91 protein-coding genes, 9 tRNA genes and 3 rRNA genes (2 of these 103 running past the window's edge) are annotated in these 115,343 nt (G+C 58.3%); 26 read left to right on the forward strand and 77 right to left on the reverse strand.

The window, feature by feature from the left end; all coding sequences use genetic code 11:
* Positions 1 to 1,043: the 3' portion of a right-handed parallel beta-helix repeat-containing protein gene (locus tag HF945_RS12695; RefSeq protein ID WP_290522953.1), read on the forward strand. Its footprint begins 256 nt before the window's first position; only the last 1,043 of its 1,299 coding nucleotides appear in the window; the start codon falls outside the window, past its left edge; the stop codon is at positions 1,041 to 1,043.
* Here HF945_RS12695 and HF945_RS12700 read toward each other — a convergent pair.
* The 32 genes from HF945_RS12700 to HF945_RS12855 form a co-directional block, all read right to left on the reverse strand.
* A complete protein-coding gene (locus tag HF945_RS12700; RefSeq protein ID WP_290522954.1) occupies positions 1,000 to 2,070 on the reverse strand; it encodes a polysaccharide lyase in 1,071 nt (356 codons plus the stop codon). The two genes, HF945_RS12695 and HF945_RS12700, sit on opposite strands and share 44 nt — an antisense overlap.
* Positions 2,058 to 3,533 (reverse strand): alginate biosynthesis protein AlgX, encoded by a 1,476-nt coding sequence (locus HF945_RS12705; RefSeq protein ID WP_290522955.1) that lies wholly within the window; start codon positions 3,531 to 3,533, stop codon positions 2,058 to 2,060. The genes HF945_RS12700 and HF945_RS12705 overlap by 13 nt, the downstream gene beginning before the upstream one ends.
* Positions 3,508 to 4,140 carry an alginate O-acetyltransferase AlgF gene (locus HF945_RS12710; protein WP_290522956.1) on the reverse strand — a complete coding sequence of 211 codons (633 nt, stop codon included), beginning with the start codon at positions 4,138 to 4,140 and terminating at the stop codon, positions 3,508 to 3,510. The genes HF945_RS12705 and HF945_RS12710 overlap by 26 nt, the downstream gene beginning before the upstream one ends.
* Positions 4,073 to 5,212 (reverse strand): alginate O-acetyltransferase, encoded by a 1,140-nt coding sequence (locus tag HF945_RS12715; protein WP_290522957.1) that lies wholly within the window; start codon positions 5,210 to 5,212, stop codon positions 4,073 to 4,075. The genes HF945_RS12710 and HF945_RS12715 overlap by 68 nt, the downstream gene beginning before the upstream one ends.
* Before the next feature lie 12 nt (positions 5,213 to 5,224).
* Positions 5,225 to 6,643: an MBOAT family O-acyltransferase gene (locus HF945_RS12720; RefSeq protein WP_290522958.1), complete on the reverse strand. Its 1,419-nt coding sequence runs from the start codon at positions 6,641 to 6,643 to the stop codon at positions 5,225 to 5,227.
* Positions 6,644 to 6,645: 2 nt separating this feature from the next.
* Positions 6,646 to 8,028 (reverse strand): alginate export family protein, encoded by a 1,383-nt coding sequence (locus tag HF945_RS12725; protein WP_290522959.1) that lies wholly within the window; start codon positions 8,026 to 8,028, stop codon positions 6,646 to 6,648.
* Positions 8,009 to 9,355 (reverse strand): sel1 repeat family protein, encoded by a 1,347-nt coding sequence (locus HF945_RS12730; RefSeq protein WP_290522960.1) that lies wholly within the window; start codon positions 9,353 to 9,355, stop codon positions 8,009 to 8,011. The genes HF945_RS12725 and HF945_RS12730 overlap by 20 nt, the downstream gene beginning before the upstream one ends.
* Positions 9,337 to 10,473, reverse strand: a complete 1,137-nt coding sequence (locus tag HF945_RS12735; protein ID WP_290522961.1) for an HlyD family efflux transporter periplasmic adaptor subunit — start codon at positions 10,471 to 10,473, stop codon at positions 9,337 to 9,339. Before HF945_RS12735 ends, HF945_RS12730 begins: the two co-directional genes overlap by 19 nt.
* A gap of 52 nt (positions 10,474 to 10,525) precedes the next feature.
* On the reverse strand, positions 10,526 to 11,992 hold the full coding sequence (locus tag HF945_RS12740) for a glycosyltransferase (protein WP_290522962.1): 1,467 nt from the start codon (positions 11,990 to 11,992) through the stop codon (positions 10,526 to 10,528).
* Positions 11,993 to 11,997: 5 nt separating this feature from the next.
* On the reverse strand, positions 11,998 to 13,311 hold the full coding sequence (locus HF945_RS12745; protein WP_290522963.1) for a UDP-glucose/GDP-mannose dehydrogenase family protein: 1,314 nt from the start codon (positions 13,309 to 13,311) through the stop codon (positions 11,998 to 12,000).
* A gap of 578 nt (positions 13,312 to 13,889) precedes the next feature.
* Positions 13,890 to 15,080: an elongation factor Tu gene (gene tuf / locus HF945_RS12750; protein WP_290522964.1), complete on the reverse strand. Its 1,191-nt coding sequence runs from the start codon at positions 15,078 to 15,080 to the stop codon at positions 13,890 to 13,892.
* A 31-nt stretch (positions 15,081 to 15,111) separates the two neighbouring features.
* Entirely contained in the window at positions 15,112 to 17,211 is a 2,100-nt protein-coding gene (gene fusA / locus HF945_RS12755) for an elongation factor G (RefSeq protein ID WP_290522965.1), read from the reverse strand.
* A gap of 77 nt (positions 17,212 to 17,288) precedes the next feature.
* The gene (gene rpsG, locus HF945_RS12760; protein ID WP_290522966.1) at positions 17,289 to 17,759 is read right to left on the reverse strand and encodes a 30S ribosomal protein S7; all 471 of its coding nucleotides are present in this window, start codon (positions 17,757 to 17,759) and stop codon (positions 17,289 to 17,291) included.
* A gap of 126 nt (positions 17,760 to 17,885) precedes the next feature.
* On the reverse strand, positions 17,886 to 18,260 hold the full coding sequence (gene rpsL / locus HF945_RS12765) for a 30S ribosomal protein S12 (protein ID WP_022986299.1): 375 nt from the start codon (positions 18,258 to 18,260) through the stop codon (positions 17,886 to 17,888).
* Positions 18,261 to 18,464: 204 nt separating this feature from the next.
* A complete protein-coding gene (gene rpoC / locus HF945_RS12770) occupies positions 18,465 to 22,667 on the reverse strand; it encodes a DNA-directed RNA polymerase subunit beta' (RefSeq protein WP_290522967.1) in 4,203 nt (1,400 codons plus the stop codon).
* A gap of 90 nt (positions 22,668 to 22,757) precedes the next feature.
* Complete coding sequence (gene rpoB, locus HF945_RS12775; RefSeq protein WP_290522968.1) at positions 22,758 to 26,900, reverse strand: DNA-directed RNA polymerase subunit beta; 4,143 nt, start codon at positions 26,898 to 26,900, stop codon at positions 22,758 to 22,760.
* A 146-nt stretch (positions 26,901 to 27,046) separates the two neighbouring features.
* Positions 27,047 to 27,424 (reverse strand): 50S ribosomal protein L7/L12, encoded by a 378-nt coding sequence (rplL, locus tag HF945_RS12780; protein WP_290522969.1) that lies wholly within the window; start codon positions 27,422 to 27,424, stop codon positions 27,047 to 27,049.
* 71 nt (positions 27,425 to 27,495) lie between these two features.
* Positions 27,496 to 28,026, reverse strand: coding sequence for a 50S ribosomal protein L10 (rplJ, locus tag HF945_RS12785; RefSeq protein ID WP_290522970.1), 531 nt, complete (start codon positions 28,024 to 28,026; stop codon positions 27,496 to 27,498).
* Between the two features lie 312 nt (positions 28,027 to 28,338).
* On the reverse strand, positions 28,339 to 29,034 hold the full coding sequence (rplA, locus tag HF945_RS12790) for a 50S ribosomal protein L1 (protein WP_290522971.1): 696 nt from the start codon (positions 29,032 to 29,034) through the stop codon (positions 28,339 to 28,341).
* A 3-nt stretch (positions 29,035 to 29,037) separates the two neighbouring features.
* Positions 29,038 to 29,466, reverse strand: coding sequence for a 50S ribosomal protein L11 (rplK, locus tag HF945_RS12795; RefSeq protein WP_022986305.1), 429 nt, complete (start codon positions 29,464 to 29,466; stop codon positions 29,038 to 29,040).
* Between the two features lie 116 nt (positions 29,467 to 29,582).
* Entirely contained in the window at positions 29,583 to 30,125 is a 543-nt protein-coding gene (nusG, locus tag HF945_RS12800) for a transcription termination/antitermination protein NusG (RefSeq protein ID WP_022986306.1), read from the reverse strand.
* Positions 30,126 to 30,134: 9 nt separating this feature from the next.
* Positions 30,135 to 30,509, reverse strand: coding sequence for a preprotein translocase subunit SecE (secE, locus tag HF945_RS12805; RefSeq protein WP_290522972.1), 375 nt, complete (start codon positions 30,507 to 30,509; stop codon positions 30,135 to 30,137).
* Positions 30,510 to 30,552: 43 nt separating this feature from the next.
* Positions 30,553 to 30,628: transfer RNA gene (locus HF945_RS12810), tRNA-Trp, on the reverse strand.
* Between the two features lie 69 nt (positions 30,629 to 30,697).
* A complete protein-coding gene (tuf, locus tag HF945_RS12815) occupies positions 30,698 to 31,888 on the reverse strand; it encodes an elongation factor Tu (RefSeq protein ID WP_290522964.1) in 1,191 nt (396 codons plus the stop codon).
* A gap of 154 nt (positions 31,889 to 32,042) precedes the next feature.
* A tRNA-Thr gene (locus tag HF945_RS12820) sits at positions 32,043 to 32,118 on the reverse strand.
* A 43-nt stretch (positions 32,119 to 32,161) separates the two neighbouring features.
* Positions 32,162 to 32,235: transfer RNA gene (locus HF945_RS12825), tRNA-Gly, on the reverse strand.
* Between the two features lie 61 nt (positions 32,236 to 32,296).
* Positions 32,297 to 32,380, reverse strand: a tRNA-Tyr gene (locus HF945_RS12830).
* A 76-nt stretch (positions 32,381 to 32,456) separates the two neighbouring features.
* Positions 32,457 to 32,532 (reverse strand) — tRNA-Thr (locus tag HF945_RS12835).
* A gap of 83 nt (positions 32,533 to 32,615) precedes the next feature.
* Positions 32,616 to 33,263: an SPOR domain-containing protein gene (locus HF945_RS12840; protein ID WP_290522973.1), complete on the reverse strand. Its 648-nt coding sequence runs from the start codon at positions 33,261 to 33,263 to the stop codon at positions 32,616 to 32,618.
* Between the two features lie 17 nt (positions 33,264 to 33,280).
* Positions 33,281 to 34,015, reverse strand: a complete 735-nt coding sequence (locus tag HF945_RS12845; RefSeq protein ID WP_290522974.1) for a type III pantothenate kinase — start codon at positions 34,013 to 34,015, stop codon at positions 33,281 to 33,283.
* Positions 34,012 to 34,992: a biotin--[acetyl-CoA-carboxylase] ligase gene (locus HF945_RS12850; protein ID WP_290522975.1), complete on the reverse strand. Its 981-nt coding sequence runs from the start codon at positions 34,990 to 34,992 to the stop codon at positions 34,012 to 34,014. Before HF945_RS12850 ends, HF945_RS12845 begins: the two co-directional genes overlap by 4 nt.
* Positions 34,989 to 36,677, reverse strand: a complete 1,689-nt coding sequence (locus tag HF945_RS12855; RefSeq protein WP_290522976.1) for an AMP-binding protein — start codon at positions 36,675 to 36,677, stop codon at positions 34,989 to 34,991. The genes HF945_RS12850 and HF945_RS12855 overlap by 4 nt, the downstream gene beginning before the upstream one ends.
* Before the next feature lie 689 nt (positions 36,678 to 37,366).
* Between HF945_RS12855 and HF945_RS12860 the strand changes: the two genes are divergently transcribed.
* Positions 37,367 to 37,552, forward strand: coding sequence for a hypothetical protein (locus HF945_RS12860; protein ID WP_290522977.1), 186 nt, complete (start codon positions 37,367 to 37,369; stop codon positions 37,550 to 37,552).
* A gap of 174 nt (positions 37,553 to 37,726) precedes the next feature.
* Here HF945_RS12860 and rrf read toward each other — a convergent pair.
* The 6 genes from rrf to tyrS form a co-directional block, all read right to left on the reverse strand.
* Positions 37,727 to 37,842 (reverse strand): 5S ribosomal RNA (rrf, locus tag HF945_RS12865).
* 190 nt (positions 37,843 to 38,032) lie between these two features.
* Positions 38,033 to 40,921: ribosomal RNA gene (locus HF945_RS12870) — 23S ribosomal RNA — on the reverse strand.
* A 272-nt stretch (positions 40,922 to 41,193) separates the two neighbouring features.
* Positions 41,194 to 41,269, reverse strand: a tRNA-Ala gene (locus HF945_RS12875).
* A 17-nt stretch (positions 41,270 to 41,286) separates the two neighbouring features.
* A tRNA-Ile gene (locus HF945_RS12880) sits at positions 41,287 to 41,363 on the reverse strand.
* A gap of 76 nt (positions 41,364 to 41,439) precedes the next feature.
* Positions 41,440 to 42,980: ribosomal RNA gene (locus HF945_RS12885) — 16S ribosomal RNA — on the reverse strand.
* Together the 16S, 23S and 5S rRNA genes with 2 tRNA genes alongside form the textbook arrangement of a ribosomal RNA operon.
* A gap of 321 nt (positions 42,981 to 43,301) precedes the next feature.
* Positions 43,302 to 44,501, reverse strand: coding sequence for a tyrosine--tRNA ligase (gene tyrS / locus HF945_RS12890; RefSeq protein WP_290522978.1), 1,200 nt, complete (start codon positions 44,499 to 44,501; stop codon positions 43,302 to 43,304).
* 185 nt (positions 44,502 to 44,686) lie between these two features.
* Here tyrS and HF945_RS12895 point away from each other — a divergent pair, with 185 nt between their 5' ends.
* Together HF945_RS12895 and HF945_RS12900 are read left to right on the forward strand one after the other, a co-directional pair.
* The gene (locus HF945_RS12895) at positions 44,687 to 46,009 is read left to right on the forward strand and encodes a peptidoglycan DD-metalloendopeptidase family protein (RefSeq protein WP_290522979.1); all 1,323 of its coding nucleotides are present in this window, start codon (positions 44,687 to 44,689) and stop codon (positions 46,007 to 46,009) included.
* Complete coding sequence (locus HF945_RS12900; RefSeq protein ID WP_290522980.1) at positions 45,999 to 47,087, forward strand: anhydro-N-acetylmuramic acid kinase; 1,089 nt, start codon at positions 45,999 to 46,001, stop codon at positions 47,085 to 47,087. The genes HF945_RS12895 and HF945_RS12900 overlap by 11 nt, the downstream gene beginning before the upstream one ends.
* Before the next feature lie 184 nt (positions 47,088 to 47,271).
* On the opposite strand, the gene HF945_RS12905 is transcribed toward HF945_RS12900, so the two are convergent.
* The 6 genes from HF945_RS12905 to HF945_RS12930 all read right to left on the reverse strand — a co-directional run bounded on the left by HF945_RS12905 (position 47,272) and on the right by HF945_RS12930 (position 52,129).
* Complete coding sequence (locus HF945_RS12905) at positions 47,272 to 47,805, reverse strand: phosphatase PAP2 family protein (RefSeq protein WP_290522981.1); 534 nt, start codon at positions 47,803 to 47,805, stop codon at positions 47,272 to 47,274.
* Between the two features lie 145 nt (positions 47,806 to 47,950).
* Positions 47,951 to 48,289, reverse strand: coding sequence for an iron-sulfur cluster insertion protein ErpA (gene erpA, locus HF945_RS12910; protein WP_290522982.1), 339 nt, complete (start codon positions 48,287 to 48,289; stop codon positions 47,951 to 47,953).
* A 92-nt stretch (positions 48,290 to 48,381) separates the two neighbouring features.
* Positions 48,382 to 48,843, reverse strand: coding sequence for a polymer-forming cytoskeletal protein (locus tag HF945_RS12915; protein ID WP_290522983.1), 462 nt, complete (start codon positions 48,841 to 48,843; stop codon positions 48,382 to 48,384).
* Between the two features lie 9 nt (positions 48,844 to 48,852).
* The gene (locus HF945_RS12920) at positions 48,853 to 49,581 is read right to left on the reverse strand and encodes a DUF6776 family protein (protein ID WP_290522984.1); all 729 of its coding nucleotides are present in this window, start codon (positions 49,579 to 49,581) and stop codon (positions 48,853 to 48,855) included.
* A 1-nt stretch (position 49,582) separates the two neighbouring features.
* Positions 49,583 to 50,638 carry an N-acetyl-gamma-glutamyl-phosphate reductase gene (argC, locus tag HF945_RS12925; protein ID WP_290522985.1) on the reverse strand — a complete coding sequence of 352 codons (1,056 nt, stop codon included), beginning with the start codon at positions 50,636 to 50,638 and terminating at the stop codon, positions 49,583 to 49,585.
* An 81-nt stretch (positions 50,639 to 50,719) separates the two neighbouring features.
* Positions 50,720 to 52,129, reverse strand: coding sequence for a chloride channel protein (locus HF945_RS12930; protein ID WP_290522986.1), 1,410 nt, complete (start codon positions 52,127 to 52,129; stop codon positions 50,720 to 50,722).
* 96 nt (positions 52,130 to 52,225) lie between these two features.
* On the opposite strand from HF945_RS12930, the gene hemJ reads away from it, so the two are divergent.
* From hemJ to hemL, 4 genes are all read left to right on the forward strand, one after another.
* Positions 52,226 to 52,669: a protoporphyrinogen oxidase HemJ gene (gene hemJ / locus HF945_RS12935; protein ID WP_290525418.1), complete on the forward strand. Its 444-nt coding sequence runs from the start codon at positions 52,226 to 52,228 to the stop codon at positions 52,667 to 52,669.
* Positions 52,670 to 52,750: 81 nt separating this feature from the next.
* Positions 52,751 to 53,509: a hydroxymethylpyrimidine/phosphomethylpyrimidine kinase gene (locus tag HF945_RS12940; RefSeq protein ID WP_290522987.1), complete on the forward strand. Its 759-nt coding sequence runs from the start codon at positions 52,751 to 52,753 to the stop codon at positions 53,507 to 53,509.
* Positions 53,506 to 54,132, forward strand: a complete 627-nt coding sequence (gene thiE, locus HF945_RS12945) for a thiamine phosphate synthase (protein ID WP_290522988.1) — start codon at positions 53,506 to 53,508, stop codon at positions 54,130 to 54,132. Before HF945_RS12940 ends, thiE begins: the two co-directional genes overlap by 4 nt.
* A 37-nt stretch (positions 54,133 to 54,169) precedes the next feature.
* Positions 54,170 to 55,456, forward strand: coding sequence for a glutamate-1-semialdehyde 2,1-aminomutase (gene hemL / locus HF945_RS12950; RefSeq protein ID WP_290522989.1), 1,287 nt, complete (start codon positions 54,170 to 54,172; stop codon positions 55,454 to 55,456).
* A 258-nt stretch (positions 55,457 to 55,714) separates the two neighbouring features.
* On the opposite strand, the gene ybaK is transcribed toward hemL, so the two are convergent.
* From ybaK to mrcB, 3 genes are read right to left on the reverse strand one after another with little or no spacing between them, the layout of a single operon-like run.
* The gene (gene ybaK, locus HF945_RS12955) at positions 55,715 to 56,182 is read right to left on the reverse strand and encodes a Cys-tRNA(Pro) deacylase (protein WP_290522990.1); all 468 of its coding nucleotides are present in this window, start codon (positions 56,180 to 56,182) and stop codon (positions 55,715 to 55,717) included.
* Positions 56,179 to 56,634, reverse strand: a complete 456-nt coding sequence (locus HF945_RS12960) for a tetratricopeptide repeat protein (protein ID WP_290522991.1) — start codon at positions 56,632 to 56,634, stop codon at positions 56,179 to 56,181. Before HF945_RS12960 ends, ybaK begins: the two co-directional genes overlap by 4 nt.
* Before the next feature lie 44 nt (positions 56,635 to 56,678).
* Entirely contained in the window at positions 56,679 to 59,039 is a 2,361-nt protein-coding gene (mrcB, locus tag HF945_RS12965; protein WP_290522992.1) for a penicillin-binding protein 1B, read from the reverse strand.
* A 552-nt stretch (positions 59,040 to 59,591) separates the two neighbouring features.
* On the opposite strand from mrcB, the gene HF945_RS12970 reads away from it, so the two are divergent.
* The 3 genes from HF945_RS12970 to HF945_RS12980 all read left to right on the forward strand — a co-directional run bounded on the left by HF945_RS12970 (position 59,592) and on the right by HF945_RS12980 (position 62,065).
* Positions 59,592 to 60,596 carry an adenosine kinase gene (locus tag HF945_RS12970; RefSeq protein WP_290522993.1) on the forward strand — a complete coding sequence of 335 codons (1,005 nt, stop codon included), beginning with the start codon at positions 59,592 to 59,594 and terminating at the stop codon, positions 60,594 to 60,596.
* 109 nt (positions 60,597 to 60,705) lie between these two features.
* Complete coding sequence (locus HF945_RS12975) at positions 60,706 to 61,038, forward strand: Rieske (2Fe-2S) protein (protein WP_290522994.1); 333 nt, start codon at positions 60,706 to 60,708, stop codon at positions 61,036 to 61,038.
* 70 nt (positions 61,039 to 61,108) lie between these two features.
* Positions 61,109 to 62,065, forward strand: a complete 957-nt coding sequence (locus tag HF945_RS12980) for a serine/threonine protein kinase (RefSeq protein ID WP_290522995.1) — start codon at positions 61,109 to 61,111, stop codon at positions 62,063 to 62,065.
* A gap of 254 nt (positions 62,066 to 62,319) precedes the next feature.
* On the opposite strand, the gene sfsA is transcribed toward HF945_RS12980, so the two are convergent.
* From sfsA to HF945_RS12995, 3 genes are all read right to left on the reverse strand, one after another.
* On the reverse strand, positions 62,320 to 63,039 hold the full coding sequence (sfsA, locus tag HF945_RS12985) for a DNA/RNA nuclease SfsA (RefSeq protein ID WP_290522996.1): 720 nt from the start codon (positions 63,037 to 63,039) through the stop codon (positions 62,320 to 62,322).
* Positions 63,036 to 64,202 (reverse strand): aminotransferase class I/II-fold pyridoxal phosphate-dependent enzyme, encoded by a 1,167-nt coding sequence (locus tag HF945_RS12990; RefSeq protein WP_290522997.1) that lies wholly within the window; start codon positions 64,200 to 64,202, stop codon positions 63,036 to 63,038. The genes sfsA and HF945_RS12990 overlap by 4 nt, the downstream gene beginning before the upstream one ends.
* Positions 64,203 to 64,336: 134 nt before the next feature.
* Entirely contained in the window at positions 64,337 to 64,972 is a 636-nt protein-coding gene (locus HF945_RS12995) for a hypothetical protein (protein WP_290522998.1), read from the reverse strand.
* Positions 64,973 to 65,105: 133 nt separating this feature from the next.
* Here HF945_RS12995 and dksA point away from each other — a divergent pair, with 133 nt between their 5' ends.
* The 13 genes from dksA to HF945_RS13060 all read left to right on the forward strand — a co-directional run bounded on the left by dksA (position 65,106) and on the right by HF945_RS13060 (position 80,238).
* A complete protein-coding gene (gene dksA / locus HF945_RS13000) occupies positions 65,106 to 65,522 on the forward strand; it encodes an RNA polymerase-binding protein DksA (RefSeq protein WP_290525419.1) in 417 nt (138 codons plus the stop codon).
* A 176-nt stretch (positions 65,523 to 65,698) separates the two neighbouring features.
* Complete coding sequence (gene gluQRS / locus HF945_RS13005) at positions 65,699 to 66,586, forward strand: tRNA glutamyl-Q(34) synthetase GluQRS (RefSeq protein WP_290522999.1); 888 nt, start codon at positions 65,699 to 65,701, stop codon at positions 66,584 to 66,586.
* Between the two features lie 202 nt (positions 66,587 to 66,788).
* Positions 66,789 to 66,965, forward strand: a complete 177-nt coding sequence (locus HF945_RS13010) for a hypothetical protein (RefSeq protein ID WP_007149317.1) — start codon at positions 66,789 to 66,791, stop codon at positions 66,963 to 66,965.
* The gene (locus tag HF945_RS13015) at positions 66,955 to 69,891 is read left to right on the forward strand and encodes a sensor histidine kinase (protein WP_290523000.1); all 2,937 of its coding nucleotides are present in this window, start codon (positions 66,955 to 66,957) and stop codon (positions 69,889 to 69,891) included. Before HF945_RS13010 ends, HF945_RS13015 begins: the two co-directional genes overlap by 11 nt.
* Before the next feature lie 76 nt (positions 69,892 to 69,967).
* Positions 69,968 to 71,296 (forward strand): sigma-54 dependent transcriptional regulator, encoded by a 1,329-nt coding sequence (locus tag HF945_RS13020; protein ID WP_290523001.1) that lies wholly within the window; start codon positions 69,968 to 69,970, stop codon positions 71,294 to 71,296.
* A 652-nt stretch (positions 71,297 to 71,948) separates the two neighbouring features.
* Entirely contained in the window at positions 71,949 to 73,259 is a 1,311-nt protein-coding gene (gene pcnB, locus HF945_RS13025) for a polynucleotide adenylyltransferase PcnB (RefSeq protein ID WP_290523002.1), read from the forward strand.
* Positions 73,260 to 73,264: 5 nt separating this feature from the next.
* Positions 73,265 to 73,768, forward strand: coding sequence for a 2-amino-4-hydroxy-6-hydroxymethyldihydropteridine diphosphokinase (gene folK, locus HF945_RS13030; RefSeq protein WP_290523003.1), 504 nt, complete (start codon positions 73,265 to 73,267; stop codon positions 73,766 to 73,768).
* Complete coding sequence (locus tag HF945_RS13035) at positions 73,752 to 74,453, forward strand: deoxynucleoside kinase (protein ID WP_290523004.1); 702 nt, start codon at positions 73,752 to 73,754, stop codon at positions 74,451 to 74,453. Before folK ends, HF945_RS13035 begins: the two co-directional genes overlap by 17 nt.
* A gap of 178 nt (positions 74,454 to 74,631) precedes the next feature.
* Positions 74,632 to 75,420 (forward strand): 3-methyl-2-oxobutanoate hydroxymethyltransferase, encoded by a 789-nt coding sequence (panB, locus tag HF945_RS13040; RefSeq protein WP_290523005.1) that lies wholly within the window; start codon positions 74,632 to 74,634, stop codon positions 75,418 to 75,420.
* A gap of 192 nt (positions 75,421 to 75,612) precedes the next feature.
* The gene (panC, locus tag HF945_RS13045) at positions 75,613 to 76,470 is read left to right on the forward strand and encodes a pantoate--beta-alanine ligase (protein WP_290523006.1); all 858 of its coding nucleotides are present in this window, start codon (positions 75,613 to 75,615) and stop codon (positions 76,468 to 76,470) included.
* Positions 76,471 to 76,556: 86 nt separating this feature from the next.
* Positions 76,557 to 76,937, forward strand: coding sequence for an aspartate 1-decarboxylase (panD, locus tag HF945_RS13050; RefSeq protein ID WP_161320154.1), 381 nt, complete (start codon positions 76,557 to 76,559; stop codon positions 76,935 to 76,937).
* Between the two features lie 504 nt (positions 76,938 to 77,441).
* On the forward strand, positions 77,442 to 79,379 hold the full coding sequence (gene acs, locus HF945_RS13055; RefSeq protein WP_290523007.1) for an acetate--CoA ligase: 1,938 nt from the start codon (positions 77,442 to 77,444) through the stop codon (positions 79,377 to 79,379).
* Positions 79,380 to 79,926: 547 nt separating this feature from the next.
* Positions 79,927 to 80,238 (forward strand): TRL-like family protein, encoded by a 312-nt coding sequence (locus HF945_RS13060; protein WP_290523008.1) that lies wholly within the window; start codon positions 79,927 to 79,929, stop codon positions 80,236 to 80,238.
* 501 nt (positions 80,239 to 80,739) lie between these two features.
* On the opposite strand, the gene HF945_RS13065 is transcribed toward HF945_RS13060, so the two are convergent.
* From HF945_RS13065 to HF945_RS13075, 3 genes are all read right to left on the reverse strand, one after another.
* Positions 80,740 to 81,297 (reverse strand): hypothetical protein, encoded by a 558-nt coding sequence (locus HF945_RS13065; RefSeq protein ID WP_290523009.1) that lies wholly within the window; start codon positions 81,295 to 81,297, stop codon positions 80,740 to 80,742.
* Positions 81,298 to 81,527: 230 nt separating this feature from the next.
* Positions 81,528 to 82,781, reverse strand: a complete 1,254-nt coding sequence (locus HF945_RS13070; protein WP_290523010.1) for an oxygenase MpaB family protein — start codon at positions 82,779 to 82,781, stop codon at positions 81,528 to 81,530.
* 216 nt (positions 82,782 to 82,997) lie between these two features.
* Positions 82,998 to 84,002, reverse strand: coding sequence for an AraC family transcriptional regulator (locus HF945_RS13075; protein WP_290523011.1), 1,005 nt, complete (start codon positions 84,000 to 84,002; stop codon positions 82,998 to 83,000).
* Positions 84,003 to 84,713: 711 nt separating this feature from the next.
* Here HF945_RS13075 and HF945_RS13080 point away from each other — a divergent pair.
* Complete coding sequence (locus tag HF945_RS13080) at positions 84,714 to 85,715, forward strand: IS110 family transposase (RefSeq protein ID WP_290522807.1); 1,002 nt, start codon at positions 84,714 to 84,716, stop codon at positions 85,713 to 85,715.
* 120 nt (positions 85,716 to 85,835) lie between these two features.
* On the opposite strand, the gene pnp is transcribed toward HF945_RS13080, so the two are convergent.
* The 15 genes from pnp to rlmE form a co-directional block, all read right to left on the reverse strand.
* Complete coding sequence (gene pnp, locus HF945_RS13085) at positions 85,836 to 87,929, reverse strand: polyribonucleotide nucleotidyltransferase (RefSeq protein WP_290523012.1); 2,094 nt, start codon at positions 87,927 to 87,929, stop codon at positions 85,836 to 85,838.
* A gap of 240 nt (positions 87,930 to 88,169) precedes the next feature.
* Positions 88,170 to 88,439 (reverse strand): 30S ribosomal protein S15, encoded by a 270-nt coding sequence (rpsO, locus tag HF945_RS13090; protein ID WP_153498448.1) that lies wholly within the window; start codon positions 88,437 to 88,439, stop codon positions 88,170 to 88,172.
* Positions 88,440 to 88,533: 94 nt separating this feature from the next.
* On the reverse strand, positions 88,534 to 89,451 hold the full coding sequence (truB, locus tag HF945_RS13095) for a tRNA pseudouridine(55) synthase TruB (RefSeq protein ID WP_290523013.1): 918 nt from the start codon (positions 89,449 to 89,451) through the stop codon (positions 88,534 to 88,536).
* 14 nt (positions 89,452 to 89,465) lie between these two features.
* Positions 89,466 to 89,876, reverse strand: a complete 411-nt coding sequence (rbfA, locus tag HF945_RS13100; RefSeq protein ID WP_290523014.1) for a 30S ribosome-binding factor RbfA — start codon at positions 89,874 to 89,876, stop codon at positions 89,466 to 89,468.
* Positions 89,877 to 89,900: 24 nt separating this feature from the next.
* The gene (gene infB / locus HF945_RS13105) at positions 89,901 to 92,588 is read right to left on the reverse strand and encodes a translation initiation factor IF-2 (protein WP_290523015.1); all 2,688 of its coding nucleotides are present in this window, start codon (positions 92,586 to 92,588) and stop codon (positions 89,901 to 89,903) included.
* 229 nt (positions 92,589 to 92,817) lie between these two features.
* Positions 92,818 to 94,320, reverse strand: a complete 1,503-nt coding sequence (gene nusA / locus HF945_RS13110) for a transcription termination factor NusA (protein WP_290523016.1) — start codon at positions 94,318 to 94,320, stop codon at positions 92,818 to 92,820.
* Positions 94,321 to 94,358: 38 nt separating this feature from the next.
* Positions 94,359 to 94,814, reverse strand: coding sequence for a ribosome maturation factor RimP (rimP, locus tag HF945_RS13115; protein WP_290523017.1), 456 nt, complete (start codon positions 94,812 to 94,814; stop codon positions 94,359 to 94,361).
* A 197-nt stretch (positions 94,815 to 95,011) separates the two neighbouring features.
* Positions 95,012 to 95,088: transfer RNA gene (locus HF945_RS13120), tRNA-Met, on the reverse strand.
* A gap of 258 nt (positions 95,089 to 95,346) precedes the next feature.
* Positions 95,347 to 95,432 (reverse strand) — tRNA-Leu (locus HF945_RS13125).
* A gap of 9 nt (positions 95,433 to 95,441) precedes the next feature.
* On the reverse strand, positions 95,442 to 95,888 hold the full coding sequence (secG, locus tag HF945_RS13130; RefSeq protein ID WP_290523018.1) for a preprotein translocase subunit SecG: 447 nt from the start codon (positions 95,886 to 95,888) through the stop codon (positions 95,442 to 95,444).
* A 28-nt stretch (positions 95,889 to 95,916) separates the two neighbouring features.
* Positions 95,917 to 96,663 (reverse strand): triose-phosphate isomerase, encoded by a 747-nt coding sequence (gene tpiA / locus HF945_RS13135; protein ID WP_290523019.1) that lies wholly within the window; start codon positions 96,661 to 96,663, stop codon positions 95,917 to 95,919.
* Positions 96,664 to 96,791: 128 nt separating this feature from the next.
* Complete coding sequence (glmM, locus tag HF945_RS13140; RefSeq protein WP_290523020.1) at positions 96,792 to 98,126, reverse strand: phosphoglucosamine mutase; 1,335 nt, start codon at positions 98,124 to 98,126, stop codon at positions 96,792 to 96,794.
* Positions 98,126 to 98,968: a dihydropteroate synthase gene (gene folP / locus HF945_RS13145; RefSeq protein WP_290523021.1), complete on the reverse strand. Its 843-nt coding sequence runs from the start codon at positions 98,966 to 98,968 to the stop codon at positions 98,126 to 98,128. The genes glmM and folP overlap by 1 nt, the downstream gene beginning before the upstream one ends.
* Positions 98,969 to 99,118: 150 nt before the next feature.
* Positions 99,119 to 101,026 carry an ATP-dependent zinc metalloprotease FtsH gene (gene ftsH, locus HF945_RS13150; RefSeq protein ID WP_290523022.1) on the reverse strand — a complete coding sequence of 636 codons (1,908 nt, stop codon included), beginning with the start codon at positions 101,024 to 101,026 and terminating at the stop codon, positions 99,119 to 99,121.
* Positions 101,027 to 101,171: 145 nt separating this feature from the next.
* Positions 101,172 to 101,798 (reverse strand): 23S rRNA (uridine(2552)-2'-O)-methyltransferase RlmE, encoded by a 627-nt coding sequence (gene rlmE, locus HF945_RS13155; protein WP_290523023.1) that lies wholly within the window; start codon positions 101,796 to 101,798, stop codon positions 101,172 to 101,174.
* A 298-nt stretch (positions 101,799 to 102,096) separates the two neighbouring features.
* Between rlmE and HF945_RS13160 the strand changes: the two genes are divergently transcribed.
* Positions 102,097 to 102,411: a YhbY family RNA-binding protein gene (locus HF945_RS13160; RefSeq protein WP_290523024.1), complete on the forward strand. Its 315-nt coding sequence runs from the start codon at positions 102,097 to 102,099 to the stop codon at positions 102,409 to 102,411.
* Between the two features lie 91 nt (positions 102,412 to 102,502).
* Here the strand turns inward: HF945_RS13160 and greA are convergent, their stop codons facing one another.
* The 9 genes from greA to HF945_RS13205 form a co-directional block, all read right to left on the reverse strand.
* On the reverse strand, positions 102,503 to 102,979 hold the full coding sequence (gene greA / locus HF945_RS13165) for a transcription elongation factor GreA (RefSeq protein ID WP_290523025.1): 477 nt from the start codon (positions 102,977 to 102,979) through the stop codon (positions 102,503 to 102,505).
* A gap of 65 nt (positions 102,980 to 103,044) precedes the next feature.
* The gene (carB, locus tag HF945_RS13170; protein ID WP_290523026.1) at positions 103,045 to 106,263 is read right to left on the reverse strand and encodes a carbamoyl-phosphate synthase large subunit; all 3,219 of its coding nucleotides are present in this window, start codon (positions 106,261 to 106,263) and stop codon (positions 103,045 to 103,047) included.
* 74 nt (positions 106,264 to 106,337) lie between these two features.
* The gene (carA, locus tag HF945_RS13175; RefSeq protein ID WP_290523027.1) at positions 106,338 to 107,462 is read right to left on the reverse strand and encodes a glutamine-hydrolyzing carbamoyl-phosphate synthase small subunit; all 1,125 of its coding nucleotides are present in this window, start codon (positions 107,460 to 107,462) and stop codon (positions 106,338 to 106,340) included.
* A 302-nt stretch (positions 107,463 to 107,764) separates the two neighbouring features.
* On the reverse strand, positions 107,765 to 108,592 hold the full coding sequence (gene dapB / locus HF945_RS13180) for a 4-hydroxy-tetrahydrodipicolinate reductase (protein ID WP_290523028.1): 828 nt from the start codon (positions 108,590 to 108,592) through the stop codon (positions 107,765 to 107,767).
* A gap of 102 nt (positions 108,593 to 108,694) precedes the next feature.
* Positions 108,695 to 109,861: a hypothetical protein gene (locus tag HF945_RS13185; protein WP_290523029.1), complete on the reverse strand. Its 1,167-nt coding sequence runs from the start codon at positions 109,859 to 109,861 to the stop codon at positions 108,695 to 108,697.
* A 249-nt stretch (positions 109,862 to 110,110) separates the two neighbouring features.
* Entirely contained in the window at positions 110,111 to 111,046 is a 936-nt protein-coding gene (locus tag HF945_RS13190; protein ID WP_290523030.1) for a hypothetical protein, read from the reverse strand.
* A 42-nt stretch (positions 111,047 to 111,088) separates the two neighbouring features.
* Positions 111,089 to 113,980, reverse strand: coding sequence for a hypothetical protein (locus HF945_RS13195; RefSeq protein ID WP_290523031.1), 2,892 nt, complete (start codon positions 113,978 to 113,980; stop codon positions 111,089 to 111,091).
* A gap of 3 nt (positions 113,981 to 113,983) precedes the next feature.
* Positions 113,984 to 114,514 carry a DUF4150 domain-containing protein gene (locus HF945_RS13200; protein WP_290523032.1) on the reverse strand — a complete coding sequence of 177 codons (531 nt, stop codon included), beginning with the start codon at positions 114,512 to 114,514 and terminating at the stop codon, positions 113,984 to 113,986.
* Positions 114,507 to 115,343, reverse strand: the 3' portion of a protein-coding gene (locus HF945_RS13205; protein ID WP_290523033.1) for a hypothetical protein. It continues 135 nt past the right edge of the window; only the last 837 of its 972 coding nucleotides appear in the window; its start codon lies off the right edge, out of view — the gene reads right to left on this strand; its stop codon occupies positions 114,507 to 114,509. Before HF945_RS13205 ends, HF945_RS13200 begins: the two co-directional genes overlap by 8 nt.

A 115,343-nucleotide genomic window follows, 5' to 3' on the forward strand; every position in this document is an offset into this window, starting at 1 on the left:
CTGGCTGGACGCTGCACTATCCTCTGGTTATCGGCCCCGGCGCCAGCCTGACCCTGTCCGGTGACACCCTGTTCATTGAAGGGCGACACGGGGGCTGCCTGATCAACCGGGGCGAACTGCTGGTTGAGCACAGCAATCTGTCCAGCAATGGCGACAACAGCAGCGGCTTTATTCATGGCTGGGGAGGCTCCACCACCCGTATTCACAACAGCTCCCTGAAGGATATGGGCCGTGCGGATTACCGCGCCAATGGACTGAGCGTGGCCCGGCACCGCTACCAGGGACCGGGCGCGCCTGCCACACTGGAGATTGTGGACGGCCAATTCAGCAACCTCTACCGGGGGCTGGATGCGGAACCCGGCAGCCGCATTACCATCGATGGACTCACCGTGGAGGCAAGCCGGGAGCAGGGACTGGTATTCCAGGACAGCCCCGCCAGCATACAGCGCCTGCAGGTGCAGCATTCCGCCGGCCACGGCGTGCGTGCCGGCGGCAAAGCCCCCTTCTCGCTTTCGGACAGCGAATTGACAGGCAATCATGGCAATGGCCTGTTGTTGGAAGATCACACCGGCGAAGTGCAGGTCTTTGCGGTTACCAGTCGGGATAATCATGAGTACGGCATTCAGATCAAGAGCCTGCGCGACCAGCAGCCTACCCGGCTGACACAGCTCACACTGACCGGCAATACCAGTGACGGCCTGCGCCTGGACGGCAGCATGCACGTCACCCTCGACGGGGCGGACATCAGCCGGAACCAGCGTTACGCGATTGCCGTGCAGGCTGCAGACGGCAGAAAGATCAGTGCAGATCTCAAGATGCTTCGCCTGCATCGCAACGGACTGGCTGCCTTGCAGACGGGCGGTGAAGGAGAATTGCTACTGCAAGGCGTGAGCCTTCGCCATGACAGTAACCGGGGCAAGTATCTGGCCGGCAACCTGGCCGACCGGGAAGCCGACCTGCTCCCGCCTCTGTTACAGGGTAAGGAAGTGATCGTGCAGTTTACCGAGACTCTCCCCACAATCCCGCTAGCGAGCCTCCGGTAAACCGGGAGCCAAAGCGCTCACCCTCGTCTGCCGGTAACGGCAGGCGATCCGGGAAACGGTGCGCATACACAGGCCACCACGCCATCTTGTGATCATCGATGGCGACCTGCTTCTGGGGGAACTGCACACCCTTGCCATCCTGGGCCCAGAAATGGACCACTTCCTCGGCAAGCGCATGGAGTTGCTTGCCATCACCTTCGTACAAGGTCAGGCCATTCCGGGTACCGGCCTCAGCCATGAGGATCAAAGGAGTGAGCGCAAAAGCGTGGTACTCGCCCGCCCGCTTGCCTCGGGCCGCCTCAAGCGGCAATACCACGCCGCCATTGCGGGGGGTGATCTGCCCAATGGCCAGCCAGTAGCCCTGCTCTGCCCACTCAAGGCGCTCAGGATCATCCAGCACCAACGCGGCGCCCATCACCGCCCATGACGACCAGTAGTCATGATTGTTGTAAAGGTCCATGCGTTGACGCCGCGGGGTGGCGTAAGCCTGAACGCGGTCCGCCAGCAGTGCCAGCCAGTCCCGCTGTGCAGAGGTCATCTGCCAATCCGTCAGCGCCTCTGCTTTCATCATGTTGATGGCCAGCGCAGAGAGAAACCACTTTCGGACAGCCTCCCCCTGTTTGCTTGCCGCAGATTGCGCCAGGGCCTTTTGCTCTGCCCACGGCGACAGGGCCAGGTTGAAGCAGTCCCGGGCAGCCGCACGGATGGCTGGACTGGGCTTACGCATGTACTCGGTGATCTGGCCAAGAAAGCCCAGATAGCTGTAGATCGCATCCACCTGCTTCTGGTATTCCCGAGCCGCCGCCTTATCGAGCGTATCCTTGCTGGATTTACTTTGATCATATTTGCTGCCCATCCGCAGCGGCCCGTCATAGGAGGGATATCCCTGCGCCTCGGCCTGACAGCGGGCCAACGCCCTGGCGTCCGGCTTTGCTGCGGACAGTTGCTGGCTGTCAAACAGGGGCACCAACGACGCCTGTGTACAACCGCTGAGCACCCCCAACATCACCCCGGTCAGTAATCGCATAGCGACGCCTCCACTTCCGTAACCGCCTTAACCGGCTGCTCAAACTCCAGCAGCACCGATAACAGGTTGCTGTTCCGCCCGGGAGGATCCAGACGCAACATGAAACGGCCATTGTCGAGCCGGGGCGGGCGACGGATACGGATTTTTTCACGCTGGCCATCATCGTAATAGGCCAACACATAGAAATCCTTGAGAGCGCTGTCGGAAAAGTTCATGTCCAGCAGCAAATGCCGGCGGCCGGCGGTCAGGCTCCGCTGCCGCCCCCCGTTCGCCAGCACCTGTGCACGCTCATCCATCTCGGAGACCGGTATGGTCACAGAATCACTGGCCAGCAATGCGCGATTGTCGCAACCTCCCGCCGCCGCCGGCAGCAATTGCCGCCACACCTCCTGCTCTTCCAGAGCGTAACTCACCGGCAATTCCCAGATCAGATAACGAAACTGGCCCTCCTGGTAAGCGTCAGATAGCAGCAGGTCTTCCATCGAGCCCGTGGCCCCACCACCGGTCATGGCGAAGTTGACCACATCCCGGCTGAGGTATTGCTGGAGAAAGCCGTGGAAATTGTAATTCTTGTAGCGGTCTTCCCGAATATCCGAGTTACTGGTACCCACCAGTGCAATCGCCGGCACCGCCACATCGCCAAACAGCGCATCCGCACTGTCTGTTTCTTCTGCCGGGGCAGTCACGCTGCCACGCACCCACTGGTAACTGTAGGTGTTGCCACAAACCATCCCTACCGCCACATTCAGGGTGCCCATCTTGCGCAACAATATGTCTGGCCGGGTTTCAAAGGCCACTTCCGGGAGGTCGGCAAGCGCCGTGTCCGCCAGCATCGCCTCAGCCACCTGCCTGGCACTCACGTCTGCACCATAGGGGGTCCAGTGGTGATCACGGCGGAAGAAATATTCCTGCTCATGGTCACCGGTCAGCACGGGCGCCATGTCTGGCACAATCGCGCCCAATGAACGCAGGGTCTGCGCCTTCTGCAGAAAGGACTGCTGTGCCGCGGCCAGCGAATAACGTTCTTTCCAGGGGGATACCAGTTCATCCGAATGCATCAGCCCTCGCGTGGGCTGCAACATCACCACCAGACGAATACCTCGCTCGGCAAGGCGGTCCACCAGTTGTGCAAAGGCGGTTTGCGCAGGCTTGTCCAGCGGAAAGGCCGTTTGCAAATCGATCTCCGAGCGGAAGAACCAGAACGGCGCCCCCGGGATGATCTGGCGCATGCTGGTCATGGTGCCTTCGGCATAGGTTGCCGGATCAGACAGGGCCGCGCAGGTGAAAGGCGGCTGAAGAAAGGCTCCCCGCATTACATCCAGCTCTTCCTTCTGCGCGATATCCGTACTCGCCGGGCCCTCTTCTTCCACCGCCGCCCGGCTTGTGCCTGCCAGGCAGAAACACAGGCCAAGGCACAGCATCAGGCGGCACATGTGATCAAGACTCTGTTTTGGTAGCCACATGGGTTTCCTCCAGGCGAGCCTGGCCATCACCGTCACCCGGCGTTACCAGCACGGTATAGACCCTGCCGCGCTGCAACACCACGTCTTCCAGTGGCAATGTCTTGCCGCTATCCAGGGTCACTTTCAAGGAGACTTTCACCCCATTGATCTCTCGCTCATCGCTACTGCCTGCCAGCAAGGGGCCGATTACATTCACGGCGCCATTACTGGTCTGCAGGGTGGCCGACTGGGAAGACAGGTTATACATCACCAGCAAGGCTTTCAGGCGGCTGTTGAAATAGGTGTCTTCATGGGGCACCAGCGCAACACCATCGAACACCAGCGTCTGCACCGAGCGTTTGCCGAACGAGAACTCGAACGGCTTGTCGTTGACACGAAGTGTCGCGGTTCCCGCCGGACGGTACAGGTAATCCCCGGACTGCCCCGGTGACAGGGACTGGCGCCAATCATCCATCGCCACTGCCACCTGTCCATCTGTCACATTGACCACCCGGACAAAAGCAGAGTCCGGCGGGGCGGCCATTTCATAGAGCCCCTCGTTACCGTCCTGGGCTGCCCATACCGGCAAACTCACCAGCATGCCCAGAATCATGAGCCATACACGCATGACGCTCCCCTTCCACAATCGGTTCCATTGATTGAATCAGTGCCCGCTCCGGCACTTCCCACAGTACATATTTCACCCGCTCATCCCTGGCGGCAGGGCCGTTGATGAACTCCCGCATGGCGGCAAAAGGCCCTTCCGCCTCCAGCGCATAGACAAGAACGTCTTCACCCAGTTGCTGCTTCAGGAAACCGGGAAAATGCCACTCGTCCATGGCGCTGTAGCTGGTGCCCACCAACGCCACCGGCGGCATGTCATCCCCCAGCAATGCCGCCGCATCCTGCGCCTGGTCCAGCGCGGCAGTCTCATAGCGGGGCAAGGGCTCCTGGCGCTGCGGGCCGATCCCCTGACTGGTGGGAAGGTAACGCAGCAGATCGCCCTCCCAGGGTTCCACCGCCACTTTGCGTGTCTGATACTGATGGCGTGGCGGAATCGCCAGCGTGGAAGCCACGCCCTCTGCAACCACTTCCGCGCCCCGGGGACTCCAGTGCGTATCCGTACGCATGAACACATCCGTCTGGGCAGCGGCATGCTGCATCAGTGGCAGGGTATCCAGCCAGGGGATACGCGCGTCACTCAGCGACGAGGTTATCCGCTGGTAAAGCGCGTCCATATCTGTGGAAACACCGCGCTCACTCCATTGAGCATAGAGGCGCCGCTTGGCGGGCACCGGCACCAACAGCACCTGTTTCCCCAGCGCTTCCAGCATGCACACGGTGTGAGCCACTTGCTCAAGATTGCGCGTCAGCCTTTGTTCGCTGCGGCTATCGAAATAGTACTCTTCGCGGGTGAACAGCCACTCCTGCTCGCCGACCAGCACACCGGGGCGGCCGGCATGGAACAGCAGAAAGCTGGCATCCGCCCACAGGGCAATTGACGGCTCGCGCAGGATGAACTGCTCGTCCACATGACGCTCCAGCTTGCGCACCAGCTCACCCTGGCGAAACTGATCCCAGGCGGCTGGCTCTGTGACAAAGAACTGCCCCACCGGATAAAGCAACGACAGCAATCCAGAAAAAATGACGACGAGGAACAGCCAACCATTAATCTGTGAGGCTTTTTTCATGGCAATCATGGCGACCTCCTGTCAGAACTGGAAATACAGAAAGGGAGAAAAAGACTCGGCTGACAAGCGCGTCACCGCCAGCGCAAAACCGCACCACAGAATCGGCACCCGCCAGCTACTCACATCCTGGAACACGTTGCTTTCATCCAGCCCCAGGTAGAACCGCTTGTTGTAATAGGCGCTGCCACGCTCCCAAACAAACGCCACCAGGCAGAAGAACAGGGTCATGGGCGACACATACAGTGTCAGGTTGTGCAGACTGCCCAGGCCATTGAGCCCCAACAGGCCCGACATCATCCGCCAGGCATCCGGTATATTGCCGGCCAGGAACAAGGGCCAGATGAACCACAGGAACGCCTGAGCGCGATAATTCCTGAACAGGGAGTATGGGGTGGACATGGTTGTCACCCAGCCAAGCCGCCGCTCCAGCACCATCATCCCGCCGATGGCTGATCCCCACAGCAGGAAGGCCAGATCCGCCCCGTGCCAGAAACCGGCCAGCGCCAGGGTAGTAAAGGTGGCCGCACCCATCGGCCAGTTCAGGGTTTTCTTCAGCGGCCGGTAAAGGTAATCCCGCAACCACTGGGACAAGGTGATATGCCAGCGCTGCCAGAACTCGGTTACGCTGAGGCATACAAAGGGCTGATTGAAGTTCTCCTGAAACTTGAACCCCATCATCATGCCAAGGCCAATGGCCATGTCCGAATAACCGGAAAAATCGAAGTACAACTGCAGAGTGGACATGACGACGGCAAAGACGCTGTCAACAAAGCCCGGATCCGGCGCCGCCATATAGTAGGCCGCAACGGGGGCGATACTGTCGGCAATCAGCACCTTCTTGATAAAGCCCAGCAGAAAACGACTGGCCCCCAGGGAGAATAGCTCCATGGAGTGAGTACGTTTTTCAAACTGCCGCTCCAGATTTCGGTAACGAAGAATCGGCCCGGCAATCAGCTGCGGGAAAAAAGAAATGAACGCAGCAAAGTTGATGAAGCTGCGGGTGGGCTTGGCATCACCACGGTACACATCCACCAGGTAAGCCAGCGCCTGGAAGGTATAGAAGGAAATCCCCAGGGGCAGAATGATGGTTTCCAGATAGAACGGATTCAGGCCCACCGACACCATCAGCGCACTGATGCTATCCACACCGAAGTTGGCATATTTGAAATAGCCCAGCGCAGCCAGGTCGCCCGCCACCCCGACTACCAGCCAGTAGAAACAACGTGGATGCTCACGGTATTTCTGAATCGCCAGGGCAAACACGTAATTCCACAGCGTGATGGCCACAAACAACAACAGAAAGTCCGGCCGCCACCAGGCATAGAACAGATAACTGCCCAACAGGATGGTCCAGTTGCGCCAGCGCCCCGGCGTCAGATAGTAGGCTGACAAAAACAGCGGCAAAAAAAGAAACACGAACAGATTGGATGAGAAGACCATGGTTACCACCTCCCTGCGATAACAAACAGGATCTGATGAATCCGCTCAGGCCGCTGGTAGGCGTTCCCCATGCCAAAAGACGAATAACTCAGCCGTGCGGACAACTGCATCTGGCGCCGTTCGGACACCGCCAGCGGGAAGGACTTCCAGCCCAGTGCCACATTCATCACATCGCCCAGATGCGATTCACCATCCACAAGTGGGTTACTGATCTGACTGTTTACCCGAAGAGTGTCATTCAGCCTTTGCAGGGAGCCCGCCAGCACCTCCAGTTCCGCACGGGGCCATAGCTGCTGCTCGTACCACACCGCCGCATAGGCCAGGTTATGCATCTCATAGTCGATCAGATCCCCCAGCGGCCCAGTGGACAGATCTGCCACCCCGGGGCGCCGGTTACTCTGCACCCGGCTCTGGAAGTAACCATCATTTACCGCGTATTCCGGTTCGTCTGTGGTCGCGGCACGCACCCCCAAGCCCGGGCGCCAACTCAAACTGTCCAGCCGACCGAAGAGCTCTCCCTGAACGAAAAAGCCCTGTACCCGGTCCTCACTGTCCAGGCTGCTCCCGTCGCCGTCGATAACATAGCGATCAAGATCCCCCTCCTGAAACAGGGCATTGACGGTATAACCCACAGCCGGTGCATGACCGCTCTCACCGTGCAACCTGACACCCGCCCAATACCCGGTGAAGTCGCGCACATCCAGCAGGTCCTCGAAGCGCTCCACCTGGGCTCCGGAGCGGTCATCCTGGTAATGCACCCGCAGGTCCCACCAGTGACCGGGCGCCCACTGCTTGCCCACCCCGGCCAATACACGGGTAATGTCCTCATCACGGGGATCCAGATCCGATTCATCCGAGCGGAAGGTTGTCAGCTGTTGACCCGCAATCAGATGGGCACGCCAGTGGCTGGACTGATAATCCAGGTTGAGACTTTCTAGGGGCAAATCCCAGATCACCCCTTCTTCATCCTTGTAGGATTGACGACCGAAGGCCAGTGACAGGGAGGGAGCGCCAAACAACATGCGGCGCCGGATCCAGGCATCCCGCAGTTCGGCGTAATGCTCATCCTCCTGAATACGGCCATTCTCATCCGCCTGCAGACTGCTGGGGCGGCCTGCCGCCACCAACAGCTTGGCCCGTAACTGGGCATCCCAGCGATGCCACTCGGTATCTCCGCTACGCCAGTAGTAACGTGGCTCATAACGCAGCAGCCCATTGGGCTCGGTCTGATCATCAATGAACAGCTTCTGATAATCCGGTGATTCGCCACCACTGAAATAAAGACGCTGATCATAGGTATGAATCGGCAATGGGGTTGCAGCACCGGCCTTCAGCGCCGCAACCGCCAACATCAGCGCCAGGGAACTATTGCGTAATCGCGACATGGAACTGCTCCTCCAGCCAACGACGACGCTGCGCCACCAGTTTCTCTGCCGCCTGTTCGCCGGCAGGTTGCAGACTCTCCGGCAGAACCAGTGTTTCACGGGCTTCTTCCCGGGCTGTTCTTGGCAGCAATACCTTGCTTGCCTGCTTGTGGGCATAGGCTTTGATGGGATCACGCATCATTCCACGCCCGGTGAGGTAAAGCCTGGACAACGCTTCATCCCCCTGAGCGATGCCCGCTTGCGCCGCACGGGCGTAGTACGTCACTGCCTTTTCCATATCGGCCTCCCCCAGAAAGCCACGTTCATAAAGTGAGCCCAGCGCCATCAATGCCTGGGCCATGCCCTGCTCCACCAGCACCTCAAGATCATCCCGGGCGCGCTCGGGCTTGAGGGCATACCACTCGGACTGAATATCCCCCTGTGCCCGATAGAACCGCGCCACCGCTGGATCCTTCGGCATCAGCTCGGCGACCTTGTCAGTGAATTCCCGGTGGGAGTAGTAATCAGGCCAGGCCAGCATGTAACGCAGCTGTTCCGACAAGGCGAGAGGCTCGCCGTTATCTGCAGCGCGCTGCAGCCAGCGCATTACGGACGGGTCATGCTCTGCGCTGGTGGCATTGGCCTTGATCAGCGTCGCCACACGCAAACAGTAAGCGCCATCCAGGGTCACATCCCCTTCCAGCGCCTGCATCATCGCCACAAACCGTTCCGGCTGCTGGTTTTTCCAAAGCATGTCCTGCAGGTACTCCACAGCGCGAGGGTCACGATGCAGCGCCTTGCCATAGAGCATCTCAGCCTGGGAAAACTGTTCACGATGCTGGGCGTAACGCCCGGCATAGGTTTCGAAGTAGCAGTCGATGACGCAGCTACGACGATAGAGCCGCAGCCACTCCTGCCACTGACTGTCGTTAGCCGCCCCCGGATAAAGCGCAACAATATCCAGCGCCAGCTGCAGGTCTTCCGTGCTTTCCCGTGGGCGCAACGGCTCCAGCAATTCGCGCGCGCGCGTTTCGCCGAACGCCAGGCTGCCCTGGTAACGTTTGAAGAGCCGCAGGCTGGCAGGGCCAGCTCGATAGTCATGCTGGCGCCAGGCGCGCTGGTACCACTCCATGGCCTCTGACGGATCCGTGCCCTGATCGCTCGCCAGCAGCTTGCCGTACTCCACCTGGGCCGCCGAGTCTCCTGCCTCAGCCAGCTCTCGCAACTGGTCACGAGCCAGAGAAGTATTGCCCTGGGCCAGCAGATAGCGGGCGGTGCTGGTGTCCGCCGGCATCTGGCAACCGGCCAATGCTGCGGCCAGGCAAAGAATCAGAGTACGGGTAACCATGCCGGATGCACCGTGACGCTGACGGGTTGATTCTGGGCAGAGGAAGGCAATTCCCGCGAACCGCTAATCTGCATTCGCAACAAACCACTTTCCTCATCCCTGACCAGCTGGGTGATGGTGGCACTGCCATCGGTCTCGCCGTCCAGATAACGGACCGTCACCGTTTCACCAACGCCCGCATCCAGCGAAGCTGCATTGCCTGAAAACAGGGCCGTGATCGACACCGGCCCGGAGGGGTCAACCAGCTTCATCAACACGTTGTCCTTGTGGACAAACTCACCATCCTGCACCTGCAGTTCTGCGATCTCACAGTCGCAGGGACTGTTAAGTGTCACGTCAAATACCGCCGCATCTACCAGCGCACGTACCTGCTTGGGATCCAGACTATCCAGCAGCACACCATTGTTCAGTCGCGCCACCAACCGTGACGACACGGTCAACAACGGCTGCCCCTGTTCAACCTGTGTAGTGCCTTCGGGAATCAACAGCTGAACATAACCGTTTTCCGGCATCAGTACGGTCTTGCCGGGGAGGGACACCCAGGCATCTTCGGCGTGGGTAAGGAAGGCATGCTGGTAAAGCTTCCAGGCCACAAACAGAAAAGCCAACAAGCCAGCCACAAAAAACAGTATGCTCACCGACATGGCGCGAGCGCGATCCCAAAAGGTACGCCCGGCTGCTTGCTGCTTGTTCTTACGGGTAGCCACATAGTTCTCCCGCTTCATGTTGTCGATGACATCGTCCAGCTCGGTGAGCTCACCGGCCAGATAGTTGCTGATCAACAACCTCAGGAGGTCCGTGTTCTGTTGATCGATCACGGTGTACTGTCCGCCCACCCGCTGACTGTCAGCCTGCTGATAGATGACCTTGAAGCTGATCGGCATGGACAGATTGGCGCGGCCGAGACGAAACACGATTTCACCGTGGCACAGGGTGCCCGGTGTCAGGTTTACCTGACCGGCAATAAAGGACAGCCCCCCCAGGGATACATCTTCAAGGGAGAAAATCCCTTTCACCGGGCTCTGCATTCTCAGCCGCAGACTACCCTGCAGTTTCACACGTACATGTTGTCGCTCTTCCTGAGACTCATGCACTTGCCTGACCTTTTTCTCTTCCATGATCCTTCCCTCCTTGACAGCACCCGTTCCCCGAATCAGTCGGCCGCTGTGTTTAACTGCCGGTTAGCAGCATCATCAAACAGACAAACAGACTTCCAGCCGAAAACAGCATGGTTTTTGAGCTGATGCGATTAAAGGCTGCATCAAAGCCTGCATTCTGGACGGACAACTTCGTCTTCTGGCGTGTCCAGCTTTGCCGATCAAGATGAAACAGAGCAAAGATTTTCACCAGAGAACCCACCACCTGGTTGTAGTACAGCAACACTGGATACAGAGGCCCCACAGGGTGGCAGGTCACCTTGAGCAGCAGCGCTACAAAGGTGCGGGATAACGAAATCCAAAACAGGTACACCACGAACAATTGCCAGTTTTGCAGCGATGCCATCATCAGGGCCGCCGTCAAACCAATCAGGCAGGTCCACATGCTGATGCGCTGGTCATACAGCACGAAAGTGGTGAACACCCCCAATCGACGCCAGCCCAACCGGGTGGCTCGCAGGTTCTGCCGCAACGAATTGCCATACCAACGAAACATCAACTGCAGTGTGGCGGGAACAAACCGGTGGTGAGGCGGATGCTCCACCGTAAGGGTATGGGCATCCGGCACGTAGAACGTATCCCAGCCCAAAGTCATCAGCGAGTTCCAGCTGGACTTGTCATCACCGGTAAGAAATCGGAATTTGCCCAGCCGCCAGTGCTCCAGGTGGTCGGCTTCCACATCGGCAATGAACTCCGGGGCCGTGAGTACAGCCGCACGGAAAAACGACATCCGCCCGGTCATGGTCAGCACCCGGTGGGACAAGGCCATGGAACACATATTCAGGTGACGCTGGGCGAAGCGCATGGTGTGCCAGTCACGCATAATGCGACTTCCCCGCACCACACACTGCTCATTGGTGGTCAGCCCGCCCAGATTGGGCATCAGGCCAAAAAAGCAGACCGAATCGCGCACGCAATCCGGAGCCAGCATGGTATCGCCATCCACCACGCCCACCACCGCATCGCGGTCCGGCATGGTTCGGCTGACCGCCCGAAACGCCAGCGCCAGTCCATCCCTCTTTCCGGTACCCCGGGCACGGCAAATGATCAGCTTCACGCAACCGCCAGGGTCAAACTCCCGGTGACACTGGCGAATCAGATTCTCGTCAGCGCGCTCCACAATGGACACCACCACCGTAGCGGGTGTCCCGCAGCCCACCGCTTCACGGAACACGCTGGCATACACGTTCCACGTAGTATCCGCCGGGATCCGGAAGCTGGTTACCACCAAATAGACATGGCTGGGCTTGTAGGCATCCGGGTCACGGGCAATCTGGCGCCGCATGGCGGGAAATCTTACCCGCATGAACCAGATCCCCCGTAACAGGTGCATACCCCCAATGGAGTAACGCCACAGGCCAATGGCTCCGATCAACAGGATGAACTTGCGGTCATCACTGTCCAGGTAGGCAGGGTCGATAAGTAACGCCAACCCCATTACCACGGACAGCCATAACAGCCATTCTCCGAGGTTTTTCATGGCCGTTACCAGCAGATACCCTGACGATCTTCACTGGAAACACCGGGCAGATAACCACACAGGTCAATCAGCAAACGTCCGCTGTTCACCGTATCCGCCACGGCCTTGAAGGCAGGAATGGCATGGCCGACCACGACCACTTCACTGCTGTCCACCAGCTGATCCATATCATCGGTCAAACAGTTGAACAGCTCGCCATAACTACTCCACAGCTGTTCCGCTACCGGGCTGTGCTTGCTGGCATAACTCACGTTACTGTCGTGGATGGCCAACTCGTAGCCCTCTGCCACCAGGCGCGCGGCCAGACTCACCAGCGGGCTCTCCCGCAAGTCATCGGTACCCGGCTTGAAACTCAGCCCCAGCATGCCGACTTTCTTCATGCCAGATTCGCGGATCATGGTCATGGCCCGCTCCACCTGGTTGTCATTGCTACTGGACAGCGAGGCCAGCAGCGGCGATGGCAGAGACACCTTGGCACACCAGGCATTCAATGCGCGTACATCTTTTGGCAGACAGGAACCGCCATAGGCAAAACCGGGTTTCATGTAATAGCTGGACAGGTTCAGCTTGTTGTCCATGCATACCACTTCCATCACCCGGCGCCCGTCCACACCGGCCTGCTTGGCGATATTGCCGATCTCATTGGCAAACGACACCTTGGTGGCATGCCAGGAGTTACAGGCGTACTTAACCAGCTCTGCCTCTTCCAGAGCCATCTTCACCAGAGGCGCATCCAGCCCTTCGTAGAGCGCGGCGAGGGCGTCGGAAGCGTCCTCGTTCATGCCGCCAACCACGGTCATGGGCGGGTTGAAGAAGTCATAGATAGCCGTGGATTCACGCAGAAACTCCGGATTGACCGCCAGCAGGAAATCTACCCCGGCCTGTTTTCCGGAGGCCTGCTCGAGGATCGGCAGCAACTCGCCACGCACCAGACCGGGCAGCACCGTGCTACGAATGACCACCAGGTGCACATCATCCTTGTCGCGCAACGCCAGGCCGATGTCTTCACACACCGCCTTGAGATAGCGGGTGTTGAGAAAGCCGCTTTCGTCGCTGGGCGTTCCCACACAAACAAAGGAAACCTGGCTATCGGTTACCGCCTGACGGGCGTCGGTGGTTGCCGTAATCCGGCCGGCAGCCACCCCCTCGGACAACAGCTCGCCGAGCTGCTCTTCCACAATGGGTGACTCCCCCTTTTGCACCTGGGCCACCTTGCCCTCGCTAACATCCATGCCGATGACATGGTGACCTTTTTTGGCAAAACATGCGGTGCAGACTGCGCCAACGTAGCCCAGTCCAAAAATTGAGATCGTGGACATTCCCTTTCCCCAGTAGCCCAGTAGTTAGCAGCCAGTTAATGGCCGAGAAACAACTCAATCCTTCACATGGGCAATCTAACGCCTGACGCATGAAAATGTGTAGAGGGGTAACACTAAAAGGGAACGGTCTTACTATGAGGTTTTACGAGACCTGAGCCCAACAGCTAAGCCAGAAATCGACCAAGCATATACTTTTGGCTATATCAGCCCCAATTAAGGCTTTGCGGCGCTCCTTTTTCGCCAACCCGGTCACAGCTTTCTGTTTGTTCGCCAACAACAGCGATAGGCAATTCCGATAACATCCCGCCAGCCAACGCCACACCGCATAGCGTTACCGACAGGGTAAATCAAGTCGCGGAAAACAGCCTGCTCTCCATGACAGAGCCACTGAGGCAAAGGAAAAGCAATCAGGGATTCACAGGAGAGACTCGCTGAGCCGGATCAAGGCTGGACTCAGGCACTGCAGCAGTGCGGATGTGGGAAGGGGGAAAGCAAGCGCCTTGCGCGGCACTCCCTGCTTTTTCGCAAAACAAAAAAGGGCCGCCGAAGCGACCCTTTTTCTGATACCGGGTAACGAATTACTCGGTGATCTTGGCTACCACACCAGCGCCAACGGTACGACCACCTTCGCGGATAGCGAAGCGCAGGCCGTCTTCCATGGCGATCGGAGCGATCAGCTCAACGTCCATCTGAACGTTGTCGCCCGGCATTACCATTTCAGTACCTTCCGGCAGGGTGCAAGCACCGGTGACGTCGGTGGTACGGAAGTAGAACTGCGGACGGTAACCGTTGAAGAACGGGGTGTGACGGCCACCTTCGTCCTTGCTCAGTACGTATACCTCGGCAACGAACTTGGTGTGCGGAGTGATGGAACCGGGCTTCGCCAGGACCTGACCACGCTCTACTTCGTCACGCTTGGTACCACGCAGCAGTACACCAACGTTCTCACCCGCACGGCCTTCGTCCAGCAGCTTGCGGAACATCTCAACACCGGTACAAGTGGTCTTGGTGGTGTCGTGGATACCCACGATCTCGATTTCCTCACCCACCTTGATGATGCCACGCTCTACACGGCCGGTTACTACAGTACCGCGACCAGAGATGGAGAATACGTCTTCGATCGGCATCAGGAACGGCTGGTCTACGGCACGCTCCGGCTCCGGGATGTACTCGTCCAGGCACTCAACCAGCTTCTGCACGGCAGGCATGCCGATGTCGCTGGTGTCGCCTTCCAGCGCTTTCAGGGCAGAACCCTTGATGATCGGGGTGTCGTCGCCCGGGAAGTCGTAGTCGTTCAGCAGCTCGCGGATTTCCATCTCTACCAGCTCGAGCAGCTCTTCATCGTCTACCATGTCCGCTTTGTTCAGGAACACAACGATGTAAGGTACGCCAACCTGACGGGACAGCAGGATGTGCTCGCGGGTCTGCGGCATCGGGCCATCAGCAGCGGAACATACCAGGATCGCGCCGTCCATCTGGGCAGCACCGGTGATCATGTTCTTCACATAATCAGCGTGCCCGGGGCAGTCTACGTGGGCGTAGTGACGAGTCGGGGAATCGTACTCTACGTGAGAGGTAGCGATGGTGATACCACGCTCACGCTCTTCCGGAGCATTGTCGATACCGTCGAAGGCAACGGCAGCGCCGCCCCATACTTCCGCACATACGCGAGTCAGCGCAGCGGTCAGAGTGGTTTTACCATGGTCAACGTGACCGATGGTGCCTACGTTTACGTGCGGTTTATTACGTTCAAACTTTTCCTTTGCCACGGTTCTATACCCTTAACAATTAACCGTAAATTTAAGATTTCTTGCCGCTGATGACGTCATCAGCGATATTCTTCGGTGCTTCAGCGTACTTCAGGAACTCCATGGAGTAGCTGGCGCGACCCTGAGACATGGAACGCAGGTCAGTAGCGTAACCGAACATTTCAGAGAGCGGAACCTCAGCGCGGATCACTTTACCGGCCATGGTGTCTTCCATGCCCTGTACCATGCCGCGACGACGGTTCAGGTCGCCCATCACGTCACCCATGTACTCTTCCGGGGTTACCGCTTCCACCTTCATCATCGGCTCAAGCAGCACAGCACCACCTTCTTTAGCGGCATTTTTCACAGCCAGTGCACCGGCCATACGGAAGGCGTTTTCGTTGGAATCCACCTCGTGGTAGGAACCATCGTACAGGGTCGCTTTCACGCCCAGGATCGGGTAACCCGCCAGAACACCTGCCTGCAGCTGCTCGTCGATACCCTTCTGTACGGCGCCAAAGTATTCCTTCGGTACGGTACCACCGTGAATTTCTTCCGCGAACTGGAACTCTTCATCACGGTCGATGGGCTCGAAACGTACCTTGACGTGACCGTACTGACCACGACCACCGGACTGCTTCACGAACTTGCCTTCCACATCGGAAGCCTTGGTGAAGGTCTCGCGGTAAGCTACCTGCGGCGCGCCCACGTTACATTCAACCTTGAACTCGCGCTTCATGCGGTCAACGATGATGTCCAGATGCAGTTCGCCCATACCAGAGATGATAGTCTGGCCGGATTCTTCGTCGGTCTTCACACGGAAAGAGGGGTCTTCCTGAGCCAGACGACCCAGTGCCAGGCCCATCTTTTCCTGGTCAGCCTTGGACTTCGGCTCCACCGCTACGGAGATTACCGGATCCGGGAATTCCATACGCTCAAGCACGATCGGCTTGTTGAGATCACACAGGGTGTCACCGGTGGTGATGTCCTTCAGACCAACACACGCCGCGATATCACCCGCGCGCACTTCCTTGATCTCCTCACGGGAGTTGGAGTGCATCTGCAACAGACGCCCCACACGCTCTTTCTTCTGGCGCACGGAGTTCATCACGCTATCACCGGAGTTAAGCACGCCGGAGTAAACGCGAATAAAGGTCAGAGAGCCTACGAACGGGTCGGTGGCGATCTTGAACGCCAGCGCTGAGAAGGGCTCGTCGTCGGAAGACTTACGTGATTCAACCGTTTCACCGTCGTCCAGCACGCCCTGGATGGCTTTTACTTCATCCGGGGCCGGCAGGAATTCAACGACAGCGTCCAGCAGAGCCTGTACACCCTTGTTCTTGAACGCAGAGCCACACAGGCCGAGAACGATTTCATTGGCCAGTACCTGCTGACGCAGACCCGCCTTGATCTCATCGTTGGAAAGCTCACCGTTTTCCAGGTACTTCTCCATCAGCTCTTCAGACGCTTCTGCGGCAGATTCCATCATCTGCTCGCGCAGTTCGTCACAGCGGCCCTGGATATCAGCCGGGATATCACCTTCTTCGTAGGTGGCACCCATGTCTTCTTCATTCCAGTAGATGGCCTTCATCCGGATCAGGTCGACCAGACCCTTGAAGTCATCTTCCGCGCCGATGTTGTACTGGATCGGCACGATCTTGGCGCCCAGACGCTTGCGGATCTGCTCGCACACGGAGTCGAAGTTCGCGCCAGCACGGTCCATCTTGTTGACGAACACGATGCGCGGTACTTCGTACTTGTTAGCCTGACGCCATACAGTCTCGGACTGGGGCTCAACACCGGAAGAACCACAGAACACCACCACGGCACCATCCAGTACACGCAGGGAACGCTCTACCTCAATGGTAAAGTCCACGTGTCCGGGAGTATCGATGATGTTGATCCGGTGACGGTCATACTGCTGGTCCATGCCCTGCCAGAAGGTGGTAGTAGCAGCAGAGGTGATGGTAATACCACGCTCCTGCTCCTGCTCCATCCAGTCCATGGTGGCAGCACCATCGTGCACCTCACCAATCTTGTGGGAGATGCCGGTGTAGAAAAGAATACGCTCGGTAGTGGTGGTCTTGCCCGCATCTACGTGCGCACAGATACCAATATTGCGATAGCGATTGAGAGGAGTCTGACGTGCCACGCTGCTAACCTCGATTCACTGGTTCAAATACAAAAACCGGCCTGATGGCAGGCCGGTTGACTCTTTTGCCTTCTGCCTTAGAAGCGGAAGTGGGAGAACGCCTTGTTGGCTTCGGCCATGCGATGCACGTCTTCACGTTTCTTCATCGCTGCACCTTTACCTTCGGCTGCATCCATCACTTCACCAGCCAGGCGGGCCGGCATGCTCTTCTCGCCACGCTTACGGGCGGCGTCTACCAGCCAGCGCATGGCCAGTGCGGTACGACGACTCGGGCGAACTTCAACAGGAACCTGGTAGGTAGCACCACCCACACGGCGGCTCTTCACCTCAACCGCCGGACGGATATTGTCCAGGGCCTTCTCGAACATCTCCAGGGAGTCACCACCCTTACGCTCGGTGATGATATCCAGCGCACCGTAAACGATACGCTCGGAAACGGATTTCTTACCGCTGACCATTACATGGTTCATGAACTTGGCCAGCAACTGGCTTCCAAACTTGGGATCCGGCAGGATCTCACGTTTGGCAACAACGCGACGTCTTGGCATCGGATGTGTTCCTCTAACGTTCCCGCTTTGGGCGGGGAAAGCTTCAGGTAATTCCGGAACGGAGTCCGGACCTTACTCATCCCTCCGCAGCTCATTGAGCTACGGCATTCAGAAAAGGTAGCTCAATTACTTCTTGGGACGCTTGGCGCCATACTTGGAACGACGCTGTTTGCGATCCTGCACACCTGCCGTATCCAGGGTTCCACGAACAGTGTGGTAGCGCACACCGGGAAGGTCTTTTACACGACCGCCACGGATCAGAACTACGGAGTGCTCCTGCAGGTTATGACCTTCACCACCGATGTAGGAAGATACTTCATAACCATTGGTCAGACGCACACGACACACTTTACGCAGTGCGGAGTTCGGCTTCTTCGGGGTAGTGGTATACACCCGAGTGCAAACGCCGCGACGCTGGGGGCAGCCCTGCAGGGCTACGGAGTCGCTCTTTTCTACCTTGCTTTTGCGCGGCTTGCGCACCAGCTGGTTTACAGTTGCCATGAAACTACTGCCTCACGCTTACAGTTCTGTGACAAAAACCGTCAGATAACGGCCAATGCCACCCATTTACCACCCATACAATTATGGGGGCAGCGATTGTAGGGACACCCCGGCATCCCGTCAAGGATACCAGGGTGTCCCCAGCCCTCCTCCGACAGAAGAAGGGATTGTCAGGGCCCCGTTGGGACCCTGCGGCTCGCCAGCTTACTCGTCGGAGGAGCTGAGAGCCTCGGACAGGGCGGCTTCCACCTCGTCCATGGTTGGCGCCTCCGGCCCACGCGCATCTTCGCGCTGGCGGCGGCGATCCATGTGGTAGGCATAGCCGGTACCGGCCGGGATCAGACGACCCACTACCACGTTTTCTTTCAGACCGCGCAGGTCATCTTCCTTGCCGGTCACTGCCGCTTCGGTCAGTACCCGGGTGGTCTCCTGGAAGGAGGCCGCGGAGATGAAGGACTCGGTGGCCAGAGACGCCTTGGTGATACCCAGCAGCTGACGCTCGAACTGGGGCAGCATCTTGTCTTCGGCCTTGAGGCGTTCGATCTCTTCCATCACGCGAGCATATTCAGCCTGCTCACCCTTGATGAAGGAGGACTCGCCAACTTCCAGAATCTCTACCTTGCGCAGCATCTGGCGGATGATGGTCTCAATGTGCTTGTCATTGATCTTCACACCCTGCAGGCGGTAAACCTCCTGCACTTCGTTAACAATGTAACGGGCCAGTTCCGATTCGCCTTTCAGACGCAGGATGTCGTGCGGGTTCAGCGGGCCGTCAGAGACCACTTCGCCTTTCTCAACACGCTCACCTTCGAACACGTTCAGCTGGCGCCACTTGGGGATCAGCTCTTCGTAGTTCTCATCGCTGTTGTCCGGGGTAATCACCAGACGAACCTTGCCTTTGGTTTCCTTGCCGAAGGACACGGTACCGGTCTTCTCGGCCAGGATGGCGGCTTCTTTCGGGTTACGGGCTTCGAACAGATCCGCCACGCGGGGCAGACCACCGGTGATGTCACGGGTCTTGGAGGATTCCTGCGGAATCCGCGCAATCACGTCACCCACGCCGATGTTGGCGCCATCTTTCAGGCCACACAGCGCGCCGCCCGGCAGGAAGTACTGGGCCGGCATGTCAGTGTTGGGCATCACAACGGCCTTGCCCTTGCTGTCCACAACACGAATCACAGGACGCATGTCCTTGCCTGCTGAAGGACGGTTCTGGGAACCGAGCACTTCAATGTTGGTCAGGCCGGTCAGCTCATCGGTCTGGTGGTTTACGGAGATACCTTCTTCCATATCACCGAACTGCACCTTACCTTCCACTTCCGCGATGATCGGGTGAGTATGCGGATCCCAGGTAGCCACTACCTGGCCGCCATCAATCACGTCACCTTCGTTCACGGTCACGGTAGCACCGTAGGGCAACTTGTAACGCTCACGCTCACGGCCCAGCTCATCCGCTACCGCCAGATCCGCGGAACGGGAAACGATCACCAGACCGTCCTTGTGCTGTACGTGCTTGGCGTTGTGGAAGCGCACCTTACCGCCGTGCTTGATCTGAATACTGGATACTGCAGAGGCCCGGCTCGCCGCACCACCAATGTGGAAGGTACGCATGGTCAGCTGGGTACCCGGCTCACCAATGGACTGGGCAGCAATAACACCGACAGCCTCACCCACGTTGACCTGATGGCCACGGGCCAGATCGCGGCCGTAACAGGTGGAACACACACCCCAACGGGTGGCACAGGTAATCGGCGAGCGCACCAGCACTTCGTCCACACCCTGGGCTTCCAGCTTTTCGACCCACACTTCGTCCAGCAGAGTACCGGTTTCGGCCAGCACTTCGTCCTGGTTCAGCGGGTTCATCACATCACGGGCAACCACGCGACCAAGTACACGCTCGCGCAGCGGCTCTACCACGTCACCGCCTTCGATCAGCGGCGTCATCAGCAGGCCTTCTTCGGTGCCACAATCTTCTTCGTTGACCACCAGATCCTGCGCCACGTCAACCAGACGACGGGTCAGGTAACCGGAGTTCGCAGTCTTCAGAGCGGTATCCGCCAGACCTTTACGAGCACCGTGAGTGGAGATGAAGTACTGGAGTACGTTCAGACCTTCACGGAAGTTGCTGGTAATAGGGGTCTCGATGATGGAGCCATCCGGCTTGGCCATCAGACCACGCATGCCGGCCAGCTGACGAATCTGGGCCGCAGAACCCCGCGCCCCGGAATCGGCCATCATGAAGATGGAGTTGAAGGAGCCCTGCTCTTCGTCCTTGCCTTCGCGGTTCTTCACCACTTCGACTTTCAGGTTCTCCATCATCGCCTTGGCGATCTGGTCATTGGTACGCGCCCAGATATCCACGACCTTGTTGTAACGCTCACCGCGGGTTACCAGACCGGAAGCGAACTGCTCCTCGATCTCGCGCACTTCCTCTTCAGCAGCGTCGATCATGGTGTACTTGGCATCCGGGATCACCATGTCTTCCACACCAATGGAGGAACCGGACAGGGTGGCTTCGCGGAAGCCCAGATACATCAGCTGGTCAGCAAAGATACAGGTCTCTTTGGTACCCAGAATACGGTAGCAGGTGTTCAGCAGCTTGCTGATCGCCTTCTTGGTCATGTTCTGGTTGACCATTTCGAAGCCCAGACCCGCCGGAACGATATCCCACAGCTTACAGCGACCCGGTGTGGTATCGACGATGAAGGTACGTTCTTCCACGTTACCTTCCTGATCTTTCACCACTTCGTGGACACGCACTTTAACGCGGGCGTGCAGGTGCACCTGCTTGTTGGCCAGGGCACGCATTACTTCCTTGGTGTCGGCAAAGACCTGACCTTCACCCTGGGCGTTCACACGCTCACGGCTGATGTAGTACAGGCCCAGTACCACGTCCTGGGTCGGACCGATGATGGGCTCACCGTTTGCCGGCGACAGGATGTTGTTGGTGGACATCATCAGCGCACGGGCTTCGAGCTGGGCTTCCAGGGTCAGCGGTACGTGCACCGCCATCTGGTCACCATCGAAGTCAGCGTTGAAGGCCGCACACACCAGCGGGTGAAGCTGGATAGCCTTACCTTCAATCAGCACTGGCTCAAACGCCTGGATACCGAGACGGTGAAGGGTCGGTGCACGGTTCAGCATGACCGGGTGTTCGCGAATCACTTCGGCGAGGATATCCCACACCTCAGCGGTTTCACGCTCGACCATCTTCTTGGCCGCCTTGATGGTGGTCGCCAGACCACGGGCTTCCAGCTTGGCGAAGATGAACGGCTTGAACAGCTCCAGCGCCATTTTCTTGGGCAGACCACACTCGTGCAGCTTGAGGGTCGGACCTACCACAATGACCGAACGGCCGGAGTAGTCAACACGCTTACCCAGCAGGTTCTGACGGAAACGACCCTGCTTACCCTTGATCATGTCGGCAAGGGACTTCAGCGGACGCTTGTTGGAACCGGTGATGGCACGGCCACGACGACCGTTATCCAGCAGCGCATCCACAGATTCCTGCAGCATACGCTTTTCGTTACGCACGATGATGTCCGGCGCGCTCAGGTCCAGCAGACGCTTGAGACGGTTGTTCCGGTTGATCACACGGCGGTACAGATCGTTCAGATCGGACGTGGCGAAACGGCCACCGTCCAGCGGTACCAGCGGACGCAGATCCGGCGGCAGAACCGGCAGAACAGTCAGAATCATCCACTCCGGGGCGTTGCCGGAATCACGGAACGCTTCCATCAGCTTGAGACGCTTGGACAGCTTCTTCAGCTTGGTGTCGGAGTTGGTGGATTCCACTTCCTCGCGAAGGATCTTGATCTCTTCATCCAGATCCAGCTCCATGAGGAGTTGCTGAACGGCTTCGGCACCCATCTTGGCTTCGAATTCGTCACCGAACTCTTCCAGGGCATCGAAGTATTCTTCGTCAGTCAGCAGCTGGCCACGATCCAGAGTGGTCATGCCCGGCTCGGTCACGACGAAGGATTCGAAGTACAGCACACGCTCGATATCACGCAGGGTCATATCCAGCATCAGGCCGATACGGGACGGCAGTGACTTCAGGAACCAGATGTGCGCAGTGGGGCTCGCCAGTTCGATGTGGCCCATACGCTCACGGCGTACCTTGGAGAGGGTGACTTCGACGCCACACTTCTCACAGATAACACCACGATGCTTCAAGCGCTTGTACTTACCGCACAGGCATTCGTAGTCTTTTATCGGACCAAAGATACGAGCACAAAACAGACCATCACGCTCTGGCTTGAACGTGCGGTAGTTAATGGTCTCCGGCTTTTTTACTTCGCCAAAAGACCAGGAGCGGATCAGATCCGGCGGCGCGAGCGCGATGCGGATCTTGTCAAACTCCGTGACTTGTCCCTGACTTTTGAGCAGATTCAGCAAGTCTTTCAAGGCCAGTCCTCCGTAGTGAGCTTACGCTCTAATTCTTTCCCAAACCCGGGTACACAGTGGCTCCGCACAACCTGTGCGGAGCCCACTGCCTTAGTCGTTTTCCAGCTCGATGTTGATACCGAGAGAGCGGATTTCCTTCAGCAATACGTTGAAGGATTCCGGCATGCCCGGATCCATGCGGTGATCACCGTCGACGATGTTCTTGTAAACGCGGGTACGGCCGTTTACATCATCGGACTTCACGGTGAGCATTTCCTGCAAGGTGTAGGCAGCGCCATACGCTTCCAGCGCCCACACTTCCATCTCACCGAAGCGCTGACCACCGAACTGTGCCTTACCACCCAGCGGCTGCTGGGTAACCAGGCTGTAGGAGCCAGTGGAACGGGCATGCATCTTGTCGTCCACCAGGTGGTTCAACTTCAGCATGTACATGTAACCCACGGTCACCTTGCGATCGAAGGCTTCGCCGGTACGGCCATCCCACAGCTGCACCTGACCGGAACGGTCATGGCCTGCCAGCTCCAGCAGTTCCTTGATCTCGAACTCCTTGGCACCGTCGAATACCGCGGTAGCCATGGGCACGCCGCCCACCAGATTCTTGGCCAGTTCCACGATTTCGTCATCGCTGAAGCTGTCCAGATCTTCCGGAGAACCACCAGCACCGGCCTTGTTGTAGATCTTGTCGAGGAAGGTGCGGATATCCGCAATCTTCTTCTGCTCGGCCAGCATTTCGCCGATCCGCTCACCAAGACCCTTGGCAGCCCACCCCAGGTGGGTTTCGAGAATCTGCCCCACGTTCATACGGGACGGAACACCCAGCGGGTTCAATACCACGTCCACCGGCACACCGTTCTCGTCGTACGGCATATCTTCTTCCGGCATGATCACGGAGATCACACCTTTGTTACCGTGACGACCGGCCATCTTGTCACCGGGCTGGATGCGACGCTTGATAGCCAGGTAAACCTTGACCACCTTGAGGACACCGTGAGCCAGATCATCACCACCGGAGATCTTGGCCTGCTTGTCCTTGTAACGCTCATCCTGCTCTTTCTTGTGCTGCTCCAGGTACTGCTGGGCGCGCTCGAGTTGCTCGGCCACATCTTCGTCAGCCGGGCGCAGCTCGAACCACTTCTCGGCGTCCAGGCCATCCAGCATTTCGCCGGTCAGCTCGGTACCACGCTTGAAGCCGGCGCCACCGTTGACCTTCTTGCCGACCATCACAGTGCGCAGACGCTCCAGGATGTCCAGCTCGAGGATGCGGTACTCGTCCTTCAGATCCTTGCGGAACTGCTCCAGGGCAGACTGCTCGATCTGCTTGGCACGCTCGTCTTTTTCCACGCCATCGCGGGTGAAGACCTGTACGTCGATGACCGTACCCTTAACGCCGGAAGACACACGCAGGGAGGTGTCTTTCACGTCAGAGGCTTTCTCACCGAAGATGGCACGCAGCAGCTTCTCTTCCGGGGTCAGCTGGGTTTCGCCCTTCGGCGTTACCTTGCCTACCAGAATGTCGCCAGCTTCCACTTCCGCACCGATGTAAACGATGCCGGACTCGTCCAGTTTGGACAGTGCCGCCTCGCCCACATTGGGGATATCCGCAGTGATCTCTTCCGGACCCAGCTTGGTGTCACGGGCGATCGCGGTGAGCTCCTGAATGTGGATGGAAGTGAAACGGTCTTCCTTCACTACTTTCTCGGAGATGAGGATGGAATCCTCAAAGTTGTAACCATTCCAGGGCATGAACGCCACGCGCATGTTCTGACCCAGGGCCAGTTCACCCATGTCCACGGACGGACCGTCGGCCATGATATCGCGGGCGGCAACCCGGTCACCCACTTTCACCAGCGGACGCTGGTTGATGCAGGTGTTCTGGTTGGAACGGGTGTATTTGGTCAGGTTGTAGATGTCTACACCTGCTTCACCCTCTGCCACTTCGTCATCGTTCACTTTCACGATGATGCGGGAAGCATCTACCTTGTCGACGATACCGCCACGGGTGGCCACCACACACACGCCGGAGTCACGGGCTACGTGACGCTCGAAGCCGGTACCTACCAGCGGCTTGTCAGCACGCAAGGTCGGTACAGCCTGACGCTGCATGTTGGAACCCATCAGAGCACGGTTTGCATCATCGTGCTCGAGGAACGGGATCAGGGACGCGGCTACGGACACCACCTGACGGGGAGAGACATCCATATGGGTAATGGTGTCGCGCTCCATCACGGTAAATTCGTAGCGATGGCGTACCGTTACGAAGTCTTCCTCGAAACCGCCGTCGTCGGTCATCTTCGCGTCCACCTGTGCGATCACGCACTCGGCTTCTTCGATGGCTGACAGGTATTCGATTTCTTCGCTGACCTTGCCGTCGATCACTTTCAGGTACGGAGACTCGAGGAAGCCGTACTCGTTGGCGCGGGCATAGGTGGCCAGGGAGTTGATCAGACCGATGTTCGGCCCCTCAGGGGTCTCGATCGGACACACACGACCGTAGTGAGTCGGGTGAACGTCGCGAACCTCAAAGCCGGCACGCTCACGGGTCAGACCACCTGGGCCCAACGCGGAAACACGACGCTTGTGCGTGATCTCGGACAGCGGGTTGTTCTGATCCATGAACTGGGACAGCTGGGAAGAGCCAAAGAACTCTTTCACGGCAGCAGCCACCGGCTTGGAATTGATCAGATCCTGCGGCATCAGGCCTTCGGACTCGGCCAGGCTCAGACGCTCCTTGACCGCACGCTCGACACGTACCAGACCCACACGGAACTGGTTCTCGGCCATTTCACCCACGGAACGCACACGACGGTTACCCAGGTGATCGATATCATCGACCACACCGTTACCGTTGCGGATGTCGACCAGTGTCTTCAGTACGTCGATGATGTCAGAGGACTCTTCACCCATCTGCTCGAAGTACTGCTTGCCCTCTTCATCAGTACGGGCACTGAAGTAACGGCCATCAAACAGGATGCCCGGACCGGTTTCGTCTTCACGGCCGAGACGACGGTTGAACTTCATGCGGCCCACACCGGACAGGTCGTAACGCTCGTCGGTGAAGAACAGGTTCTTGAACAGGTTCTCAGCCGCTTCCTTGGTGGGCGGCTCACCCGGGCGCATCATGCGGTAGATCTCGACCAAGGCTTCCAGCGGCGTACGGGTCGGATCTGCACGCAGGGTATCGGCCATGAACGGGCCGTTATCCAGGTCGTTGGTGTACAGGGTTTCGAACTCGTTAATACCGGCTGCTTCCAGCTTTTCCAGGGTTTCGGCTGTCAGTTCGGTATTACATTCAACCAGGATCTCACCGGTATCCTGATCGATAATGGACTTGGCCAGGTACTTGCCCTGCAGGTATTCGGCAGGAATTTCCAGGTACTCAAGACCGGCTTTTTCCAGCTGGCGAATATGACGCGCAGTAATACGGCGGCCACGTTCAACCACCACTTCGCCGTCGGCGAGGATATCAAAGGTGGCGGTTTCACCACGCAGACGCTCCGGTACCAGCTTCATGCGGTACAGGCCGTCCTCTGCCACGATCTCATTGGTGTCGAAGAACATCTCCAACACTTCGTCGGAGGTGTAACCCAATGCGCGCAGCAGAATGGTCGCCGGCAGCTTGCGGCGACGGTCGATCCGGACGTAGACCAGGTCTTTCGGATCGAATTCGAAGTCCAGCCAGGAACCACGGTAAGGAATCACCCGGGCGGAATACAGCAGTTTGCCGGAGGAGTGAGTCTTGCCCTTGTCGTGGTCGAAGAATACACCCGGAGAACGGTGCAGCTGGGACACGATTACACGCTCGGTACCGTTGATAACGAAGGTACCGTTTTCGGTCATCAGGGGAATCTCACCCATGTAGACCTGTTGTTCACGAATATCCTTGATCGCCCCGGATGACTCACGGTCATAAATAACGAGACGAATGCGCACGCGCAGCGGCGCGGCATAGGTAGTACCGCGGATGATGCACTCTTTCACATCAAACACGGGTTTGCCGAACTCGTAGCCGGCATACTCCAGTGCTGCGTTACCTGAATAACTGGCAATCGGGAATACTGACCGGAAAGCCGCTTCCAGACCGTTATCCAGACGCTCTTCTGCACTTTTGTCCTGCTGCAGGAATTTGCGGTAGGAATCGAGCTGGATTGCCAGAAGGTAGGGAACATCCATCACCTTCGGCAACTTGCCGAAATCTTTGCGGATCCGCTTTTTCTCAGTAAATGAGTATGCCATCTGCGTTCCTCAGCTGTTGATCTATCACCACCTGGTGATATTTCTGCATGAAACCCCTCATACAGAAACGACAAAAGGCTGGCAGCCAAATAGCTGCCAGCCGGCGTCTTTGCGCGCTGGCGCGCAAAGACATAGCGCCAATGCGCTTACTTGAGCTCGGCGGTACCGCCAGCCTCTTCGATCTTTTTCTTGATCTCTTCGGCTTCGTCTTTGGCTGCGCCTTCCTTAACAGGAGCGGGAGCGCCTTCAACCAGCTCTTTGGCTTCTTTCAGACCCAGGCCAGTTACTTCACGTACAGCCTTGATCACGCCAACTTTCTTATCGCCGAAGCCGGTCAGAACTACGTCAAACTCGGTCTTCTCTTCGGCAGCAGCTTCACCACCACCAGCGGCTGCGGGAGCAGCAGCAACAGCAGCAGCGGCAGTTACGCCGAACTTCTCTTCCATGGCCTCGATCAGTTCAACGAGGTCCATAACGCTCATATCGGCGATAGCGCCGAGGATATCTTCTTTGGAAACGGCCATTTTCAATCTCCTGAATCACCCCATCATGGGTGACCTGATTGGATAGGGTAGTGTTTTACGCAGCCTGAATATCAGGCAGCACTCTGTTTCTGGTCCTTGACTGCAGCAACGGTGCGAACAAATTTGCCAGGAACCTCGTTGAGGGTACGAACAAACTTGGCCACCGGGGCCTGCATAACGGACATGAGCTGAGAAATCGCTTCGTCGCGGGTCGGCAACTTGGCCAGGATATCGATATCCTGAGCGCCATAAGTTACACCACCCACAGCCAGAGCTTTTACTTCCAGCGCGTCATTGTCTTTGGCAAAGTCCTTGATGAGTCGAGCAGCAGCGCCCGGATCATCCTGGGAAAAAGCCAAAACAGTGGGGCCAACCAGTGCGTCGTTCAGACACTCGAACTCGGTGTCTTTCACGGCGAACTTCGCCAGCGTGTTCCGTACTACTTTCAGGTACACGCCAGTTTCACGGGCCTTACTCCGCAACTCAGTCATCTGAGAAACAGTGAGACCACGATAGTCAGCAACCACAGCAGACAGCGCTTCGTTAGCAACAGCATTGACCGAAGCAACAATCGCCCGTTTGTCCTCCAGATTCAAAGGCATGCTTACCTCCTGGATTCACAAACATTAACCGTCAAAATCGACTGCAATCTGATTTTGAGGCGGTCGCCAGAGCCGGTTTCCCGGCCATTATCGCGGAGCCACAACCTGATCAAATCAGGATACAACTACCGCGCCTGCGCAGGCGGTTACCCCTTAATCCCGGTGTGTTACTTGCCTCATGAAGGCAGACTCCAATCACAGCCGGAAACCTGCGGTCTTTGACGCCCCGGCACACAGCTGACAACACGGTTATCAGCCTGCAGCCGGAATCAAAGCCCTTTTGGCCCCGCCCGAAGGCGGGCACCGAATTTCTTACATCGCCAGGGAAGAAGGATCGATGGACAGACCCGGACCCATGGTGGTGGACAGGGTTACTTTCTTGAAGTAAGTGCCCTTGGCGGAAGACGGCTTGGCTTTCTTCAGATCAGCCAGCAGCGCTTCCACGTTTTCCTTGATGGCGGTGTTGTCGAAACCTACCTGACCCACGGTGCAGTGGATGATGCCGCCTTTGTCGGTACGGTAACGCACCTGGCCACCCTTGGCGTTTTTAACCGCCTGGGCAACATCAGGAGTCACGGTGCCAACCTTCGGGTTCGGCATCAGGCCACGGGGACCCAGAATGGTGCCGAGCTTACCCACAACGCGCATGGCGTCCGGGGAAGCAATAACGACGTCAAAGTTGATTTCGCCGCCCTGAACCTGCTCGGCCAAGTCGTCAAAGCCAACCACGTCCGCGCCGGCTTCTTTGGCTTCTTCGGCTTTGGCGCCTTGAGCAAAAACAGCAACACGAACGGTCTTGCCAGTACCGTGAGGCAGTACGGAAGCACCACGCACGTTCTGGTCGGATTTACGCGGATCAACACCCAGGTTGACAGCTACATCTACAGACTCTTTGAACTTCACACCGGACAGTTCGGTCAGCAGAGCAACAGCCTCATCTACCTGATACAGTTTGCCGGCTTCTACTTTTTCGCGAATGGCACGCAGACGCTTGGACAGTTTAGCCATTGGTTAACCCTCCACATCCAGGCCCATGGAACGAGCAGAGCCCGCGATAGTGCGCACAGCGGCGTCCAAGTCAGCAGCAGTCAGATCCGGCTCTTTCGCCTTGGCGATCTCTTCCAGCTGAGCACGGGTTACCTTGCCCACTTTCTTGGTGTTCGGCTCACCGGAACCGCTCTTGATCTTGGCAGCCTTCTTCAGCAGGTAAGAAGCCGGCGGCGTCTTCATGGTGAAGGTGAAGGAGCGATCGTTGTAGACGGTGATCACAACAGGAACCGGCGCACCGGCATCCAGCTGCTGAGTCTGGGCGTTGAACGCCTTACAGAACTCCATGATGTTCACACCGTGCTGACCCAGTGCAGGACCAACCGGCGGTGACGGGTTAGCCTGACCAGCTGCTACCTGCAGCTTGATGTAGGCCTGTACTTTCTTCGCCATTTTCAGACTCCTTGGGTGCAAGCGCCTCGCTTAAAGCGGGCTCCCCTCAGGTTGTCAAAACGCCCCGGCCACCAATGGCGACCAGGGCTCCCAAATTCTCTTGCTGGTTTTGGGTATCAGGTCTTTTCGACCTGGCCAAACTCCAGCTCTACCGGTGTGGAACGACCGAAGATCATTACAGCCACCTGCAGACGGCTCTTTTCGTAATTCACTTCTTCGATCACACCGTTGAAATCTGCAAACGGACCGTCGTTGACACGGACCACTTCGCCAGCTTCGAACAGCGTCTTCGGCTTCGGCTTCTCAACGGCGTCATCCATGCGCTGCAGGATGGCATCCGCCTCTTTCTTGGTAATCGGTGAAACACGACCCGGATTCTTCGGATCTTCACCAATAAAGCCCATCACCTTCGGGGTCTCTTTGACCAGGTGCCAGGAGTCATCGCACATCTCCATTTCCACCAGCACATAGCCGGGGAAGAATTTGCGCTCGGACTTGCGCTTCTGGCCACCCTTGATCTCAACCACTTCTTCAGTGGGAACCAGGATGTCACCAAAAAGCTCTTCCATGGAACGCAATTTAACGCGCTCTTCAAGGGCGCGTTTTACGTGCTTCTCGAAACCTGAATAGGCATGTACCACATACCAGCGCTTAGCCATGTAAACCCCTTAACCAATCACCCAAGACATCAGGCCACCCAGAATCCAGTCGAGCACAAACAGCAGCAAGGCCACCAGCACCACAAACACCAGAACAATCAAGGTGGTCTGCAGGGTTTCCTGACGGGTCGGCCAGACAATCTTGCGCAGCTCCACCATGGAATCCTTGCGCAACTGATTGAATGATTTTCCCTGCTCAGTCTGCAGAGCGACAAATACGGCCACCAGCGCCGTCACTACGACGCCAACAACCCGATAAAGGGTAGGCTGATCGGAGAAATAGCTATTACCGACTACTGCGGCAGCCACAAGGGCAACCACCATCAACCACTTCACTGCCTCCAAGGCGGCAGAGCCGGAATGTGCTTCAGTTTTCTCGCTCATCGGACGATGCACCCTACCACCCAAGATTCAGTCTCGGGAAAATTGGCAGGCCAGGAGGGACTCGAACCCCCAACAGCCGGTTTTGGAGACCGGTGCTCTACCAATTGAACTACTGGCCTGTAACTCTTGAAACCTTAAACAAAACAGGGTGGCAGGCATGCCTGCCACCCTCTACACCGGGTAACGAATTACTCGGTGATCTTGGCTACCACGCCAGCGCCAACGGTACGGCCACCTTCGCGGATAGCGAAGCGCAGGCCGTCTTCCATGGCGATCGGAGCGATCAGCTCAACGTCCATCTGAACGTTGTCGCCCGGCATTACCATTTCAGTACCTTCCGGCAGGGTGCAAGCACCGGTGACGTCGGTGGTACGGAAGTAGAACTGCGGACGGTAACCGTTGAAGAACGGGGTGTGACGGCCACCTTCGTCCTTGCTCAGTACGTATACCTCGGCAACGAACTTGGTGTGCGGAGTGATGGAACCGGGCTTCGCCAGGACCTGACCACGCTCTACTTCGTCACGCTTGGTACCACGCAGCAGTACACCAACGTTCTCACCCGCACGGCCTTCGTCCAGCAGCTTGCGGAACATCTCAACACCGGTACAAGTGGTCTTGGTGGTGTCGTGGATACCCACGATCTCGATTTCCTCACCCACCTTGATGATGCCACGCTCTACACGGCCGGTTACTACAGTACCGCGACCAGAGATGGAGAATACGTCTTCGATCGGCATCAGGAACGGCTGGTCTACGGCACGCTCCGGCTCCGGGATGTACTCGTCCAGGCACTCAACCAGCTTCTGCACGGCAGGCATGCCGATGTCGCTGGTGTCGCCTTCCAGCGCTTTCAGGGCAGAACCCTTGATGATCGGGGTGTCGTCGCCCGGGAAGTCGTAGTCGTTCAGCAGCTCGCGGATTTCCATCTCTACCAGCTCGAGCAGCTCTTCATCGTCTACCATGTCCGCTTTGTTCAGGAACACAACGATGTAAGGTACGCCAACCTGACGGGACAGCAGGATGTGCTCGCGGGTCTGCGGCATCGGGCCATCAGCAGCGGAACATACCAGGATCGCGCCGTCCATCTGGGCAGCACCGGTGATCATGTTTTTCACATAATCAGCGTGCCCGGGGCAGTCTACGTGGGCGTAGTGACGAGTCGGGGAATCGTACTCTACGTGAGAGGTAGCGATGGTGATACCACGCTCACGCTCTTCCGGAGCATTGTCGATACCGTCGAAGGCAACGGCAGCGCCGCCCCATACTTCCGCACATACGCGAGTCAGCGCAGCGGTCAGAGTGGTTTTACCATGGTCAACGTGGCCAATGGTGCCTACGTTTACGTGCGGTTTATTACGTTCAAACTTTTCCTTTGCCACGACTCTTCACCTCTCAACTTGGCTGCGCTTTCTCGCCATATGGCGTACATACAACCGAAAAGACACATTAAGGACTGCATTCGACAAACACAGACCGCCTTGGCACCATCAAGACACATGAAGCCGGGCCCAGGATGAACCTGGGCCCGGGAATTGGAGCTCTTGACCGGATTTGAACCGGTGACCTCACCCTTACCAAGGGTGTGCTCTACCTACTGAGCTACAAGAGCATAACCTTCACGCCATCCTGCGATGACCAAACCTTGCCGGAATTGGAGCGGGCAGCGGGAATCGAACCCGCATCATCAGCTTGGAAGGCTGAGGTTCTACCATTGAACTATGCCCGCAAACCTTCCGATGCCTTGCCAGCCTTCCGGCTTGCAGATCGCTAGCGATCTACGTTTTATCTGGTGGAGGGGGGAGGATTCGAACCTCCGAAGCTTTCGCGTCAGATTTACAGTCTGATCCCTTTGGCCACTCGGGAACCCCTCCAGAAAAGGGCCTACATTCTCTTTACGCGTCAACCACTTGTCAACTAGTTTTCAAGCAGTTAGCGACGTTTTTAAGCTGGAGCTGGCGAGAGGAGTCGAACCCCCGACCGGCTGATTACAAATCAGCTGCTCTACCAACTGAGCTACGCCAGCTCACAAGGGTTGCGAATTCTATAGAAAGGATATGAGGGGTGCAATCCAATTAAGCGCCAAACGCCTAATAATTGCGCAAAGCATCACTCACAGGACACGCGATCAAGCTTAAGCGACTGATTAGCCTCAAGAAAAACTTTTACTTCCTGGCGCTCGACCGCTGAATTATCGACCAGGTATGCCCAGTATTCCGTGACAGTCCTTGAGGTTTCCCGCACAAAAGCTGGATAGCCGGCATTTCGCATCTTCACACGCAGCCCCTCGGCAGACTCCGCACTGGAAAAATACCCCAGCGAAATGGCATTAGCATCCTCGCCCTCCTTGACGATAAAGCTGTCTACTCCACGGTCCTGAAGCTCCTGCAGCACCAGCAATGCCTTTTCCCGGTCACCATAAGGAGGCAGATAGACCCAGCTCAACCGGTCCTTCTCCACCGCCAATGACTTGACGCTTGCCCCAATCCCGGCCGCCTTCAGCTGAACCGCACCGGCCCGGGCTGCGTCTTCGCTTTCCCAGGGACCGATAACGGGACACAGCGACCCCGAGGCCACCTGCTGCCGGGTAGAACGGCGCGGCTGGGGCTGCTCGGACAACAGCATCAGGGGCGCTCCGCTGTCCACAGGGGGAAGCTGAAGACCGGTTACCCGGGCGGGCTCGGTCACACTCTTGGTGAATTGGAGCCCCAGGTAGACCAGGTTGATGACAAACAGACTATAAAAAATCCACCGCACGGGTGCGCTCCCCCAGCTTATTCTTTTTCAGCCGCAATGCGTTCAAGACCATCCAGCACCAGATCAGGAACATGCGCATAATCGAACTCAAAGGCATCGATCAGCGCCGGCGCATCACCGCCAGTTATCAATACTTTGCAAGTATCATCAAGCACTTGGCGGAGTTCAAGCACCACCTCCGTGACGAAGGCCACAGACATGCGCAACAATCCATTATGTACGCATTCGCCAGTGCTCTTGCCAAGCTCAAGCCGCGCCGCCCCCGCCTCCACGTGCACATCCGCCGTGTCACGTAGCAAGGCACCTCGCAACATCCCCAGGCCGGGCACAATATAGCCCCCCAGAAAGCGCCCTTCTCGATCCACCGCATCAATGGTCAGCGCACTGCCGCAATCAACAATGATACCTGCGCCGTATTTCTGGAAACACTCCAACATCGCTACCCAACGATCCACGCCCAGCCGGCGCGGCTCGGGATAGCAGCTGGTTATCCCAAAGTCCGATTCACAGGAATAATAGAACTGCGGCTTCACGCCGGTCTTCTGTTCAAGTGCAGCAGCAATCGCCGCATCCGACTCAACACCGGCAACGGACGCGACCCAGACCGCCTCGCAACCCCGCTCCACCCCCTCAATAGCGTTTACCACTTCCACCCAGTGCCGCTCATGGCGACAGCCACCCTGACGGACGGCATCCCCATCGCGAACTCGCCACTTGAGCGCAGTATTCCCCACATCCACAAACAGTTTCATTGAATTCTCAGACTCACTTCACCGCCATATAGCGCTTTCATTCCGTCAGCGGTCTCCAGCTGCAGGGCCCCATCCGGCGAGACGCCCAGCGCCACACCTTCCAACACCTGATCCGCAGACTGGACCTTTACGGTTTTTCCTGCCACCTGATCGTAACGTTCATAGCGAGACACCAACGGCGCAAAGCCCTGAGAGGAGAAATCTGCCAGCATCACAAGGAGGTGCTCCAGTACTTTGGCCACCACCTCGGTGCGGGCAGGCAAATCCCCGATTTCGCTGGCAAGATCCGTCCAACGCTGATCAATACCTTGTGCCTGGGCGGCGGTCATCCTGCCGTTGAGGCCAACTCCAACAACCACATCCACTCGTCCTTCCATTTCTCCTGCCAACTCAATCAGCACCCCTCCCAGTTTGGCGCCATTGACCAGCAGATCATTGGGCCACTTGAGCCCCACCGCTAACTCAGGGCACAAAGCGGTGAGGGCATCAGCCACAGCAACACCCACTGCCAGACTCAGCCCCCCCAGCGCGGCAAAACCACCCTGAATAGGATAGCGAATGGATAGGTAGTGATTGGCCGCAAACGGCGACTGCCACTGGCGACCACGGCGTCCGCGTCCCGCCATCTGGCACTCAGCCAGGAAGACCGCAGGCCTTGCTGCCAGCCCGCCGACTGCAAGGGCATCCGCATTGGTGGAGTCGGTAATCAGAGAGTAGTGTAGATCGACGGGGCAAACCGTCCGGGACAGATAATGCTGAAGAAACTCAGGGTCGAGCAATTCCACAGGCTGCGCCAGCCTGTAGCCCTTGCCTTTTACGGATTCGAGGGCCAGCCCGAAGTCGCTGAGTCGCTGCGCCCTTTTCCAGACTGCGGCGCGCGAAATCCCCAACAGCTCTCCGAGCTGGGATCCTGATCGAAACTGGCCATCGGCCAGCAGGCGGATCAATTGCTGATCCGCCTCCTTGAGCGTACTCAAGCTTCCCAAACCACCCCTTTGGTCTTCGACCACTGCTTGATGCCTTCAGCGTAATGCTCTTCGATCACATTGCGCTTCAGTTTCAGGGTCGGGGTGATCATGCTGTTCTCAACCGTCCAGGCGTCCTTGCACACCACAAAGGTGGTCATACGCTCATGGGGGTCGATCTGGTCATTAACATGCTTGAGATGCTTTTCCAGCTCTTGGGTAAAGTGCTCTTTCTCGGAACCAGATGACAGGCGATCCTGCTCTTCAGGGGTAAGGTTCAACAGTGCGATCGGCTGCCCCATCCCTTCACCAATAACACAGGCCAGTTCCAGACCCGGCAGAGTAGCAATGCGGTTCTCAATGGGAACCGGCGCCACATATTTGCCTTTCTCAGTCTTGAAGATTTCCTTCACGCGGCCGGTAATCTTCAGGCGGCCCTTGCTGTCGATCTCGCCCTTGTCACCGGTGTGCAGCCAGCCATCATCGGTCAGGTCTTCGGCAGTCTTTTCAGGCATTTTGTAGTAGCCCTTCATATTACCGAGGCTGCGAACCATGATTTCGCCATTCTCAGCGATACGGCACTCAACGCCGTCATTGGGCGTACCCACCCAACCGATCATCTGATCACCCACTTCTGTGGTGTGGGACCAGGCCAGGTTTTCCGTCATGCCGTACACTTCCAGGATTTCCAGACCCAGCTTCTTGAACCAGGTGATGATCTCAGGTGACAGCGCAGCCGCACCAGACAGCGCGATCCGGCACTCATCCAGCCCCATGGCACCCAGCACCTTTTTCTTGATCACCTTGTTCAGGAACGGGATCTTCAGCAGGGTATTGAGCTTCTTCGGCGGTACCGCTTCAGAGGCTTTCTGGTAGAACTTGGACCAGATTCGGGGCACCGCAAAAAATACGGTGGGCTGGGCACGCTTGATATCGTCACCGAAAGTATCCAGGGATTCAGCAAAAAACACCTTGTTACCCACATAGAGCTGGGCAATTTCAACCGCCAGACGCTCGGCGACGTGAGACAGTGGCAGGTAGGAGATCATCCGCTCATTGGGCTGCAGGTCGTAGACCTTGATCATCTTGCTGCCAATGGAGGACAGACCCTGGAAGTCGTGCATCACCCCTTTCGGCATGCCAGTGGTGCCGGAAGTGTATACGATGGTGGCCAGATCGGCAGGCTCCGGGGAGAAGACTTCTTCAATGGGCGCAGTCTTGGCAACAATGTCAGACCACACCGGGAAGTCATTTTTCGCGTCTTCCGGCGCCAGAGAAAAGGCGATCTGCTTGACGCCGTCCGGCACACCGTCCTTCATCATGCCCCAGTCATCCAACTTGCCTACAAACAGCATCTTGGATTCACTGTGCTCCATGATCAGGCGTACAGTGTCGGCTACCAGCGTCGGGTAGAGAGGTACACTGACACCACCCGCAATCCAGATTGCCAGGTCAGCCATGATCCACTCTGCGCAGTTCTTGGACACGAGAGCAATGTGGTCGCCTTTCTGCATACCCTGCGACTGCAGGTAGGCAGCCATCTTTCGGGCTTCCAGGTCAATGTCCTTCCAGGTGTATTCACGAACCTGGCCACCGCCCAGCGGCTGCACAAATGCAACAGCATCACCCTGCTGCTCAACTCGCTGCTGAAGTGCCTGCAAGGGGGTCAGTGCATTGGCATTGTTATCTGTTGTCATAATCCAGAACCTTTTCCCAAATCCAAACAATCGAGACAGCATCCCCATCTGGGAAGCCGGTGCAGGCCAACCCTGCAAAACGTCAAGGCCGCAGTCAGTGCGCCTTGCCAAATCCTGATCTGTTGCGCTCCCGATAGCCCTGCCGGAGCATTCCCGGCACACAGCTGAAAATCACGCCCAACCTTACCACTTTCCAGAACCGCAATGCAGACCTCGGCGCGGAAAATTCGCGCCGTACGGAATTATCAATGAAGGTAGATGAGAAGAGGATAGAGGGCGCCTACGCCTTGATAAAGGGGAGAAGCGTTTATTATTTGTCATTCCCGGATATGAATAAAATTCATAGTACGAGACAGAAAGAAATGGAAATGCGCAGCCTCGAAAACTGACAGTGCAAACGGGAGAGTCGGGGGCCCTGCATTCCCGGGGCAGAGATGATCTGAATTCCCAGGCCATCGAATGCCGAGCTGGCAGGCGCGGAGCCTTGAATGGGCAGGAGATCGCTACACGGCGCGAGCTTCCTGCTGCCGATATGCAGGCCTCAGGTAGCCGGCCCTGAAGCGGCTGGTAGCCACGTCCTTCTCCGAAGGAGCCGGGCTGCAGGCGCTGGATTGGGTCTGCGCCTGCTCGACATTGAGCACGTGTTGTAGCGCCAGGTGCCGGATGGATCCCCACGGCAGTGTGGGAGCGTGCCTGCACGCGATGGCTTGGGTGAAGATCGCCTGCAGGCAGGCTTGTATGGCGGGGGCGGTGTTGGTGTTGGTGTTGGTGTTGCGTCTGGCGTCTGGCGTCTGGCGTCTGGCGTCTGGCGTCTGGCGTCTGGCGTCTGGCGTCTGGCGTCTGGCGTCTGGCGGGATGATGACCTACTTGTGTGACGAGGCAAGCTCGTCATCCCTGCGGGACGCCTGCGGCGCCTCACCCTGGCACCTGCGGTGCATCGCTTGTCACATGGCGACTTCGTCGCGAGGTAGGGAGAGGAGTTCACCGTATCCTAAATACAAAAAGGCCCCCTAACAAAAACACGTTAGGGGGCCTTTTTCTATTTAAGAGCCTGACGATGACCTACTCTCACATGGGGAAGCCCCACACTACCATCGGCGATATGTCGTTTCACTTCTGAGTTCGGCAAGGGATCAGGTGGTTCCAACACTCTATTGTCGTCAGGCAAACTGGTTTGGTTTTCCTGAACGCTCTCAGGAGGACCAAATAAGTTGCCTTACCGGTCGACGACTCGACTGACCGGCAAAGCCAAATTGGGAACGAGAAATTTGCTATTCACTGTAGCAAGCTGACTTCTGACACACTGTCTTTACGCTGTCCTGTGGCCTGGAGCCAAGGGACTGCTTTGGTGTTATATAGTCAAGCCTCACGGGCAATTAGTACGGGTTAGCTTCACGCCTTACAACGCTTCCACACCCCGCCTATCAACGTTGTGGTCTTCAACGGCCCTTCAGGGGAATCAAGTTCCCAGGGAGATCTCATCTTGAGGGAGGCTTCCCGCTTAGATGCTTTCAGCGGTTATCCCGTCCGAACTTAGCTACCCGGCAATGCCACTGGCGTGACAACCGGAACACCAGAGGTTCGTCCACTCCGGTCCTCTCGTACTAGGAGCAGCTCCTCTCAAATCTCCAACGCCCACGGCAGATAGGGACCGAACTGTCTCACGACGTTCTAAACCCAGCTCGCGTACCTCTTTAAATGGCGAACAGCCATACCCTTGGGACCGGCTTCAGCCCCAGGATGAGATGAGCCGACATCGAGGTGCCAAACACCGCCGTCGATATGAACTCTTGGGCGGTATCAGCCTGTTATCCCCGGAGTACCTTTTATCCGTTGAGCGATGGCCCTTCCATACAGAACCACCGGATCACTAAGACCTGCTTTCGCACCTGCTCGACTTGTAGGTCTCGCAGTCAAGCACCCTTCTACCTTTACGCTCGTTGCACGATGTCCGACCGTGCTGAGGGTACCTTTGTGCTCCTCCGTTACTCTTTGGGAGGAGACCGCCCCAGTCAAACTACCCACCACACAATGTCCCCGACCCGGATAACGGGCCTGGGTTAGAACCTCAAACATGCCAGGCTGGTATTTCAAGGACGACTCCACAATGACTGGCGTCACTGCTTCAAAGTCTCCCAGCTATCCTACACAAGCAGGCTCAAAGTCCACTGTGAAGCTGTAGTAAAGGTTCACGGGGTCTTTCCGTCTAGCCGCGGGTACACAGCATCTTCACTGCGATTTCGATTTCACTGAGTCTCGGGTGGAGACAGCGCCCCCATCATTACGCCATTCGTGCAGGTCGGAACTTACCCGACAAGGAATTTCGCTACCTTAGGACCGTTATAGTTACGGCCGCCGTTTACCGGGGCTTCGATCAAGAGCTTCGCCGAAGCTAACCCCATCAATTAACCTTCCGGCACCGGGCAGGCGTCACACCCTATACGTCCGCTTACGCGTTTGCAGAGTGCTGTGTTTTTAATAAACAGTTGCAGGGGCCTTTTCACTGCGACCGCCGATAGCTTAGGGAGTAAATCCCATCACCGTCAGCGGCGTACCTTCTCCCGAAGTTACGGTACAATTTTGCCTAGTTCCTTCACCCGAGTTCTCTCAAGCGCCTTAGAATACTCATCCCAACCACCTGTGTCGGTTTGGGGTACGGTTCCTTATAACCTGAAGCTTAGAAGATTTTCCTGGAAGCATGGCATCAACCACTTCCCGGTCACAAAGGACCAGTGGTCTCGACTCTCAGCCTTAAGGTGCCGGATTTGCCTAACACCTCAGCCTACAGCCTTTCCCCGGGACAACCAACGCCCGGTAGGCATAGCCTTCTCCGTCTCTCCATCGCAGTTATAAGAAGTACAGGAATATTAACCTGTTTCCCATCAGCTACGCATTTCTGCCTCGCCTTAGGGGCCGACTCACCCTGCGCCGATTAGCGTTGCGCAGGAAACCTTGGTCTTTCGGCGTGGAAGTTTTTCACTCCCATTATCGTTACTCACGTCAGCATTCGCACTTGTGATACCTCCAGCATGCTTCTCAACACACCTTCACAGGCTTACACAACGCTCCCCTACCCAGTGACAAAGTCACTGCCGCAGCTTCGGTATCCAGTTTTAGCCCCGTTACATCTTCCGCGCAGGCCGACTCGACTAGTGAGCTATTACGCTTTCTTTAAAGGGTGGCTGCTTCTAAGCCAACCTCCTAGCTGTCTGAGCCTTCCCACATCGTTTCCCACTTAACTGGAATTTGGGGACCTTAGCTGGCGGTCTGGGTTGTTTCCCTCTCCACGACGGACGTTAGCACCCGCCGTGTGTCTCCCGGATAGTACTCACTGGTATTCGGAGTTTGCATCGGTTTGGTAAGTCGGGATGACCCCCTAGCCGAAACAGTGCTCTACCCCCAGTGGTATTCGTCCGAGGCGCTACCTAAATAGCTTTCGGGGAGAACCAGCTATCTCCGAGCTTGATTAGCCTTTCACTCCGATCCACAGGTCATCCGCTAACTTTTCAACGGTAGTCGGTTCGGTCCTCCAATGCGTGTTACCGCATCTTCAACCTGCCCATGGATAGATCGCCCGGTTTCGGGTCTAATCCCAGCAACTCAACGCCCTATTAAGACTCGGTTTCCCTACGGCTCCCCTAAACGGTTAACCTCGCTACTGAAATTAAGTCGCTGACCCATTATACAAAAGGTACGCCGTCACCCTACAAGAGGGCTCCGACTGCTTGTACGTACACGGTTTCAGGTTCTATTTCACTCCCCTCTCCGGGGTTCTTTTCGCCTTTCCCTCACGGTACTGGTTCACTATCGGTCAGCCAGGAGTATTTAGCCTTGGAGGATGGTCCCCCCACATTCAGTCAAAGTTTCACGTGCTCCGACCTACTCGATTTCACTTGATCAGATTTTCGGATACGGGGCTATCACCCACTATGGCCGGCCTTCCCAGACCGTTCTCCTAATCATTCACAAGCTTAAGGGCTAATCCGCGTTCGCTCGCCGCTACTGACGGAATCTCAATTGATTTCTGTTCCTAAGGGTACTTAGATGTTTCAGTTCCCCTCGTTCGCTTCACATACCTATGGATTCAGTATGTGATACCTGCCTTATGACAGGTGGGTTTCCCCATTCGGAAATCTCCGGATCAAAGTCTGTTTGCCGACTCCCCGAAGCTTATCGCAGGCTACAACGTCCTTCATCGCCTCTGGCTGCCAAGGCATCCACCGTGTACGCTTAATCACTTGACTATATAACCCAAAACAGTCACTTCCGATTTGCCTTTCGACAAACCCTCCATCACCGCCCAGGTCATTCATCGTGATAACGATTCACCATAAAGACACAAGTGTCAGAAAGTCTCTAACGCTTGCATTCTCAATGAATACTTGGACTTCTCATTTCCCAAATTGTTAAAGAGCAAACCGCATCATAAAGATCACGGATACTGACCCAAAAAGTCAGAAGCAAGCAAAACAATGCTTGATTCTGACTTCTTCAACTCTTCTACCTTTGTCAGCATTGGTGGAGCCTAGCGGGATCGAACCGCTGACCTCCTGCGTGCAAGGCAGGCGCTCTCCCAGCTGAGCTAAGGCCCCATTTTTCATGCTGAAAATGGTAGGTCTGGGCAGATTTGAACTGCCGACCTCACCCTTATCAGGGGTGCGCTCTAACCAACTGAGCTACAGACCTATGAAAAGCGTCTACACCCTTTAATTACCAGACAAGCAAACGTGTGGGCCCTGAACAGGACAGAGATCTTTGTCGTTAAGGAGGTGATCCAGCCGCAGGTTCCCCTACGGCTACCTTGTTACGACTTCACCCCAGTCATGAACCACACCGTGGTAATCGTCCTCCCGAAGGTTAGACTAACTACTTCTGGTGCAATCCACTCCCATGGTGTGACGGGCGGTGTGTACAAGGCCCGGGAACGTATTCACCGTGGCATTCTGATCCACGATTACTAGCGATTCCGACTTCATGGAGTCGAGTTGCAGACTCCAATCCGGACTACGAACGGTTTTAAGGGATTTGCTTGGCCTCGCGACTTCGCTGCCCTCTGTACCGCCCATTGTAGCACGTGTGTAGCCCAGGCCGTAAGGGCCATGATGACTTGACGTCGTCCCCACCTTCCTCCGGTTTGTCACCGGCAGTCTCCCTAGAGTTCCCACCCGAAGTGCTGGCAACTAAGGACAAGGGTTGCGCTCGTTACGGGACTTAACCCAACATCTCACGACACGAGCTGACGACAGCCATGCAGCACCTGTCACTGCGTTCCCGAAGGCACCAATCTATCTCTAGAAAGTTCGCAGGATGTCAAGGCCTGGTAAGGTTCTTCGCGTTGCATCGAATTAAACCACATGCTCCACCGCTTGTGCGGGCCCCCGTCAATTCATTTGAGTTTTAACCTTGCGGCCGTACTCCCCAGGCGGTCTACTTATCGCGTTAACTTCGTCACCAAGAATACTAAGATCCCCAACGACTAGTAGACATCGTTTACGGCGTGGACTACCAGGGTATCTAATCCTGTTTGCTCCCCACGCTTTCGCACCTCAGCGTCAGTGTCAGTCCAGGAGGCCGCCTTCGCCACTGGTGTTCCTTCCGATCTCTACGCATTTCACCGCTACACCGGAAATTCCACCTCCCTCTACTGCACTCTAGCCTGCCAGTTTCAAATGCAGTTCCCAGGTTGAGCCCGGGGCTTTCACATCTGACTTAACAAACCGCCTACGCGCGCTTTACGCCCAGTAATTCCGATTAACGCTCGCACCTTTCGTATTACCGCGGCTGCTGGCACGAAATTAGCCGGTGCTTCTTCTGCAGGTAACGTCAAGTACTCACCGGTATTAACAGTAAGCCTTCCTCCCTGCTGAAAGTGCTTTACAACCCTAGGGCCTTCTTCACACACGCGGCATGGCTGGATCAGGGTTGCCCCCATTGTCCAAGATTCCCCACTGCTGCCTCCCGTAGGAGTCCGGGCCGTGTCTCAGTCCCGGTGTGGCTGATCATCCTCTCAGACCAGCTACGGATCGTCGCCTTGGTAGGCTTTTACCCCACCAACTAGCTAATCCGACGCGAGCTCATCCATCTGCACAAGGCCCGAAGGTCCCCTGCTTTCCCCCGTAGGGATTATGCGGTATTAGCTCGAGTTTCCCCGAGTTATCCCCCACAAATGGGCAGATTCTCACGCGTTACTCACCCGTCCGCCGCTCGACGCCTGGGTGCAAGCACCCATCGTTTCCGCTCGACTTGCATGTGTTAGGCCTGCCGCCAGCGTTCAATCTGAGCCATGATCAAACTCTTCAGTTAAGAAAAGCGTTTAAAGTGGCCTCCCAAAGAGAGGAGCACTTAATGCATGCTCAGTTCGTCATCTGAATTAACAAAAACTTTGTTGACTCGTTCAGAACTGAAATCTTTTAAAGATCTCGTCCTGAACAGGTCCCACACGTTTGCTTGCCTGATTGTTAAAGAGCGTCTCGTCCGGCGCCGCGCTTTGCGTTGTTGCCCCGTCGAGGAGTGCGCATTCTAGAGATTTCCGGAGAACCGTCAACACCTTTTTCGCACTTTTCTCAAAAAACCTTCCGGACGTTCACTTTCTGGCCAAAAAGCCCCCTGCGGGGCCTTTTCTGGTTACTTGATGATCACTTTGGCGATCTTTTTCTTGCCCGCCTGGATCACATGGCTGTCGCCGGACTGGAAAGTGCGCTCCTCGGAGAGCTGCGCACCGTCCAGGTAGACCGCACCACGGGCAAATACATCCTTGGCTGCCTTGCCATTCTGAGCCAGACCGGCCTCACGCAGCAGCGGCACAATATGAATATCCGGCTGGCCGCCCAGCTCCACCACGACTTCCGGCACATTGTCCGGGATCTCACCCAAGGCAATCTGATTACCGGCAGATTTGGGCGCCGCCTCAGCCGCTTCAGCACCATGGAAACGGGTCACCATCTCCACCGCGAAGCGCTTCTTGGCCTCCTGGGGAGTGCCCAGTTCGTCAGCCTCGGCCTTGATCGCCTCCAGCTCCTCATTGGAACAGGCACTGAGCAGTTCATAGTAACGCCAGGTCAGGGCATCGGGAAGCGATAGCAATTTTCTGTACATTTCACCGGGCGCATCATTCACACCCACATAGTTACCCAGTGACTTGGACATCTTCTGGACGCCATCCAGCCCTTCCAGAATCGGCATGGTCAGGCAGATCTGGGGCGCCTGGCCGTGGGACTTCTGCAAAGAGCGCCCCATCAGCAGGTTGAATTTCTGGTCGGTACCGCCCAGCTCCACGTCCGCCTCCAGCGCCACGGAATCGTAGCCCTGCACCAGCGGATAGAGGAACTCATGAATAGCGATGGGCTGATTGCCCTTGTAGCGTTTGTCGAAGTCATCCCGCTCCAGCATCCGCGCCACCGTGTACTGGCCAGCCAGCTTGATCATGCCGGCAGCGCCTATCTCGTTCATCCAGCTGGAATTGAATACCACCCGGGTCTTCGCTGGATCCAGGATCTTGAACACCTGCTCTTTATAGGTCTCGGCGTTGCGCAGCACATCCTCCTGACTCAGGGGCGGACGGGTCGCACTCTTGCCGGTGGGGTCACCAATCATCCCGGTGAAGTCACCGATCAGAAAGATCACTTCGTGGCCCAGCTCCTGAAACTGGCGCAGCTTGTTGATCAGCACAGTGTGCCCGAGATGCAGATCCGGCGCGGTGGGATCGAACCCCGCCTTGACGCGCAGAGGGCGTCCTGAGGCCAGCTTTTCCCGTAATTCGTCTTCCTGGATGATTTCATCCGCACCCCGGGAAATCAGTGCCCATTGTTCGTCCACCGTGGCCATGCCTACCTCTGCTGTTCTGCGGCTGTCTGTATGTTTTACCCGTATCGGGAGCCGACGCCCCCCGCGAAAGCGCGGTATTGTAGCACTTGAACGCGGCCAGAGAAGGCGGGTATCTTTGCAGGTCTGTTTTTCGTTGTGTCTTTGTAGCCGACACGCATGTCACCCAACCAGATTCCGCGATTTCCATGAAACAATTCTTCTCTGCTGTCGGCAGACTGGTGCGCCAGTTTCCCCGCACCCATTTACTGCTGGCCATGGTGCTTCTCGGTGGCGTCATCATTATCGCCCTTCAACCGGAATCCACACCGGTAACCGAGCGCACCGCCAAGACCATCGAGCTTCCGGCGCGCACCGCGCCCGTAGTCAAACCCGTCGAGCAACCCGCCCTCCCCCAAGGGCCGGAGTGGCAGACCCTCACGGTGAAATCCGGCGACAGCCTGTCCTCCCTGCTCCAGCCGCTGGGCGTGGGCGCCGGCCAGGTCTATGCCCTGATCAACAGTGACGAAAAGTTGGCACAGCTCACCAAGCTGCGCCCGGGAGAGCAGCTGGAGGTACTGGTCAATGACGACAACGCCCTGCGTGGCGTTCGCTACAACCCCTCCCGGGTGGAAACCCTCACCGCCCGGCTGACCGGCGCCGGCTGGACCGCCCGCCTGAGCCAGCGCGAGTACCAGAAACAGACCCGCTACGCCCAGGCTGAAATCACCGACTCACTGTTTCTTGCTGGCGCTGCCGCCGGCATCAGCGACCGGCTCACCATGCAGCTTGCAGAGCTGTTTGCCTGGGATATCGACTTCGTGCTGGATATCCGCAAAGGCGACAAGTTCCGGGTGCTATATGAAGAGCTTTATCTGGACGGTGAAAAGGTCGGTGAAGGCGACATTCTCATGGCCGAGTTCTGGAACCAGGACCGCCATCTTTCCGCCTTCCGCTATGAGACCCTGTCCGGCGATGTGGAATACCTGGATATCAAGGGGGACTCCATGCGCAAGGAGTTCATCCGCACACCGGTAGCCTTCGCCCGGGTCAGCTCACGGTTCAACCTGAGCCGCAAGCATCCGGTTCTCAACCGTATTCGTGCGCACAAGGGTACTGACTACGCCGCCCCCGCCGGCACCCCGATTCGCGCTGCCGGTGACGGCAAGGTGATCTTCGCCGGGGTCAAGGGGGGCTATGGCAACGTGATCATCCTCAAGCACGGGCAGATCTACACCACCCTGTATGCGCACATGCGCAGTTTCGCCAAGGGGATCCGCGTAGGCAAACGGGTCAAGCAGTCACAGACCATCGGTTATGTGGGCTCCTCCGGTCTTGCCACCGGCCCCCACCTGCACTACGAATTTCGCATCAACGGCGTGCACCGCAACCCCCAGACCGTGCCGCTGCCCAAGGCCCGTGGCATCAATGACAATGAGCGCGCGGAATTCCTGATTGCCGCCAACCGGCTAAAGGCACAGATGACCCTGTTTGCCGAAGCCGCCACCCTGGCCAGCAGCGATGTCTTCTGAGCTGTATATCGGGCTGATGACCGGCACCAGCGTGGATGGCATCGACGCGGTGCTGGCACAAATCGACGATCAACACGTCTCCCTGCTTGCCTGCCACAGCCACCCCCTTGATGACGACCTGGCCAGGGACATCCTGACCCTGTGTCAGCCAGGCGAAGGCGAGCTGGATGCGGCCGGGCGGGTCAGCCGCCGTTTGGGCCGGGCGTATGGGCAAGCCTGCGAGGCACTACTGAAGCACGCCGACGTTGAAGCCAACCGGGTGACCGCCATTGGCTGCCATGGCCAGACCGTACGTCACCGCCCCGGCAAGGACGGCTTCAGCGTACAGCTGGGCTGCCCGGACACCCTGGCATGCGCCACCGGTATTGCGGTGGTGAGCAATTTCCGCAACAAGGACATGGTGCTGGGGGGCCAGGGAGCACCGCTGGTGCCGCCTTTCCACTGCCGATTGTTCGCTGGCGACGATGAGCGACGGGCGGTGGTCAATATTGGCGGCATGGCCAACGCCACCCTGCTGGACGGCAACACCCTGATGGGCGGGTTCGATACCGGCCCGGGCAACGTGCTATTGGATCTCTGGATTCGCCTGCATAACGGGGCTGAATTCGATGCGGATGGCGCCTGGGCCGCCAGTGGCAAGGTGAACAAGGCGCTGCTAAAGCGGATGCTGCGTGATCCCTATTTCCAGCAGCCCCCACCGAAAAGCACCGGCCGGGAGCACTTCAACCGTCAGTGGCTTACTTCCCACCTCGCGAATGAACTACCCGCCGAAGACCTGCAGGCAACCCTGGCAGAACTGACCGCCCGCAGTATCACCGACAGCCTCTCCGACTTTTCCCCCCAGCGCCTGCTGGTGTGTGGCGGCGGCGCCCACAACCATCACCTGATTCAACGCTTGCAGGCATGCAGCGGTGTGCCGGTTTCCAGTACAGAGGAGGCGGGTATGCACCCGGACTGGGTGGAAGCAGCCGCCTTTGCCTGGCTGGCCTGGGCCCGCTGGCATGGACAGCCGGGGAATGCACCCGTGGTCACCGGCGCATCAAGGGAAGCGATTCTGGGACAGATCACCCTGCCGTAAGAGCAGCTGCGAGCTATGAGCTGGGAGCCACCAGGCGCGAACCAAGGGTTGCGCCAACTGGCAAACTCCCGAGCCGCGCTTTTGCGCAGCTTTAGCATCGCGCGGACGCTGCGCGCAGCAACGAATCTTGTTCCGGCTTTTCCTGCACCTCGTAGCTCACAGCTCGTGGCTCGTAGCTGGCCCCTCAAACCAGCCAGAACCCGATCATGGCGCAGCTGACGCCCAGGGTCGCGCCGGCCAGAATGTCCGAAGGGTAGTGCACGCCCAGCAGCACCCGGGACAAGCCCACCATCACCGCCAGCCCCACAGCCAGGGCCATCACCTGCGGATAGAAGACCGACAACAGGGACGCCATCACGAAGGCCGCAGCGGTGTGGCCGGAAGGAAAGCTGAACCGGTCCGCCGGTTGGATGAAGGCGGACAGGCTTTCCAGCGCATCGGCCGGTCGCGGCCTCTGAATAAGATGCTTGAGGCCCACAAACAGCGGCACCTCCAGCGCATAAGCGGCCATGGCCGTGAGTGCAAAGACACTGCCACCTTCCTTGTCGAACCACCAGATCAACAGTGTCAGGGCCACATAGAAGGGCCCGTCACCCAGTCGGGACACCTGACGGGCCATACGGGCACGGCGGGCAGCCTGGGGCTGCTGAAGCAACCAGCACATGGCCCGGGTATCTGCGGCGGTCATTCTCTGAAATGTCGGTCGTGTCGTCATCATGGGTTTAGTGTCCACCCTGAAAACGACGAAATGTTGATCGATTGATGAAGGTTATATGACAGCAGGCCACGCATGCCAGACGCAGGACGCCTGAAGCCGGACGCTTAAGAAAAAACCGGAAGGCAACCCTGAACGAGAGAGGGAATCAGACCGAGAAGGAGGAGCCGCAGCCGCAGGTGGTTGCAGCGTTGGGGTTGCTGACCACAAAGCGGGAGCCCATCAAGCCTTGCTCGTAATCCACCTGGGAGCCGTCCAGGTACTGGATACTCATGGCATCCACCAGCAAGGTGACACCGTCTTTCTCGACAATGGTGTCATCGTCATTCACCGCTTCATCGAAGGTGAAGCCGTAGGAAAAACCGGCACAGCCGCCCCCGGTGATATACACCCGCAGCTTGAGCTCAGGATTACCTTCGTCGTCGCGCAGCTCCTTGACCTTGGCGGCGGCGGCGTCAGTGAAAGAGATGGGGGTTTGTTCGGTCATACGCTCGCTGATGCTGTAAAGACAGAAAACCCGCTGCCTTTTCAGTGCAGCGGGTTCACTATGTTCCAGTACCCGACTAAATCAGTCAAGAATTATTCGGCTGCCGGCTGCTTATCCGCCTCGGCCTTTTCAGTCTTCTTGTCCTTGTCCGGCGCAGGCAGGTTACGGCGCTCATCATCCAGACGCACCAGCTTGCCGTTCACCCGAGCCCCCATCACCATCTCGATCATCTGATAGTAAACGTTGCCTTCCACGGAAGCCTTCTCGGCCAGCTCCAGGTTTTCACTGGCGTGCACATCACCTTCCACACGCCCGTTGATCACCACCTGGGGCACCTGAATCTCCCCTTTGACCACACCGGACTCACCAATGATCAGGCGGCCACCGTCCTTACCCACACTGATATTGCCTTCCACCGTGCCCTGGACATGCAGGCCGCCGCTAAACTCGACATCCCCACTCACCTTCGCGCTGGGGGCGATCAGGGTATGGTTCCGGTAATCCTGGGTCGCAGCGTTGTTATGGGCTGCATTTTTCTTGTCTCGGCCTAGCACAGGTCTCTCCTACTGCCACTTTATGGTTTTCTGTGTTTCGTAACGGTTTCTGCCGCCGCTCTCAGCATCCACATCCAGCGCCACAATCTCTACCCCTTCCGGCAGAAGAAAGCGTCCATTCAGCTCTTGAAAATAGCGAAACCGGAAGCGGGTCTCACTTCCGTCATCCAGCCAGTCATCGCCGCTCACCTCAACAGGCTCGCCGTCACGGATACCGCGCAGGGTCAGAGAAATGTCACCGGACAGATAATTACGGTTATCGCCGGACTGCACCAGAACCACTTTGTAACTGAACTGCCGCTCCTCACCGGTGGGGCTCAGGGTGAGCTTCTCGATTTGCAGCCCCCGCTCACTGGCACCCGGCGCCATCACGTTCTTGTAGAACGACACTGCCTCCTCAAGCTCAGCAGCCTGGTCGCGCAACCCCTTGATCTCCTGCCGCAGGCTTTCACGTGCCTGCTGGGTCACTTCCGTATCGGTTCGGTAGAGCGCCAGCTCGTTTCGGGCTGCTTCCAGCTCACGCACCGTGTCCTTCAGTTCGGCCCGCAACCGTCGATTGGTTTCCGAGGTATCCAGCGCCCCGCTGTTGCCCGTCCACATGCCTGCAAAGAACAACAGCACCGCGGCCACCACCATGCTGACCACCAGGATACGACGGCGCTTCTTCTGCTGGGACGGGCTCACCGGCACCAGCATCACATCATCAATACCGGCCCGGCTTTTCGGTTTTTTTGCCATATCAAGGTGCCAGCGGGACCACAGACAGCCCCGCATCCTCATCCAGTCCGAACATGATATTCATGGCCTGGACCGCCTGTCCGGATGCCCCCTTGACCAGGTTGTCGATCACCGACAACACCACAATGACATTTTCCCCGCGCGGCTGATGCAGGGCGATCCGGCAGGTGTTGGCACCTTTCACAAAACGGGTCTCCGGGTGGCTGCCCAGCGGCATCACATCCACGAAGGGCTCATCGGCATAGCGCTTTTCATAGGCCTCCTGCACAGCCTCAAGCGACGGTGCACCGTCTACCAGCTGCCCGTAAAGGGTGGCATGGATACCGCGAATCATGGGAATCAGGTGGGGTACGAAGGTGGCCTTCACCGGCTGTCCGGCAATGTCAGCCAGGCCCTGTTCGATTTCCGGCAGATGACGGTGTCCGCTGGCGCCGTAGGCCTTGTAGCTCTCTCCAGCTTCCGCCAGCAACATGGGCACTTTTGCGCCCTTGCCAGCACCACTGGCGCCACTGGCCGCATTGGCAATCAGCTGGTCCGGTTTGATCCAGCCGTTCTCCAGCAGCGGCAGATAGCCAAGCTGAATGGAGGTGGGATAGCAGCCGGCGCACGCCACCAGCCGCGCATCACGCATCTTCTCCCGGTTGACTTCCGGCAGGCCATAGACGGCCTCCGCCAGCAATTCCGGGCAGGCATGGGGCTCGCCATACCATTCACTCCACAGCACATGATCTCGCAGCCGGAAGTCGGCAGACAGGTCCACCACCCGCACTCCGGCCTCCATCAGCTCGGGCATCATGCGCATGGCCACGTTATGCGGCGTAGCAAAGAACACCACATCGCACTGAGCCAGTCGGGTTACATCCGGCTCGCTGAAGACCAGGTCGGTACGCCCACGCAAGGAGGGGAACATGTCAGCCACAGCCGTACCCGCATCACCACGGGAGGTAATCACCTGCAGCTCCGCCTGAGGGTGATTGACCAACAGACGCAGCAGCTCTACCCCGGTGTATCCGGTTCCGCCTACCACGCCAACCTTGAGGACTGACCCCGTTACCATAACGCTTACTCCAACCAATTCACTGTGCCGCCTCCGGCATAAGGGCCGCATAATAGGCGCCGCGCCCTGCCATCAGCAACTTTACCCGGGCAACTGTCGCGGCCCGCCTTCTTTATCCGTCTCTGCCTGCTTGTCTTCCTCGCGGGGTTTTTCCAGCGCCATGCCTTGCCCATCCGCCATGCGCTCGGCCAGGGAGTCGTACAGCGGCCGCGCCCATACCAGCTTGGCCACTGCCGCGGCCAGGAACGCCCCGGCCATCAACGGCAGCAGAATGTCATGCCGGTTACCGGTGAGCTCCATGACAATCACAAACGAAGTAATCGGTCGCTGGATCACCGCCGCCAGAAATGCGGCCATGGCCACCAGCGTCAGCCCCACCAGCGAGACATCCGGAAAGAAACCGCCCACCAGATTACCAAAGCCGGCACCCGCCGCCAGACTCGGAGAGAACAGGCCGCCCGGAATGCCGGTGAAGTAGGACACCAGGGTGGCCGACATCTTGGCCAGCGCAAACGTCCAGTTCCCCGGGTGCTCACCATCCAGCAAGGTACTGGCCTGCTCATAGCCGCTGCCATAGGTGGCGCCGCCGGTAGCCAGTCCAAGGAACACCAGCACCAGTGAGCACATCAGCACCACCCGGTAAGGATGCGCCTTGGCATAGGGGGAGAGAAACTGGCTGCCACGGATCAACAAACGACTGAAAAGCCCACCAAAGAGCCCGCACACCAGTGCGGTCACACCAATGGCCGCCCAGTCCCGGGTGATATCCAGCGCCCCGCCGGGATGCCCGAAAAAACTGTAGTGTCCCATGATCATCAGCACCACCACACCGGACAGGATGATCGCCAGGATCAGGGTCCCGCTGGTGCGCTGCTCGAACGACCCGGACAGCTCCTCGATGGCGAATACGATCCCCGCCAGCGGCGCATTGAACGCCGCCGAGACCCCGGCCGCGCCCCCTGCCACAATCAATGAATTGTCCACGTACTTCTGGTTGAGCCGCCCCACCTGGCCCACGGAATACATCATTGCCGCGCCGATATGCACGCTCGGCCCCTCACGGCCGATACTGGCTCCGCACAGCAGGCCCAGACAGGTGAGCACGAACTTGCCCAGAATGACACGCAAAGACAGAAAGGTGGGACGTAGCCAGTGGTAGCGCTGCTTGAGCACCACCAGCACCTGGGGAATGCCGCTGCCCTGGGACTCGGTGCCCAGCTGACGCATGAGCCAGACAATCAGCAACATGCCCAGTGGCGTGATGAGCACCGGCAAATAGGGCGAGTAAGCGTGGATCTGAACAAAAGTATGTGACGCCAGTTCGGCCACCCAGGCGAACGCCACCACCAGCAGCCCCACCAGAATCGCCCCGGTCCAGAATACCGCACGCAGTTTCCAGTCCTGCCAGGAGCCCAGCTGTCTGCGGCTGACCCGTCGGGTGCGGAACAGGTAGTAACGCATCAATCGACGATGGCGGGGCCGCTTGTTCACGGGACTCCTTTCGGATTCGAAATAGGGAACAGGAAGGTTGTATAGTGTACGCCCACTAAAGCGCCACTCCAATGCCACAAGGACAGGACCGACATGATGCAGTTCGCCCTCGACCACTTCCTCTGGATCAAGGCCATCCACCTGATCGCCGTCATCTGCTGGTTCGCCGGCATCTTCTACCTGCCCCGTCTGTTCGTCTATCACGCCATGGCCGAAGATCAGGTCAGCAAGGATCGCTTCAAGATCATGGAGCGCAAGCTTTACCGCGGCATCATGAACCCCAGCATGATCGTGACCGTGGTGCTGGGCCTGTGGATGTTCATTGCCAACATCGAGGCTTACAAGGGGGGAGGCTGGATGCATGCCAAACTGACCCTGGTATTCCTGCTGATCGGCTACCACCATGTCTGCCTGGCCTACATGAAGAAATTCGCTAACGATGCCAATACCAAGAGCGACAAGTTTTACCGGATCTTCAACGAGATTCCTGTTTTCATGCTGGTCGCTATTGTTATCCTCGTTATCGTCCGTCCATTTTGATAATGCCGGACGCCTGATGCCCGATGCCGGACGAAAACCCGGCTCGTGTCCGGCGTCCGGCATCCAGCCTCAGGCGTCTTCATGAAACCCAATATTCTTGTCATCGCCGGCCATGACCCTTCCGGGGGCGCCGGCATTCATGCCGACATCGAAGCCATTCAGGCCCTGGGCGGCTTTGCCTCTACCCTGATTACCGGCCTGACCGTGCAGAACAGCCAGAACGTGCGCGGCTTCCAGCTCACCGACGTGGCCTTGCTGGAGCAGCAGGCCGATGCCTTGCTGGATGATTTTCAATATCAGGCGGTGAAGATCGGCATGACCGGCTCTGTGGCCATCATCGAATTCATTGCCCGTCTGCTGGATCGCTTGCCAGAGGTGCCCGTGGTACTCGACCCGGTGCTCGCCGCCGAAGCGGGCGGCAGCCTGACACAGGAGTCACTCGCTGAGGTGATGCTGCAAAAGCTGGCCCCCCGTTGTGAAGTCATGACGCCCAACCTGCCCGAGGCGGAAACGCTCACCGGCAAGCAAGGGGTCCAGGCCTGTGGCGAAGCACTCATCACTGCCAGCGGACGAGCCGCCCTGATAACCGGCACCCACGACAACACCGACCAGGTGGCCAATCACCTGTTCACCGCCCAGGGCCAGCAACAGTGGCATTGGGAGCGGCTGCCCCATAGTTACCACGGCTCCGGCTGCACCCTGGCCTCCGCCATTGCCTGCCTGCGCGGCCACGGGGAATCCCTGGCCAATGCGGTGGCAGACGGTCAGGCGCATGTGGACCGGTTTCTTCGCCATGCTTTCCAGCCCGGCCAGGGCCAGCACATCCCGGACCGGCGATGAGCCCCATCCACGGCCTCTATGCCATCACCGATCCTGGCCTGACCCCGGACGAGCGACTGCTCCCCGCCGCCGAGGCCGCCCTGTTCGGCGGTGCACGGCTGCTGCAGTACCGCGACAAGACCGCCAGCCAGGATCAACGCCGCCGCCGGGCCAGCCAGCTGCGCGGCCTGTGTCATGAATACGATGCCCGGTTCATCGTCAACGACGACCCGACCCTGGCCGCCGAAGTGGGCGCCGACGGGGTCCACATCGGCCAGAGCGACGGCGGCATCGCCGCCGCCCGCGCCCTGCTCGGCGACCAGCGCATTATCGGCGTAACCTGCCATGGCGATCTGGCGCTGGCCCGCGCTGCCGCCGAGGCTGGTGCGGATTATCTGGCCATGGGTCGCTTCTTCCCCTCCCGCACCAAACCCCAGGCTCCACCGGCCGAGATCGCCAGCCTGGCCCAGGCCTGCCAGGAGTTTCATCTGCCAGTGGTAGCCATCGGCGGGGTGAATGCGGATAATGCGCCCCAGCTGATCCAGGCTGGCGCCGCCAGCGTGGCCGTTATCGAGGCCCTGTTCGGCCATTCCGACCCGGCTGACATTGAGGCCGCTGCGCGCACATTGAGCGCGCTTTTCTGACACGCACAGTTCAGACCCCAGATTCAGGAGAAACACCATGCCCCGCAAGCAATCCGACAAACTGTTTCGTCAGGCCCAGAAGCACATTCCCGGGGGCGTGAACTCCCCGGTGCGCGCGTTCAAGGGCGTCGGTGGCACCCCGGTGTTCTTCCATCAGGCCGAAGGCGCCTATCTGTTTGATGAGGACGACAACCGCTATATCGATTACGTGGGCTCCTGGGGGCCGATGATCCTTGGCCACAATCACCCTGAAGTGATCAGCGCCGTGGATGCGGCCGTGAAGAACGGCCTCAGCTTTGGCGCGCCCACCGCCGCCGAAATCGCCATGGCCGACAAGGTCTGCGAACTGGTGCCCTCCATGGACATGGTGCGCATGGTCAACTCCGGCACCGAAGCCACCATGAGCGCCATCCGTCTGGCCCGCGGCTACACCGGCCGTGACAAGATCATCAAGTTTGAAGGCTGCTATCACGGCCATGTGGACAGCCTGCTGGTGAAAGCCGGCTCCGGCGCCCTGACCCTGGGCAACCCCAGCTCACCGGGGGTACCGGCCTCGGTCACCGCCGACACCCTGACCTTGAACTACAACGATGCGGCCAGCGTGGAAGCCGCCTTCAAGGAATACGGTGACGAGATTGCCGCAGTGATCGTGGAACCGGTGGCCGGCAACATGAACTGCGTGCCGCCCACCCCGGCGTTTCTGCAGGCCCTGCGCAAGCACTGTGACGACCACGGCAGCGTGCTGATTTTCGATGAAGTGATGACCGGGTTCCGGGTGGCACTGGGCGGCGCCCAAGCCATGTATGGCATCAAACCGGACATGACCACCCTGGGCAAGATCATCGGCGGCGGCATGCCGGTGGGCGCTTTCGGCGGCAAGAAGGAAATCATGGAGCACCTGGCGCCGCTTGGCCCGGTCTACCAGGCCGGCACCCTGTCCGGTAACCCGGTGGCCATGGCCGCCGGCCTGGCCACCCTGAATCTGATCAGCCAACCGGGCTTCCATGAGGCGCTGGCCGAGAAAACGACTCGCCTGCTCAATGGCCTCACCGAAGCCGCCCATGCCGAAGGCGTGGCCTTCACTACGGCTCAGGCAGGTGCCATGTTCGGCCTGTTCTTCACCGACCAGAGCCGGGTGAGCAGCTTTGCGGAAGTGATGGCCTGCGACAGTGATCGCTTCAACCGCTTCTTCCACGCCATGCTGGATCAGGGCATTTACCTGGCCCCCAGCGCGTTCGAAGCCGGCTTCGTGTCCGCCGCCCACAGCGACGAAGACATCGATGCCACTATCGCGGCGGCCCGCAAGGCATTCGGGAAGGTTTAACCTCTCTTGCCGCAGGAGCCAGCCTGCTGGCGGTGGAGGAGTTGAAAGTTCAAAGTTTAAAGTTGAAACGCGGAACGGGTCAGCCGGTTTTGAACGGCCATGCCCGCGCTCTCCGGTAATGGCGCGGGCACTGGGCCACAGAACAGAATCCGTTCAGACCGCGCCTTTTCAACTTTAAACTTTGAACTTTCAACTGCTTCCGCGCCAAGGCTCGGGTTCGCACCTCGAGAGGTGCCCCTACAGGTGCCTTATCAAGGGTCAGTCGCGAACGAGGGTGGCAGGTTTGCCGCCGGTGAGGTTGAGCAGGTCCCCCGGTGCCATGGCGATTTCCAGGCCGCGGCGGCCGGCGCTCATGTAGATTTCCTCCTGCGCTTCTGCACTGTTATCCAAGTACAGAGGCAACCGCTTTTTCTGGCCCAACGGACTAATCCCGCCCAGCACATACCCCGTCAGGCGTTGCGCCTTGTCCGGCGGGCACATCACTGCCTTCTTGCCGCCATGGGCTTTGGCGAGAAACTTCAGATCCAGCTGATGGGCCACCGGTACCATGGCCACTACCGGTTGATCATCCACCAGGGCAACCAGTGTCTTGAACACCTGCGCCGCAGGCAATCCCAGCAGCTCCGCCGCCTCCATGCCATAACTTTCCGCCTTGGGATCATGCTCGTAACTGAGCAGTCGGTGCTTGACCTTTGCCTTTTTGGCCGCCTGAACCGCTGGCGTCATACCGGCTGCCCCGCCGCCAGCGCATCCGCTGCGCGGGCCCGGGCGTCTTCCGCCCCCGCCTTGTCGCCCTGACGCTCCCGGGCAGTGGCCACCATCTGCCATAGCTCGGCACGATACTCCGGGTGTTCCGGGGCCAGCCGAAGAGCCTTGAGAGCAAACCCTTCGGCACTGCGGGCGTCGCCCTCAAACAGGCGCAGATCCGCCAGTGATTTGTACAACCAGGAGGAGTCCGGGGCGATATTCAGGGCCCGCTCCAGATAGCGTTCCGCCGCAGCGGTTTGCCCCTGTTGCCGAGCCGCCTGCGACTTGTGCAGCAAGGACAGTGCCGGCGAGCCTTCCAGCTCCACACTGGCTTCCATGGGCGCCGCCGGGGGCGCCGGCGCACGTACCGCACAACCAGTCAGCAGCATTCCCAGCAGCAGCAACCCCGTTAGTCCTTTCAATTGCTTCATCCTGTTACCCCCTCATAAGACATAGCGCCGTCGGGAAGCGGGCGTTAATCAAATAGTCCCTTGAACCAGCCCTTGATGCCCTCGCCAGTATGCTTGACCGTACCGCAGCCATCCGCATCCTGGGGAATCGAGGCCTCCAGCATGGGGTAACGGCGGGCTTCACCACAACCTTCCGCGCTGACCTGTTTGCCGTTGGGGTTCATCCATACCCACTCCACACCGGCAGGCGGATTCTGCGAGAGACTGCGCTGGGGCAGCTTGCCCATCAGCTGTGCCCACACCGGCAGCGCACCACTGGACCCCGTGATACCAGCATTGCCATTATCATCCCGGCCTACCCAGACCACCGCCAGGTGATTGGCGGAAAAACCGGCGAACCAGGCATCGCGGAAATCATCACTGGTCCCGGTCTTGCCGGCCACTTTCAGGTCCTCCGGCAAATAGGCCCGCGCAGAACGGGCCGTGCCATTTTCCACCACCTGCTGCATGGCCCACTGGGTCAGGAACGCGGGGCCGGCATCCACCACTTCATCCGCACTCACCGGATAGCGGGCCAGCGGTTCACCCTCCTTGTCCAGCACATCGGTGATGGAACGCAGCCGGGTGCTAAAGCCGCCGGTGGCCAGCGGTTGATACATCATTGCCACTTCAAAGGGCGTCAACGCCAGGCTGCCCAGCAGAATACTCGGGTAGCGTGGCACATTCCGCGTCACCCCCAGGGTTTCCATGGTGCCGGCCACCTTGTCCAGCCCCACATCCAGCCCCAACCGGGCGGTAGCCTGATTGCGGGACTGGGCCAGCACATCCGCCATGGGCATGGCACCCCGGGCCTGCTTGTCGAAATTCTGAGGTTCCCAGAGATCGCCATTGGGCATGGCCACCTGAATCGGGCCGTCCTCCACCAAGGTCGCCAGAGACCAGGTTTTCGGTTGCTGCACCGCGGCGAGGATCACTGCCGGCTTGGCCAGAGACCCCATGGGACGCTGGGCATCCAGGGCCCGGTTGAACCCGGCTTCCCGGGAGTTGCGGTTACTCACCAGCGCCAATACATCCCCCTGGGCCGGCGCCACCACCACCACCGCCCCATTGAGCTTCTTGTCCTGCTTCGGATCCCGGTTATCCAGATGCTCCCTGAGCGCGCCTTCTGCCGCCAGCTGGGCCAGCACATCCAGCGTGGAATGAATGTTGAGACCTTCATCACTGAGAACTTCAGGAGGATAGTCCCGGGCCAGCTGACGACGAACCAGATCGATAAAGGCCGGGAACGCATACAGGGCAGAAGCACCGCGCGGCACCACTTCCAGGGGCCGGGCGCTGTATTTGTCGTAGTCCGCCTGGGACAGGGCTCCCTGCTCCAGCGCCACGCTCAATACCGTGTTGCGGCGTTCCATGGCTCGCTCAGGACGCCGGCGCGGGTCATACCAGCTGGGCCCCTTGAGCAAGGCCACCAGGGTAGCCAGTTGATGTGGCTCCAGCTCCTGCAGCGGGCGCCCGAACAGGAACTGGGCCCCCAGCCCCATGCCATGAATGGCACGGGCGCCATCCTGTCCCAGGTATACCTCATTCAGATAGGCCTCCAGGATCTGTTGCTTGCTGTAGTGCAGCTCCAGCAGCAGCGCCATGGGCATTTCCAGCAACTTGCGAGACAAGGTGCGATCCGAGGTAAGCCAGAAATTCTTCACCAGCTGCTGGGTGAGGGTGCTCCCCCCCTGCACCAGGCGCCCGGCCTTCAGGTTGGCAAGCATGGCCCGGGCCAGCCCGCGCAGGGAAATGCCATGGTGCTCATAGAAACTTTGGTCTTCGGTAGCAATCAGCATGTCCACCAGCAAGGGGGGCACTTCATCCAGCGGCACCAGCACCCGGTCTTCGGCATGCTGGGGATGAATACTGCCAATCTGCAGCGGCTCCAGACGGGCCAGCCCTTCCCCCCCTGCCTGCAGGGAACGAATCTCACCGCCGGACAGGGACAGGCGGATACGTTTCGGGCGCTCGCCACCGTCACTGTCCCGGAAACCACGGGTATGGATTAGCAAGCTGTTGCCCTGGGCAGAAAAACTCCCGGGAGTGGAGGCCCGGGCGTCACGCCGGTAACGCATCAGGTCCAGCAGCTTGAGCATGTCTTCGCGGGAAAGCACCCGCCCCTCGTACAGCTCCACCGGCCGCGCATACACCCGTGCCGGCAGCTGCCAGGCATGGGCATCAAAACGCTGACGCACCATGGCATCCAGATAGGCCAGCCCTGCGGCAGCGATCACCAGCAGCACCACCGAGACCTTGGCCACAAAGGACCAGCTGAACCAGCGCCGCCCCTTTACCGGCTTTTTGCGTGCCGGCGATTTCTTGCGTGCAGTTTGCCCCCGCGATCGCGCCGGGGTCTTTCGGGAATTGTTCGTCTTTTTCGCCATGGGCACGGAGTATAAAGAAAAGTGTGGGTATTTTATGAGTGCAAGGCACCCAATATGTTCCGCCGGCTCAAAAAGCCGGCGCGTTAATTTTGCAACCGCCGCCCGGGAGCCCATAATAGCCGGCCTTAGGGAGCCTCTGAATAACTCCTTGCATGCTCAGTCTTTCAGGCTGATTCACAATCTAGGCGCACTTTTGAAGGCATGCTGGTTGCCTGTCGAGAAAGTGCAACAACGAGTGTGGATCAGCCTGGAAGACCCGGAGGGCGTGGCCTGAAGCGCCCATCAGCTACGCCTTGCCTCTTGAAAAGGGAACCACCTTCCCTTCGAGACAAGACGCAACTGCTGCACGCTTCAGGCCACGCTGAGTACGCAAGGAGTTATTCTGAGGCTCCTTAGCACAATGCTGTTCGCTTAAGCCGAGATGTTGGTTTTTTGTGGGAGCGTGCTTGCACGCGAAGCCTTTATTCCTGAGGGGCCATTCGCGTGCAAGCACACTCCCACCAAGCCGCCTGGCTTAACCCCAGCAAGCCCCCAACGCAATACGGAGCAACCATGACCAAGAAATATGACGTTTATGCCCTCGGCAATGCACTGGTGGATACCGAGATCGAGGTCAGCGACGCTTTCCTGGAACGCATGGACGTGGGCAAGGGTGTGATGACCCTGGTGGACGAAGCCCGCCAGGCAGAACTGTTGGCCGCTCTGGCCGATGAAGCCGAACCGCACAAACAGACCAGCGGCGGCTCCGCCTGCAACACCGTGGTGGCCACCCGCTATTTCGGTGGCTCCGGCTACTACGCCTGCAAGGTCGCCAGCGACACCACCGGCGACATCTTCGTCAACGATCTGACTGCCGCCGGCGTGGATACCAACATGAACGGCAACCGTGAAGAGGGCGTGTCCGGCAAATGCCTGGTGATGCTCACCCCGGATGCCGAGCGCACCATGAACACCTATCTGGGGATCTCCAGCGAAGTCTCCGAAGCTGAACTGGACGAAGCTGCCATTGCCGCCAGCCACTATGTCTATCTGGAAGGTTATCTGGTCAGCGGCGACAGCTCCCGCGCCGCCACCGTAAAACTGCGCCAGTTGGCCGAGAAGCACGGGGTGAAAACCTCACTGACCTTCTCCGACCCTGCCATGGTGCAGTTCTTCAAGGATGGCCTGACCGAGATGCTGGGGGACGGCGTGGATCTGCTGTTCTGTAATGAAGCAGAAGCCACCAGCTACACCGACACAGAGAATGTGGAAGCCGCCCTGGAAGCGCTGAAAGCGGTATGCCGCTCCGCCGTGATTACCCTGGGCGCAAAAGGTGCACTGGTCTGGGATGGCACTGACACTCACCAGATCGCTCCGGTAGAGGTCAAAGCCGTGGACAGTAATGGCGCAGGTGACCTGTTTGCCGGCGCCTTTCTGTACGCTCTCACCCATGGCCATGATTTTGCCACCGCCGGCAAACTGGCCTCTGTCGCTTCGGCGCAACTGGTCACCGAATTCGGTCCGCGCCTGACCGCCGATGCCCACCGGGAAATCCGCAAGCAGGTGCTGGGCGAGTAATCCACATGTAGGGCGGAAATCGGCGTGAGCCAATCTCCGCCACTTATCTCACCATGGTGGAGATTGGCTCACGCCAATTTTCACCCTACAAAGAACGACCGGAAATACCATGGAACACATCTGCAATCTGGACGACATCGAACACGAAAGCGCCCGGGAATTCCGCAAAGACGACCAGCCCATCGTGGTCGCCAAATTCGATGGCCAGATTCACGCCTATATCAACTGGTGCCCCCATCTGGGCATCGAGCTGAATTTCATGCCCGATGACTTCATGGACAGCGACAAGCAGTTCATCATGTGCGCCAACCACGGAGCCCTGTTTGAAGTGCAGACTGGCAACTGCCTGTCCGGCCCGTGCATGGGCGACAAACTGGTGCCGGTCCCCGTGGAAGTTCGCGGCGAAGAAATCTGGCTGGGTGACGTGCCGGAACCGGCGTAATTAAGCCGGACGCTGGACACAGAACGCCTGACACTGCACCACCCTATTTTGCTGCACTCTGAGGCCAACCATGTCCCACCCCTTTGACGATCTCACTCCGGACTTCATGCTGGATGCGGTGGATGACGCGGGTTTTCTCAGCGATGGCCGCCTGCTGCAACTGAACAGCTTCGAGAACCGGGTCTATCAGGTAGGCCAGGAAGACGGTCCGCCGGTGATCGTCAAGTTCTACCGGCCACAGCGCTGGAGCGATGCCCAGATTCTCGAAGAGCATGCGTTCAGCCTGTTTCTGGTGGAGCGAGACCTGCCCGTCATTGCGCCGGAAGTCCGCAATGGCAACAGCCTGTTTCACTGCGACGGTTTTTCCTTTGCGGTCTTCCGCCGGGCCGGCGGCCATGCACCGGAACTGGCCAACGACAGCCACCTGGAACAATTGGGGCGCACCCTGGCTCGCTGGCACGCCTGCGGCAGCGACCGCCCCTATCAGCACCGTCCCACTCTGGATGTGGTCGAAGATATCCGCACCGCCAGCACCTTCCTGATCAATGACGTGGTGGATCTCAACTACCGAGGCCAGTACCGCGACCTGATCGGCCAGTTGCTGGACGCCATCGAACAGCGCCTGGCCGGCCTGAGTTTTCCGCTACTCAACGTCCACGGCGACTGCCACACCGGCAATATTCTGTGGCGAGATGAGAGTCCTCATTTTGTCGATCTGGACGACAGCCTGCGTGCCCCCGCCATGCAGGATCTGTGGATGTTGCTGTCCGGCGAAGACGACGAACAACAGCACCAACTACGCGTACTGGCCCAGGGCTACGACACCTTCCTGCCCTTCCCCTGGGAACAAAAAGCCCTGATCGAACCGCTACGCATTCGCCGCATGGTCTGTTATGACGCGTGGCTGGCACGACGCTGGGATGATCCGGCCTTCCCCCCGGCCTTCCCCTGGTTTGAATCCATGAACTACTGGGCCAGCCAGATCGAGCAGCTCCAGCAGCAGCGCCGTGACATGCAGCCCCACTGACACCTGCGCACCAACACACCCCCAAGAGGGGCTCACAAAACATTACCAGAGATTACTTTTTAACCAGCCCGGGCGGGCTATAGTGGATAAACGACGGGAAGAATGACGCACACCAACCACCCCGAAGGGTACGGGCCTGCGTCGCATGAAAGCCGGTTGCTGCGTGCGGGGAATAACATGGCAGCTACCGGCAGAGGGTGAGGGGATTGGCGGAAGTGGCGCTGCACGTCACTTCCGCCCACTTCACCGCCCCGTCACAGCAAAATCGGCAGCGGCTCCACCAATTCCATGGCATCAGGGGCCAGGGCAACTTTCCAGGCCAATATACTGACGCCCGCAGCACTCGCCTCACGAAGCAGCGCTCCATAGCGTGGATCAATTTCATCGGCGGGCCGGGCAGCACGGGCACCACTGTGCTGCACACAGAACACCAGAGTGGCCCGTTTGCCGGAAGCCACCACCTCGATCAGGGTTGTCAGGTGTTTCTGGCCACGCTCGGTGACGGAATCCGGGAAGGCAATCACACCATCATCCGCATCCTCCGGCCCCGGACCCAGGGTCACGTTTTTCACTTCGATAAAGGTGTGCGGATCCGCACGATTACCCAAGGCCAGATCAAAACGACTGTCGCCGTATTTCACTTCCCGCTCCACGCCGTCGACTGGATCCAGCTGCGGAATCCGCGCCGCCCGCACGGCCTCCTCCACCAGCGCATTGGGGCGACTGGTATTCACCCCCGCCCAATGACCGTGGGCCACCTGCAACGCCTCCAGAGTGTGACGATACTTGCGCTTGGGATTGCCACTGTCGGAGATCAGCGCCTGCTGAGGCTCCCCCAACACGCAGTTCTTCATGGAACCGGTATTTGGGCAGTGCACCGTAATTTCACTGCCATCGGCACGGACCACATCCGCCATGAATCGCTTGTAGCGACGTAGCAGGGTGACAGTCTCCAGGGGCGGATCAAACTTCACAGACTCTCCAGATATCGTTCGATACGATGCAAGGCTTCCGTCAACCGGGACTCTGCACAGGTATAGGCCAGACGGACATAGCGCCGATGATCATGGCCTTCGCCAAAATCCAGCCCCGGGGTCATGGCCACACCCGCTTTTTCCAGCAAATCCACGCAAAAAGCAAAACTGTCATCGGTATAGGCACTCACATCTGCGTAGAGATAAAAGGCACCATCACCACGAGACACCACCGGCACCTTGAGGTGGGCCAAACCATTGAGCAAACACTGCCGCCGCCGGGCCAGCAACTGGTGACGTTGCTCCAGAATCGTCAGCGACGCCTCCTCCAGCGCCGCCATGGCCCCGTACTGAGCCGGCGTGGACGGCGCCAGAAACAGGTTCTGGGCCAGTCGCTCGATGGCGGGCACCAGCTCCGCCGGCGCCACCAGCCATCCAAGACGCCAACCCGTCATGCAGAAATATTTGCTGAAGCTGTTGATCACGACCACATTGTCGCTCTGCGACAACACCGAGCCGGCAGGCTGGCCGTAACACAGGCCCTGGTAGATCTCATCCACCAGCAGCATGCCACCCCGCTGCTCGGCAGCCCGAGCCATCTGCGCCAGAGTCTCCGGTGACAACATGTTGCCCGTTGGATTGTCAGGGCTTGCCACCACAGCCAATCGTGTATTGTCCTGCCAGGCATCCGTCAGCGCATCGCAGGTCAGCGCAAAGTGTTTGTCTGCCGATAGCACCAGTGGCTGCACCTGACCACCGACCAGCCTGACAAACTGGCGATTGCAGGGATAACCCGGATCCGGCAGCAGTACTCCGTCGCCGGGATTCACCAGCGCGGCCAGGGCCAGCTGCAAGGCACCGGATGCGCCCGGTGTCACCACCACCTGCCCCGGAGACACCGCGGCACCAAACCGTTCCCGGTAATCCGTGGCGATCGCTTCACGCAAGGCCGGCAGTCCGGCTGCCGGCGTGTATCCGGTTTGACCGTGGGCCATGGCATCCCGGATGGCATCCATCACTGGCTCCGGGGTCTCGAAATCAGGCTCTCCCACTTCCAGGTGAATCACGTCTCTCCCCTGGGCTGAGAGCTGCTGGGCACGCTCCAGCAAGGCCATCACATGAAACGGTGGCACCTCACTGGCGTACCGGGACAATTGTGTCATCGCAAGTTTCCTCTTCCATGCAGGGGCAGCATGGCTATAATCGGCCAGATTTTCACCAATCAGACTACCCCCTGGGGACCTGCCTTGTAATTGGTGACAAGACTTGCCTATAAGGGGTAAGGTCAAAGATTACATTATGCCCATGAGGGAAGTGCGGGCACAGGACAGAGAGTCAAGACGATGCTAAGGGAGTTATTGAAAATGGCCACCGGCAAGAAGAAAGCCCCCAAGAAGGCGGCTAAAAAACAAGCCACCGGGACTGCAGCCAGCAAGAAAGCCACTGCTTCCTCAGCAAAGAAAGCGCCCGCCAAAAAAGCCGCAGCTAAAAAGCCCGCAGCCAAGAAGGCGGCAGTGAAAAAAGCACCGGCCAAGAAAGCCGCGGCGAAAAAAGCAACCGCCAAGAAAACGGCCAGCAAGCCCGCAGCGAAAAAAGCGGTAGCGAAGAAGGCACCCGCCAAAAAAGTGGCCGCCAAGAAGGCGCCGGCGAAGAAAACCGTCGCCAAGAAAGCGGCAGTGAAAAAGCCCGCTGTGAAGCCGGCAGCAAAGAAAGCTCCCGCGAAGAAAGCCGCGGTGAAAAAGCCGGCAGCCAAGGCTGCAGCAAGCAAACCTGCAGCCAAACCGGCCGGCAAGACCAGGACATCCAAAGCGACGGCAGCCAAACCGGCCACCGCCGCCAAGCCAGCGGCTAAAAAAGCCGCGGCCAAGAAAGCAGCACCTGCTGCACCAAGAACAAAACTGCCTACCTCCGGGAAGGCAAGGTCCGCAGCCACTGCGGCCGCCCGTACATCGCAATCCGGTACCGCAAGGACAGCGTCTGCCGGCAATGGACTGTCGCCGAGCCGATCCACCTCTTCTGCTCAGGTAAAAAAGAACGTGAAAAAGTCATCCAACTCCACATCCTCCATGGCCCAGCTGCACGGTTTCGAACCTTACCAGCCCGCAGCCGGCGAGGAATACATGAACGAAAAGCAGCGTGAGCACTTCCGCAAGATTCTGCTGGCCTGGCGCCAGGAACTGATGGAAGAAGCCGATCGCACCATGCACCACCTCCAGGATGAGCAGGTCAACCTGCCCGATCCGGCCGACCGTGCCACCCAGGAAGAAGAGTTCGCCCTGGAACTGCGCACCCGCGACCGTGAGCGCAAGCTGCTCAAGAAGATCGAAAAGACCCTGGATCTGGTGGACAAGGACGATTACGGCTACTGCGAAGCCTGCGGTATCGAAATCGGCATCCGCCGCCTGGAAGCCCGACCCACTGCCGAGATGTGCATCGACTGCAAGGAACTGGCAGAGATCAAGGAAAAGCAGCTGGCAGGGTGAGGCAGTTAATAGTTAATAGTTAATAATGAATAATTAATAGCTCGCGGTAGCGGGCTGTTGATTCTGCCAGCCTGGAGGCCGCGCCCATACTCTGTGCGCGGCTTCCTGCGTTTCAGCACCCTGCTATTATCATCCGTGCAACTATTAATTATTAACTATTCATTATTCATTGCCCTATGAGCTATCGCGGACGTTTCGCCCCCACCCCCTCTGGCCCGCTGCACTTTGGGTCTCTGGTGGCGGCGCTGGCCAGTTGGCTGGATGCCCGCGCAGCAGACGGTGAGTGGCTGGTGCGGGTGGATGATCTGGACCCGCCTAGGGAAGTGGCTGGCGCGGCCGATGCCATTCTTTTTCAGCTGGAACAGTTCGGGCTGGAGTGGGATGGCGCGGTGCGTTATCAAAGCCGGCGGCATGCCACATACCAGGACGCTGTAGATCAACTACTCTCACAAGGCCACGCCTTTTACTGCACCCTCACCCGAAAACAACTGGCAACGCTGGGCCACAACCATCCCGGCATCAGCGCCGCGGTTGACGCCAGCACCGATGCCTCGGTTCGCCTGGCGGTACCCCATCGTGAGCTTTGCTACGAGGATGACATTCAGGGCACCGTGTGCAACAACCTCCATGAGGATGGCGGAGCCTTTGTGATTCGCCGCCGTGACGGCCTGTTTGGCTATCAGCTGGCCTGCGCCCTGGATGATGCCGACGACGACATTACCCATGTACTGCGCGGCGCGGATCTGATTGATTCCACCCTGCGCCAGCGCTGGCTGCTGGAATGCCTGGGTCGCCCGGCCCCGCACTACGCACACCTGCCGGTAATCACTGATGGCCGCGACACCAAGCTGTCCAAGTCCGGCGGCAGCGAAGCGCTCGACCCCGCCCGCGCCAGCCAGCTCCTCACCGCTGCGCTGCATTGCATGGGCCTGCAACCGCCAAACGATCTTCATGGCGCATCACCGGCAACCCTGCTGGAATGGGGCAAAGCCCATTACCCCGAACACCACTGGCCCCCTGGCCGCCAGCAACCCTTGCCAAGTGAGCTGAAAGTTCAAAGTTGAAAGTTTAAAAGCGCGAGATGGGGTTGAGATTGCTTCACCGCTGTGCCCGCGCCGATACGCTGAATCGCGGGCACCGCCTTCGCACTCGCAGCAACCTGCGCCGCGTTTGAACTTTCAACTTTGAACTTGCAACTGCCCTCCCCGCTTTTACACACCTCCCCCACCTGACGTATGCTCTTCGCCTTGAAGGGGCAAAACCACCATGTATACCGACCGCCTGCTGATCATCTTTATTCTGGGAACCTACCTGCTGTCCCCTGCCATCATCGACTGGTGGAGCGAAGGCGGACGGGCGTGGTATCGGCCCTATCTTATCTGGCTGGGATTGATCGCCCTGAGTTACTGGATCGCCAAGAGCAAAGACGTTGATGGCCTATAGTGTCAGTGAACTGATCGCCATCGCCGGCGGTTACCTGCTGTTTCTTTTTCTGGTTGCCTGGATCACCGAGCGGGGCTGGTTACCCGCACGGCTGGTGCGCCACCCTGCGGTGTATGTATTTTCCCTTGGTGTCTACGCCAGTGCCTGGGCGGTGTATGGGGCGGTGGGGTATGCCTATCAATTTGGCTATAACTTCCTGTCCTATTTCCTCGGCATTTCCGGGGTGTTTCTGCTGGCGCCCATTTTGCTGGCACCGATCCTCCGGTTAACGGCGACCTACCAGCTCAGCTCCCTGGCGGACCTGTTTGCGTTCCGCTACCGCAGCCGGCTAGCCGGTGCACTCACCACCATCATCATGCTAATCGGGGTCTTGCCCCTGCTGGCCCTGCAGCTCAAGGCCGTGGGGGAGTCCATTCAAATCCTCACCGGCACCGACGACCCCCGTTCTCTGGCCGGAGGGTTCTGCATCATGATGGTGATCTTCGCCATCCTGTTTGGTGCGCGCCACGCCACCGCCAGGGAAAAGCACGAAGGCCTGGTGGTTGCCATCGCCACCGAATCCCTGATCAAACTGCTGGCATTTGGCGCCGTGGCCTTGCTGGGCTTATACGGTGTTTTTGACGGTCCCGGCGACCTGGGCGCCTGGCTGGACGAGCACCCGGAAATGCTGGCCCGCCTGTACTATCCGCTACAGGATGGTACCTGGCACTCCATGATCATGGCCTTCTTTGTGTCGGCAGTGGTCCTGCCACATATGTTCTACATGGCCTTCACCGAAAACCTGAATCCCCGGGCACTGATCACCGCCAGCTGGGCGCTGCCGCTCATGTTCCTGGTCATGGCACTGTGCGTACCGGTGATCCTCTGGGCCGCCGCCGCCAGCAACGCCCCCACCCCGCCGGATTACTATGTGCTGGGCATCGGCATGGTCACCGGGGGCTCCGGAGCCGTACTGGGTTATCTGGCCGGTCTTGCCGGTGCCAGTGGCATGCTGATCGTGGCGACCCTGGCCCTGTCCGGCATGTGTCTGAATCACCTGGTTCTGCCGGCCAGCCCACTGCATCAGGGGCAGAATCTTTATCGCAACCTGCTCTGGACACGACGTACGCTCATCGCGGCCATTCTCGCACTGGCCTACCTGTTCTACCGTTTCACAGGGGCCGACCACACCCTGGTGGAACTGGGGGTACTCTCTTTTGTCGCCACCCTGCAATTTGTGCCCGGCCTGATTGGCGCCCTGTTCTGGCCTACCGGTAACCGCAACGGCCTGTTCGCAGGCCTGATTGTCGGCTTCCTGCTCTGGCTGTTGCTGCTGGTGCTGCCGATCACCTACCCCAGCCTGCAGATCCCGCAGCTCATGGAGCTGGTCGGTATGCGCTACCAGAACGGCGCCAATCAGTGGCACCATGTGGCCATCGCCTCGGTATCAACCAACGCGCTGCTGTTTGCCATCATCTCCATCGTGACCCCCATGTCCCGGTCAGAAAAGAACGCAGCCGAGGCCTGCGCCGTGGACAGCTTGCGCCGCCCCTACCGGTGGGAACTGGAAGCCAAGAGCGTGGACGATTTCATCGATGCCCTGAGTATGCCGCTGGGTCCCATCACGGCCACCCGGGAAGTGGAAATGGCGCTGCGCGACCTGCGACTGCCCCGTACCGAAACCCGCCCCTATGCCCTGCGGCGCCTGCGCGACCAGCTGGAAACCAATCTCTCCGGTCTGCTCGGCCCCTCGGTGTCACACCAGTTGATGGATGATCATCTACCCTACCTGCCCAAGGAAGAGCAAAGCACCAGCGAAGACATCCAGTTCATCGAGTCACGGCTGGAGCAATACCGGGACCGTCTTTCCGGTCTTGCGGCCGAACTGGACGGGCTACGGCGCTTCCACCGTCAAACCCTGCTGGAACTCCCCATGGGCGTGGTCTCGCTGGGCGCCGACGATGAAATCATCGGCTGGAACCAGGCCATGGAAACTCTCACCGACATCGCCGCTTCGGACACCATCGGTTCACGGCTGGTGGATCTTGATGCCCCCTGGGGCGAGTTCCTCTCCCGTTTCAGTCGAGACGCCAGCGCCCATCAGCCGCAACAATCTCTAGAAGTGGCCGGGCAGACACGTTGGCTGAGCCTGCACAAATCCTCCGTGATGGGCGTGGGCACCGCCGAGCAGGCAGGCGGCCAGGTACTGGTGATCGAAGACATCACTGAACTGCGTCATATGGAAGCACACCTGGCCCACAATGAACGGCTGGCATCCATCGGCCGGCTGGCCGCCGGCGTGGCACATGAAATCGGCAATCCGGTCACCGCCATTGCCTGCCTGGCGCAGAACCTGGAGAGCGACAGTGACGCCCGCGAGCAGATGGAATCCAGCCAGCAAATCCTGGAGCAGACCCGCCGCATCACCCGCATCGTGGAATCCCTGGTCACCTTCAGTCACTCTGGCAGTGTGCGCCAGAGTGAGCACGTGCCCGTCAGCGTTCGCGATACCGTCGACGAGGCCATTTCACTGCTACTGCTGGATCCGGATCATCGCCAGCAACAATTCGAGAATCGCTGCCCGGCGGATAATTGGGTACAGGGCGATCCGCAGCGACTATTACAGGTCTTCATCAACCTGCTCGGCAACGCTGCCGACGCCTGCGAACCTTCACAGCCCATCACGATTCAATGCGAAGCCCTGGAGCCCTGGCTGGAAATCCAGGTGGAAGATCAGGGCCATGGCATTCCCGCCGATGTGCGTGATGCCCTGTTTGAACCCTTTGTGACCAGCAAGAGTCCCGGCCGGGGCACCGGTCTTGGCCTGGCGCTGGTGTACAGTATCATCGAAGAACATTTCGGCAGCATCAGCGTGGAAAGCCCGATCACAGAGAATGGCGGCACCCGCTTTATTATTCGTCTGCCCACCCACAGCATGACAACTTGAGGTAGTATTTTGACAGCACAGCTGTTGAGAAAAGTTGTCCTGAGTATTTGTCGGTCAGTACAGGAACCCGTGATTCATGAGCCACATCCTGATTGTTGAAGACGAACCGGTTATTCGTGGCGCACTGCGAAAGCTGCTGGAACGTCATGACCACTCCGTGGAAGAAGCTGATTCCGTGGAGCAGGCCAGGGAGAAATCCCTCAATCAGTTTGATCTCATCATCAGCGACCTGCGCCTGCCGGGTGAACCCGGCACCAACATGATCGAAGCCGCGGGCAACACCCCGGTGCTGATCATGACCAGTTATGCCAGCCTGCGTTCCGCCGTGGATGCCATGCGCCAGGGGGCAGTGGATTACATTCCCAAGCCCTTTGATCATGACGAAATGCTGCTGGCCGTGGACCGGGTTCTCAAGGAAGGCCGGCTCAACCGCGGTAATCGCGCCCTGCGACGGGATATCGAACGCAATTACCCGGTCCGCAACATGGTGGGCGACAGTGACGTCATGCAGGACCTGCGTCATCGCATCAACCGGGTTGGCCCCACCAATACCCCGGTTCTGATCATGGGCGAAGCGGGCACCGGCAAGGAACTTACCGCCCGAGCCCTGCACGAAAACAGCGAGCGCGCTGCCGGCCCCATGGTGTCGGTGCAATGCGCCGCCGTGCCCCGTAACCTGCAGATCACAGAACTGTTCGGTGACGATGGCCAACCTGGGCGCATCGAGGAGGCGGATGGCGGCACCCTGTTTCTGGATGAAATTGGCGAGCTGGCCAGTGAGGTGCAAAGCCGCCTGCTGACCCTGCTGACCCACCACGAAATCCACCGCCAGGGATCCCTGGCCCCGCGTAAGGTCGATGTGAGAATTCTGGCCAGCAGTCAGCTGGACTTGCCTGCCCGGGTGGCAGAAGGCGCCTTCCGTCAGGATCTCTACTACCGGCTCAACGTGATGGAACTGACCCTGCCACCGCTGCGTGAGCGGGAAAATGATCTGGATCTGCTAGCCGACGCCCTGCTGATGCGCGGCAGCGAAAAACTCAATCGCCACCACCTGCATTTCACCGAATCTGCACGGCAGGCCATGCATAATTACAGTTGGCCCGGAAATGTACGGGAACTGGAAAACGTGATCGAGCGGGCCATTATCCTCACCGAAGAGGATGGCATCGGGCCTGCACAGCTGGGACTTAACCCCAACCGCACCCCGCAACGGGTGAGCCGGGCCAGCCTGGATCCCAGCGAAGATCTCTCCCTGGAGGACTATTTCACCCGTTTCGTCATGGAAAACCAGGACAGCATGACGGAAACCGAACTGGCCCAGAAGCTGGGAATCAGCCGAAAAAGCCTGTGGGAGCGCCGCCAGAGACTGGGAATCCCCCGCAAGAAAGGCGGCGCCCGGCGCTAATTCAGCCTGCCTGTGGGCTCACAGGTACCATTGACCCGCTGAACCAGCACGCTTGTCACCTTGGCCAATCAAAAAATTGCACCTATAGAGCAGAAAAAATCCCCGTCACAGGGGAGTTTGGGTAGAACCCGGTTCAAGTGTTACCTCACTACCCAGGAAAGTAACACTCTTGTTACCCGAACCAGACCTGGTTCACACCCCATTTCATCTTTCACACCTAACCTTCTGTTTTACAAGGATTTTAAGCTTTGTTGCATTGAAGGGGGTCGGCAGGCACTATGAATCCCACGCCAGCAAACAACAAAAACAACGGCGTAACGGCTCAACAATAACAACAAGAAAGAAGAAGAATAATTTTACGAGCTAATGCAGTGCTGCTTGCAGCACTAGGCAGATAACAACACAAACAATAATAACAACAGAATCAGCGCAAAATATGGGAGTCACAACTTCGGTTGTGGCTCCTTTTTACTTTTGGGCTTTCACAAACCCAATTGCCGAGTATACGTGACGATTCCCTCACCCGGCGAGAAAAAAATGCTACCATCGCCGCTTTACTGCTTCTTTATCTGAGTCCGGACATTCACGCATGCCCTGCAAGCTTCTGGAACGTATGACAGGCTGGTTCAAGAAGGGTTCCCAAAATCCCTCAATGAATTCACCCCAGATTATTCCCCGTGACCAACATCCCATCTCTCGCCAGCAGATTTCCCGTGCGGCACTCAATGTGCTCTATGGCCTGCACAAGGCCGGGTTTGAGGCTTTCCTGGTGGGCGGCTGCCTGCGGGACATTCTCAGTGGCCGGGAGCCCAAGGATTTCGACGTCTCCACCAACGCCACCCCGGAACAGGTCCATCGCCTGTTCAAACGCAGCCGTATCATTGGCCGCCGCTTTCAGATCGTCCATGTGCGTTTTGGCCGCGAGGTGATCGAAGTCTCCACCTTCCGGGCCATGAACCGGGAAGAGAATCCGGACAAGCAACAGCATCATGCCCATGAGGAAACCGGACTGGTGCTGCGGGACAACACCTGGGGCAGCATCGAAGAGGATGCCCTGCGCCGTGATTTCACCTGTAATGCGCTCTACTACAACATTGCCGACTTCACCCTGCATGATTTCACTGGCAGCCTGCAGGACATCGAGAACGAGCGCATCCATTTGATCGGCGAGCCCCAGACCCGTTACCGGGAAGATCCGGTGCGCATGCTCCGTGCTGCCCGATTCGCCGCCAAACTGGGCTTCCACATCGATCAGGCCACCGCCGACCCGATCCCCGAACTGGCGGAATTGTTGCTGCAGGTGCCCTCAGCACGGCTGTTTGACGAAGTGCTCAAGCTGTTCCTCAACGGCCATGCCCGCGCATCCTATGAGCAGCTCCAGCAATTGCACCTGTTCAAGTTTCTGTTCCCCGGCACCCAACAGGCGCTGGAAGGCGAAAGTGGCCCGGTGTGGGAAGACATGCTGCTGGCCGCCATGGACAACACCGACAAGCGCCTGGCCGTGGACAAACCCGTCACCCCCGCCTTTATCTACGCGGTGCTGCTGTGGCCAGAAATCCAGCAGCGCATGGGCGGCTATCTGTCCAGCGGCCTGCCCCCGGCCCAGGCCCTGCACAAGGCAGCCACCCGGGCACTGAACGGTCAGATCAAGCACACGGCCATTCCCCGTCGCTTCTCCACCGTCATGCGGGAGATGTGGGAACTGCAGCTGCGCCTCGACAAGCGCGGCGGCCGCCGCGCCGATGCCCTCATGGAGCACCCCCGTTTCCGGGCGGCCTATGATTTCCTGCTACTGCGCGAGCAAGCCGGGGAAATCAAACCGGGGCTCGGGGACTGGTGGACCCGCTATCAGGAAGAAGACGAACAGGGCCGGCGCCAGATGATCAGCAATCTGGGTAACCAGGGGGGTGGCAACAAGCGCCGCCGCCGTCGTCGCCCCCGCAAACCCAAGGCCGACAGCTAAGGCTCATGCAGGCCTATATCGGACTCGGTAGCAACCTGAACAATCCGGCACAGCGTCTGATCAGTGCCCTGACGGCGCTGCAGCGGCTGCCCGGCATCCGCCTGCTGCATCACTCGCGGCTTTTCAGTAGCGCCCCTGTGGGCCCCCAGGACCAGCCCGACTTCGTGAATGCGGTGGCCGCCCTTGACTGCCACTGCACGCCCCTGGAACTGCTCCACACCTTGCAGGCTCTGGAACTGGCCGCCGGACGCCAGCGCATACGTCACTGGGGCGAGCGCACCCTGGACCTGGATATCCTGCTGCTCGATGAGCGCCGTATCGACACACCTGAACTGCAAGTCCCCCACCCCCAGATGATCTACCGGGCCTTTGTACTGTTGCCACTGATGGACATTGCTCCCAATGCCCACTTGCCCGATGGCACCGCACTGAGTAGCTTTCTTGAAAAGGTAACGGATCAGCAACTGTCGCCACTGACGGAACTGGATTGTAATGCCCTCATCGAATGACAAGACGCTCACCGAGCGTCTGGAACAGCGCCGCCAGGCCGGCACCCTGCCCCGCTTCATCGCCGTGGAGGGCCCCATCGGCGCCGGCAAGACCAGCCTGGCCCGCCGCCTGGCCATGACCTTTGGTTACGATCTGCTGCTGGAGCAGGCGGAAGAAAACCCCTTCCTGACCCGTTTTTACCAGGACCCCGCTCGCTACGCCCTGCAGACCGAGCTTTTCTTCCTGTTCCAGCGTGCCGACCAGCTCCGCCAGATTCAGCAACAGGATCTGTTTGCCGGGCCCCGTATCGCCGATTTCCTGATCGACAAGAACCGACTGTTTGCCCAGGTGACCCTGGATGACGACGAGTTCGAACTGTATCGCAACGTGGATGACCACCTGACCCTGGATGCGCCGCAACCGGATCTGGTGATCTACCTGCAGGCCCCGCCCCAGGTCCTTCGACAGCGCATCACCCGGCGCGGCAATGATTTCGAGCAGCGCATTGAGGGTGACTATCTTGACCGGCTCAGCAACGCGTACACCGAGTTCTTCCATTTTTATGACCGTGCCCCCCTGCTGATCGTCAATGCGGCAGAGATTGATCTGGTCAGCCACGACCGCGACTATCAACAACTGGTCAGCGAGCTGCTGGACATCCGCTCCGGGCGACACTATTTTAACCCCCGGCCGCTGGTCGACTGAGTTGAAAGTTCAAAGTTGAAAGTTCAAAAGCGCGGAATAGCACGTTGCCTCACTGATAACGTCCTGGCCGCGGGACTTTTGACACCCTCGCGGGCACAGCCTGTACGCAGCGAAGGACTGGCCCGCGTTTCAACTTTAAACTTTCAACTTTCAACTGAATTTCCCTGGGAGGTTTCCCGTGTCCGTAACCATTCGCACCCTGCAGAAGCGCAAACAGGACGGTGAAAAGTTCTCCGTTCTGACCGCCTACGACGCCTGTTTCGCCCAGCTGATTTCCAGTGCAGGCGTGGACGCCATTCTGGTGGGCGACTCTCTGGGTAACGTGATCCAGGGACAATCCAGCACCGTACCGGTGACGCTGGAGCAGATGGCCTACCACACCGAATGCGTGGCCCGCGGCAATCAAGGCAGCCTGGTCATGGCCGATGTGCCCTTCATGGGCGCCGCCACCGTGGAGCGCGCACTGGAAAGCGCCACCGCCCTGATGCAGGCCGGCGCCAACATGGTCAAGCTGGAGGGCAGCGCCTGGCTGGCAGAGAGCATCGAACTGCTCAATCGCAACGGCATTCCGGTGTGCGCCCACATGGGCCTGACCCCGCAGGCGGTGAACGCCCTGGGCGGCTATCGGGTACAGGGCAAGGATGACGACAGCGCCAATGAAATGCTGGAAGCCGCCCGCACCCTGGAACAGGCGGGCGCCGCCATGCTACTGCTGGAATGTGTACCCCGCGAACTGAGCACCCGCATTACCCAGGCCGTGAACATCCCGGTGATTGGTATCGGCGCGGCTCCGGAATGTGACGGCCAGGTCCTGGTGATGCACGACATGCTCGGCATTAGCCCCGGCAAACCCGCCCGTTTCGTGAAGAACTTCATGGCCGACGCCAGCGATATTCCGTCCGCGTTCAAGGCGTATCATGAAGCGGTACTCGCCGGCACCTTCCCGGCAGACGAGCATTGCTTTTAAACCCAGTTGAAAGTTAAAAGTTTAAAGTTGAAAAGCGCGGGCCGGGTTTTGCGGAACAGCCCCTCTCTGCCCGCGCTCAAACGTTTCTGCGCGGGGCACACTTTCGAGGCCACCCTCCGGCCATGGATTCGCGTTTAAACTTTCAACTTTGAACTTTAAACTAGCCCCTCCCCAATCCTGAGGTCTCCCCCCATGCAAACAGCCCATACCGTCTCCCAAGTTCGCGAAGTGGTTCGTGGCTGGCATCGCGAAGGCTTGAACGTGGGCTTTGTGCCCACCATGGGCAATCTGCACAGCGGCCATATCAGCCTGGTGCGCGAGGCCATGGCCCGCTGCGACAAGGTGGTGGTCTCCATTTTCGTCAACCCGACCCAGTTCGGCCCCAACGAAGACTTTGACCGCTACCCTCGCACCCTGGACGCCGACGCCGCCCAGCTGGTGGAAGTGGGGGCCGATCTGCTGTTTGCGCCGTCTGTGGATGAGATGTATCCGCTGGGCCAGAACCAGACCTGGGTAGACGTAGACAGCCTGGGGGACTATCTGTGCGGCGCCAGCCGTGAGGGCCATTTTCGTGGTGTCACCACGGTGGTGTCCAAGCTGTTCAACATCGTCCAGCCGGACGTTGCCGTGTTCGGCGAGAAGGATTTCCAGCAGCTGGCGATCCTGCGTCGCATGTGCGAAGAGCAGCTGTTTCCGGTAAAGATCGTCGGCGCCCCCACCAGCCGGGAGGAGGACGGCCTGGCAAAAAGCTCAAGAAACGGCTTTCTCAGCGAGAGTGAGCGCAAACTTGCCCCGAAAATTTACGCCACACTTACCGCCCTGCGTGACGATATCGAGCAGGGTGAACGGGATTTCCGCGCCCTTGAACAACGTTACACAGACACCCTCAACGGGACCGGTTTTCAGGTGGATTACCTGACTATTGCCAACGCCAGAAGCCTGGCGCCAGCGGCCAAAAACGACACCGAACTGGTGATTGCCGTAGCCGCCAAACTGGGGCAAACGCGATTGATAGACAATGTCTCACTGGCCGTTGTAGACAACTCTTGATTCGTGCATACTTCGGGCCCCTTAGCGCCTGCTTGGTTGTAACGTCCTGTAATTGCAGGCTTTGGGTAGTGTGAGAGGTAACCAACATGCAGTGCACCATGCTGAAAGCGAAACTCCATCAGGCTCGTGTCACCCACGCGGAACTCGAGTACGAAGGCTCTTGTGCCATCGATGGTGATCTGATGGACATGGCGGGTATCCTGGAGTACGAACAGATCCAGATCTACAACATCGACAACGGCGAGCGTTTCGAAACCTACGCGATCCGTGGCGAAGCAGGATCCAAGATCATTTCTGTCAATGGTGCAGCGGCACACAAGGCTCAGCCCGGTCACCGAGTGATCATCTGCGCCTACGCAAGCTACTCCAGCGCCGAACTGGTCAACTTCAAGCCCAGCCTGATCTACATGGATGAAGGCAATGCCGTCAAAGGCACCAGCAACGCGATTCCGGTTCAGGTCGCCTGATCCCGATTCCGTTCAAAAGGATTATTTAAAACGCCGGCTTTTGCCGGCGTTTTTTTATGCCGCGTTGCGGCTGCAGCACGCTTCATGCACCACGCAACACGCCAGGCAAAACTCGCTTCTGGAATCCTTACCTCGCCAAGGCTCGGATCGCCTGCAGGCAAGTTATTCGCTTCGCTCACCCTCCGGGCCGCACTGCGTGCGTTACTCCGCTACGCTCCGTTCCTACAGCGGCTCCGCACCTCCCGCGTCGGCCTTTCGCGTCCACCGCCATCACAGGGCGCCCCTTCCCCATCCGCGCAGCTATTAACTGTTAACTATTCACTATTAACTGCTCTTCAACTTGGCCATCAGTCGACGCTTTGTTTACTCTTGGGACAGGCCATTTCTTCCCGCCCATCCCCTACGACCATGGTGGAATAGGCGAGGCGAGAGATACTCACAATAATGAAGGAAAAACAGGGAGCCAGACGGGCTCCCAGAGGCAGTATTCCAAGGAGGCCCTTGATGTCCAAGCCCATCGTTCACCCCGTTCCCGAAAGCTTCAAGTCGCACGCCCTGCTGGACCGCGAGACCTACGATCGTCTTTATGCACAGTCCATCAACGACCCGGACACCTTCTGGTCCGAGCGCGCCAACGAATTTCTGGACTGGAAAACACCATGGGACACCGTCAGCGACTGGGACTTTAAAGAAGGCCGCGCCGCCTGGTTCAAAGGCGCCACCCTGAACGTCTGCTACAACTGCGTGGATCGCCACCTACCAGAGCGTGCCAACCAGACCGCCATCATCTGGGAAGGCGACGAGCCGGATCAGGACAAGCACATCAGCTATCAGGAACTGTTCGAGGAAGTCAGCAAGTTCGGCAACGTGCTCAAGAATCGCGGCGTCAAGAAAGGGGATCGCGTGGTGATCTACATGCCGATGATCCCGGAAGCGGCCTACGCCATGCTGGCCTGCGCCCGCATTGGCGCCATTCATTCCGTGGTGTTTGGCGGCTTCTCCCCCGAAGCACTCAAGGACCGCATCAATGATGCCGGCGCCTGCGCCGTGATCACCGCCGATGAAGGGGTGCGCGGCGGCAAGACCGTGCCGCTCAAGGTCAATGCGGACAAGGCCATGGACGGTATCGACAGCGTCCACACCTGCGTGACCGTCCAACGAACCGGTGGCGATGTGGCCTGGCAGGAAGCGCGGGATGTCTGGTACCACGATGCCATCGCCAATGCCTCCAGCGATTGTGAACCGGAATGGGTAGACGCCGAAGACCCGCTTTTCACCCTTTATACCTCCGGCTCCACCGGCAAGCCCAAGGGCGTGGTTCACACCTCTGCCGGCTACCTGCTCAGCGCCGCGCTGACCCACAAATACGTGTTCGACTACCACGAGGGGGACATCTACTGGTGTACCGCGGATGTGGGCTGGATCACCGGGCACAGCTATATTGTCTACGGCCCGCTGGCCAACGGCGCCACCACCCTGATGTTCGAAGGGGTACCGACTTATCCGGATGCCTCACGCTGTTGGCAAGTGGTCGACAAGCACAAGGTGAATATCTTCTACACCGCCCCCACTGCCATCCGTGCCCTCATGGGGGTAGGCGATGAACCGGTGACCCGGACTTCTCGCAGCTCGCTCAAACTGCTGGGCACCGTTGGCGAGCCGATCAACCCGGAAGCCTGGGAGTGGTATTACAAGGTAGTGGGTGAATCCCGCTGCCCGATCGTGGATACCTGGTGGCAGACCGAAACCGGCGCCATCATGATCGCCCCGCTACCCGGCGCCGTGGACCTGAAACCTGGTTCAGCCACCCTGCCCATGTTCGGTGTAAAGCCCGTTCTGATGGACCCGGACGGCAACGAACTGGAAGGCGCCACCTCCGGCAACCTGGCCATCAAGTCCAGCTGGCCCAGCCAGATCCGCACGGTCTACGGTGATCACCAGCGCATGATCGACACCTACTTCAGTGCCTACAAGGGCTATTACTTCACCGGTGACGGCGCCCGTCGTGATGAAGATGGCTACTTCTGGATCACCGGCCGGGTGGACGACGTGCTGAACGTATCCGGCCATCGCCTGGGCACCGCCGAGATCGAATCCGCGTTGGTGCTGCACCCGAGTATCTCTGAAGCCGCCGTGGTGGGTTACCAGCATGACGTGAAGGGCCAGGGTGTGTACGCCTATGTGTCCCTGATGGCCGGCAAGGAGGGCAGCGACGAGCTGGTGAAGGAACTGCGCGATCTGGTGACCCAGGAAATCGGTCCTATCGCCAAACCGGACCTGATCCACTTCGCCCCCGGCCTGCCCAAGACCCGCTCCGGGAAGATCATGCGTCGCATCCTGCGCAAGATCGCCGCCAACGAACTGGACTCCCTGGGCGACACCTCCACCCTGGCCGATCCCGGTGTGGTGGATCAGCTGATCGATACGCGCCTCAACAAGTAACCTTCAGCAGCCAGACAAAAACGGCGGCCCAAAAGGCCGCCGTTTTTTTGTGCCGCTTCGCGGCTGCAGCACGCTTCACGCAACATGCAACACGCCAAAAGCAAACCTGTCGGGTTGCAGGTCTGCTGTAGGAGCCTGCCAGCAGGCGATCCGAGCCTGAGCGAGGTAAGGATTCCAGAGACGGGTTTCGAGTCACGGGTTTCGAAAATCAAAAGCCCAGTACTGATCAGAGGCCCTGGTTTTGAGGTTTTCGCAACTTGTCACTTGTGACTAGCGTCTTTATCTCGCCTTGGCTCTAATCGCCTGCAGGCATACCCTGACGAGCACAGAGGGCTCCTACAGTGCGGGCCGCACTCCGAGCTTAACTCCGCTACGCTCCGTTCCTGCAGCAGCTTCGAGTCCATCCTTACCGGGCCGACTTGCGCTTTCTCGCACCAAAGACCACGTCAATCTCTGACAAATACAGTCCCTCCTCTCCGACAGACATATTTTTGTCATAAGGCATCCTTGCGCACGCAAACAACATTGTGAAAACCAAGGAGAAAACATGAAAAAGCTGTGCATGCTTGCCGCCGTTTCCGGCACCCTGTTCCTGACTGGTTGCCAGACCCCCTACTCCCCCGGGATGATCTACAGCGACATGGCGGCGCCAGTAGACGTGCGCGACAACACCGTTGCCTGCACCAAGGAAGGCTCCGCCACCATGCAGAACTACCTGGGCTTCCTGGCCACCGGTGACGCCTCCACCGCTGCTGCCAAGCAGGATGCTGGCATCACCAAGGTAGGCACCGTGGACGTAAAGTTCATGAATATCCTGGGCCTGTACGGCAAGACCACCACCTCTGTCTGCGGCGAATAGCTGACTCCTATCGAGGCAGGGCACTCACGCCCTGCTTTCTCCCTTCGCTTACACGCTCACTCCCGCAGTCCCGCACCCGCTTTTACCTTTCTCAAGTTTGATTCGCGGTGCGTGTTGAAGCCGCACAGCGGCCCCCCAAAAGGGTTCATCGCGGATTTCCGGGAAAGACCCACCTTCCCGTAGGAGCGTCGCTGGCGGCGCGATTTCAGACCAGGATCAAAAAACGTTTTCACCACAGGGGTCACTGAAACCTCGGATCGGGAGCCGTTGCCAGAACCTTCGTTCAGCAAGCTGAATCTCCCACCAGACACCGGTTTCGCCCGGGCGAAGTAAAGCGCTGATATCGCGCCGTCACCGAGCGCAGCGAAGGAACGCCTGACAAGGCGGCCCCGCAGGGGTGAGCGGAGCGAATAATCGACGTCCCTACGGGAAGGCCTTGTAACAGCAACTTCCCGCTAACCCGCGATGAACCAAAAAAAGGCCGGCATAAGCCGGCCTCTTTTAATTAATCCGTACCAGACGATCTCTATAAGCATCTGGAACTTGATCAATCATCAAGACTGTCAACTCGTCAGCATCCTCGGCCTCACCCCGCTCGGTTTTTTCCTGAGCTGCTCCATCTGACTCTACTGCTGCATCATTCGCAGGCTGGATTGTTTCGGAAAGCGCCACCTGAACATGGTCTTCAAGCTTCCACATCGCGCCCGTTGCAGGGTCGATAATCAGGAATCCAAGGATCCCACCAAAAAGCAGATTCCCAATATACCAGCCATCCATTCCGGCCTTGAGCGGCAGAGTGACTGACTCATATCCCGGTTTTTCAAACGTCACCAGATAACTAGCTTTTGAAAAAAAGCCATTCTCTGCAGACAATGAAATGGTTGCCGGGGTCACTCCAGCCATCACATCATAGCCCCTCTTCGCATTCTTGATTTTGTACCGAACCCCTTCCGGCGAAGCATTGATCGTAACCGGATAACTAGAATCTGAGACAATAGAAGCGCAACCTGAAAAAAACAGACTCCCCAGAATCAGAACGCCCCCAACTACCCTTTTCATATTTTCTCCATTTTTTAAATCACGAAAACGCCAGAAATGGCAGCCGGGCAGTTTAGCTCAAAGGGCAATTTGTTGCATTTATGTGAACACAAAGAGGCTCCGGATTGATCAACAGAAACAGCACGGAGGCCGCTGTTTTTCTTTTCCCATGTTGCGTGAGCGTGCAGCAGCCGCAGAGCGGCCCCAAAAAAAGGCCGGCATAAGCCGGCCTTGAAGCAGCGAACAGTCCCTCAGGAATAATTGGGGTTATTCATGTCGGGGATCTCGATGTTGATCTCCTGTCCTTCCGCCAGGTACCACATGGCGCCCTGTCGCAACATCTCGTCACAGGCCCAGTAGAACTGGCTGGAGCCCGGCATGTACAGGCCGTACTCCTTCATGGTGACAAAGTAGGGCCAGCTGTATGCCAGCCCCTGGTCCTGGATCGGATGGCGCGGGATTTCCAGCCACTCTGCAATCTGGTCCCCCAGGAAGTAGCGGGTGAAGGACTCCATCATTGGACGGGTGAGCACGCCTCCATCCACCTCGGCAGCCAGATCAAGCAGGATATGCGCCAGCTTGATACCCTCCGGCGTGGGGGCCAGTACCGGATCGAGAATCTGCGGTGCCTGGGCATAGGCGCCATCCCAGTCAGCCGGAATGTATTCATCACGCACACCCAGCATGTGTGCCGCTACCTGCCAGGAATGCAGGAAGGCATTCGCCTGGCTATCTGACACCCGCACGCCCCACTGATCCAGGGCACGCATCACGGAGGTGGGCAGGCTGTGCCAGGTGACCAGGATATCGCGCTGGGAAATTGGCTTGGGTTGGTCAGCCGTGCCCTGCCAGTGAGGAGACTGCGGCAACAGATGGCGCACACCAGCATGGGCCAGACGGGTCTTCACAGCGGTCACCACCATCTCCGCATTGGGGTTGTGAAAGCCCCCCATGGAACCGATGTCGTAACCGAACTTGGCGGTGCGCGAGATACGGCGCTTCATGTCAGCGCCCCCTTTGGAGTAGTACACGGCACGGGCTTCATGAGGAATCACGGTGCTCATCATGCCGCTCACGAACCCATAGGCCACCCCCAGGTAGGTGCCACGGTCCTGGTTGAACTTGTCAGCGGCATTCAGCTTGTCCATGTCCGCCCAGCTGGGCAGCTGGCGCGCCTCTTCAATAAAATCGTGCAGGTAGTCGGGCAGGCCGGCGGGCAGCGGCTGGCTGTTCTTCTTCCAGCTGCAGAGAATCTGGTTAACTTCCTGAACCTTGCCCTCATCAATCAGGCGCACCACCACCGGATCGGCTTCGTCGTCATACACATAGGACGGCGGCACAGTGACACCACCGATGCCGGCCACGGACTGGCTACCCGCCCAGCTCCAGCCCGGCACCATCACACTGGCGCCAACGGCCCCGGACAGGGCCAGAAAGCTGCGACGGTTCATTGAGGTGGACGCTTCGGGTGAGGCGGAGGCAGAAGGAGACTTTGTTTTTTTCATGGACAATTCCTTATCGATTCAAGCCAAAACAGAGAGACAAATGCAAGGACATGTCTCAACGAAGGCCGCAGTGTGACCCAGCCAGAAATGGGCCATTTGCTTTTTCGCGCAGCTTTTTTGTTTTCAGGCGCGCTGTTACAAAATGCCTAAACTTTTGCCGCTCCGCGGCTACTGGACGCACACGCAAAAGGACATAAGGAAGACATGGCCGGCACGTTACATTTCTACCTGGCGTCGAAACGCCGTAGCGGAGCAGCCATGCCAGCGTCGAAATGAGTGGGAGAAGCTGCTCAGAGCGCCATAACCCAGGATGTCGGCAATGTCAGACAGACTGAGAGAGGATTGCTGCAGGTATTTCAGGGCCAGATCAGAACGGACCTGATCCTTGATCAGCTTGAAGCTGGTGCCAACGCCGGCGAGGTGTTCCTGCAGGGTGCGGGGCGCCATGCCGAACACCCGGCTAACATCCTGCAACGTACAAGGGGCATAGGGCAGCAAGGCCCTCACCACGCCTTCCACCCTCCGGCTAATGCCGGCGTTCAGTGCCTGCTGATCCAACCGCAGCATGGCACTCAGTAGCGCCCGGGAGCGAAACCCGGATTCATTTACCGGGCGTGCCAGGGTGGCATGGTCCAGGAAAAGGGCATTGCGCTCTGCCTGAAACTGGACCCGGGAGCCAAAGACTTGTTGGTGGTCATGCATCTGTGGCGGCGCCGAATGGCGAAACTGCACCCATGAGGGTGCCCACTGCGGATCGGCGCGCAGGCGGATCTCATTGCAGAACACGGCGATCACGAACTCCACCGCCTGGACATTGCTACCGCTAAGGCCCGCAGCCGTATCCCAGCCGACAAACACGCCCCTATCCACCTCCTCCAGTGTCACTGCGGCTGCCGTGGTGAACAGCTCGTAGTGGCCAGCCAGATCATCAAACATCTGGCGAACGGTCTCCGCATTGCGTAACAGCACCCAGAGAGGCCCGAGGATAGCCATCCCCGAGCGGAGCCCCAGACGAATGCCGAAGCTGCGGCAGTCTGCGCGTTCAGCCGCACGCTCCAGAAACGTGCCCACCCGGCCCGCCGGCACCGGCAGGTCAGACTTTTGCAGGGCCGCGGGATCCATACGGAGTTCGTTCATCAACGGCTTCGGGTCACCACCATGGGCAATCAATAATTCAGCGGCACCATGAAGCGTTGAGCTGGGGAGAAAGTTGCCAGTCATCGCGTTGCATAGGTTGTTATTCTTCACCCATTTTTAACGCGACCTGTGATCCGGATATACAGGACTAATGTTGTCCGCTTGATACAGTTGTTTGCATTTGTCTTGCTGGTAGCGTTCAGGCCTGGATTGGCCAAAAGCGATTTTCGATCTTGATGTGGCAACGTAGCGTCGCTAAGTAACGCACGGAGTGCGGTCCGAAGGGTGAGCGAAGCGAATAACTTGCTTGCAAACGAAGCGTTTCCCACACTCGTCCCGCCTTCGCTTGCAGGCAAGTTCCTACAGTGAGAATCGGAGCAACGCTCGCTGATACTGATATTCAGTCAGCCATTCCCGTTAATCCGCGATGAACCTTTTTTGTGGGAGCCTGCCTGCAGGCGATCCGAGGATGAAAGGAAACCCCGCCGCGTTGCGGATTGGGCGCATTTCTACCTCGCCGGGGCTCGGATCGCTCAGGCAAGCTGAGCTCCTTGTATGTTGCCACCTCACCATATGAATTATGGTATCGCCGTTACCGGGGAGGCCGTTCGCTCCTGGAAGCAGCTTGCTCTGACTTCGTCTGTAGAGCGGCTCCCCGCCTCATTACCTACTCCGAAGGGTATCCCGAAGCCGCTTGCGCGAGACTTCGTATCACAAGGTCGGTAGCAGGTAAGTCAGTGCGAGGTCGGGGAACCGGTGACTATTGTCGTTAATTCAGCGTTGTGAGTGAAGGGTATGTCTGTATTTGCCGGTGTGGATATTGGTGCTAGATCTGTGGATGTTGTGAGCTTTGGCGATGACAGGTTCAGCAAGCCCAAGCAGTACAAGCAGTCCCCTGATGGCCACCATTCCCTGATTCGCGCGATGAAAAAACTTCGACCGAAGTGCATCGTCATGGAAGCAACGGGGGTGTATTACTTTGATCTGGCGGTGGCTCTGGTTGAGGCTGGCCTGCCCGTGGCAGTGATTAACCCCAAAAGCACCAAGAACTTCGCCAATATCAAGCTGCAGAACAGCAAGACCGACAGCATAGATGCGGCACTGCTGGCCGAGTACGGCATGCGTATGGAGCCCCGGTTGTGGACACCACCAGATCAGCACCGTCAGGCCCTTCGAAGCCTCGGAAGGCAGATCAACCGCCTGACCGGTAGCCGGACACAAGCAAAGAACCGCCTCCACGCCATGAAGGCCACGCTGTCTACGCCCACGCTGCTCGTTGAAGATGAGCAGGAAGCCATTGAGATGCTGGATCGACGCATTGATCGGCTGAAGCGGGCTGCGGTGGAGCTTCTGGGACAATCACCTAAGCTCAAGCGCTTGTATAAGCACTTCTGCGCGGCCAAAGGCATCGCGGAGGCAACGGCCCTCGCATTGCTGGCTGAGCTGTGCGTCTTGCCGGATCACCTGAAATCCGCTCAGGTAAGCCGTCATGCCGGCCTGGATATACGCCTGTACCAGTCTGGAAGCAGCGTTCATCAGGCCTCAAGGATCAGTAAAGCGGGCAACGTGTACATACGCTCAGCCTTGTATATGCCTGCCATGTCAGCCGTGCGCTTTGATCCGAATGCCAAGGCATTTTATGAGGCCCAGGTGGCCCGCGGGAAAACCAAGCTGCAGGCCCAGGTGGCAGTAATGCGTAAGTACCTGACAGGCCTGTGGGCCTGCGTTAAGACGGACACCCCGTTCGATTCATCACTGCTTTTTAGTGATTGCCATGCGAAAAATGCTTGCGCTTGAACAGGGTATCTACAGTGGCTTCGTAGCCGCCTTTGCGTGAAGCCTGTGGCGGCCGCAGAGCAGCAACAAAAAAAGGCCGGCGAATGCCGGCCTTTTTTGTGCTTCGGAAACTGATCAGGATCAGTCTTCCTTGGCTTCCTTCATGGACAGCTTGATGCGGCCACGCTGGTCTACGTCGAGGACTTTCACCTTGATGATGTCGCCTTCGTTCACGTAGTCAGATACCTTCTCCACACGCTCTTCAGCGATCTGGGAGATGTGCAGCAGACCTTCGGTGCCCGGCAGGATGGCCACGAATGCGCCGAAGTCCACCACGCGGGTAACCTTGCCTTCGTAGATGGTGCCCACTTCGGCTTCCGCGGTGATCTCTTCCACGCGACGTACCGCTTCATCCGCTTTCTCACGGGTCTCACCGTAGATCTTCACGCTGCCATCGTCTTCGATGTCGATGGTACAGCCGGTTTCTTCGGTGAGAGCACGGATGGTGGCGCCGCCCTTGCCGATCACGTCACGGATCTTGTCCGGGTTGATCTTCAGGGTCAGCAGGGTCGGGGCGTTCTCGGACACTTCGCTGCGGGACGCACCGATGGCCTTGGACATTTCACCGAGGATATGCAGACGGCCGGCGTTAGCCTGTTCCAGCGCCTTCTCCATGATCTCTTCGGTGATGCCTTCGATCTTGATATCCATCTGCAGGGCAGTTACGCCACGCTGGGTACCGGCCACTTTAAAGTCCATGTCGCCCAGGTGATCTTCGTCACCGAGGATATCGGACAGTACCGCGAAACGGCCGTCTTCTTCCTTCACCAGGCCCATGGCAATACCGGCCACCGGCGCGGTCAGGGGAACACCCGCGTCCATCAGCGCCATGGAAGTACCACATACGGACGCCATGGAAGAGGAACCGTTGGACTCGGTGATCTCGGATACCACACGGATGGTGTAGGGGAAGTCCTGCACGGTGGGCAGTACCGCCTGTACACCACGACGGGCCAGACGGCCGTGACCGATCTCACGACGCTTGGGAGAGCCGATCATGCCGGTCTCGCCGACGCAGTAGGGAGGGAAGTTATAGTGCAGCATGAAGTGATCCTGACGGGATCCTTCCAGTGCGTCGATGAACTGGGCATCGCGCATGCCACCCAGGGTAGCGGCAACGATGGCCTGGGTCTCACCACGGGTGAACAGTGCAGAACCGTGGGTCTTGGCCAGTGCGCCAACCTGACAGTCGATGGCACGGACGGCGTCCAGGGCTCGACCGTCGATACGCGGCTTGCCGGATACCACAGCTTCACGCACCACGTTCTTCTCGATCTTGCCGAACAGGTCTTTCACTTCACCGGCTTCCGGTGCACCTTCTTCGCCGGTGGCGAATTCAGCAACACAGGCATCACGCAGCTCGCCCACTTTGGCGTAACGGGCCATCTTCTCGGTGATGGTGTAAGCCTCAGCCAGGCCCGCTTCGAACTTGGCCTTGATGGCATCTTTCAGTTCGGTGTTCACGGCCGGGGCAGTCCAGTCCCAGGTCTCGGTGCCCACTTCGGCAGCGAATTCCTTGATACCCTGGATCACCGGCTGCATTTCCATGTGGCCGAACAGCACGGCGCCCAGCATCTGGTCTTCAGACAGTTCTTTCGCTTCGGATTCCACCATCAATACAGCAGGCTCGGTACCGGCAACGACCAGGTCCAGTGCGGACTCGGCCAGCTCGGCGTAGCTCGGGTTGAGGATGTACATGCCATCCTTGAAGCCGACACGGGCGGCACCGATAGGACCGCTGAACGGAATACCGGAGATGGACAGGGCCGCGGAAGTACCGATCATGGCAGCGATATCCGGATCGTTTTCCTTATCCACGGACATCACGGTGGCCACCACCTGCACTTCGTTCATGAAGCCATTGGGGAACAGCGGGCGGATCGGACGGTCGATCAGGCGGCAGGTCAGGGTTTCTTTCTCGCTGGGACGACCTTCACGCTTGAGGAAGCCACCCGGGATACGGCCGGCGGCGTAAGTCTTTTCCTGGTAGTTCACGGTCAGGGGGAAGAAGTTCTTGCTCGGATCGGCTTCTTTCTTGCCTACCACGGTAACCAGCACTTCGGTGGCACCGATGCGAACCATGACAGCAGCAGTCGCCTGGCGGGCAATCTGCCCGGTTTCCAGGATGACCGTGTCACGGCCGTACTGAATCTCTTTGGTGATTTTATTGAACATATCTCGTCTCTTCTCTCTTCTTCACGACAATCTTCGAGGCCCATGCCTCTGACAACACTCTTCAATGCTCGCGCATCATAACCCGCCAGCCCGTAGGGCGGAAATCGGCGTGAGCCGATCTCCGCCAAAAAGACATCGCTTGCAGGCAAGCTCCTACGGCACAGAGGGATTGCATGCCCCCAGAAACAACAAAAGCCCGGCAAGGCCGAGCTTCTGTTGTTGCTACCTCAGATCCACATCTTAACGACGCAGACCCAGCTTCTCGATCAGCTGCAGGTAACGGGTGCGGTCTTTCTTGGCCAGGTAGTCCAGCAGCTTACGACGCTGGTTTACCATGCGGATCAGGCCGCGACGGCTGTGGTGATCCTTCTTGTGGTCCTTGAAGTGACCTTGCAGACCATTGATGTTGGCGGTCAGCAGGGCAACCTGCACTTCCGGGGAACCGGTATCGCCTTCTTTCTGGCCGTGCTCTTTCAGGATTTCAGCTTTCTGTTCAGCGCTCAACGCCATGATAATGCTCCAATATGCTCAATGAATGTCACGGCCAGCCATGCATATTTATAGCTGCCGTCGTTACTTCCAATCCAGGCTACCCGCGGGTAACTCAGTTTGAAACCAGTCGACGCGGCGCGATACGCCCGTCTTCCAACACCTCACCAACGCCGAGAAACTCACCGCTGGAGGCCTGATAAACACTGACCCAGCCGTCCGCGGGACGGTCCGAGGCCATCACTGGCTGACCCTGCTGAATGTAGTAGGCCGCATTGTCACCCAGTTCAATGCGCGGCCAGTCTGCCACGCTGGTAGATAATGGCAAGAGCAGTTCGTCGATTGCCTCAAACCCGCCATCGGCCTTGATATTGCCCAGCTGTTCCAGGGTCAGCATCTTTTCAGCCGGATAGGGACCCGCCGACAGACGGCGCAGCACCGTCACATGACCACCACAGCCCAGCTTCTCGCCAGTATCTTCCACCAGCGAGCGCACATAGGTGCCCTTGGAGCAGTCCACCTCAAATTCCAGCTCATCGCCGTCGATGCGCAGAATACGGATGTCATAGATCGTCACCGCGCGGGGCTTGCGCTCCACGGTCTTGCCTTCCCGGGCCAGCTTGTACAGCGGCACACCTTCATGCTTGATGGCGGAATACATGCTGGGGATCTGCTCGATGTCACCGACAAAAGACATCAACGCGTCTTCGATCTCGGCGGCGGAGGCGGTCACCTCGGTGGTGTTCACCACCTCACCATCGGCATCACCGGTTTCCGTGGTCACGCCCAACTTCGCGGTGACCCGGTAGCTCTTGTCCGACTCCAGCAGGAACTGGCTAAACTTGGTAGCTTCACCAAAACAGATCGGCAGCATACCGGTGGCCAACGGGTCCAGACTGCCCGTGTGGCCGGCCTTGGCCGCGGCGAACATCTTCTTGGCCATCTGCAGGGCGCCATTACTGCTGACACCGCCGACTTTATCCAACAACAGAATGCCGCTGATATTGCGGCCACGGGGACGACGTTTTGCCACCAGGGTGCTCTCCGTTAATTCTGCTCGGAATCGTCGCTATCCAGACCCAGCTCCCGGTCTTCAGCGCGGGCATCGTCAATCAGACGGGAAATCTCCGCGGCGTGCTCCGGGGTGGTGTCGTAGTGGAAACGCAATTTGGGGGTGGTACGGGTATTGAGGTTCTTGGCCAAGCTGCTGCGCAGAAAGCCGGCAGCCTTTTCCAGCACGGCTTCTGCCTCAACGCCTTCTTCCTCGCCCTTGCCAAGCAGGGTGAAATAGACTTCTGCATAGGACAGATCCCGCGATACGGTCACGTCCTGAATGGTTGCCAGATTGACCCGCGGGTCTTTCACCTCAAACTGCAGCAGACGGGACAGCTCACGCTGGATCTGGTCAGCAATCCGGTCTGTGCGGTTAAAGCCCTGGGGGCGGCGATGACGACTCATGGGTAATCCGGCCGGGCACGCCCCTTACAGGGAGCGCGCCACCTCCTTCACTTCGAAGACTTCGATCTTGTCGCCTTCCTTCACGTCGTTGTAGCTCTTCACGGCGATACCACATTCCATGCCGTTGCGAACTTCCTGAACGTCGTCCTTGAAACGGCGCAGGGATTCCAGCTCACCTTCGAAGACCACCACATCGTCGCGCAGAACGCGGATCGGGCGATTGCGGTACAGGGTACCTTCGATAACCATACAACCGGCCACAGCACCAAACTTGGAGGAGCGGAACACGTCGCGCACCTGGGCGGTACCGAGGATCTCTTCCCGTTTCTCCGGTGCCAGCAGACCGCTCATGGCCTGCTTCACGTCGTCGATCAGCTCGTAGATCACGCTGTAGTAACGCAGGTCGATACCTTCCTGCTCGCACAGCTTCTTGGCTTTGCTGTCAGCACGCACGTTGAAGCCCAGCAGTACCGCTTCACTGGTCATGGCCAGGTTGACGTCGGACTCGTTGATCGCACCCACGCCTACGGAGACCAGGTTCACCTTCACTTCATCGGTGCCCAGATCGTTAAGGGCGCCGGTCAGCGCTTCCAGGGAACCACGTACATCGGTCTTCAACACGATGTTCACGGTGCTGGCCTCGGCGGAGCCCATATTGGCGAACAGGTTTTCCAGCTTGGAGGCCTGCTGACGCTTGAGCTTCACATCGCGATCGCGGTCCTGACGGAACTCGGCCACTTCACGGGCCTTGCGCTCATCGGAGACCACCTGAACCTGCTCACCGGCTTCCGGCGCGCCATCCAGACCCAATACTTCCAGCGGGATGGACGGACCTGCTTTTTTGATCGGCTGTCCGTTCTCGTCAATCATGGCGCGAACACGGCCGAAGTGGGCACCGGCCAGCAGCATGTCACCAATATTCAACTCACCACCCTGAACCAGGATGGAGGCGACGGTACCGCGGCCTTTTTCCACACGGGATTCGATAACCACACCCGTGGCCGGGCCGTGATCCGGGGCTTTCAGCTCCAGCAACTCGGACTGCACCAGGATGGAATCCAGCAGATCATCCACGCCCTGGCCAGAGTGGGCAGACACGTTGATGAACTGATAGTCACCGCCCCACTCTTCCGGGATCACTTCCTTGGCTGCCAGTTCGGTACGTACCCGATCCGGATCGGCCTGTTCTTTATCAATCTTGTTCACTGCGATGATGATCGGCACACCGGAGGCCTTGGCGTGATTAATCGCCTCTTCGGTCTGCGGCATCATGCCATCATCGGCAGCCACTACGATGACCACAATATCGGTAGCCTTGGCACCACGGGCACGCATGGCGGTAAAGGCGGCGTGACCAGGGGTGTCGAGGAAGGTGATCATGCCTTTCTCGTGCTGCACGTGGTACGCACCGATATGCTGGGTAATACCACCGGCTTCGCCGGCTGCTACCTTGGCTTTACGGATGTAATCCAGCAGGGAGGTCTTACCATGGTCAACATGACCCATGATGGTCACCACCGGTGCGCGGTCAGACAGTTCGGCACCATCACGGTTAACCATATCTGCCAGGTGATCTTCCAGTACCTCTTCCTCACCCTTGCCGGCAACGGCCTTGTGGCCCATTTCTTCAACCAGCAGGATGGCGGTTTCCTGGTCGATTAGCTGATTCACGGTCGCCATTTCACCCATCTTCATGAGTGACTTGATCAGCTCCTTGGACTTGATGTTCAGGCGCTGAGCCAGGTCACCGACGGTGATGGTTTCCGGCACTTCCACTTCCATAATTTTCTTCTCGGTCGGCGCCTTAAAGCCATGAGCCTTGTTCATGGAACTCTTCATCTGGCCATGAGCCACACCGGAAGCCTTCGGCTTGCGGCGGCGACGACGGGATTGACGCTCTTCACGCTGATAGCTGGCTTCCTGCGCCGCCACCACGATAGAGGAACCGTCATCCACCTCTTCTTCTTTCTTCTCGGGCTGATCGCCACGCTTCTCGAGCTCTGCGGCAATACGGGCAGCCTCTTCGGCGGTGCGGCGGGCAGCTTCTTCCTCTGCCTTTTTGCGGGCTTCGGATTCCTGTTTGCGTTTGGCTTCTTCTGCCTCACGCTGCTTTTTCTCTTCCGCCTCGCGCTTTGCCTTCTCTTCCGGCGTTTCTTCTTTCGCCGGCTTCTTGGCAGTGGCCGTTTTCGGCACGGCAACACGCTTGGCTTTCTCTTCCGCCGCCTTCTCTTCCGCTACCTTGCGGTCTGCCTCGGCAGCGGCCTTGGCTTCTTCTTCCTTCTTGCGGGCAGCTTCTTCTTCCACCTGACGCTTGGCCGCTTCTTCTGCCTCGCGTTTTTCCTGCTCTGCCTGCAGAGCGGCTTCTTCCGCCGCCTTGCGCTCAGCCTCTTCACGCTCCTGGGCTTCCAACACTTCGCGCTTCACATAGGTGCGCTTCTTGCGCACTTCCACGTTAACGGTCTTGGCCTTGCCCGCCGCACCCGTGGTCTTGATGGTGCTGGTGGACTTGCGCTTGAGGGTGATTTTCTTGGCGTCGTCAGTCTTGGCACCATGAGACTTGCGCAGGTGAGCCAGCAGCTGCTGTTTCTGCTCACCGGAGACCTCTTCGCTGGCGTCACCATGAGGCAAACCCGCTTCTTTCATTTGAGAAAGCAGCTTCTCAACGGGCATACCTACTGTTTCGGCCAGTTTCTTTACGGTCGTTTCTGCCATGTCAGCAACACTCTCCTGTCCGCGTCTCTTGCAGGCTAGGGTTATAGCCTGGGCCACCGCCTGTGCGGTTGGCCACTGTAACTGGCATGGGCCAGTCACACTGTCTGTATGCATTCCGGCCAGTGCCGGAATGCCGGAAAAGGGCGACTACCGCCCTTCCCCTGGCCTGCAGAGAAACTGCAGTACTTCATGGGTGCCTGCGAAGGCGGGCCAGCCGGAAGAAAGGCTGTTATTCCCCGTCTTCGTTTTCGAACCAGGGCGCACGCGCAGTCATGATCAACTGGGCAGCACGCTCCTCGTCCATACCTTCGATTTCCAGCAGGTCGTCCACAGCCTGCTCGGCCAGGTCTTCCATGGTGGCAATGCCACGGGAAGCCAGCTCCACAGCCAGGTCACGGTCCATGCCTTCCATCGTCAGAAGGTCTTCCGCAGGCTCTGCGTTTTCAAACTTCTCTTCGGAAACCAGCGCCTTGGTCAGCAATACATCCTTGGCGCGCTGACGCAGGGCTTCAACGATATCTTCGTCAAACCCGTCGATGGCCAGCATTTCCTCTTCCGGTACATAGGCCACTTCTTCCAGCGTGGAAAAGCCTTCCTCGACCAGAATCGCCGCCACATCCTCATCCACGTCCAGGTCATTCATGAACGTTTCCAGAGCCTGGGCAGCTTCTTCCTGTTGTTTGTTCTCGGCATCGTCCAGGGTCATCACATTCAGCTCCCAGCCGGTCAGCTCGGAAGCAAGACGAATGTTCTGGCCACTGCGGCCAATGGCCTGCGCCAGGGCAGACTCATCTTCCACGGCGATATCCATGGCGTGGCTTTCTTCATCCATCACGATGGACGCCACTTCCGCCGGCTGCATGGCGTTGATCACCAGCTGGGCTGGATTGTCATCCCACAGCACGATATCGATGCGCTCACCGGCCAGTTCGTTGGAGACCGCCTGAACACGGGCCCCGCGCATACCCACACAGGCACCCACCGGATCAATGCGTTGGTCGTTGGTCTTCACCGCGATCTTCGCGCGGGAACCCGGATCGCGGGCTGCACCCTTGATCTCGATCAGCTCTTCGCCGATCTCCGGCACTTCAATCTTGAACAGCTCGATCAGCATTTCCGGGCAGGCGCGGCTGGCAAACAGCTGCGGGCCACGGTTTTCTTCGTTCACGCCCATCAGGTAGGCACGAATGCGATCGTTCTGGCGCACCGCTTCACGAGGAATCATGTGCTCGCGGGTAATCAGGGCTTCGGCATTGCCACCCAGATCCAGCACGATGGAATCACGGTTGGCCTTCTTGACCGTACCGCTGACCAGATCGCCAATGCGATCGCGATATTCTTCGATGATCTGACGGCGCTCGGCTTCACGTACTTTCTGTACGATAACCTGTTTGGCAGTCTGCGCAGCGATACGACCGAAGGCTTCGGATTCAATTTCCTCTTCCCAGGTATCGCCAATCTGCAGAGAAGTATCCTGCTCGTGAGCTTCATCCAGAGTCAGCTGCTTGCCGAACTCGTAAAGCTCTTCATCAGGCACCACATGCCAGACACGGAAGGTACGGGAATCGCCGGAGACCCGGTCGATGTCCACGCGAATTTCCACGTCTTCTTCCTTAAAACGCTTTTTCGTAGCAGCAGCCAGGGCCAGCTCGATGGCCTCGAAGATTACATCGCGGCTGACACCTTTTTCGTTTGATACCGTTTCCGCTACCAGCAGGATCTCTTTGTTCATGGCCAGGCCTTTACAAAGACAAAGTTTCCAGGGCGTGCTCAGTCGAAGCGGGGCTGCAACCGGGCACGATCTACCTGACTGTAAGGAATACGCAGGGTTTCGCCATCCAGCTCCACCACCAGCGTTTCGCCGTCCACGGCCACAATGGCCGCCGTCATCTTGCGCTTGCCGGCCACCGGTGCCAGCAATTTCAGCTGAACATCTTCACCGATGTAATCGACATATTGCGCAATTTGGAACATGGGACGATCCATCCCCGGAGAGGACACTTCCAGGTTGTACTCACCCGGAATCGGATCTTCCACATCCAGCACGCCGCTGATCTCGTGACTCACCGCCGCGCAGTTATCTACAGTGATACCGTCTTCATGGTCAATAAACACACGCAAAACGGCCCCGCGCCCCTGGAGATATTCCAATCCCCACAGCACGAAGCCCAGATCTTCCACTACCGGAGCCAGCAGCTCCGTTAATTGCTCTACGCGTTTCGACATAGGTTTCCGGTATCAACCCGAAGCGAGCTTCAGGTACAAACAAAAAATGGGCCTGGAGACATACCTGACGACTGCAAGGAAAACATGCAATCGACCGCACATCCACCGCCCATTCCACTGTCGCGGATAACAAAAAGCCCCTGCTAGAGGGGCTTTTTGTTATCCGCTTTGAGTTGGCCGAAGCCGACTCCTCTAAGTGGTAGCGGGGGCAGGATTTGAACCTACGACCTTCGGGTTATGAGCCCGACGAGCTACCAGACTGCTCCACCCCGCAATAAACCTTGTGCCCTTTTAAGCCCTTCGCACTGGGCTGCGGTTCAGACTTGGCTGAACCAGTGAATGCAGCGTCTGATCTCTGCAAGCACCTCAAATCCGAGAGCGCAAATACTACTTATGGAGCCCTGCGCTGTCAAGACAGCCTCGAAAAAAGTTTTTATTTTTCGAAGCCTTAGCATCAGGAAAAGCCTCTTAACCTGATGCTTTTTCAAGCAGATGACCGGCGGCGCCAGCGCAGCCTGTCATCTTCCCAAATTGGTGCCGAAGGCCGGACTTGAACCGGCACGAGCGAAGCTCACTACCCCCTCAAGATAGCGTGTCTACCAATTCCACCACTTCGGCAAAGAACGCTTACTGCTTCTCCGGCTGAGGCACCTCAACCGGGGACGCGGATTCTACATCAGCTTGCGGCACTTCTGAAACTTCTTTTTCAGAATTTGTTGCTTCAGCCGCTTCCGGCACCTCGGATTGCGCCGCCGGCACCTCAACCTGATCCGCCGGCATCGGCACATCAGCCTGCTCTTCAATGGTTTCCAGCTCCGGCAGATAGGTCGTGGAGCCATTGGCCTCCTGACGGGCCATCCAGGCCAGCACCAGGCTGGTCACAAAGAACAGCGTGGCCAGCACCGCGGTGGCGCGAGTCAGGAAGTTGGCGGAACCGGCGCTACCAAAGACGCTCTGGGAAGCACCACCACCGAAGGAGGCACCCGCATCGGCACCCTTGCCGTGCTGGATCAGCACCAGACCGATCAGGCCAAGCGCGGTCAGAATGTGCACTACGTGAACGACGATATCCATAGTTACTCTATTTGTTCATTAAACTGGGCTACTGCGCTGCCTGGCAGATAGCAATAAAACTGTCGGCGGTCAGTGACGCCCCGCCAATCAGACCCCCATCGATGTCTGACTGGGAAAACAGAAGGGCGGCATTATCCGCCTTTACACTGCCGCCGTAAAGCAAGCGTGTGGAACTGGCAATTTCCGGGCTCTTTTCGGTCAGGGTCTGGCGCAGGGTGGCGTGCACTTCCTGGGCCTGTTCCGGTGATGCGGTCTTGCCGGTACCGATGGCCCAGACCGGCTCGTACGCCACCACAGCAGACGCAAACGCCTCAATGCCGACTACCTCGATCACCGCCAGCAACTGGCCACAAACGACAGACTCCGTGTTTCCGGCTTCACGCTCTTCCAGGGTTTCACCCACACACAGGATCGGCACCAGACCCGCTGCCTGCGCCTGCGCGAACTTGGCCGCCACCAGCGCATCATCTTCGCCATACAGCGCACGACGCTCGGAATGGCCGATGATCACGTAGCGGCAGCCCGCCTCGGATAACATGGCGCCGGCCACCTCCCCGGTAAACGCCCCTTCTGGCTGATCGCCCAGGTTCTGGGCGCCAACCTGCACGCCAGCCGGCAATGCAGCCCGCGCAGCAGCCAAATAAGGGAACGGCGGACACACCACCACTTCTGCCACCCCCTGATAGCCCACCAGAGCAGCGGCGATCTCACCCAGCAGCACCTGGCTGCCATTCATTTTCCAGTTACCGGCCACAAGGGGCTGTCTTGTCGTCATGTGTATTCCTTGGATTCTTCTCGCGGCGGCCTCGTTTCCGCCCCCTCAATTGGCCAACATTCTACCAACCTGCGTGACGCCCCCGACGCTCAGCTGCGTCAAGCGTCAGGCGTCGGGCATCAGGCGTGTCATGCAATGGCCTTTTCCACTACGTCCGCCAGTTCGCGGCACAGGGTCTCGACCTGCCGGGGGTCCTTGCCCTCAACCATCACCCGCACCAGCGGCTCGGTGCCGGAGGGGCGCAACAGGATCCGCCCATTACCCGCCAGCTTTGCTTCCACCTCGGCCATGGCGGCCTGCACTTCCGGCAGCGCCTCGAAACCATCGCGATTGGCGCCACGCACATTGATCATGGTTTGCGGAAGTAACGCCACATCCGCCACCGCGTCCGCCAGGGACTGATGGCGACGGGCCAGGGCGGCCAACACCTGCAACGCCGACACCGTGCCATCACCGGTAGAGGTGCGATCGAGACACACCAGGTGCCCCGAGGACTCACCGCCAATCAGCCAGCCGCGCTGATCCAGCTGCTCCATGACATAACGGTCGCCCACCTTGGCCCGCACAAACTCTACCCCCAGCTCCTGCAGCGCCAGCTCAAGGCCAAAGTTGGACATCAGGGTACCCACCACCCCTGCCACATCTTCACCGGTTTCCTTGCGGTCCCGGGCCACCACATAGAGTAACTGATCGCCATCGATCAGCTTGCCGGTGTGATCCACCATGATCAGGCGGTCCGCATCCCCATCAAGGGCAATACCCAGGTCCGCCTTTTCATCGATCACGCGCTGCTGCAGCTTCTCCGGATGGGTGGAGCCGCACTCGCGATTGATATTGAAACCATCCGGCTGGTTGGCCATGGCGATCACCTGGGCGCCCAGCTCTTCCAGCACATCCGGGGCAATGTGATAGGCCGCACCGTTGGCGGTATCTACCACAATCTTCATGCCACTCAGGTCCAGTCCCGGCGCCGTGCTCTTGCAGAACTCGATATAGCGACCACGGGCATCATCAATACGACGCACCTTGCCGATCTGATCGGTGGCCACCACGGACATCTCTTCATCCAGCAACCGCTCGATTTCCTGCTCGATGTCGTCGTTCAGCTTGCGCCCGTCCGCACCAAAGAATTTGATCCCGTTATCGGTATAGGCATTGTGGGAGGCAGAAATCACAATGCCGGCCTGAGCCGACAGGGTGCGGGTCAGGTAGGCGATGCCCGGGGTCGGCAATGGCCCCAGCAGTCGCACATCTACGCCGGCGGCGGAAATCCCGGCTTCCAGTGCCGACTCAAACATATAACCCGAGATGCGGGTATCCTTGCCAATCAGGATCTTGCTGCCCCCATGAGCCGCCAGCACCCTGCCTGCTGCCCAGCCCAGCTTGAGGACAAAATCCGGAGTAATCGGAAATTCCCCGACCGTACCGCGAACACCGTCGGTACCAAAATATTTACGCGCCATTATGACTCCTTGTGCGCTTCGCGGACGGCCTGCGCAAAACGCACCACATCCACAGTTTCCCTGACATCATGTGCCCGCACGATGCTGGCACCGCGCTCGACACACATTACTGCGGCGGCCAGACTGCCCGGCAACCGCTCGTTGACTTCTCGCCCCAGCACCTTGCCGAACAGGGACTTGCGTGACACGCCAATCAAAATCGGCAATCCCAGCTGCTGCAGCGCGCTCATCTCGCGCATCAGCACCAGATTGTGATTCATGGACTTGGCAAACCCAAACCCGGGATCCACCAGCAATCGCTCACGGGAGATGCCCGCAGCCTCACAGGCGGCAATCCGCTCCTGCAGAAAGGTCAGCACGTCGGTGGTGACGTCATCATACTGCGGGTTGTCCTGCATATTGCCCGGTTCGCCCTTCATATGCATCAGGCAGGCAGGCAAACCACTGACTGCAGCGGCCTCAAGGGCGCCAGGCCGTCGCAGGGCGCGCACATCGTTTATCAGCCCGGCTCCTGCCGCCGCACTGTCGCGGATCACTGCCGCAGTGCTGGTATCCACCGATACCAGCGCGCCCAGCTGTTGATGAAGCGCCTCCACCACCGGCACCACCCGATCAAGCTCTTGTTGCTCGCTCACCGGCGCCGCACCAGGACGCGTGGACTCCCCACCCACATCAATGATCGCCGCCCCGTCCGCCAGCATCTGCTCAGCCTGACGCAGGGCCGCATCGCGCTCATTGAAGCGCCCGCCATCAGAAAAAGAATCCGGGGTGACATTGAGAATGCCCATGACAACTGGCGCAGACAGATCCAGCATCTGAGAGCCGCAACGTATCCGGGTCATGTGAAGGGTATCCAGGATCGGGGTCGGTTTGCTCCGGCCTGTGGCTCTGGGCAGCACAGGTTCGGGGTGGTCATATCAGCACAGCCGTCGCTGCTACCAGCAAAAACGCCTGGCCCGGAATCCCGGGCCAGGCGTCATGCCTTGCGTGTCTTAATGCGTGTTGGCAGGTCCGCCAATGGCGTCATCACCCGGCTTCTTGTCACCGGAGGCAGCGGCGCCGTTACCCGGACCCTGATCGCGCCAGTCCTTGGGCGGGCGCGGCTTGTGGCCAGCCATGATGTCGTCAATCTGTTCCGCATCAATGGTTTCGTACTGCATCAGCGCATCGGCCATGAGATCCAGCTTGTCGCGGTTCTCTTCCAGAATGGTCTTGGCGCGGCCATAACAGTCATCGATGATGGCCCGCACCTCACGGTCGATTTCTTCCGCCGTTTGCTCGGAGACCGCCTTGCGCTGGGACATCTGCTTGCCCAGGAACACCTCGCCTTCATCTTCCTCGTAGGCCAGCGGGCCCAGCTTTTCGCTCAGCCCCCACTTGGTGACCATGGCCCGGGCCAGCTTGGTGGCCCGCTCGATATCATTGGAGGCGCCGGTGGTCACACCGTCAAAGCCCAGGGTCATTTCTTCCGCCAGACGCCCGCCGTACAGGGAGCAGATAGACGACTCAAGACCGCGCTTGGACTGGGAGTACTTGTCCTCTTCCGGCAGATACATGGTCACACCCAGGGCACGACCGCGGGGAATGATGCTGACCTTGTAGACCGGATCGTGCTCGGGCACCAGGCGGCCAACAATAGCGTGGCCCGCTTCGTGATAGGCCGTATTCAGCTTTTCCTTCTCGCTCATGACCATGGATCGACGCTCGGCGCCCATCAGGATCTTGTCCTTGGCCTTCTCGAATTCCTCCATGCCCACCATGCGCTTGTTGGCGCGGGCAGCAAACAGAGCAGCCTCGTTGACCAGGTTGGCCAGATCGGCACCTGAGAAACCGGGGGTACCACGGGCAATCAGGCTGGCATCCACGTCGTCGGCAATCGGCACCTGGCGCATGTGCACCTTGAGCACCTGCTCACGACCACGGATATCCGGTAGCGGCACGGTTACCTGGCGGTCAAAACGGCCCGGACGCAGCAGCGCCGGATCCAGAACGTCAGGACGGTTGGTGGCCGCGATCACGATGATGCCCTCATTGCCATCAAAGCCATCCATTTCCACCAGCAGCTGGTTAAGGGTCTGCTCACGTTCGTCGTGACCGCCCCCCAGACCGGCGCCACGGGAACGGCCCACGGCATCGATTTCATCGATAAAGATAATGCAGGGGGAATGCTTCTTGGCCTGCTCGAACATGTCGCGCACCCGGCTGGCACCCACACCCACAAACATTTCCACAAAGTCGGAACCGGAAATGCTGAAGAACGGCACCTTGGCCTCGCCGGCAATGGCCTTGGCCAGCAGGGTCTTACCAGTACCCGGCGAGCCCACCATCAGCACACCACGGGGGATCTTGCCGCCCAGGCGCTGGAACTTGGCCGGATCACGCAGAAACTCCACCAGTTCCTGCACTTCTTCCTTGGCCTCTTCCACCCCGGCCACATCGGCAAAGGTGGTCTTGATCTGGTCTTCGCCGAGCAGTTTGGCTTTGGACTTGCCGAAGGTCATGGGGCCGCCGCCGCCCTTGCCACCGCCCTGCATCTGACGCATGAAGAAGATGAAAATGGCCAGAATCAGCAGAATGGGCAGAATCGACAGGAACAGACGCATCAGGAAGCTTTCACGCTGCGGCTCAAGCCCTTTCACTTCTACCTGGTTCTGGATCAGGGTCGGCATCAGGTTGGTGTCCAGTGTCGGCGGCTTGACCGTCTTGAACTGGCCTCCATCGCGGTAGGTACCCGTAATGTTGCTCTCACCGATGGATACAGCCTGCACACCGCCACTTTCCACCTTGGAGATAAAGGTGGAATAGGGGATGTCCGTGTTGTTGGGCTGGTTGCTGATGCTGGACGCCACCACGTAGAGGACGCCGGCAATCACCAGCCACAGCACGATATTCTTGGTCATGTCGTTCAAGGGAGACCTCAATCTGTTCCGGGCGCATGGCGCCACATTCGCGAACTTACACCTTACACCATTTATTCATGGCTGCGTAATGCCAGTTCGGACAGCAAAACGCGGGTTTTACAGGGCCTTTACAGGCTCTTCACGGTCATTTCAGACCGCTGGCCAACTGGTAGACCTCAGTGGAGCGAGCCCGGCTGGCGGCCGGCTTGCGTGTGACCACCTTGCGGAAACGTGATTGGAGAGCCTTGCGGTACTCCTCAAACCCTTCACCCTGAAATACCTTGACCAGAAACTGGCCATTGGGTTCCAGCACCCGCTCCGCCATTTCCAGCGCCAATTCCGCCAGATACATGGCCCGCGGCTGATCCACACCACTATTACCACTCATATTGGGGGCCATATCCGACATTACAAGGTCCATCTTGCGATCCCCTACCGCCGCAAGGATTTGCTCATAGACGTCGTCTTCACGGAAGTCGCCCTGAATGAAGGTCACGTCCGGCAGGGCATCCATGGCCAGAATGTCGCTGGCAATCACCACGCCCTTGCCACCAACCAGCTGACCGGCCACCTGACTCCAGCCACCGGGCGCCGCTCCCAGGTCCAGCACCGTCATGCCGGAACGGAACAGCTTGTCCTTCTCGTGCATCTCCAGCAGCTTGAAGCTGGCCCGCGAGCGATACCCCTGCTCCTGGGCCTTGGCGACCCACTGGTCGTTGAAATGCTCCTTGAGCCAGGCCTTGCTGGTCTTGGAACGGCTGGATTTCGCCATGTACAGAATCTCCTGCCTTTCGTAGGGCGGATATCGGCGAATGCCGATCTCCGCCAGTCATGTCATCGGGGATATCATGGCGGCGATGGGCTCACGCCCATTTCCGCCCTGCGGGGACACGCAGTATCGAGGTACGAGTTTCGAGTTGCGAAAACCAACCCCCGGCTCAAAGTCGCGATTCCGGTTTTGCCTTTCGAAACTCGAAGCTCGTTACTCGCCCCTCGTAACTCTCCCGCCCCTATACCCTCAGCCCGGTTGCTGTAGAATAGCGCACCACACCCATTCGGAGCCTATCACCGTGCCGCTATCTTCCCAGGACATCAAACGTCTTCGCCGTATTGGCCACCACCTGAAGGCCATCCTGATCTTTGGCGACAAGGGGCTCACTGAAACCTTTGTCGAAGAGCTGAACGCTCGCCTTGAAGATCATGAGCTGATCAAGGTAAAGGTTAACGCAGAGACCCGTGATGACCGCGCCGAGATCGTCAGCGCCCTGTGCGAAAACAGCGGTGCCGAGCTGATCCAGCGTATCGGCAACATTGCCCTGCTCTACCGGGCCGCCGAAAAGCCCAACCCCAAACTGTCCAACCTGCTGCGGTATCAGGAAGCCTGAAGCCCGAGGCTGGACGCTAAAAGAAAAGGCGGCGTGTCACCACGCCGCCTTTTCTTTTTGTCGTCTGGCGTCAAGCGTCCAGCATCAGGCGTTACACATGCTCAACCTTGTCGACTTCGTACTCGCGGGTGCCCCCGGGCGTGTCGATCTGCACCACATCACCCTCTTCACGACCGATCAGGCCACGGGCGATAGGCGAGTTGACGCTCAGCTTGCCCAGCTTGATGTTGGCTTCATCGTCACCGACGATCTGGTACACCTTCTCTTCATCGGTATCCACATCGATGATGGTCACGGTGGTACCGAAGATCACCTTGCCGGTGTTCTCGATTTCGGTGATATCAATGATCTGCGCGTTGGACAGCTTGCTTTCAATATCGTTGATACGCCCTTCACAGAAACCCTGCTGCTCACGGGCAGCATGGTATTCCGCATTTTCCTTCAGGTCGCCATGCTCACGAGCCTCGGCGATGGCAGCGGAAATGCGCGGACGGTCTTCTTTTTTCAGTTTTTCCAGTTCCTCGCGCAGGGCCTTGGCGCCCTTCGCGGTCATCGGTACACGTTGCATAGTTATCCTCGCGTCTAAAAGGAAATCGCCCGGAGCACTCGGCTCCGAGCACTCCTGACGACGATTTACTGCATTTCTGCGTGCAAATCCTGCAAGCGACGCACTTCAATCTCGCCGCTGATACCCAGTGCCTGACACACCGCGTGGGCTGCAGTAATGGTGGTGGTGTAGAACACCTTGTGCTGCAGGGCAGAACGACGGATGGCGAAAGAATCACGAATCGCCTGCTTGCCCTCGGTGGTGTTCACAATCAGGGCGATCTGGTCGTTCTTGATCATATCCACAATATGCGGACGCCCTTCCAGTACCTTGTTCACTTCTTTCACAGCCAGACCCGCCTCGCGGATCACCTTGGCAGTACCACGGGTAGCCACCAGATCGAAACCACGCTCAATCAGCATGCGTGCCACATCCACGGCCGCCGGCTTGTCCACTTCACGTACAGAAATGAATGCCGTGCCCTTGGCCGGCAATTTTTCACCCGCACCCAGGGAGGCCTTACCAAAGGCTTCAGCGAAGGTAGCCCCCACGCCCATCACCTCACCGGTGGACTTCATTTCCGGGCCAAGGATCGGATCCACTTTCGGGAACTTGGCAAACGGGAACACCGCTTCTTTCACGAAGTAGTGGTTCGGGGTCACCTCTTCGGTGAAGCCCTGTTCCTTGAGGCTAACGCCAGCCATGCAACGGGCGGCCACCTTGGCCAGGGAAGTCCCGATACACTTGGACACGTAGGGCACAGTCCGGGAGGCACGGGGGTTCACTTCCAGCACGTACACGTCGCCATCCTTCACAGCGAACTGAACGTTCATCAGGCCAACCACGCCCAGCTCCAGCGCCATGTCCCGGGACTGCTGGCGCATCACGTCCTGCACCTCGTCATCCAGGGAGTATGGCGGCAGGGAACAGGCGGAGTCACCGGAGTGCACACCGGCCTGCTCAATATGCTGCATGATGCCACCGATAACCACATCGGTACCGTCACATACTGCATCCACATCCACTTCGATGGCGTCATCCAGGAAACGGTCCAGCAGCACCGGGGAATCGTTGGACACGGACACCGCGTTCATCATGTAGTTACGCAGCTCGGCCTCGTTGTACACGATTTCCATGGCACGACCACCCAGTACATAGGAAGGACGCACCACCAGCGGGTAACCGATTTCTTCTGCCAGACGCACGCCGTCTTCCAGGGAGCGGGCGGTACGGTTGGGCGGCTGCTTCAGGCCAAGCTTGTTGACCATCTGCTGGAAACGCTCACGGTCTTCCGCTTCATCAATGGCGTCCGGCGGGGTACCGATAATCGGCACGCCAGCGGCCTGCAGGGCACGGGCCAGCTTCAGCGGAGTCTGTCCGCCGTACTGCACGATCACGCCCTTGGGTTTTTCCTTCGCCACGATGGCCAGCACGTCTTCCAGAGTAATCGGCTCGAAGAACAGGCGGTCGGAGGTATCGTAGTCAGTGGACACGGTCTCCGGGTTACAGTTGACCATGATGGTCTCGTAACCGTCTTCACGCATGGCGAAGGCCGCATGCACACAGCAGTAATCGAATTCGATACCCTGGCCGATACGGTTTGGACCGCCGCCGATAACCATGATCTTCTGGCGATCAGACGGGTTGGCCTCACACTCTTCGTCGTAGCTGGAGTACATGTAGGCGGTATCGGTGGAAAATTCCGCCGCACAGGTATCCACACGCTTGTAGATCGGCAGCACGTTCAGCTCTTCACGCTTGCCGCGCACGTCCGCTTCCTTCACACCCAGCAGCTGGGCCAGACGGGCATCAGAGAAGCCCTTGCGCTTGAGGGCGTAGAGGCTGTCGCGATCCAGACCACTGAAAGTGGTCTCAACCACATTCTGCTCGGCACGAATCAGGTCCTCGATCTGCACCAGATACCAGCGGTCGATCTTGGTGATGTTGAATACGTCTTCCACGGTCATGCCCACGCGGAAGGCATCGCCCACCACCCAGATACGCTCCGGACCCGGGGTCGCCAGCATCTGTGCCACCTGCTCGCGGGCATCCGGGGCAGACGGATCCACCTTCGGGTCGAAACCGATGGAGTCAGTCTCCAGGCCGCGCAGGGCTTTCTGGCAGGATTCCTGGAAGTTACGGCCGATGGCCATGACTTCACCTACAGACTTCATCTGGGTGGTCAGCACCGCGTCCGCTTCGGCGAACTTCTCGAAGTTGAAGCGCGGGATCTTGGTGACCACGTAATCGATGGACGGCTCGAAGGAGGCCGGGGTCTTGCCACCGGTGATCTCGTTCTGCAGCTCGTCCAGGGTGTAGCCCACCGCCAGCTTGGCCGCCACCTTGGCAATCGGGAACCCGGTTGCCTTGGACGCCAGCGCGGAGGAACGGCTCACCCGCGGGTTCATTTCGATCACGACCATACGGCCGTTGTCCGGGTTCACCCCGAACTGCACGTTGGAACCGCCGGTTTCTACACCGATCTCACGCAGTACCGCCAGGGAGGCGTCACGCATGATCTGGAATTCTTTATCGGTGAGGGTCTGGGCCGGGGCCACGGTGATGGAATCACCGGTGTGCACGCCCATGGGATCGAAGTTCTCGATGGAGCAGACGATGATGCAGTTGTCGTTTTTGTCACGAACCACCTCCATCTCGTACTCTTTCCAGCCGAGCAGGGATTCGTCGATCAGCAGTTCGTTGGTCGGAGACAGGTCCAGACCGCGCTGACAGATTTCTTCAAACTCTTCACGGTTATACGCTACACCACCACCGGAGCCGCCCATGGTGAAGCTGGGACGGATGATGCAAGGGAACCCCAGCTCTTCCAGCGCCGCATTGGCTTCGTCCATGTTATGGGCGATGGCAGAACGCGGACATTCCAGACCGATGGCCTTCATGGCCTTGTCGAAACGGGAGCGGTCTTCCGCCTTGTCGATGGCATCTTCGGTGGCACCGATCATTTCCACGCCGAATTCTTTCAGCACACCGTTGTGATCCAGATCCAGCGCACAGTTCAGCGCGGTCTGGCCACCCATGGTGGGCAGCAGCGCGTCCGGGCGTTCCTTCTCGATGATCTTGGCAACGGTCTGCCAGGTGATCGGCTCGATGTAAGTGGCATCCGCCATGGCCGGATCGGTCATGATGGTGGCCGGGTTGGAGTTCACCAGGATCACCCGGTAACCCTCTTCCCGCAGGGCCTTACAGGCCTGGGCACCGGAGTAGTCAAACTCACAGGCCTGGCCGATTACGATCGGGCCAGCACCAATGATGAGAATGCTTTTGATGTCAGTTCTTTTAGGCATAGTTCGCTAACCGTCAGACGTATGTTGCGGTTGTCTTTGCGTCGGACGTCAGACGTCGGACGTCAGACGCTTTTTCACTTGGCTTCCATCAATTCGATGAAGTGATCGAACAGCGGCGCGCAATCATGCGGGCCCGGGCTCGCTTCCGGGTGACCCTGGAAGCTGAACGCCGGCACATCGGTACGATGAATGCCCTGCAGGGTGCCGTCGAACAGGGACACGTGGGTCACCTTCAGGTTGTCCGGCAGTTTGTCCATGTCCACCGCGAAACCGTGGTTCTGGCTGGTGATCATCACCGTGCCGTCTTCCAGGGTCTTCACCGGGTGGTTGGCGCCGTGGTGGCCGGTGCCCATTTTCATGGTCTGGGCGCCACTGGCCAGGGCCAGCAGCTGGTGCCCCAGGCAGATGCCGAAGACCGGCTTGCCGGTGGCAACGATTTCCTTGATCGCCTCGATGGCGTAGTCACAGGGCTCCGGGTCACCGGGGCCATTGGACAGGAAGATGCCGTCGGGATTCATGGCCAGCACTTCGGAAGCCGGGGTTTGGGCAGGCACCACGGTAAGCTTGCAGCCACGCTCGGCCAGCATACGCAGGATGTTGCGTTTTACACCATAGTCGTAGGCCACCACATTGAAGCGGGCTTCTTTCTGCTCGGTGTGGCCTTCTTCCAGATCCCAGGTGGACTCGGTCCAGGTATAGGCTTCGCTGACGGTGACTTCTTTCGCCAGATCCATGCCCTTCAGGCCCGGGAAGCCCTTGGCCGCTTCCAGCGCAGCCGCTTCGTCCAGGTTCTCACCGGCAATGATGCAACCGTTCTGGGCACCCTTGTCACGCAGGATGCGAGTCAGGCGACGGGTATCGATCTCGGCGATGGCCACGATGTTGTTCTCGCGCAGATAGTCCGGCAGGGACTTCTCGCTGCGCCAGTTGCTGACCGTCATGGCCAGATCGCGGATCACCAGGCCAGAAGCCCAGATCTGCGCGGACTCTTCGTCCTCGGCAGTGACACCGGTGTTACCGATATGCGGGTAGGTCAGGGTCACAATCTGTTTGGCGTAGGAGGGATCCGTCAGGATCTCCTGGTAGCCGGTCATGGCGGTGTTAAACACCACTTCACCCACGGTTTGACCCGTGGCACCGATAGCAACACCTCGAAAGATGCTTCCGTCTTCGAGAGCGAGAATGGCGGGAACCGTCAACGCAACCTCCAGGCTGGCAAGAAATTAGGGAGATATGCGGTGGGGCACTGGCCGGCCGGAAAAAACCCGCCGGCTGTTCGCAAAAAAGCGAGATGGATTGCTCCACCTCGCTTTTTCATAGAATTCTTCATTCGTGCGCCCCACACGCCCATCACGGGCTGCGCGCTATTCTAGGGCTTTGGGAAACAAATGTCACCCTTAAAGCGGCCAGCACACGACGAGCTGCAACTGCGGGAGCCTGCCGACAGGCGAATATCGCTTGCAGGCAAGCTCCTACGGCGTTCCGCGGCATCGCCGGGCGCTTAACCCTTGCCCCAGCCCGCGGCGTCGCCGGCCAGGCCGAGCACGTCCTGCATGTCGAACAGGCCCTTGTCCTGACCACCCAGCCAGGCGGCAGCCCGCACTGCACCACGGCCGAAGGCCATGCGGCTGGAGGCCTTGTGGGTAATTTCTACCCGTTCGCCATCGGCGGCGAACAGCACGGTGTGATCCCCAACGATATCGCCGGCACGGATGGTCTCGAAACCAATGGTCTGGCGATCACGTTCCCCGGTGCGACCTTCACGGCCATAGACCGCCACTTCCTTGAGGTCACGCCCCAGGGTCTGGGCCACCACCTCGCCCATACGCAAGGCGGTACCGGAAGGCGCATCGATCTTGTGACGGTGGTGGGCCTCGATCACCTCGATATCCACCTCGTCCTGCAGCACCGCCGCCGCGGTCTCCAGCAGCTTGAAGCACAGGTTCACACCAATGGAGTAGTTGGGGGCATAGCAGATGGCGATCTCTTCGCTGGCGGCACGCAGGCCGGCGATCTGCTCGTCATTCAGGCCGGTGGTACCGATCACCAGCTTGGTGCCCGCCGCACGGCAGACCTCGATATTCTTCACGGTGGCTTCCGGCACGGTGAAGTCGATGAACACATCGGCATCCTTCACCACAGCCGCCAGATCGTCCGCCAGCACCACACCGGCAGAGCCCTGCCCCACCAGCTCACCGGCATCGGCACCGATCAGGCTGGAACCGGGCACATCCACCGCTGCGGCCAGGGTGGTATCCGGGTTGGCGATGGTCGCCTCGATAAGAATACGGCCCATACGGCCGGCAGCACCGATAATGCCTACTTTCATGGTGTCTCCTTGGGTCACAAAGGCGGACGCCAGAGGCAGAACGCCTGCAGCCCCTGACCAGCCTGGCAAGCGTCCGGCGTCTGGCGTCCGGCATCAAGCGTCTTATTCTACCAGAAAGGGCGCCTGATTCACTGCGTAGAGGTTACGATCAGCCTTGTTCATAAATTTGCGGCGCTTGCGATCAAAACGGGCAAAGCTCATGCCGCTATCCACCCAGGCTTGCACTTCCTTGAGACGCTTGCGGGCATAGGCCCGGTCCAGCCATTCCATGGAATACTCCGCCGGCAACTGCGCCGCCAGCATCAGCTGGGCGATGGCCTGTTGGGCCTGCTCATTTCGATAGGTATAAAGAAGACTGTTGGCATACTCGTAACGGACAATGGCCAGATCCGGCACCTTGTTCACCGACGTCTCGAACAGCTCCGTGGCATCGCGGCTGTCCGCCTCGAAGGTGAGACGCCCCGCCGCCTTGCCCACCCGGCGCAGCACATTGGCCTCGAACGCCGCATACAGGGACAGCGCCAGCGGATGCTGTGGCTCCACCCCGAGCATCTCGGTGGCCGCATTGATCACCATGGGGCCGTAATTGCGCTGCAGCATGGCCGGCACCGATTCATCCTCCGCCAACCGCGCCACCGCATAACCGAAACCCAGCCTCACCATGCAGTAATCGTCTTCCAGCAGCTCGTCACCGGGCAGCACCGGGGCATTCTCGCCAAACCAGGCCATCTCGTTGATGCTCTGCTGCAGCAATTGCTGCTTCTGGGTCTGGGTGGGCGCCAGGTAGGTGGCATAGATAATCTGCGAGACCATCGCCGGCACCCGGGCATAGCCGCCGTAACGATTTCCCAAATCCCGGGCATGTCGCAGATCCCCGCGGAAGAACGCCTGCCACACCTCCAGCACATTGCGGCTGTGCTGCTCCCAGTCGTCGTCCTGATAACGCAGGTCCCGGAACAACGCCGGGAAACGCTGATAGCGGGATTTCAGGTACTCTGGAGACGGGAACGGCAACTGCAGGCCTCGCATGAAACGGGACCAGTTCGCTTCTATCTCATCAAAGGTATAGGTGAAGGGCGCCTGATCAAACGGCACCGCCACCCAGGGGGCATCAAGCACCGCCTCATCCAGCGGCAAAGGGGAGCGCTGTGCAAAGGTAGCCTTTGCGCGATCATAAGCCTGATCGACAGGTGCCGCCTGCACAGGCGACAGCAAAAACACAGGCAGCACAGCCAACACCAGCATCCATGCCAGATTGCGAATCGTCATGTCGAACTCTTGTTGTTGTTTTTTTAGGCAATACTAGCAGGGGGACTGAAGCTCGAAAACGACGGAATGCAAATTTAAGCTTATTGTATTAGTGCCACAGAAGGTCGCGAAGTCAGCCCCGGCGCATGGCACTGATTAGAATTAATCATACCCTTGAGGAATAGGCTTAGGCCTCAGAGAAGCCTCCATATAAACGCAGGCCCCCTTCCATGGGCACCAAAATTTTTGCCATCAAGCAAAGACTCCGCATCACTCAACCCACGAAGCACCACCTGAGAATTTACCTTCGCCTGAAATAACGAACTGAGAACCGCTATCCAGATTATAAAATGCGGAAAATTGACTAGCACCATCTACTGAACGGGTAAGCAAGACGGTGTTTTCAATATCTGTATCCTCAACCTCCAGAATCTCATCTTTGGTTTCGAGAACAACAACCTCAGCACTATCATCGAAAGATATTTCAGAGATAACGCTTCCTTGCGGATGCCTAAACCCTCCCCTCACCCTGCTAACATAGAATGTTTCACCATTCCCCCTTGGGGCCAAACCGGTAATACGCCAGCCCTTCCCTGCCCCACGATAAACCACGACCTCATCCCTAGACTTCACATCTAACAGAACAGCCTTATCGTTATCCGCTATATAGATAACTCTTCCATCATCTACCCACTTAGCATCAAAACAACGATCATACCCACATTCGAAACTCGTTCTCTCACCTGTTTCAACATTCACCACACCGACAAAGAGCCTGGCACGCTCAACTTTATGGCGAGCATGAAAAACCAACCATTCCCCATCTGGAGACAACCGCGGCAGCCCCTCAGAAGGGTATTTTGCAGCCAATTCATCGACCTCCCCATCCACCAAACTCAATCCGAAAATTTTAGCAGCCACACCCTCCCCATCCGGCACAATCCTGGCCGAATATATCTTTTTATCAGCCCCCCCCAACGATGCATTTGTTACCGGAAAAGGGAGAATGAAAGCAGAATACTCACCACTTTCCATATTAAGAAACACCAACTCTGAAGTTTTCATATCTTCAGACTGCCAAAATGCGACATCCCCAAAGAGGCCTTCTGGGAAATCTTCTATAATCCCTTCTTCAACCAACAAACCTACATCTGAATCAGAGCACCCTGAAAATAATAAAACAAAAAACAGAAGAAAAAACTTCACTCCCATCCACTTTTGTGAACACCAATTCATAGACCCCATAAATCAAACCCTGCCATCCAAATGACTCTTTCTTGAAAAACCTCGATCACCATCATTCAAAATATCAACAACAACGACAGACCTACTATTCTCAACCCCCGCCTTACCGAAATCACTCCGACACACTTCCGCCACGACATACTCAGCATCATCTGCAACACAACTCACTGGAACATAAAGAGAAAACTTAGTCACCCCCTTATCAAGGCTAGACTCATTAAACCTCAACCCGCCCCCAGAGCCATCTCCTTTGGATAACGAAACGACACCATCACTCTCCCCCACAACAGATCCATACTCCAGATTAACCTCAAATTCAGTACAATCAGGAGAGTAGTTACAAGCATTAATTTCTAAACTGATTCTCTTTCCTCTAAAAACTCTTTTCGCACTACGCCCAACACCATCACGAACATAAAAGCTTTCTATCTTCAACCCCACATCAAACCCCAAAATCAAATCATAAAGAGCCTCAACCTCCTTATGCGGGAATTCTTTCCAGACCAGAGATTCCTCCAATAAACTATGACTGACCTCGTTCCTTTCGATATTATTGCCATATGAATAGCACCCAAAATATCCGTATCTAAGCCAGTATCCAAACGGCCCTATTCTTTCCAATTCAAACTGAACCAGCCCCGTCACCACCAGAACTGCACCTAATGAAAATGCCACTAACCCCAAAGGATTGGCGCACATCAAGAACAGAATCCCACTAGACGCCATCATGACAGACCCTGACGCAGAATTTCTCTTTGCTGCCGCAGCTGCAGAGAACCCTTGCTCCTGCAAATCTTCAGCCTCCTCCAAATCCTTCATCGCGCCGACCAGATTACCCACAATACCGACAGTTCCCATTCCAATTCGCAGCGCTCTGCTCACCCCTATAGCCTGAGAAAACTTATTCTTCGATTGGCTGGACAGATCATAGATAAGCGAGATAGTGCTCAGGCTATTCTCCAGAAGCGCAAGCTTGTTGACCTGCGTATCGAGCCCATTTTTCGCTAACTCTTCCCAGCTGATAGACAGACTTACCACCTGCGCAATATTCAGAACCTGGGCAGGTAGCCCTTTAAGCGACTCCATAGCTCGGTGGGCAGCAACAGGCTGATCATCAAACGTGAGAATTTTGACTCTATGGCTTGCCGTTTTGGCATCCGGGGCGGCAACGCTGATGACGGTGGAATTTGATTTCGCAGAGGATCGATGCAAGTCACGCCATTCACTATAACTAAGCTCTTTGGTCGTAATTCGAACCCCATAAAGCTTCTCCAGCCTGGGACTAAGGCGCTCCCAATGCTCTTTTGCTTCACTAACAGGCCTTGCCAAGGTTCCCAGAAGGTGCTCAAGGGCTTTATAGCCCAGGTCCGTAAGTTTTACGGTGTTCTTTACTTGGTTCCGCCAGTCCGATCTTCTTTGTACCGCTTGATACTGGTACTCCTCATTAACCTGCTGATCTGGTCTTGAAATATTGTCCAACTGCGGATTATCAAATACACGCAGGCACTGGTTTGTAATGCTCTCCTCATCCTCCAGTTGCTGTCGCAGGAACTGGAAACCCTTGTGGCTATCGGAAAGCATTTCTGTGAGGAAAGCCCAACATTCAGCGCCTTTTTCCCCCACATGCCGATAACGGGGGCTTTCATGTGCATCATTCAGTTGATAATCGGAAAATACGCTTAAAACACTATTTGGTGCTTCGACTCTTTGCAGGCATTCAAGCAATGCATCCGTATATCTCGCTTGCTGCTCCTGGAATTCGCTCTTTTCTCGCTCATAGCGCTCCATAAACTCTTCAATGGCACCATATCTGACCTGTTCAGCATAATCGGGGTTTTCATCAATCAACTGGGTGGCATATTGCGCGACAGTATGAGGGTGTGCATTTTGGCTTGCCCAGCCAGCGAACTTCTCCACGGTGTCGTGAAGCCGTACAGCCCAGTCCTTTGCTTCTCCAATCGGGTCATGAATGACGACGGCGGGTATACCACTATCCAGAAGGTTCTTCTGATTCTGGCTTACAAAATTCCTTTGCCCGAGGTGATGCAGCAAGCCAACGCCCTCATCACTCTCAAACGCTTTATCGATGGGAACCACGAGATCTTCAGCCGGATTTGCCACTACAGCAGGGAAATCAGCAAGCTCCAAAAGCTGAAGACGCTCTCGCTGCATAACTGCGTCAACCTCAATCCCCTCATAGCGTTGATACACTTCCGGGATCACTCTTGGATCGTCAGCGTTCATTCCACCCAGTCGACAGAGATACTCCCAAGTCCATTGCACTTCTGAAAATGCCAAGTGAACCTGTGGTGCGGGATCATCGGGTAGAGAGGTAGGAACAACAAGTGCCGCTTTATCCAGCAATGCAGAAGGGGCACGCACATCCGCTCCTTGCTTGGTGGCGAGATTGACTTCTTCAAAGCGTTCAAATTGATAGTAATCACGCTCATTAAATCGTCGATCCTTCCCCCTGCAGTAAACCTCTCTCCACAAACGCCCGTTCACAAAAACATATAGCCAGCCGTTTCGAAGTGGCGCTAAATCACCGTTTCCGTTGCGGCGCAAAGGGGCAATGGCGGTGAGCTCTGCGCACTGTTCAGGAGAAGGAGAATCCAGGCTTGCGCGACTGGTCGTGACAGGAATCCAGTAGCGTCCTTGCCTTGCCACATAACCCCGGGGAGCCAATGCATCATAGAGGCTTCTCTGCAGCTCCGGCACACGCTGTCGATAGTCAGCATGAGGATCAACATTATCCAGCCCCACACGATAATCAGTTTCTTCCAGTTCACGAAAACAAACGAGTCCATTTGACCGTCCGTTACTGTCCTGCCCTTGCCGCTCATCAAAGGCCAGTTGCTGAATCAGATAACCCGCAGTGGAATTTGGAGAAGTCATGCCTTACTCCCCGTGCTCAGGCGTAATTGTGACCGCTCCGGGGAAATAGGCGGGATCTCCTTTGACCCTGACCCCTACAGCGTACTTTCCTGGCGCTATTTCCTGCTCCTCCGTCTCACCGACAGAAAGATCTGACGGCAACCCCGCCCCCGGCTGCTGCAGTGGTGCGGGTGGTGTATTGGCGTTGTTGGAGACCATCTGGTCGGCCTGGCGGACGGCAGGTTGGCCTTCGATGAGGACGTTGGGGGAAGAGGTGATGAACTGGGCCTGACCCTTGATGGTGCCGGAGATGATGCCGCCGCAGGAGCCGCCTTCGTCGCCGTTGCTGACCATGAAAGTTGAAGACAGGTGACAGGCGGGTTGGCCATTGATGATCACCGAGCTTGCCGTGCCGGTGGCATCCTTGGAAAGCGCGGTATTGGTAAAGGAAGCCGGGATGCACAGGGGCGGCACCTGACAGGTATCCGGGGCCATGAAGATACCGCCGGAACCGGCATGGACGGCCGTGCGGCCGTTGATCACCACGTTACTCATTGGAATCGCATCCTTGTGATTCGGTTTGTTTCAACAAAACGGCACAGCGTGCCTGTTGCACACCGGCATCCACGATCAGAGTCTGATCTACCGGGACCAGCGGCCAGCAAAGCCGCTCGCAGGCCAGCGCAACCGCCATGGGAAACCCGGCGGCGCCCACCTCACCAACCACATTCGCCGGCTTGAAATGTTGTTGCCAGGGCGGTGTGGCGGGCTGAGGTGCGGGTTGTTCGCCCTTGCGCATGGCCAGGTTGTCACGCGGCGACAGCCGGTTGGGCCACAGCCGCTGGCTGGCATGGTGCCATTCCAGATCATCCTGCGGGGTCTGGGCCCTGGCATGGACAATGATACGCGGCCTCGGCATGGCCTCTTTCTGCGACAACGCCTGAAGCGTGTCTGACAGCCCCTGCAGGGCCGGTGGCTGCATCGACCCGGCGTAGGGCTCAACGCCAGCTGCCTCTGACTGCCAACCCACCGGACCGTGGCCCGCACTCAGGGTGAACCAGGCAAAACCTTCACCGGCGGCGCGCCCATCCGGTAACTTGTCTGTCTGCAGTGCGCCTGCCGCCGCGCGATCCATTACCGTGACCGGATGAGTAAGGCTGTCGACACCCAGCACTGACAGCCCGTCGATCTCACCGGCACGGAGCCGGGCCACTTGCCGCACCAATACCTCGGCCATCCCGGTTTCCGCTACCCGCTGGCAGCGCCCCTGTGGATCTACCTGGCTCAAGACGTCCTCAATCCATGGCCACTGCGGCGCCCCGTTATCCGGGGCAATCAACAGCACCGGATGGGGCAATGCCAGTAGCGCCTGCAGAACCTCCTG

Source organism: Alcanivorax sp. (genome assembly GCF_017794965.1).
In the GTDB taxonomy this organism is placed as follows: domain Bacteria; phylum Pseudomonadota; class Gammaproteobacteria; order Pseudomonadales; family Alcanivoracaceae; genus Alcanivorax.

Bases quoted from the DNA above. Each gene is read 5' to 3' on its own strand.
- panC (WP_290523006.1), top strand. From the start codon at position 75,613: ATGCAAACAGCCCATACCGTCTCCCAAGTTCGCGAAGTGGTTCGTGGC.
- panD (WP_161320154.1), top strand. From the start codon at position 76,557: ATGCAGTGCACCATGCTGAAAGCGAAACTCCATCAGGCTCGTGTCACC.
- rpsG (WP_290522966.1), bottom strand. From the start codon at position 17,759: ATGCCAAGACGTCGCGTTGTTGCCAAACGTGAGATCCTGCCGGATCCC.
- HF945_RS12720 (WP_290522958.1), bottom strand. From the start codon at position 6,643: ATGGTCTTCTCATCCAATCTGTTCGTGTTTCTTTTTTTGCCGCTGTTT.
- HF945_RS13010 (WP_007149317.1), top strand. From the start codon at position 66,789: ATGTATACCGACCGCCTGCTGATCATCTTTATTCTGGGAACCTACCTG.
- greA (WP_290523025.1), bottom strand. From the start codon at position 102,979: ATGCAACGTGTACCGATGACCGCGAAGGGCGCCAAGGCCCTGCGCGAG.
- mrcB (WP_290522992.1), bottom strand. From the start codon at position 59,039: ATGGCGAAAAAGACGAACAATTCCCGAAAGACCCCGGCGCGATCGCGG.
- folK (WP_290523003.1), top strand. From the start codon at position 73,265: ATGCAGGCCTATATCGGACTCGGTAGCAACCTGAACAATCCGGCACAG.
- HF945_RS12990 (WP_290522997.1), bottom strand. From the start codon at position 64,202: ATGACACAATTGTCCCGGTACGCCAGTGAGGTGCCACCGTTTCATGTG.
- nusA (WP_290523016.1), bottom strand. From the start codon at position 94,320: ATGAACAAAGAGATCCTGCTGGTAGCGGAAACGGTATCAAACGAAAAA.
- glmM (WP_290523020.1), bottom strand. From the start codon at position 98,126: ATGGCGCGTAAATATTTTGGTACCGACGGTGTTCGCGGTACGGTCGGG.
- gluQRS (WP_290522999.1), top strand. From the start codon at position 65,699: ATGAGCTATCGCGGACGTTTCGCCCCCACCCCCTCTGGCCCGCTGCAC.
- pnp (WP_290523012.1), bottom strand. From the start codon at position 87,929: ATGTTCAATAAAATCACCAAAGAGATTCAGTACGGCCGTGACACGGTC.
- secE (WP_290522972.1), bottom strand. From the start codon at position 30,509: ATGAGCGAGAAAACTGAAGCACATTCCGGCTCTGCCGCCTTGGAGGCA.
- folP (WP_290523021.1), bottom strand. From the start codon at position 98,968: ATGACCCGGATACGTTGCGGCTCTCAGATGCTGGATCTGTCTGCGCCA.
- infB (WP_290523015.1), bottom strand. From the start codon at position 92,588: ATGGCAGAAACGACCGTAAAGAAACTGGCCGAAACAGTAGGTATGCCC.
- carB (WP_290523026.1), bottom strand. From the start codon at position 106,263: ATGCCTAAAAGAACTGACATCAAAAGCATTCTCATCATTGGTGCTGGC.
- HF945_RS12700 (WP_290522954.1), bottom strand. From the start codon at position 2,070: ATGCGATTACTGACCGGGGTGATGTTGGGGGTGCTCAGCGGTTGTACA.
- rplA (WP_290522971.1), bottom strand. From the start codon at position 29,034: ATGGCTAAACTGTCCAAGCGTCTGCGTGCCATTCGCGAAAAAGTAGAA.
- HF945_RS13185 (WP_290523029.1), bottom strand. From the start codon at position 109,861: ATGACGATTCGCAATCTGGCATGGATGCTGGTGTTGGCTGTGCTGCCT.
- argC (WP_290522985.1), bottom strand. From the start codon at position 50,638: ATGGTAACGGGGTCAGTCCTCAAGGTTGGCGTGGTAGGCGGAACCGGA.
- rbfA (WP_290523014.1), bottom strand. From the start codon at position 89,876: ATGAGTCGTCATCGCCGCCCCCAGGGCTTTAACCGCACAGACCGGATT.
- HF945_RS12730 (WP_290522960.1), bottom strand. From the start codon at position 9,355: ATGGTTACCCGTACTCTGATTCTTTGCCTGGCCGCAGCATTGGCCGGT.
- HF945_RS13070 (WP_290523010.1), bottom strand. From the start codon at position 82,781: ATGAAAAAAACAAAGTCTCCTTCTGCCTCCGCCTCACCCGAAGCGTCC.
- HF945_RS12715 (WP_290522957.1), bottom strand. From the start codon at position 5,212: ATGATTGCCATGAAAAAAGCCTCACAGATTAATGGTTGGCTGTTCCTC.
- HF945_RS12970 (WP_290522993.1), top strand. From the start codon at position 59,592: ATGACCAAGAAATATGACGTTTATGCCCTCGGCAATGCACTGGTGGAT.
- HF945_RS12975 (WP_290522994.1), top strand. From the start codon at position 60,706: ATGGAACACATCTGCAATCTGGACGACATCGAACACGAAAGCGCCCGG.
- HF945_RS13200 (WP_290523032.1), bottom strand. From the start codon at position 114,514: ATGAGTAACGTGGTGATCAACGGCCGCACGGCCGTCCATGCCGGTTCC.
- erpA (WP_290522982.1), bottom strand. From the start codon at position 48,289: ATGACCGAACAAACCCCCATCTCTTTCACTGACGCCGCCGCCGCCAAG.
- nusG (WP_022986306.1), bottom strand. From the start codon at position 30,125: ATGGCTAAGCGCTGGTATGTGGTACATGCCTATTCAGGTTTCGAGAAG.
- HF945_RS12895 (WP_290522979.1), top strand. From the start codon at position 44,687: ATGAAACAATTCTTCTCTGCTGTCGGCAGACTGGTGCGCCAGTTTCCC.
- HF945_RS12725 (WP_290522959.1), bottom strand. From the start codon at position 8,028: ATGTCGCGATTACGCAATAGTTCCCTGGCGCTGATGTTGGCGGTTGCG.
- HF945_RS12940 (WP_290522987.1), top strand. From the start codon at position 52,751: ATGAAACCCAATATTCTTGTCATCGCCGGCCATGACCCTTCCGGGGGC.
- HF945_RS12855 (WP_290522976.1), bottom strand. From the start codon at position 36,677: ATGACAACAGATAACAATGCCAATGCACTGACCCCCTTGCAGGCACTT.
- HF945_RS12710 (WP_290522956.1), bottom strand. From the start codon at position 4,140: ATGCGTGTATGGCTCATGATTCTGGGCATGCTGGTGAGTTTGCCGGTA.
- rpoB (WP_290522968.1), bottom strand. From the start codon at position 26,900: ATGGCATACTCATTTACTGAGAAAAAGCGGATCCGCAAAGATTTCGGC.
- secG (WP_290523018.1), bottom strand. From the start codon at position 95,888: ATGGATATCGTCGTTCACGTAGTGCACATTCTGACCGCGCTTGGCCTG.
- HF945_RS13080 (WP_290522807.1), top strand. From the start codon at position 84,714: ATGTCTGTATTTGCCGGTGTGGATATTGGTGCTAGATCTGTGGATGTT.
- HF945_RS12905 (WP_290522981.1), bottom strand. From the start codon at position 47,805: ATGATGACGACACGACCGACATTTCAGAGAATGACCGCCGCAGATACC.
- tpiA (WP_290523019.1), bottom strand. From the start codon at position 96,663: ATGACGACAAGACAGCCCCTTGTGGCCGGTAACTGGAAAATGAATGGC.
- ybaK (WP_290522990.1), bottom strand. From the start codon at position 56,182: ATGACGCCAGCGGTTCAGGCGGCCAAAAAGGCAAAGGTCAAGCACCGA.
- HF945_RS13195 (WP_290523031.1), bottom strand. From the start codon at position 113,980: ATGACTTCTCCAAATTCCACTGCGGGTTATCTGATTCAGCAACTGGCC.
- HF945_RS12745 (WP_290522963.1), bottom strand. From the start codon at position 13,311: ATGTCCACGATCTCAATTTTTGGACTGGGCTACGTTGGCGCAGTCTGC.
- HF945_RS12845 (WP_290522974.1), bottom strand. From the start codon at position 34,015: ATGAAACTGTTTGTGGATGTGGGGAATACTGCGCTCAAGTGGCGAGTT.
- HF945_RS12740 (WP_290522962.1), bottom strand. From the start codon at position 11,992: ATGAAAAACCTCGGAGAATGGCTGTTATGGCTGTCCGTGGTAATGGGG.
- dapB (WP_290523028.1), bottom strand. From the start codon at position 108,592: ATGAAAGTAGGCATTATCGGTGCTGCCGGCCGTATGGGCCGTATTCTT.
- HF945_RS13035 (WP_290523004.1), top strand. From the start codon at position 73,752: ATGCCCTCATCGAATGACAAGACGCTCACCGAGCGTCTGGAACAGCGC.
- HF945_RS12705 (WP_290522955.1), bottom strand. From the start codon at position 3,533: ATGTGGCTACCAAAACAGAGTCTTGATCACATGTGCCGCCTGATGCTG.
- HF945_RS12980 (WP_290522995.1), top strand. From the start codon at position 61,109: ATGTCCCACCCCTTTGACGATCTCACTCCGGACTTCATGCTGGATGCG.
- HF945_RS13060 (WP_290523008.1), top strand. From the start codon at position 79,927: ATGAAAAAGCTGTGCATGCTTGCCGCCGTTTCCGGCACCCTGTTCCTG.
- rimP (WP_290523017.1), bottom strand. From the start codon at position 94,814: ATGTCGAAACGCGTAGAGCAATTAACGGAGCTGCTGGCTCCGGTAGTG.
- tyrS (WP_290522978.1), bottom strand. From the start codon at position 44,501: ATGGCCACGGTGGACGAACAATGGGCACTGATTTCCCGGGGTGCGGAT.
- rpsO (WP_153498448.1), bottom strand. From the start codon at position 88,439: ATGGCGTTGAGCGCTGAACAGAAAGCTGAAATCCTGAAAGAGCACGGC.
- HF945_RS13065 (WP_290523009.1), bottom strand. From the start codon at position 81,297: ATGAAAAGGGTAGTTGGGGGCGTTCTGATTCTGGGGAGTCTGTTTTTT.
- thiE (WP_290522988.1), top strand. From the start codon at position 53,506: ATGAGCCCCATCCACGGCCTCTATGCCATCACCGATCCTGGCCTGACC.
- HF945_RS13020 (WP_290523001.1), top strand. From the start codon at position 69,968: ATGAGCCACATCCTGATTGTTGAAGACGAACCGGTTATTCGTGGCGCA.
- rpsL (WP_022986299.1), bottom strand. From the start codon at position 18,260: ATGGCAACTGTAAACCAGCTGGTGCGCAAGCCGCGCAAAAGCAAGGTA.
- HF945_RS12920 (WP_290522984.1), bottom strand. From the start codon at position 49,581: ATGGCAAAAAAACCGAAAAGCCGGGCCGGTATTGATGATGTGATGCTG.
- HF945_RS12900 (WP_290522980.1), top strand. From the start codon at position 45,999: ATGTCTTCTGAGCTGTATATCGGGCTGATGACCGGCACCAGCGTGGAT.
- HF945_RS13075 (WP_290523011.1), bottom strand. From the start codon at position 84,002: ATGACTGGCAACTTTCTCCCCAGCTCAACGCTTCATGGTGCCGCTGAA.
- rplL (WP_290522969.1), bottom strand. From the start codon at position 27,424: ATGGCCGTTTCCAAAGAAGATATCCTCGGCGCTATCGCCGATATGAGC.
- dksA (WP_290525419.1), top strand. From the start codon at position 65,106: ATGGCCCAGCTGCACGGTTTCGAACCTTACCAGCCCGCAGCCGGCGAG.
- rplK (WP_022986305.1), bottom strand. From the start codon at position 29,466: ATGGCGAAGAAAGTACAGGCCTACATCAAGCTGCAGGTAGCAGCTGGT.
- hemL (WP_290522989.1), top strand. From the start codon at position 54,170: ATGCCCCGCAAGCAATCCGACAAACTGTTTCGTCAGGCCCAGAAGCAC.
- HF945_RS12735 (WP_290522961.1), bottom strand. From the start codon at position 10,473: ATGGAAGAGAAAAAGGTCAGGCAAGTGCATGAGTCTCAGGAAGAGCGA.
- HF945_RS13015 (WP_290523000.1), top strand. From the start codon at position 66,955: ATGGCCTATAGTGTCAGTGAACTGATCGCCATCGCCGGCGGTTACCTG.
- ftsH (WP_290523022.1), bottom strand. From the start codon at position 101,026: ATGACCAAGAATATCGTGCTGTGGCTGGTGATTGCCGGCGTCCTCTAC.
- pcnB (WP_290523002.1), top strand. From the start codon at position 71,949: ATGAATTCACCCCAGATTATTCCCCGTGACCAACATCCCATCTCTCGC.
- acs (WP_290523007.1), top strand. From the start codon at position 77,442: ATGTCCAAGCCCATCGTTCACCCCGTTCCCGAAAGCTTCAAGTCGCAC.
- rplJ (WP_290522970.1), bottom strand. From the start codon at position 28,026: ATGCCTTTGAATCTGGAGGACAAACGGGCGATTGTTGCTTCGGTCAAT.
- HF945_RS12960 (WP_290522991.1), bottom strand. From the start codon at position 56,634: ATGAAGCAATTGAAAGGACTAACGGGGTTGCTGCTGCTGGGAATGCTG.
- hemJ (WP_290525418.1), top strand. From the start codon at position 52,226: ATGCAGTTCGCCCTCGACCACTTCCTCTGGATCAAGGCCATCCACCTG.
- rlmE (WP_290523023.1), bottom strand. From the start codon at position 101,798: ATGGCGAAATCCAGCCGTTCCAAGACCAGCAAGGCCTGGCTCAAGGAG.